Source organism: Maricaulis sp., assembly GCF_015665295.1.
Classification (GTDB): Bacteria; Pseudomonadota; Alphaproteobacteria; order Caulobacterales; family Maricaulaceae; genus Maricaulis.
Genome location: NZ_JADFAJ010000012.1, coordinates 1 through 114,956, shown reverse-complemented (window position 1 = coordinate 114,956; position 114,956 = coordinate 1). Strand labels below are relative to the sequence as shown.

Below are 114,956 nucleotides of genomic sequence, written 5' to 3'. Positions count from 1 at the left end.
CGGGTCTTGTCCAGCTTAGCAATGCGGTGCCATTTCGGGGTTCGCAAGTGCGGAAAGTTGAATTAATTTCCTGCGAAATGATGATTTGAGGAAATAATGACCGTCACCCTGGACACGATTGATGTACGCATTCTTGAAGCCCTGCAGGCAGATGCGGGCCGATCCGTCGCCGATATCGCCGAAATCGTCGGCCTGACCCCCTCGCCGTGCTGGCGCCGGATCCGGCGTCTGGAGACCGAGGGCATCATCAAACGGCGCTCGATCCAGCTCGACCGGCGCATGATCGGCTTGATGTTCACGGCCTATCTGGAAGTGAAGATCCAGCCGGCCCGCAAGGCCAATTACGAGAAGTTCGAAAAGGCGGTCCAGACCTTCCCGGAAATCACCGAGGCCTGCACCATGACCGGCCCCTATGATTACCTGCTGAAGATCGTCACGCCTGACATCGATGCCTATAACGAGTTCATGCAGGAAAAGATGATCCCGCTGGATGTGGTCGGCGACTTCCGCACCTCGGTCCAGATCCGCAATGTCAAGGAAGGGCGCGGCCTGCCGCTCGGGCATATCGACGGCTGAGACCGGCACCCGGTTTTCGCCAGTGCAGCATGCGGGGCGGCGAGCTTGAGACCCGTCCAGACGGGACCGGGATTGCCTTGCCGCTATTGCGAATAACGTGCGGCCACATAGTCGTACACCCTATAGGCAAGGCCATTGATTTCTTTGTGTTTTTTCTTCGCCTCACCGGACACACCCTCAAAGCGGACGGCTCGATTCAGATGGGGTAGCTGGCTCTCATCGAACGGCTTGGACAAGCGCGCCGCGATGCGACGCATGGATTCCGGCAAGGCCTCCAGGATCCCGACTTCGATGAAACTGGATTCAATTACATCCTTGTAATTCGCTTCTGTCATCTCAACGGGAAAGTAATTGAGCATGCCGACCGGGCCGCTGATCAGGAACTCTTCCAGTGTGCCCTGGGGGCGACGGTCCGGAGCCAGCTTGTCGCCGAGACTTTTCAGATAATGGTAAGCCGAAATGCGGGTTTCCAGCGGATCGCGGAGAATGGTGATGAACTGCGTCGCCTCCGGATAGTATTGCTCGATGCCAAAACCGCGCAAACGATTGAAATGCCCATAAACCACCGGCATCGAGCCATCCGCGCACCGCTGCGAAAGGTCCCGGCGCGGTGGCATGCCGGTCTTCGGCGAAAAATAGTGACTGAAACGGTGCGGGTACCAGGAATCAACCACCTGCCGGACCGAGACACCGCCTGTCTTCGGAACATGGATGAAGATCAACGGCTTGTCAGGATCATATTCCCGCATGTCCGCTCCTGGCTCGTTGGCCTACCCGGCCATCCGCGCTCGACTGGCCGCCAGGCCAGTCGAGCGCCGGGGTCTAGAAGCGTTCCACAGCCACGGCTGTGGCTTCGCCGCCGCCAATGCACAGCGAGGCGACGCCCTTGGTCTTGCCGTGCTTTTCCAGCGCGGCGAGCAGGGTGACCAGGATGCGGGCACCGGAGGCGCCGATCGGATGGCCCAGGGCACAGGCGCCGCCATTGACGTTGACGATGTCGTGGGAAATGCCCAGCTCCTTCATCGCGATCATCGGCACGACGGCGAAGGCCTCGTTGATTTCCCACAGGTCGACATCACCGATCTGCCAGCCGGCGCGCTCGACGACCTTGCGCATGGCGGGAACCGGGGCGGTGGTGAAATAGGCCGGCTCATGGGCGTGGGCCGCCGTGGCAATGATCCGGGCGATCGGCTTGAGGCCGCGACGCTCGGCTTCGGACAGGCGCATCAGGATCAGCGCCGCAGCCCCGTCCGAGATGGCCGAGGCGTTGGCGGCCGTGACCGTACCGTCCTTGCCGAAGGCCGGACGCAGGGAAGGGATTTTCTCCGGCATCGCCTTGCGCGGCAGCTCGTCCGTGTCGACGACCGTTTCGCCCTTGCGGCCCTTGATGGTGACCGGGGTGATCTCGCGCTTGAAATCACCGTCCCTGGTGGCGCGCTGGGCGCGGGCGAGGGTTTCCAGTGCGTAGGCGTCCTGCTGCTCGCGGGTGAACTGGTGCTCTTCCGCGATCATGTCGGCAAACACGCCCATCGGCTTGAACTCATAGGCGTCTTCGAGACCATCCTGGGCCATGTGGTCCTTGATGGTGTCGTGACCGTATTTGAATCCGGCACGATGCGTCGGCAGCATGTGCGGGGCGTTGGTCATGGATTCCATGCCACCGGCGATGATGATGTCGGCATCGCCCGCCGCGATCGCGGCACGGCCCATGATGGCAGCCTGCATGCCCGAGCCGCACATCTTGTTGAGTGTGGTCGCCTCGACGGATTTCGGCAGGCCGGCCTTGATCGCCGCCTGGCGGCCCGGCGCCTGACCCTGGCCAGCCATGAGCACATTGCCCATCAGGACCTGGTCGATATCGTCGCCGGCAATGCCGGCTTCTTCCATCGCCGCCTTGACGGCAATGGCGCCAAGCTCATTGGCAGACAGCGGTGCAAGTTCGCCAAGCAGGCCACCCATCGGGGTGCGGGCCATGCCGACGATGACGATGGGATCGTCCACAGCACTCATTTGATCTCTCCTCTGGGATTATTCTGGCTTAGTCTGGCGCGCATGATCGAATTATGCGGCACAGCGTCAAGTTTTTTCGCAGATGCAAAACGCGCGGTCCGGACTGTTCCGCGATGGGCCGATTGGGTGCAAACCCTTGCAGTCCTTACCGGATTCATCATTATCACGGTCGCAATCAACAAAGTTGAACCAACTGTCAACTTTGCAGTGACCGGCACTCCGGCAAGCCTGTTAGCGATAGCAGCAGTCGCAATTCTGGTCCCGGCCCTGGCCGAGGAGCTGGCGTTTCGGGTTATTCTCGGGGGCCGCCAGGGCCACGTCCGGGCGGCACTCGCGATCCTGGCCTTCATACTCTGGCATCCGCTGCAAGTCTGGCTCGGACTGCCGATGGCACAGCCGGTTTTTCTCGAAGCGGGCTTCCTTTCGACCGTGGCCGCGCTCGGCCTTGCCTGCACACTCGCCTACAGGCTGAGCGGCTCGATCTGGCCGCCCGTGGTGCTGCACTGGCTGGTTGTGATCGGGTGGAAAGGGCTGACCGTCACAGCCTGACACCAATGCGCCCCTGGTGGCGGCAAGCCGCCTCGGCGCCGAGTTCGCAGGCCCGGGCGAACAACTCCCCAGCCCGGCGTGCATCGCGGCGCATGGTCTGGGCGCCATCGCGGCCGCGCTCGAACATCAGGGCGAGCTGGTAGCACGCCATCGCATCATCGGCGGCACAGACTGCTTCACAGTCTTCCTGCTTGCGCATCCGGCCCGGGCGATTGCCATAACAGGCCTGGCGCTGCGCCTCGAGCGGGTCACGACCGAGCGAGGCCAGGATATCGGCCTGCCGCGCACAGCCATCATTGAAGCCGCGCTCGCAGGAGCGCCGCGCCAGGGCAAGCGCCTCGAGCCGCTCGGCCTCGCTGCCATCCTCGAGAAAGCCGGCCGCCTGCCAGCAGGCCATCGAGCTCCCGTTCGCGCAGCCATCACGGACAATGGGCAGATAGCGGTCGCGATCATAGCGGACATCATCATAGGGATTGGGCTCGTTGATGCGCTCGAACAGCCAGCACGCCCCGTCCGAGCCGAGGCTGCAGCCGCGCAGCATCAGACTGACCGCCTCATCGGTCAGCCAGAAAGCCCGGTCCTCGCGCTGCATCAGCCCGTGGGCGTAGCTGCAGGCAAAGCCATCCCCCGCCTCGCAGCGCTCCAGAAAAGGCGCCGGATCCGGCGAGACAGGCTGGGCCGACGCCGGTGCGGACACCAGGGCAAGGCTTGAGAACAGACAGAAAAGGGCGGTCAGGACGCGCATCGCACCAGACTAGGCGGCCTTGATTCTGCCGTCCAGCATCAGCGCGCTGCGAGGAAGACCGGCGCGCAGCGCGCGTCGCCGCAGGCCTCGAAGCGGACATAGGCCTCATCCATGCCGAAAGTCGCCGCCTCGATGCCGTATCGACCCAGGCGCTGCACGATCTCGGCATTCGATGGCCGCATGTCCAGCCAGTCATAAACCTGCGAGGCCAGGCCGTCCGTCAGCCCGTCAAACCGGTCCATGAAAGTCTCGAACGTATAGCCATCGCCGGCATTGGCCTGCAGATCGCGCAAGACGGCGCCGAACCGGTCCGGATCCGTGCGCGACAATTCGGCATCAATGAACAGGGCCGCCAGACCGCCGCCGCCATAAATCAGGTGCCAGTTCGCCGGCTTGTCCTGCCCGGCCGCGGCAATCGAGACCTCCGGGCTGAGCGTTCGGGCGAGATTGAAGCGGCGGATCAGGTTGGCAAGGCGCTGCTCCGTCATCGCCTCGTCCAGAATGCCCGCCTGGCTCGCCATCTTGATTGTCAGATAGTCCGTGAACCCTTCATTGACCCATTCGAGCTCCGGCACATTACGGCCCTGCGCACGGCCGAGCTGGTTCCACAAATGCATCACTTCATGGGCAAGCGTGTGGGACCAGTTGATCTCGTCTGCGCGATTGAGCGGCACGGCGATGCGCATGGCAAAACTGTCGTAGAAGGCGCCACCGTCCGACATCGTGTCCGCCATGAAGAAGACGGAAAAGGCATTGCCGGGAGCCTGGCCCCAGAAATCGCGGTAGTGCTGCGGCAGTATCGCCATGACGCGCTCGACCTGCGGCGTGATCGCGCCCAGTCGTTTATCCATGAGCCAGGTCAGGTTGAGGCCACCCACCTGAACCGTTCGGGCCGCATCCTCACCCATCGCAAACAGGTTCTGCCCCAGCGACCAACTGTCGGCGATGCGGTACACACCATTTTCCACCGGCCAGGGAGCGGTCACTTGCCAGGCGTCAGGCAGGTCGAACTGCACGTCGACCGCGCAACGCGGCATAGCCCAATCCAGCAGGAAAAAGGCATGGCCTGCGAAGACATAGCTATCGTCGAAATGATCGCCGACCTCATCCTTGCCCGGCCCGTCCGCGCCCCAGTCGACCTCACCATGGTCGGCCAGAATGGTGTAGCTCAGGCGGACCGCGCCCTGTCCGTCGATTTCCCAGCCGCCCTCGCCGACATAGGCAATCTCCACCGGCTGGCCATTGGCATCAAAAGCCGACAGGTCACGAACCGACTCGGCCTGGCCTTCCGGCCGGTCGGACAGCGGGAAAAACGCCAGGTCCCAGCGGTTTGAGGGCACCGCATGCTCGACCGCTACGCCGAACCTGTCTTCACCGAGATAGGTCACGACATAGCTCGCAACCGGGTCCGGCCCGCATTCGGCAACCGATTGCGCCCAGGCGCTCCCACCGGCGGCACTCATGACCGCGCCCGCGATCAACCACAATGTCTTCATGTCACCCTCCAGGCGCTTCGCGTGCCCGGATGCACGACGCAGCGAGTCAAATTCGCCCGATGGGAGGCACCAAACCGGACAAGTTGGCGGGCTTCAACTAAATCATCTTTCAGGTCGGGCCGGCCGCAATCCGGCCGAATCCGCATCGGCACCGGTAGCGCCACGACGTTTTCGCCTGGCGGTTCGGGCAGAGAGGGGAACGGGATGCCGGTTTGGCTATTGCCTTGTGTGGATGGGCAGCTCGGGCGCCTCGGGCACACTGCACACGGAGATTGGCCCGAGGCTGTTGCCAGCCCGGTCTCCAAACCCGCAGGAACAAACGGTCGAGCCTTGTGCCGCGCCCATTTTTCGACTTCCGGCCTGCCGATGGCCACGCCGGGTCTGGTGGTGGTCAACTCCACCGGACCGGACGAGCTCCGCCGCCCCACGCCCCTCGCCTAGGTCGGGCGCACCAGGCTGAACAACTCTGTCACGCGCGTATAGTCCTGATAGCCGAGCCGGCCGAGGGGCTGGAATTTGGCGACATCGAAGATGCCATCCACGAGGTAATCCTCGTTCAGATGAATCCCGGTCACCTCACCAAAGGCCACGATATTGGCCTCGCCGGGCAGGTCGACGAGCTTGACCAGCTTGCACTCCATGCTGGCCGGCGCCCGGGCAATGCGTGAGCAGGCGATGGTCTGGCACTCGCTGCGCGCGAGGCCTGCCAGATCGAACTCATCGACATCGCTCGGTGCCGGCTTGGCGCTGGCATTCATCGCGTCGCGCAGGTCGAACCCGACGACATTGATGCAGAACACGCCCGTGTCGATCACATTGCCCATCGAGTCCTTGCCCCGCTCCCGGTCCGGCTTCCCCCCCGTGGAGGCGAACATTACCTGGGGCGGATCATAGGAAACACCGTTGAAGAAGGAGTATGGCGCCAGATTGTCCTGCCCGCCCGCACCACGGGTTGAAACCCAGCCGATCGGACGCGGCGTGATCAGGGCATTGAACGGATTGTGCGGCAGGCCGTGGCCGTTCTTCGGTTCGTAAAACATCGGGTTTCCTGGATGGCGGGGGAGCAGACGGTGATCGCCTCAAGATTGCTCCGGAATGGGTCTTGGCAAGAGGCCGTGTGTCGCCGCGCCCTGACTTGGGGACAATGGCAGCTAGCCGATCAAACGGACGCCCGTTGATCCACCGCTCCCGCCACTCCCGCCGCTGGTGCTGGTGATCCAGCCGCCGCCGAGCACCCGGTCCTCGTCATCGCTGGAATAGAAGACGCAGGCCTGGCCCGGCGCCACGCCTTCCTCGCCCTTGGCGAGGACCACACGGACATCATCGCCATCGACCGACAGGGCGGCGGGGACCGGCGGGCGGGTGGAGCGGACCTTGACGCGGATGGGGGCGCCATCGGTCATGGCGTCCTCGCCGAGCCAGTTGATCTCCCTGAGCGCGATCGTGTCGACTTCCAGCGCCTCGCGCGGACCGACCACGACCTGCGCTGCGGCCGCATCAAGGCGCACGACATAGAGCGGGTCGCCGACAGCGATCTTGAGGCCCCGGCGCTGGCCGACCGTATAGCGGATCACGCCCTCATGCGTGCCCAGCACCCGGCCATCGACATGCACGATCTCGCCCGGACGCGAGGCGCCGGGGCGGACCTTCTCGACAATGTCGACATAGCGGCCATTGGGCACGAAGCAGATGTCCTGGCTGTCCGGCTTGTCGGCGACGATGAGACCGAAAGCCTCGGCCAGTTGCCGCGTCTGGTCCTTGTTCAGATGACCCAGCGGGAAGCGCAGGAAGTCGAGTTGGTCATGCGTGGTCGCGAACAGGAAATAGGACTGGTCCTTGCCGGCATCGGCGGCGCGGCGCAGCTCCGGCCCGTTTTCGCCCTTCACACGCTGGATATAGTGACCGGTCGCCATGCACACGGCGCCGAGCTGGCGGGCGGTGGTCAGAAGGTCGGCAAACTTGACGGTCTGGTTGCAGCGCACGCAGGGGATCGGCGTGAAGCCGGCCAGATAGGTGTCGGCAAATTCCTCGATCACCGCTTCGCGGAAGCGGCTCTCATAATCGAGCACATAATGGGGAAAACCGCAGGCTTCTGCGACGCGCTTGGCGTCATAGATGTCCTGACCGGCACAGCAGGCGCCCTTCTTGGCCAGGGCGGCGCCATGATCATAGAGCTGCAGCGTCACACCGACCACATCATAGCCGAGATGGTGCAGGAGCGCGGCGGTGACGGAGCTGTCGACACCACCGGACATGGCCACCACGACGCGGTGGTCGCCGGGATGGCCACCCAGCCCCAGCGGATCGCCGGACAGGCCCAGACGTGAAATGAGATCATCGGCCTGCGCGCGGGCGCGGCCGGTTAGGTCGGTCGTCATCTTTCGCCTCCAGCGGGGTCAAGGCCCGCAGCAAACGGTTGTTGGAGGCGGCTCTATACGCGCAAAACACCGCTGGCGTAAGGGGCTGCGCCCGCCGCCCTATCTCAGATATTGCAGCAGCGAGACCTGGCTCAGCGCGGAGAAGGTCTTGGCTGACACGTCCAGGGCGGTCTGGGCGGCCTGGAAGCGGGTAGCCGCCTCGGCCATGTCGACATCCTCGAGATCCGACAGCATCTGCTTGAGGAAGTTCTGGCGGTCGCCATGCGAGGTCTTGATCGTTTCGACATTGGCCTGGGCCGCGCCGTTTTCGCCGATCCGGGTGTACATATTGTCCAGCGCCGTGATGACGTTCTGGATCTCGCCATTGAGGAAGTTTTCCTGGGCGGCGCTGAGCGGTTTGCCGAATGGGCCGTTTGCACCGGCGTTGAAGTCGGCGATCCGCTTGAAACTGTCGAACACCTCACCGCCGACATCGCTGGCCAGCATGCCGGTCTCGATGGTCAGGTTCTGGTCGAGCTGGACCTGCGGACGGCGATCATTGTTGACGAAGGCCTCGCTGGCCGTGCCCATGGCGACCAGGTCATTGATGTCATTGGTCGCGACCGGTGCCACATCCGTGCGCGTACCACCGAAGATATAAGTGCCGGCGTGTTGGGTGTTGAGCGAGTTGGAGATCTTGTAGAAGGCCTCGCGCACCTGGTGCATCGTGTAGTCGCCATCCTTCGAGGTGACGGCCAGACGCAGATCGGTGATCGCCTCGGCCATCTGCCCCATCGCGACATCCTGGCTCTCCAGTCGCGCCTCTGTGCGCACGGCGGCTTCCTCGTAAGCCTCGGCCCGCTGCAGCGCAGCGCGGGTGGCGGACAAGGTCTCGGCCTGGTGGCCGACGCCCTTGAGATCGGTTGCGAGCTTGCCGGTGGTCAGCTGTTTTTGCGCGTCAAAGAGGGACTTCTGGGCCTTCATCAGGTCCATCAGCGCATTCTGGTTTGCAGCGAAGGTGGAAACACGGGTCATGGCGTCATTGCCTCCTAGACGATGCGCATCAGCGCGTCAGTCATTTCCTTGGCCGCCTGGAGCATGCGCGCGGCGGCATTGTAGGACTGCTGGTAGAGCGTCATCGCGGCAAGCTCCTCGTCCAGGCTGACGCCTTCGACATCGGCCCGTTTCTGCGCCGCGGTCGCGCGCAGGGTTGCCGCCGAGGCCGCCTCGCTCTCGGCCCGCGCGGCGCGCGATCCGATCGTGCCGGCGATACGCGCGGTATAGTCGCCCAGCCCGGCGGTCGAGGCCGACAGCGATCCGGCAGCATTGAAGGCGCGCGGCGCAGACAGCGCAGCCTGCAGGCCGGCACCGCCGCGATTGTCGCCGGCGGACAGCACGAAATCGCCGACAACCGTCGCCGCATCGATATCGAGCTTGCCCAGCGCCAGGCGCGAACTGTCGGCGCGGATGGTCTTGTCGACAGACAAGGCTTCCGCCCGCGCCGCCTTGGCCTCGAGTCCGACCCCGAAGAGTTTCGAGAAGGCGACCCCGGTTGTCCCGCGCGACGTGTCGTCGCCGGTCAGCGAAAGCTCATAGCCCTCATAGCCTGCATTGGCCTTGTAGGAGAGCCTGCCATCGCCATCGAGCGAGAAGGTGACATAGCGGCCCATGCCCGTACTGGTATCGTTGAGCGCGGTGACGATGTCGTCCACGGTTTCGCCGGTGACCATGGGAATGGTGTAGGTTCCGGCCGTCTTGCCATCGGTCGTGTCCATACGGAAATTGAGTTCGGTACCGGTCGTGAACTGGTGCACGTCGGTGCCGGCCAGACCGGTCTCGAAGAAGCCGGGAGCGTCACTGCGCACGAGATCGTTGAGACCGAAAAAGTGCGACAGGCCGCGGCCACCGCGGTCAGACGGCGTGGTCTCGTCCTGCAGGAATGCGACACCATTGGTCGCCGCATCGGCCGAAACCGTAAGCACGCCATTGCTGAAATTGGCCGAGCCGACGCCGGCCAGCGCGGTATTGAGCGCCGTGGCGAGTCCGCCGACCGTCGTGCCGATCACGACCGCAGCGCCGCCATCCACCGAATAGGTCGCAGCGTCGAAATCAATGTCGACACGGCGTACAAGCAGACCGGAATTGTCGGCAACGGCAAGAGTGGTCGCACCGGTGAAATTATGCGCATCGACCGCGTCGAGACCGGTATTGCGGCCGGTCAGGGTTTGCGGAGCCGGATAGGAGGCGGCGTCGTTGTGGGCGGCGTTCAGCGCATCGGCGGCGCCGGCGGCCATCTCGGCCAGTTCCTCGGCGACATCGGGGAGGGTGCGGTCACGCAGATCAATCAGCGCCCGCAGTTCGCCCGACTGGATGTGGCTGTCGAGTGCCTGCGGATTGCCGCCATTCGGCGGCTCGGCGTAGATCTTGCCGTACTCCACACCATAGGAGCCGGAACCGGACACCTTGTAGGTCAGGTTGGCGGGATAATTGTCGAGCAGGAGGACACCGTCCGTCGTGCGCAGGACAACCCGGCCATCGCCCTGGAAATCGGCGCGGACATCCATGTATTCCGACATCTCGTCGAGCAGCTCGGAGACCCGGTTTTCCGCACCCGAACTGTCGCCCCCGCCCGAGGAGACGCTCTGCACATTGGCGTTCAGCTGGTAGAGCTCGCGCAGGATCTCGTTGGAGCGTTGCAGGGTGGCATTGATCTTGGCATCCGCTTCCATGCGCTGGGCGCGGATCTCGCCGGACAGGCGCTGCGCCTCGGTAAAGAAGCTGTCGAGATCTGCCGCAGCCGACAGGCGCGAGACCGACAGGGTCGGATCGACACTGGCCTGGGACAAGCCGGCAAAGGCCGAGTTGAGGCGGGCAAAGATCGAGCCGCTATCGTCCAGATTGCCGAATTGCGACTGCAGCCGGTCGAGCGCCTTGGCCCGCGTCTCGGAGACGCTGGCTTCGGAGATCGAACGCAGCGAGGTCAGCTGCAAGTGGCGATCGACGATGCGGACAATGCCATTGACCTGGACGCCCATGGCGACGCCGCCGACATTGCGCGCTTCAAAGCTGGCAATGGTTCGGGCATAGCCGGCCGTGTTGACGTTGGCGACGTTGTTCGACGACGCCCGCAAGCCGGCCTGACTGGCCTGAAGCCCCGACAGGGCGTTTCCGAGAATACCACTCAACGACATGGCTGGCTCCCTGCGCAGTCGGCAAAAACGAGGCGGTCACGGCGGATTCTGCCGTCAAAGCGGCAAGCATTGCCCAGCGGGGCAGCCACCCCCAGGGGCGCCTCCGCAGGGCAAATCATGCTGTAACCGCCTGCCTTCATTTGCTTTTCCATGCGCTTTCCAAATTCCGGCCCGGACAGGACCTGCCCGGGCATGCCTTAACCATCGCAAGCGGCGGGCCAGTCGCCCGGCATCGCGTCTGTCGGGTCAGAAACGCGCCTGCTCCGGGCCCAAACCGAACTCGGCGGATCCGACGCGATCATGACCGGTTTCAAGCATTGAACAGCCCGCCCGCGCGCGCGGGCTCACGCGCGGTCATAAAGACTCGCGCCAGTGGCGAAGCTGCGGCCGGGGCCGGCTGGCGACGAACCCGCAGACGACCCGGCAATTTGCGCCCACCTGGCGGCAGGACGGGCCGGACTTTCCTGCCCACCGCAAGGTATTACCGTAAAATTAACTAGAAAAAACAATAGCTTAAACTCAATCAACATTGGCACACCCCTTGCGAACATCTCTTCGAGACGAGGCGTGACGTGCGCCCTGAGGCAGACCAAGAGCGACCATGACGCTGGACCTGAACACTGCGAACCTGCTGACCATGACGGGCGGAAACGGCGGCGCGCTGGCGCAACCGGTCGGCAATCCGTCGGGCGGCACGCATACCCAAGGGACAGCTCCGACCGGTGGCGCGGTTGCCGCCTCGCCCTTCACGGTTCTCGTTCATGCCAACCAGGCCCAGACCGCCGCAACCGCAAGCCCGTCCGCTCCGGCCTTGCCGACCGCAGCGTCTGCGCCGACCGCCCCGTCCATTCCGGCCCCTGCAACCGCGACCGCGACCGCGACCGCCGCAGCGCCGTCCACACGTGGCCAGGCCCTGATGTCGGCCTCACCGCTGCCGATGGATATCGCTGCGGCAGGCTCGGCGGCGCCGTCGGCCGACAGTACCGGCCCCGATGCCATCCTCGCCGGCGAGCTCATCCTGCCGGTCACCCCGGTTGCCCCGGTCAGCCCGGCGCGTGGCAAGCCGGCATTTCCGGTCCAGGACGCCATAGAGCCGGCGACGCCTGGCACCCGGGCGCCCGACTTCGCAGCGCCGCCGACCAGCGCCTCCGCCACGACAGGTCAGACACAATCCGGCATCGCGACCGCAGAGCTGCCCGCCGGCGACGCCGCGGCCATCCCTGCCGAGACGCCCGCATCCGGTGGCAAGGCCGTATCCGGTGACAAGCCGGTGTCCGAGATCATTCCGACAAAGCCGGGGCTGGCGACTTCCGCTTCGCCGCTGGCGGCGGCGGCGCCGACTCTATCTCAGCCCCTGACCCAACCCCAGGTTACGGCTCAGGCCCCGGCCCCGGCTCAGGCCCCGGCCCCAGCCACAGCGCAGGCCCCGGCCGCAGCCACAGCGCAGGCCCCGGCCCCGGCTCAGGCCCCGGCCCCAGCCCCAGCCACAGCGCAGGTCCCGGCCGCGGCACAGACCAAAGCGCAGGCCCCGGCCCCGGCCCCAGCCACAGCGCAGGTCCCGGCCGCAGCGCAGGCCACAGCGCAGGCACAGCCTCAGCCCAATCCGCAGGCTCAGACGCCGGTGCAAGCCCGAACTGCTGCGCCGGACCCGCAGGCGCCCGCGCAAGCGCCAGCGGCGGCGCCGAGCCCTGCACAGGCATCAGCGCAGACCCAGCCGGCCGCAACCGCCCCGCTGACCCCATCGGCGACCATCCCGGCACCCGCCACCCAACCAGCCGCCGCCCAGGCAGCTGTCGTCCACGCACCTGTCGTCCTGGCCCCCATGGCCCCGGCGGCATCCGGTTCCAACGAGGCGGCCGTCCTGACGGTGCCGTCAGCGCCCGCCGCGCCGGTGACGCCGACCGTCCGGTCATCAACGCTGTCTTCATCGCCTGCTGGCCCTGCAGCGCCGGATCCGGCGACCTCGCCCGCCAAGCCCGGCATGGCCAAACCCGGCTTGGCCAGGGATGGCGCGACGCCTGACACGATGACTGTCGACACCAAGCCGGCACCGTTCGCCAAACCGCCCGCCGCGGCAGGGCTGAGCGCGGCAGTCCCGACCGCAACAAACAACTCGCCAGCCACGATGGCCGCCTCCCCCGCCACGGGTGCGACCGCAACGGAGCAGGCACTGGCATCAGCGAATGCCGGTGACAGCACGCCGCTGCGGCAACGGAGCAGCAATGCCCCGGCCATCCCGACCGCCAGCGACATCGCGGCGCGCCCGGCGGGCACATCCGCACAAGCGGGAAATAATGCTTCCAATTCAGGCAATTCAGGCAGTTCCGGCAGCTCGGGCAATAGCAGCAATCCGGCCTCAGGCGCCGGCACAGCCGCCCCGACAACGCCGTCGGGCGATCCGGCCGCCGCCCTGGCTGCCAGCAAGAGCGTCCTTCCCAACGCTGCGCAGAGTGGCGCGCCGATCACGCCCTTGCCGGGCGCCCCGGGACACGCCCCGCTGCCGCAAGCCATCAGTACCGACCAGGCCGCGGCCGAGGCAGCGCTGCGCGCCGAAGCCGATTTCAGTCTGGCGCGGGTCGACGGTCGCATGGCAGCTGACCGTTCCGGCGCCAACCTGCCCCGCTTCACGCCGCATACCACGACGCAACTGGCCGGGCAGATCACCAAGCAGGTTTCCAACGGCAACCGGGTGTTTGACATCCGCCTCGACCCGGCCGAACTGGGCAAGGTTGATGTCCGCATCGAACTGCGCGCCGACAATCGCGTACACGCCGTGCTGACCGTGGAACGTCCCGAAACCCTGTCCGAATTGCAGCGCTCGGCGCGCGATCTCGAGCGTTCCCTGGCCGAGGCCGGGCTTGAGCTCGACGAGGACGGGCTCAGCTTCCAGATGAGCGACGGCCAGAACCAGCCCAGCGACGAAGGTCGCAGCCAGGGCGAGGCGCTGCCGATTTTCACGCAGACAACCGACATGGCACAGCGGGCCGAGGATGAACTCGCATCCCGACCGCGCTCGGCCTACGGCTTCCTGCTCTCCGGACGCTCCGGCGTCGATATGCAGGTTTAGGAGCAAGCCATGGTAGACGCAGTTTCCGGCATTGGCTCATCGAGCCCGGCCCTGTCCAATTCCCAGACCGGCCTGGCTGACAATTTCGAGATGTTCCTGACCCTGCTCACCGAGCAGATGAAGAATCAGGACCCGCTCAATCCGCTCGACTCGACCCAGTTCGTGAACCAGCTGGTCGACTTCTCGAGCGTTGAGCAGCAGATCGCCCAGAACCAGAATCTGGAAAATCTCCTGCTGCTCCAATCAGCTGCCGCACAGAGTGCGTCAGTCAGCTATATCGGTCGCGTCGCCACCGCCCTGACTCCGCAAGCCATGCTGACCGATGGCGAAGCCAGCTGGGAGTACACCCTGCCCAGCGATGCCACGACATCCTCCATCATCATTCGTGACGAGGATGATCGCATTGTCGCCCGCCACGATGGCGAGACGAATACGGGCTCACACGATTTCACCTGGGACGGCCTGGGAGATGGCGGCGCCGCTCAGGATGAGGGTGTCTACACGATGGAAGTCATCGCCCAGAACGCGGACGGCGACAATATCGAGGTCAGCATCCAGGCCGCAGCCCTTGTATCGGGAGTGGACCTGTCCGGCTCGGAAGTCGTCGTTGAAATGGGCGGGATCCGCGTCCCGCTGTCCTCGGTGATGTCAATCAAGGACGCCAACACATAGCCAGGCCGCCGGCCTGAACCGGACTGCCAGAATGGCGAGCCGGCTAACCTGACCAGCAGAAAGCTCCACAAACAACAACCAAAACGCCAGGAGCATGCATTATGAGCATCAATTCCGCACTTTTGGCCGGCGCATCCGGCCTGATCTCGAACTCGAACGCCCTCGCCTCGATTTCGGACAATATCGCCAACGTCAACACGGTGGGCTACAAGCGAGCCTCGGCCGTCTTCACGCCGCTCTATGACAGCGACAGCTCGACCAAGGGTTATTCCGCCGCCGGCGTGAACTCGGTGGCGCGCCTCGCGATCGGTGAAAGCGGCCTGCTGACTGCCGGCTCCTCGCCGACCGACCTCGCCATCTCCGGTCGCGGTTTCTTTGTCGTCCGCGACGACGCAGTCGTCGACTCCTCGGATCCGGTTTCCTTCACACGTGCCGGCCGCTTCACGCCGGACACCAGCGGTTACCTGCGCAACGACGCAGGGAAATACCTGGCTGGCTGGCCGGTGGCTGCCGACGGCTCTGTGCCGCAAAACCCGTCCGACCTGAACGCGCTGGAGACGATCAACCTGTCCTCGATCGGCGGCGCAGCGGAAGCCACGACGATCATGGGCATCAATGCCAACCTGCAGCAGAGCCAGGCGATCTCGGCGGACGAGGCAACCTACGACCCGACCGCTGCTGCCACGAACATGGCGTCGGGCGCTGTCACGCCAGATTTCCAGCGCTCCATTCCCTTCTATGACAGCGTTGGCGGCGTTCGCACCCTGACCATTTCCATGCTCAAGAGCGCAACACCCAATCAGTGGCACGCCGAGGTCCACATGGTCCCGGCCGGAGATCTGACGACCGGTGCCGGCCTGATCGATGGCCAGATGCTGACGGGTACAGTCGCTTTTGACGCTCAGGGCCGTATCGACAGCACCAACACAACGCTGCCGACCCAGCTCGATTTCCTGTCATCGACCAATGTCGCGGCGCTCGGCGCCTCGGAATTCCAGTGGGCGACCGCAACTGGCGTCGATGCCCAGTCCATCACCCTGGACTTCGGCTCGCCGAACGCTCCGGGCGGCTTCACCCAGTATGACAGCCCGTCCGCCCTGCTTTCGACCAATGTGAACGGCTCGGCCTTCGGCAATTTCTCGAGTGTTGACGTGGATGATGACGGCTTCGTCTTTGCCAAATTCAACAATGGCATCGTGCGCAAGATCTATCAGATCCCGGTCGCGACCTTCGTCAACCCGGACGGCCTTGAAGCCCAGTCCGGCGGCACATTCACGGTGACTCCCGAATCTGGCGCCTACACGCTGAACCCGCCGGGACTGGGTTCGTCAGGCCAGATCGCGGCATCGACACTGGAAAGCTCGAATGTCGATCTCGCCAACGAGTTCACCAGCCTCATCACCACGCAGCGGGCCTATTCCGCCTCGTCGAAAATCATCACCACGGCTGATGAGATGCTCGACGAAGCCATCCGTATGAAGCGCTAACCATCACCCAACCGCTTCTGGACTATGGGCCTCGCCTTTCGGCGGGGCCCATTTTTTATGGCCCCCGCAACGCGCACCGCCCGTTCGGGCCGCCGATAATATATGACCGTGCCATGAGCCGGTTCGGGACATTTAGAGGCGGATTTTAGCGACAGGGTTAAATGTAAATTTACCCAGTGGTTTAGGGTGATGTTAAAGGGCTGCCTGTAGGTTGATCCTACAAACAAGAAACGGGGATCGGACATGCAGCCGCGCCTTAAAAAAGAAAATTATGTCATTGGACCGGATGGTAGCCCGCTTACGCTTGGTGACCTGCCCAACCCGAGTACCCAGCGTTGGGTGGTTCGGCGAAAGGCTGAAGTCGTTGCCGCGGTAAGGGGTGGTCTGCTCTCTCTGGAAGAGGCGTGTCAGCGCTATTCGCTAACCGTGGAAGAGTTCCTCGGCTGGCAGCGTTCGATCGATCAGCACGGCCTGGCCGGGCTTCGCACGACCCGAATCCAGCAATACCGCTAACGACCGCTAGCTCCCCCTACTAGCGCAAGATGAGCGGCGACTGTGCCCCCCACGGTCGTCGCTTGCCTGCGTTTTCGGGGACATACAGCTTTTAACTGCGCACTGATTGCGTGCCCTGATTGGTTAATCGGGGGGCGAGTCATCACGTATGCGATTGCATTAAAGCCTCGTTTACCGACCAGGTAGGAAAATTCTGCCCAGTGCTTCGCTGATGAAGCGCACGCAATGAGCAGGGATTTCCACGTGAACGCGCTTTTTGAACAGTTCAGGGCTTTTGGCGCCGGACGGCTGACCGCGATTTTCGGCCTCGCTGCCGGCGTCGCCGCCGCGCTCGTGTATTTTTCCGGTGCCATGGGCGGCGCCAGCCAGTCCCTGCTCTATTCCGGTCTCGACCCGGCCGACGCAGCCGCTACCTCGCAACTGCTCGACCAGGCGAACATTCCCTATGAAATCCGCGAGGGCGGCACGGCGATCTATGTCGAGCGCGACCAGGTTGATGAAGCCCGCGTGCGTGTTGCATCCAATGGCCCGCTGAGCGGCGCCTCGGTCGGCTACGAGATTTTCGACCGCCAGGACAGCTTCGGCCAGACCAGCTTTGTCCAGAACATCAATGCCAAGCGCGCCATGGAAGGCGAGCTCGCCCGGACGATCCAGTCACTCAATTACGTCAGCTCGGCCCGGGTTCACCTGAACCTGCCGGAGCGCCGCCTGTTCTCCCGCGACCAGCAAGCCCCGACCGCCGCCATCACCATTGGCACCAATGGCCGGCTCAACAGCGAGCAGGTCCGCGTGATCCGCAATATCGTGGCCTCGAGCTCGGGCATCGCTCCGAGCGGCGTGTCAATCGCCGATGATCGCGGCCGCCAGCTGGCCAGCGGTGGCGACGGCCAGGCGGGCAGCTCCATCCTGATGGACGAGCGCCGTGGCGAGATTGAAGCCCAGCTGCGTCAGAACATTCTCGACATTGTCGAAGGCGTGGTCGGCGTCGGCGCTGCCCGCGTCCAGGTCAATGCGGAACTGAACCGCCAGAGCGTCACGCAGAGCTCGGAGACTTTTGATCCCAACGGTCAGGTTGTCCGCTCGCGTCAGCGCGGTGAAGACCTTTCCAACGACCAGGACGGCGCCAGCCAGAACCGGGTTTCGGCGTCGGAAAACCTGCCCGACGCCGGTGGCGAGGACGCGGCCGACGGTCCGTCCAGCCTGTCGAGCCGCGAAAGCACGAGCGAGCGCGTCAACTACGAGATTTCCTCGACCACCCGCACCGAAATCATCGAAGCCGGCGCGATCAACCGCCTCTCGGTCGCCGTCGCCGTCGATGGCGTTCTGGAAACGGCCGAGGACGGCGCGATCACCTGGCGCGAACGTCCGCAAGCGGAAATCGACCGCATCGAGGGCCTGGTCCGCTCGGCCATGGGCTTTGTCAGCGAGCCCGGCGTCCGCCAGGACCTGCTGACCGTCAGCCAGATGGAATTCGCCCGCGCCGATCCGCTGCTCGGCACGCCGGCAACCAGCGGCCTGTCCTTCACCAAGAATGACATGATGCGGGCTGCCGAGATCGCGGTGATGTTCATTACCGCCCTGCTGATCATCTTCCTGGTCGCCCGGCCGCTGGTCAAAGGCGCAAGCGGCATGGTCATGCCACAAGGCCTGGCCCTCGCCGGCGCCGGCGCGGATGGCGCGGTTCAGGGTGCGCCGGCACCGGCCGCCCTGCCGACCCAGGCCAATCGTCCGGCGGCCCTGCCCTCGGCCGGCCCGACCGCCCGCGAGGATGCCATCGACATCGAGAAGATCGATGGCCAGGTGAAAGCGTCCTCGCTGAAAAAAGTCGCCAATATCGTTGAAACCCACCCTGAGGAATCGATCGCGATCCTCCGGTCCTGGCTGCACGAGAGCTGAGCCCTGTCATGGCTGATAAACGCGCCATCGAAGATCCGACCCGTCTGAACGGCCCCGAAAAGGCCGCGGTCATGCTCCTCGCCCTGGGCGATGAGGGTGAGAGCATGTGGCAGCATCTCGACGAGGAGGAGATCCGCGAGGTTTCCCAGGCCATGTCCAATCTGGGCACGGTGACGTCGAGCGCGGTGGAAAAACTGATCGTCGACTTTGTCGGCCAGATGTCATCGACCGGTTCGCTGATGGGCTCGTTCGAAGCGACCCAGCGCCTTTTGACCTCCTTCCTGCCGGGCGAGAAGGTCGAGTCCATCATGGAAGAGCTGCGCGGCCCCGCCGGCCGGACCATGTGGGACAAGCTGGGCAATGTGAACGAGGTTGTCCTCGCCAATTATCTCAAGAATGAATACCCGCAAACCGTTGCCGTGGTGCTGTCCAAGGTGAAGCCGGAACATGCCAGTCGGGTGCTCGGCGCCCTGCCGGAAGATTTCGCCCTGGAGGTCGTTACCCGCATGCTGCGCATGGAGCCGGTACAGCGCGAGATCCTCGATCGCATCGAGGAGACGCTGCGCACCGAATTCATGTCGAACCTGGCGCGCACCTCCAAGCATGACAGCCACGAGATGATGGCCTCGATCTTCAACAATTTCGACCGCCAGACCGAAAACCGCTTCCTGGCCGCCCTCGAGGAACGCAATCGCGAGAGCGCCGAGAAGATCCGGTCCCTGATGTTCGTCTTCGAAGACCTGTCCAAGCTCGATCCGGGTGGCATCCAGACCCTGATGCGGTCGATCGACAAGGAGCAGATGGCGCTGGCCATGAAGGGCGCATCCGACAGCCTGCGCGACCTCTTCTTCTCCAACATGTCCGAACGCGCTGCCAAGATCATGCGCGAAGACATGGGGTCGATGGGGCCGGTCCGCCTCAAGGATGTCGACCAGGCGCAACAATCGATTGTCTCCATGGCCAAGGATCTCGCCGCCAAGGGCGAAATCATGCTGGCCGATGGCGGCGCCGACGATGAACTCATCTACTAGGGAGGTTGAACAATGAATCCTGTCAAATTCGATTTCGATACAGAGTTCGACCATGACGGCCAGATCCTTCGTGAAGGCGAAAGCTACAAGCGTTTCTTCACCCAGGATGATGTCGATGCAGCCCGCATGTGGGGCGTCGAGGAAGGCCGCGAGATGGAGGAAGGGCGTTGCGCCCAGTCGCTGCAGGCCATCGCCTCGCAGATGCAGCTGATCCTCGCCCGCCTCGCCCATGAATCAGACGCGCTGCGCCAGGAGGCCGCCGGTCTCGCCATGGCGGCCGCCAGCAAGATTGCCGGTGAGGCGCTGGCCGCCTTCCCGATCGACACGATCGAGCAAGTCGCCCTGGAAGCGGTCAAGGATCTGCGCTCCGAGCCGCGCCTGTCGGTGCGCTGCAGTCCGGAACTGGTCGAGGGGCTCGCCGAGCGCCTGGAAAAGACTGCCCGCGATGCCGGTTTCGACGGCGCCATCATGGTGCGCGGCGATGCCGGGATGAAAAACGCGGATGTCCGCCTGGAATGGGGTGCCGGTGCCGTTCAGCGCAGCGCCGAGGAAATCGAAACCCGACTGAATGATGTCGTCGCGCGCTGGCTGGCCTCGCCGCCAAGCGACGAGGAAACCCAATCTGACGCGGATGGCGGCCATGCGGCCGGCATCAACGCGGCATAAGGAGGCCTGACATGGCTGACGACAATCTCGACCTTCCCGACCTGGCTGATGACGGCACGCAAGTGCCCGTCGAGGCCCGGCAACGCGGTCAGCAGATGATGGATGAGGAAGAAAAGAGCGCCGCCGACCTGGCGCCGGTCTTTGACGTTCCCGTCAACATCTCCGCCGTGCTCGGCAAGGCGCATATCGACGTGAATTCGCTCCTGAAACTGACCTCCGGGTCGGTGGTCGAACTCGACCGCAAGATCGGCGAAGCGATCGACATCTATGTAAACAACCGGCTCGTCGCGCGCGGCGAGGTCGTGGTTGTGGATGACCGGCTTGGCGTGACCATGACGGAAATCATCAAGGACGGGGACGCGGGCTAAGGCCCAGCGGAGAGGACGGAGCATATCATGCGAATTCTGATAGTCGGCAGCCTAGGCGGGCAGCTTCATACCGCCACCAAGATCGCCATCGACCGCGGCGCGAAAGTCTCGCACGTCGACACGATCGAGCAAGCCACGGCCCACCTGCGGGCCGGGCGCGGCGCCGACCTCCTCATGGTCGACCTGCACCTGGACGTGCAGTCCCTGATCGAGGCCAACGAAGCCGAGCGGATATCGGTTCCCGTCGTCGCCTGCGGCGTCAATGTCCGTCCCGAGGCTGCCGCAGCCGCGATCCGCGCCGGCGCCAAGGAATTCATCCCGATGCCGCCGGATGCCGACCTGATCGCTGCCGTCCTGGCCGCGATCGCGGATGACGAGCGCCCGATGATTGCCCGCGACCCGTCCATGCAGGCTGTCATCCACCTCGCCGACCGCATCGCCGGCTCCGATGCCTCCGTCCTGATCACAGGTGAAAGTGGCTCCGGCAAGGAAGTCATGGCGCGCTATGTCCACACCAAGTCGAAGCGCGCCCAGGCGCCCTTCATCTCGGTCAACTGCGCCGCCATCCCGGAAAACCTGCTGGAATCCGAACTCTTCGGTCACGAGAAGGGCGCTTTCACCGGCGCAATTGCCCGCCGCGTGGGCAAGTTCGAAGAGGCCGATGGCGGCACGCTGCTGCTGGATGAAATCTCGGAAATGGATGTCCGCCTGCAAGCCAAGCTGCTGCGCGCCATCCAGGAGCGCGAGATCGACCGGGTCGGTGGCACCAGGCCGGTCAAGGTCAATATCCGCATCCTCGCGACCTCGAACCGTGACCTGCGCAAGGCCGTGGCCGATGGCAGCTTCCGCGAAGACCTGCTGTTCCGCCTCAATGTCGTGAACCTGGCCCTGCCGCCGCTGCGCGAGCGCCCGGCCGATATCGTTGCCCTGTCCGAGCATTTCGTGAAGAAGTACTCGGCCGCCAATGCCGTCGATGTCCGCCCGATCTCCGAAGCGGCCCGCACCTCACTGCTGGCCCGCGAATGGGCCGGCAATGTGCGCGAGCTGGAAAACGCCATGCACCGCGCGGTGCTGCTGGCCACCGGTCGCGAGATCACGCCGGACGCGATCCGCATGCCCGACGGCTCGGCCTTTACCGGCTCCGGCAGCAATGTCGTGCGCCAGGCGGCTGACGCAGCCCACTCGGTCCAGGCCGACATGATCGGTCGCACCGTGGCCGAGGTCGAGCAGGACCTGATCCTGAACACGCTCGACCATTGCTTCGGCAACCGGACCCATGCCGCCAATATCCTCGGCATCTCGATCCGGACACTGCGCAACAAGCTGAAGCTTTATTCGGACCAGGGCCTGGATATCCCCGCGCCCAACCAACCCGCCCAGGGTGTCTCCGTAGCCTGATTGGACTGATACGTGGTCGATACAGCCGCCTCCCCAGCCGCCGCGCCCGCAACCGGTGGATTTGATCTCCGTGCCTTCCTGAACCGCGCGCTGCGTGGTGATGTGGCACTGGCGGTCGGCATTCTTGCCATCCTCGTGATGCTGATGCTGCCGATGCCCAGCTTCCTGCTGGACATGTCGCTGGCAATCTCGATCTCGATGTCGGTGCTGGTCCTGATGACCGCGCTTTTCATCAAGAAGCCGCTGGAATTCTCGGCCTTCCCGGCCCTGCTGCTGATCACCACACTCCTGCGCCTCGGCCTCAATATCGCCTCGACCCGCCTGATCCTGTCCAAGGGCCATGAAGGCACCGACGCGGCCGGCGAGGTCATCGAGGCCTTCGGCTCCTTCGTCATGCAGGGCAATGTCGTTATCGGCATCATTGTCTTTGCCATCCTGGTGATCGTGAACTTCGTCGTCATCACCAAGGGTTCCGGCCGGATCGCGGAAGTCGCCGCGCGTTTCACCCTCGACGCCATGCCCGGCAAGCAGATGGCGATCGACGCCGACCTGTCGGCCGGCCTGATCACCGAGGACGAGGCCCGCAAGCGCCGCACCGAGCTGGAAGGCGAGAGCAATTTCTTCGGCGCCATGGATGGTGCCTCCAAATTCGTCCGCGGCGATGCCATGGCCGGCCTGATGATCACCGCCATCAACCTGGTCGGCGGCATCATCATCGGCGTCGTCCAGTCCGGCATGCCCTTCGCGGAAGCCGCCCAGGCCTATTCCTCGCTGACCATCGGTGACGGCCTGGTCTCGCAGATCCCGGCCCTGATCATCTCGGTCGGTGCCGGCCTGCTGGTCTCAAAGGCGGGCGTCAACGGCCAGGCCGACAAGGCCCTGTTCGGCCAGCTGACGGCCAACCCGCAAGGCCTCGGCCTGGTCTCTGCTGTCGCCCTGATGGTCGGCCTTCTGCCCGGCATGCCGCTGATCCCCTTTGCCATGATGTCGGCCGGGGCCGGTGCCCTGGCCTGGATGAACCGCGATCTCGCCGAGCGTACGGCCCAGGCCGAAATCGATGCCAAGGCGGAGCAGGAAGCCGAAGCCGTTGAATCCAAGTCGAGCGAGGAAGCGCCAATCGAGGACAGCCTCGCCATCGACGAGCTGAAGATCGAACTGGGCTATGGCCTGCTGCCGCTGATCAATGATGTCGATGGCCGCAAGCTGACCGACCAGATCCGCGCCCTGCGCCGCTCGCTGGCCGAGGAAATGGGCTTCATCACCCCGGCGGTGCGCATCATCGACAACATGTCGCTGGGCAATAACGAGTACACGATCCGCATCAAGGAACTGGAAGCCGGTCGCGGCGAGCTGGAACTGCACAAGCTCTTGGTCATGGATCCGTCCGGCATGCCGATCGACATGCCAGGCAAGCATGTCAAGGAGCCGACCTTCGGCCTGCCGGCGACCTGGATCGATGAAGGCCTGCGGGAGGAAGCCTCTTTCCGTGGCTACACGATTGTCGAGCCCGCCGCCGTTCTGGTTACCCATCTGACCGAACTCCTGCGCGACAACATGGCCGACCTGCTGTCCTATGCCGAAGTCGAGAAGCTGATCTCCAAGCTGTCGAAGGAGCACAAGGGCCTGGTCGACGACATCACGCCGAACCAGATCAGCCGCGCCGGCATCCAGCGCGTCCTGCAATCGCTGATCAGGGAACGCATCTCGATCCGCGACCTGCCGACCATCCTGGAAGGGGTGGCCGAAGCCTCGGCCACGACCCAGAATCTCGACGCCATTGTCGAACATGTCCGGACCCGTCTGGCGCGCCAGATTTGCCACGCCAACAAGGCGCATGACGGCGTCCTGCCGGTGCTCGCCATGGGCCCGCAATGGGAGCAGTCCTTCATGGAAGCCCTGGTCGGCGATGGCGACCGCCGCCAGCTCGCCCTGGCCCCGTCGAAACTGCACGACTTCGTCGCCGCAATTCGAAACTCTTTTGAAACCGCATCAGCTCAGGGTCATGTACCAGTGCTGCTGACAAGCCCGCTGATTCGTCCGTATGTGCGTTCTCTGGTTGAGCGTTTTCGCCCGCAGACCGTGGTGATGTCGCAAAATGAAATTCACCCGAGCGCGCGCCTTCAGACGATGGGCCATGTCGGCTAAGCGACCGATTTTGACCTGTGATATGATCCGAGCCCATGCATCTTAAAACCTTCGCCGCCCCGTCCCTGACCCAGGCCATGGCCGATGTCCGTCGTGAAATGGGACCCGACGCCGTGATCATCGCCACCAGCGATGGTCCCAATGGCGGCGTCCAGGTGCGCGCGGCCAGCGACATGGCCCGCGTCACCGAACCGGCCGAACGCGTTCGCGACCGCTCGATCCGGCTCGCCGGCGAGGCCGATATCGAACGCGGCCTGCGCGAAGACAACGAGCTCGACCGGGTCATCCGGGCGCTTGGCTTCCACCGCGCGCCCGGCTCGGCCGCCCAGGCGCTGATCCGCTCGGCCCATGACCTCTCCGACGGACAGGCCGTCGCCCGCCTCGCCCACGCCATCGAGAGCCGCTACACCTTCCAGCCACTGCCGGCCGTTCCCGAACACGCCATCCTGTTTGCCGGCACGCCGGGCGTCGGCAAGACCTCAGCCCTGGCCAAGACGGCGGCGCGCGCCATCACCGCCGGCGCCGTGCCGACCCTGATCTCCTGCGATGGCGAGCGCGCCGGCGCCAATGACCGGCTGCAGGAACTGGCCCGCCGCATGGGCGCCGGTTTCCTCGCCGTCGATGATCCACGCGAGATGATCGATGCGGTCGACGAGATTGACGGTCCCGTCCTGATCGACAGCCCGGCGGTCAATCCGTTCGAGCTCGACGATCTCGACATGACGCTCGCCTTTGCCGACAGCGCCAATGCCGAGATCATCTATGTGTTTGATGCCGGCCTGACACCGGAAGATGCCGAGGATGCCGCCTCGCTGTTCGCCTCGATCGGCGCCAGCCGCTCCATTCCGGTCAAGCTTGACTGTGCCCGTCGCCTCGGCGCCATGCTCGGCGTCGGCGAAACCGGTCTCGCCTTTGCCCAGATTTCCTCGACCCCCTTCATCGGCGGCGGACTGGCACCGGCCACGCCGCTGCGCATGGCCCGGGTCCTGATCGAGGACCGCTCCACCCCCTTCGAGGAGGAAGACTGATGAAGATCGCGTCCGCACCCCAGGACCGCTCCGCCGGTCGCATCCTCGCCATTGCCTCGGGCAAGGGCGGCGTCGGCAAGACCATGCTGTCGATCGCCATGGCCCGCGCCTTTTCGCAAATGGGCGAACGCTGCCTGCTCGTCGACGGTGATCTCGGCATGGCCAATATCGACGTACAGCTCGGCCTGCAGCCCAGTTCCGACATTTCCAGCGTCATCAATGGCCGTGTGGTGATTGCCGATGCGGTCTGCCCCGCCATGGGCGGCGCCGGCCAGTCCGGCGGTTTCGATGTCATTTCCGGCCGCTCGGGCTCTGGCGCGCTGGCCAATCTGTCCGGCCCCGGCCTGACCAAGCTGGCCACCGGTGTCGCCGCCCTGTCCCTGTCCTATGACCGCGCCATTCTCGACCTCGCCGCCGGGGCCGACCGGGCCACCATCCGCCTCGCGCTCACTGCCGACGATGTCGTGATCGTGCTCAATGACGAGCCGACCTCGCTGACCGACGCCTATGCCTTCGTGAAGACACTGCGCCTGCATGATGACGGCGCCTCGCCGCTCGTGGTGATCAATAATGCGCCCAGCATGAATGCCGCCAACGAGGCTTTCGGCGCCTTCCGCAAGACCTGCGAGGCCTTTCTCAGCTTCACGCCGACCCTGGCCGGCATTGTCCGTCGCGACCCGACCGTCCCGGCCGCGATCCGCGCCCAGACCTGCGTCTCGCTGCGCGCTCCGCAATGCGAGGCCGCCAAGGACATCCAGACCTTGGCGGGCTCGCTTGCGCGTGGCAAACAGGCTGCCTGATCGACCTGTGGGGAGGCTCGACCATGTATGACAGTTTCGCAGACCGCCTGAGCGCCGGCTTCACGCCGTTTGACTGGTGGCTGATCATCGTCCTGTCACTGGTCGCCGCCCTGATCATGCGCAAATGGCCACAATGGCCGGCCGCCGCCTCGATCGCCTTCCTGATCGATGCCTGCGCCCCCTTCTTCTATCGCTGGTCGACCGGCATCCCGCCGGATTTCGCCTTCGACTTCGCCTTCTCGCGCCTCGACGAGCGCGGCGGCGTGGTCGTGATCATGCGCCTGGTCATCTACATGATCACCATCGGCGCGATCTTCTGGGCCAAGCGCCGCTACGGGCGTTAGCGCAAAAGGGGACAGGTTGAATTAACGCGTGGCGCTGGCCTCGCCTGAGGCCGCCTTCGAGACGCGTTAATTCTACCTGTCCCCACCCTGTCCCCACCCGTTATTCATTTCCCCAATGAACGATATTCGCCGCATCGATTGGCGAAATCTCCCGTGATGCCCCAACTGATTGCGCGGCCTGCCGTCCGGCGGTCGCAAGGAGGGATCACCATGAAGATATTGGCCGACCGGCGCTGAGCGCCCGTGTGCGCTGACACGCACCCACACCTGACACTCTGACACCTGAACCGCGCGCGATATCGCCGCGACCGCCGCCGGAAGCCACCGCGTCCGGTGCCGCAATCCGTATGCCCGAAAGGACCCGTCATGGGCGCAATCAGAAACCGCACGGATCAATTTGCAACGGCCCTGGCCGAGCGCATGATCCGCTGGCGCTGGCTGGTGATCCTCGCCACCCTCGTCGCCACTTTCGGCTTTGCCACCGGCATGCCGAACCTCGCATTCGACACCAATTACCGGGCCTTCTTCTCTGACGAGAACCCCGAACTTGCCGCCTTCGAGACCTTCCAGGCGACCTACACCAAGAACGACAATGTGCTGATCGTGGTGCGTCCCGCAGACGGCAATGTGTTTTCCGCCAACACGCTGGCCGTGGTCGAGGAGATCACCGAGGCCGGCTGGCAGGTTCCCTACGCCATCCGCGTCGATTCCATCACCAATTTCCAACACACCTGGGCGCAGGGCGACGATCTGATCGTCGAGGACCTGGTCCGCGACGCCCGCTCGCTCGACCGCGGCGACCTTCTGGAGCGCCGGGCCATTGCCCTCAATGAACCGCTCCTGCGCAACCAGCTGGTGACGCCGGACGGTTCGGTGACGGCGATCAATATCGTCCTGCAATACCCGGAACTTCACTCCATGGAAGTACCGGAATCGGTCGCCGTCGTGCGCGCCCTGCGCGACCGGATCGAGGCGGAATATCCCGATATCGACATCGTGCTGTCGGGCATCTCGATGATGAACAATGCCTTCATGGAAAGCGGCATGGGCGACATGGCGAAGCTCATTCCGCTCATGTATCTCGTCCTTCTGGTCATCATGATGATCGCCATCCGCTCGTGGAGCGGGACGCTGGCGACCCTCTTCCTGATCCTGTTCTCGACCATTGTTGCGATGGGCTCGGCCGGCTTCATGGCGATCGGGCTGACCCCGGTCTCGGCCTCGGCCCCGACCATTGTCCTCACACTGGCCATCGCGGATTCGATCCACATCCTGATGTCGATGCGCCAGCGCATGCGCGACGGGCTGGCCAAGCGCGATGCCATCATCGACGCCGTGCGGATCAACTTCCTCGCCGTCACCATCACCTCGCTGACGACGATCATCGGCTTCATGGCGCTGAACCTGTCGGACTCGCCGCCCTTCGGCCATCTCGGCACGATGACGGCGATCGGGATCGCCGGAGCCTGGCTGCTGTCCATCACCTTCCTGCCGGCCATCGTGTCGCTGCTGCCGATGAAGGCTGCGCCGCGCAAGTCGGACGGTCGGGACGCCACGGCCCGCATGGGCCAGCTGGCCGACTTCGTGACCCGCAACAGCCGTCCGGTCCTGATCGCCACGGTGGCGGGATCGGCAGCCCTGGTCGCGCTCATCCCGACCATCAATCTGAATGATCAGTGGGTGAATTATTTCGGCACCTCGCTTGAAGTCCGGCGCGACAACGACCTGGCCCTGCAGGACTTCGGTCTCTATCCGATCGAGTTCTCGGTGCCGGCGGCCGGCGCTGGCGGGATCGCGGAACCGGAATACCTGCAGCATCTCGACGACTTCGCGGCCTGGGCCAGGTCACAGGGCAATGTGACCCATGTCTATTCGGTCACCGACATCATGCGGCGCCTCAATCGCAACCTGCATGGCGATGATCCGGCCTTCTACACATTGCCGGACGATCGCGGCCTGGCAGCGCAATACCTGCTGCTCTACGAGCTTTCCCTGCCCTATGGGCTCGACCTCAACGACCGCATCAATATCGACAAGTCGGCCTCGCGCCTGACCGTCACGCTGGACAATGTCACGACCGGGGAGACCAAGGCCTTCCTCGACGCGGCGGAAGCCTGGCTGGCGAGCAATACGCCCGACTACATGCACACATCGGCCACCGGCGCCCAGGTGATGTTCGCCTATGTCGCCGAGCGCAATGTGAACTCGATGATCTCGGGCAATATCATCGCCGTGCTGGCCATCGGCCTGGTCATGGTGCTGGCCCTGCGGTCCCTGCGGCTGGGTGCGTTGAGCCTGATCCCCAACACATTGCCCATCCTGACGACCTTCGGCGTCTGGGCCCTGCTGGTGGGAACGGTCGGCTTCTCGGTTGCCGCCGTGGGCGCGGTGTCGCTTGGCATTGTCGTCGATGACACGGTCCACTTCCTGACCAAGTACCGGCGGGCCCGTGTTGAGCGCGGTGCCGATACCGCCGGGGCCATCCGCTACGCTTTCGAGACGGTTGGCATGGCGATCGTGATCAACACCATCATCCTCGCCGCCGGCTTCGCCGTGCTGGCCCTGTCCACCTTCAAGCTCAATGCCGACATGGGACTTCTGACCGCCCTGGCGATCGTCTTCGCCCTGGTGCTCGATTTCCTGCTCCTGCCGGCCCTCCTCGTCGAGCTGAACAAGCTTGCCGCCCCGAAAACCCGATCCGGAGACAACCGTGATGAAGACCAAAGCTTTCAACCCGCCCAGTAAATCCCTTCTGGCCCTGGCGAGCGTGCTCGCCCTGGCCGGTCCGGTACCGACCGCCTTTGCCCAGGACGCCGAATTGCCGGCCTGGGTCGACAGCGACAGCGAGCGGCGCGGATACGAGATCGCCATGCGCTCGGACAATTCCGACAATGGCTTCGGCGACAGCCGGGTCGAGGCGACCATGACGCTGCGCAATGCGGCCGGTCAGGAGACCACGCGTCAGCTCAGCTTCCAGACGCTGGAGCGGGCGGACAATACGGTCGGTGACAAGTCCGTGGTGGTGTTCGACACCCCGGCCGACGTCCAAGGCACCGCGCTGCTCAGCCACGCCCATATCCTGGAGCCGGACGACCAGTGGCTCTACCTGCCGGCGCTGGCCCGGGTGCGGCGGATTTCCTCGGCCAACAAGTCGGGGCCCTTCGTCGGCTCGGAATTCGCCTTCGAGGATTTCACCGCGGTCGAACTCAACAAGTATGAGCACAACTATCTGACCACCGAGGCCATCACGGTGGATGGCGAGACCCTGCCGACCGATGTCGTCGAGCGCTTCCCCCGTTATGAGAATTCCGGCTATTCGCGGCAGGTCTCCTATATCGACCAGTCGATCCATCAGATCCGGCGGATCGAGTTCTTCGACCGGCGCGGCGATCTCCTCAAGACGCTCGATCTCGGCGATTACCGCGAATACGGCGACGGGATCTGGCGGGCGCATCGCCTGAGCATGACCAATCACCAGACCGGCAAATCAACCCTGCTCACCTATGGCACGTTCGAGTTCGGCATCGGGCTGACCGGAAATGACTTCGAACGCGGCGTGCTGGAACGCCAGTACTGACCGCCAGCCATCCGGTGGCCGCCCTGTCCGGTCGCCACCGAGTCAGCGGCTGCAGCGACGGCGCGCCTCCCCCAGCCCGCGCCGTCGCTGCGGCTTGTCAACCAAGAGGCCAAACATGAGGTCCCTGATGCGTACCCTGAAATCCCTGATCATGCCGCTGCTTGTCCTGGCGGCCGTGATATTCGGCGCCTCGAGCGCCCTGTCCCAGGGCTGGGACACCGGCGGCTCCGTCGGTCTGGAAGCCCGGCTCTTCACCGAAGACCCGGCGTTTGACGGCCAGGAGGACGGGCCGCAGAGCTCGATCATTTTCGAAGGCGAGTTACGCTGGCGCAGCGGCGACCGCCGGCACCAGCTTGTCCTGGTCCCGCGCCTGCGTCTCGATGCGGTTGATGATGAGCGCAGCCATGCTGATCTGCGGGAGGGGTTCTATCGCCATGTCGGCGACGCCTTCACACTGGAGGCCGGGCTGATCAAGGTGTTCTGGGGCACCACGGAATCGCGTCACCTCGTCGACATCATCAACCAGACCGACAGCGTCGAGGACAGCGATGGCGAGGACAAGCTGGGCCAGCCGGCCATCCGCCTGACCCGCCAGACCGATTGGGGCCGGCTGGAAGCCTACATCCTGCCGGGCTTTCGCGAGCGTACCTTCCCGGGTCGCGAGGGCCGTCTTCGCGCCCCGCTGGTCGTCGATACCGATGCCCCGATCTACGAAAACGACGATGAAGAACGCCATGTCGATCTGGCCGCCCGCTGGAGCCACTATATCGGCGACTGGGATATCGGCCTCGCCGCCTTTCACGGGACCAGCCGCGAACCCGGCTTTGTGCCCTCGGCCGACGGCCAGACTTTGCGCCCGCTCTATGCCATCATCTCGCAGGTCTCCGCCGACATCCAGCTGACACGCGGCGCCTGGCTGTGGAAGGGCGAGGCCATCGTCCGCGAAGGCCAGGGCGACACGTTTGCGGCCTTCACCGGCGGCCTGGAATACACCTTCTACGGCGTCACCGCGTCCGGCGCCGATTTCGGGGTGCTGGCCGAATACCATTCCGACGGCCGGGACAGTGATCCGGCCGTCGCGCCGCCCACCGCCTTCGACAATGATGTTTTCCTGGGAGGGCGCCTTGCTTTCAATGACATGCGGGACACATCCGTGCTCGGAGGCGCCGTTATCGACGTCGAAAACGGCTCAAGCGCAGTCCTGATCGAAGCAGAACGCCGTTTCGGTTCCCATATAGTTGTCGAAGTCGAGGGGCGGTTCACCGTCAACATTGATCCGGCCGATGCCCTGGCCAGTGTCCGGAGGGATGATGCGGTCACCCTTCGTGTCACGCGGCATTTTTGAGCCGGACCGATAGGAGCGTGCGAGAAGGATGAGCCTGTTGAGCCTCAAACATGTCGACCTGAACCTTTTGATTACCTTCGATGCGCTCTGGCACGAGCGCAATGTGACCCGCGCCGCGCGGCGCCTGAATGTTTCCCAGCCGACCGTCTCGAATGCCCTGTCGCGCCTGCGCCAGGCCTTCGGTGACCAGCTCTTCCTGCGCTCGCCGCGCGGCATCGAGCCAACTGAACGCTGCAGCGAGATCATCAAGGATGTCCGCGAGGCGCTGCGCCATATCGAGCAGGCGCTGGACAGCGGGCCGTCCTTCGATGCCCGCGACTGCCGACGTGAATTCCAGATCGGCTGCGCCGATTATTTCGACGTCTTCATCCTGCCCGGGCTGATGGCCGAGATGTGCGAGCAGGCGCCGCACATCAATCTTCGCCTGCGCTCGGTCGACATCAACGAAGGTCTCGACCTGCTCGATTCCGGCGAGCTGGATTTCATGATGCATATGGAAGCGCCGGCGGCGAAACGCTTCGGTGTTCGCCCGGTCCTGTCCGAACATCATGTCTTTGCGACCCGGGCCGATCACCCCGATGTGAAGGGGACACCCGATATCGAGACCTTTGCCCGTCTCAAACATGTCAATTTCTCGCAACGCGGCGACTCGGAATCACTGGTCGATGAAGTCCTGGCCAAGCTCGGCCATCGCCGCCGCGTCGCGGTCACCACCCAGCACATGACCACGGTGGTGCATCTGGTAAAGACCACCGATCTCGTCGCGTCCGTTCCGTCGCGCATGGCGGAGAAAATGGTCGAGGAAGGCGGGTTTGCCATCTACCCGCTGCCCTTCGAGATCACGAAAGTCCCGATCTCGGTCTACTGGAACCGGCGTTTCGAGCTGGACGGGGCGATGCGCTGGATGCGCGATGCCATTACCCGGCATTGCGAGACGCTCGGACCGGCCCGCCTGCCCTGGACAGAGACAGCGAAAAAGGAAATGGCGACGGCCCGATAGCCGTCGCCATGCCATGGCTCCGTCCGATTAAGGCCGGCTATTCGATGACGGTGATCTGGCTGTCCAGATAGGTCGCCGCGTCCTCGAACGCCGTCTCGGCATCGCTCAGACCGAACAGGACCCGCTGGCCGGCTTCCAGCACCGGGCCGTAGAGCAGCGTGCCTTCGGCATCATCCTCGATGTGGAAACGGCGCGTGCCATCGCTTTCCAGCGCGTCGAAACGAGTCCGGACCAGGGCCCAGTAATCCTGCGTCGCATCCCAATAGTCCAGCGCCGCCTGGCCGTTGGACAGGTCGGTGCGGGTATAGGTGTTCACCCCGACTTCGCGGACCAGCTCGTGCGGTGTGCCGTCCTCGAGGACGAGTTTGGAATTGTCCTGCTCGTGGACCCAGCCCCACGAGGTCACCGTGTGACGATTGACGGCGGCGATGACGTCATAATCGTCACGCGTGGTGTCGTCGCGGCGCGGCAGCGGACGCCAGGAGACCGGCGGTTCCCAGGTTGAAATGCCATCGCCGTCATGGGTCCAGGGCGCGACAGCGGCATAGCGCGGGCTGTCATCGACCTGGTAGACGGTCTGCGACCAGGCACCGGCGGCGTCGCCAGCCGCCACGTCCTCGATCGTCCAGTCATCAAAGCCCTGGAAGGCGAGCACGGTGGCCGGCTCGTAGCGCCAGTCCTGGCGCCAGTGCTTGACGATGAAGGGATTGTCCGTCGCACCGACAATCAGCAAGTGCTGCAGCATGATGAAATCGCCCGTGTCCTCAACCACCACGACCACTTCACGGGCCTGGGTGAATTTCGGATCGGCCGGTTCATAGCCCGCGGCGATCGGAACCATCTCCCGGAAATCGAAGGTGACCGCGTACTCGCCCTGCATGGCGAGAATGGCCTGCCGGTCCTGCTCGAAAGCGGCTTGCGAATGCTCGGGCCGCAGCGCCTGTTGCGCTGATGTGTGCGGAATTTGGGGTGTTGTGGTGGCGCAGCCGGACAGTGTCAGTGCGACCGCGGCGAAGTAAGCGAGTTTCATGAGCCCCTCGTGCTGACAGGAATAACCCTGACGATTTTGACGTGTTGTTAAGAAAGATTCTCACTTGCATTCTCATAAAGCAAGCGGCAGAACGCAGCAAGTGCAAATCATTCGCAACAAGGATCCAGCATGAAACGCGCATTTCTGGCGTCGACCGCCCTGCTCGCCCTCACCGCCCCGACCCTCGCCCAAACCCATGAGACCGACACGGCCGAAGACGTGATCATCGTCGAGACCACCTACACACGGCTCGACCGTTTCGTGTATCCGGGCGCCACGGCGACCGTCGACGCCGAGGCCCTCGACCTGGCCCGCCCCTCTGACCTGGACGACCTGTTGCGCCAGATGTCCGGTGCCGATGTCTCCGGCGGCCCGCGGCGGACCGGCCAGACCATCTCCCTGCGTGGCCAGGGCCGCGAGAACACAACACTCCTGCTCGACGGGGCCCGGCAGAATTTCGGCTCCGCCCATGACGGCGTCGTCTTCATCGATCCGGCCATGCTGGTTGCCGTCGAAGCCGTGCGCGGGCCGGCCTCGGCCCTTTACGGCTCCGGCGCCTCGGGCGGCGTCATCGCCTTCCGCACCGCCAGCGCCGATGATCTCCTGCGCGACGGTGAGACCTGGGGCTATGGCCTCGGCGCCGGCTATCGCTCGGTCGATGAGGAACAGCGCGGCTCGGTCAGCCTCTATGGTCGCAGCGGCATGTTCGATGCCCTCGCCTCGGTCTCGACCCGCAGCTCCGGCGATATAGCGCTTGGCTCCGGCGATGACCTGCCGGCCGATGACGACAGCGTCTCCGGCCTGTTCAAGCTTGGTGCGGATCTCGCCGACGGCATCCGGGCCGAGCTGAGCTGGCAAACTTTCGACGGAAGCGCCACCGAACCCAATAACGCCCAGGGTTCCGGCGCGGTCGGATCGCTCAACGCGCTCGTCGACAAGGACATCACCTCGGACGCAATCACCCTGAACGCCAACTTCGCCCCACCATCCATTGGCTGGCTCGATCTCGACGTCACCGTCTATCGCCACGAGACCGGCGTTGACGAGACCGAGACCGTGTCCGGCCGCGAACTGCGTCGCGACCTGGAAACCTCCGGTATCCGCCTCGACCAGCGTTTCGACTTCACCCTTGGCGCCTTTGATGCCGGGCTGACCGTCGGCGGCGAGTATTACGAGGACAGCCAGGACGGTTTTGACAGTGCCGAAACCGATGGTGTGCGCGGCGGGGCTCCCGATGCCAGCAGCCAGTTCTCGGCCGGCTGGGTCCAGCTGGAACTGGACGGACCGGCGCCTTTCGGCCTGCCGGGCCGGGTCATCCTGCTGCCAGGCGTGCGTCAGGACAGGTTCGAGACCTCGACGCCGACGACCGCGACCGTCTCCAGCGATGCGACCTCCAGCCGCTTTGCCGCCACTTATGCCCCGCTCGATGATTTCAACATCTTTGTCAGCTGGGGTGAGGCCTTCCGGGCACCGTCGATCAACGAGCTTTACCTTGACGGCACCCATTTCTCGCTGCCGCACATCATTCTCGGCCCGCCGACCTTCATCTCGAACGAATTCATCGCTAATCCGGACCTGCTGCCGGAAGAGACCGATACGCTGGAAATCGGCTTGCGACTGGATCTGTCCGACCGGGTCGACCTTGACCGTCTCGACATGAGCGCCTCTTGGTATCAGACCGAGGCCGACAATCTGATCGACCTCTTCGTCGATTTTGCGTTCGATCCGACCTGTTTCGCGCCGCCCTTCTTCGCCCCCTGCTCGGCCGGCACCACGCAGAGCCGCAATGTCGGCTCCGCCGAACTGGAAGGCTATGAGGTCCAGCTGGGTCTGGCCGAAGGCCCGTTCTCGCTCGACGCGTCAATCACCGGCATTGACGGCAAGGATGTCGCCACCGGCGATCCGCTCGGCTCACTCGCCCCGACCCGCGTTTTCGTGGATGGTCGCTGGCGTTTCGAGGATGCCCGCCTGACCGTGGGCGGTCGCATCGAGGCGGCCGGTGATTATGACGAACCGCTGGATCCGGCCGAACACCGGCCGGGCTATGTCGTCGCCGACGCCTATGCCCGCTGGCAACCGATCGCCGACAGCCACCTGCGCCTCAATGCCGGTATCGAAAACCTGTTCGACCACGATTATGAACGCGTCTTCGCCGGCGTCAGCGAACCCGGCCGCTCGCTCCGCTTTGATGTGAGTTGGTCGCAGGCGTTCTGAGCTGATGGGGACAGGTACAATTAACGCGTCGCGTTAATTGTACCTGTCCCCTGTGCAGCACCCGTTTCCGACCCCCAAAACACAAAAGGCCCCGAACCGACAGGTCCGGGGCCTTTTGTGGCGTCACAAAGCTCGCGCGGTCAGTGCGACGATCGACCATGGCGGATCTGGGCAATCTCGTCGAGTTCGTCCTGCTCGGCGGCACGAACCGATTGCTCGATACGAGCCAGGCGGCGTTCTTCCAGGAGCTCGTATTTCTTGAGGTCCGTGAAGGCTTCCGACAGCCGGTCGCGCAGGGCGTCAGCCTGGACGTCGACCTCGTCGAGCGAGGCGCGGATGTTTTCCTTCCGCTTGATGACCGCCTGGGCGTAGGAGCCGTAGGCGACATAGCCTTCCTTGGATTGCGTGGCAGCCGCCTGTTCCTCGGGAACCGACGCCTCGAGGCGCTCGATCTGTCCGATCAGGGCTGCACGCGAGCGGTCCAGCTCGGCCATCTGCTTTTGCAATTCTTCCACCTTGAACCGGGCAAGCCGGATCAACGGTTCATGTGAGCGTGTCATTGCTGCACTCCTTCACCACCACCCAAAATCTCCGACAGCATTGCGAAGGTCGACGGAATGTCCGCCGCATCGTCTTTTCGCTGCCCGAGAAACGCTTCCAGCGGTTCGTTGAGCTCTATGGCCCGATCCACCGCCGGATTGGATCCCTGGGTATAGGCACCCAGACGGATCAGTTCTTCCATGTCGGCATAGGCCGACAAATGCTTGCGCGCTTCCGCGACCAGGGGTCGCTCGGCGGGGTCATAAACCTCGGGCGCCGTCCGGCTGACCGACTTCAAGACGTCGATCGCAGGATAGCGTCCCCGTTCAGCAATGGCTCGGCTCATGACCACATGTCCATCCAGGATGCCGCGAACGGCATCGGCTATGGGTTCGTTATGGTCATCACCATCCACCAAAACAGTGAAAAGACCGGTAATGGAGCCTGCTTTTTTGCCGTCCTTGCGTTCAGGGCCGGGACCGGCACGCTCAAGTAGCCGTGGCAATTCAGCAAATACGGACGGCGTATAACCGCGTGTGGTCGGCGGCTCGCCGGCGGCAAGGCCGATTTCGCGCTGGGCCAGGGCAAAACGGGTAACACTGTCCATCAGGCAAAGCACGTCGAGCCCCTGGTCGCGGAAATATTCCGCCGTCGTCAGGGTGAGGTGGGCCGCCTGGCGCCGGGCCAGGGCCGGCGCGTCCGAAGTCTCGGTAATGACGACCGAGCGCTTGCGGCCTTCCGGGCCGAGCACATCATCGACAAATTCGCGCGCTTCACGTCCCCGCTCGCCGATCAGGCCGATGACGATGACATCGGCATCACAGGCCCGCGCCAGCATCGACATCAGCACCGACTTGCCAACGCCGGAGCCGGCAAAAATACCCAGTCGCTGGCCGCGACGCATCGGGACAAAGCCATTGAGGACCCGCACACCCAGATCCAGACGGTCGCCAAGGCGGGCACGACCATGGGCGCCGGGCGGGTTGCCCTTGAGCGGATAAGGCGTGCCGCCCTCGGTCAGCGGCGGGCCGCTGTCGAGCGGGCGCCCGAAACCGTCGAGCACCCGTCCCAGCCAGCCCCGGCCCGGACGGACCCGGGCTGCTTCCGGCTGCAGGATTGCCCGGGCGCCGGGACGAATGCCTTCCAGCGGGCCGAACGGCATCATCAAGGCGGTCTCGCCCCGGAAGCCAACGACCTCGCATTCGGCAAACCCGTCGCCGGTCTCGATCCGCGCATGGGCACCCAGCGACAGGCCCGCCTTGGGGCCCTCTGCCTCGACGAGCAGCCCGTTGAGCGCAGTGACCCGTCCTTCCAGGACCCGGCCATCCAGGCGCGCGACGCGATCGATCAGGGTTTGCATCATACGGGTGAGCCCGCCTTTCAAACCGTGGCTTAAATGCCACTCACCGGACAGTTTAGGTGTCGCCGGTTGCCTCGATGTAAACACCCGGCAAATTTTGCAGCCGATCCGTCCACCGATTCTGGACCGTGCCGGAGTCCGATTCCAACCGCGAGTCCCATCGCTTCAGGAATTGGATGTGGATAACCCGGCCCCGCCTCTTCCTCCTGAATCTGGGCTGATTTGCTTGCCTGTGCTGGAGAAATACGGGGCAAGCTGGGAATACTTTATACCGCGCATATTTGATCAATCCGCACAATTCCCGCCCGACGCAGGCTCTGGAGCCCGCGTTAACCCTTGAATGGTTAACGCGAAATCCGAATCAAGCTTGTCCGCAGAGAATTCCGGCATCTGCGATTCCAAAATCCGGTCAAGACGCAGTTAACTTTCGTTAAGGGTTTCCGCATAGCGTCCAAATAAGGTTAATCACCAGATGAGGCCGGGCGAGAAGTGATTCGCCCCGCGAAACAAAACCGGAGGCGAACCAAATGCGGGTTCTTCTTATTGAGGACGATCGGGCAACGTCCCAGTCCATCGAGCTGATGCTGAAGTCCGAGGGCTTCAACATTTACACGACCGACCTCGGCGAAGAGGGCGTGGATCTGGGCAAGCTGTATGATTACGACATCATCCTGCTCGACCTGAACCTGCCGGACATGCCGGGTTTCGATGTCCTCAAGACGCTGCGCGTGGCCAAGGTCGACACCCCGATCCTGATCCTCACCGGCAATGCGGACATCGACAACAAGGTGCGCGGCCTGGGCTGTGGCGCCGACGACTACATGACCAAGCCCTTCCACAAGGACGAGATGGTGGCCCGCATCCATGCGATCGTGCGCCGCTCGAAGGGTCATTCCCAGTCCATCATCCGCACCGGCTCGATCGGCGTGAATCTCGACGCCAAGACGGTCGAGGTCGAAGGACAGCGCGTCCACCTGACGGGCAAGGAATACCAGATGCTCGAGCTGCTCTCCCTGCGCAAGGGAACGACGCTCACCAAGGAAATGTTCCTCAACCACCTCTATGGCGGCATGGACGAGCCGGAGCTGAAGATCATCGACGTCTTCATCTGCAAGCTTCGCAAGAAGCTCGCAGCGGCCACCAGTGGCGAACACTATATCGAGACGGTCTGGGGCCGTGGCTATGTGCTGCGTGACCCGGTCGAGGAAAAAGCCTCAGCCTGATCGACCGGTCTCAGCGTAAAGGAAAGGCCCGGGCTGCCCGCCCGGGCCTTTTTCTTTGCGCCGCGCCCAGCCGCGATGCCTGTCCAGGAACCGGCACGGCAAACCGATGGGAAAGCGCCTGTCCGGCAGGTCCGCCATCGCACGGGCCGGGCGCGCGGATCAAGCGGCTGGCGCCCGGTCGCTGGCGACGAAACCTGGTCTGACCCGGCGAGTGGGATCGGTCGGCATCACGTTGATCAGCGGGGCTTGCAGCGTTGTGAGGGTCAAAAAAAGGCCCCGCAGGCGGGCTGCGGGGCCTCGATCGAACATGTTTTGTCTGCTGCGTCAGGCAGCTGCAGACTTGGCCACGGCGGCGCGCCCATACAGGCCGCGGCGTCCTTCAACCGGCGAGAAATCGCTCGACAGGCCGACCACGGTCTCGGCCGCACCCATGATCAGATAGCCATCCTGGGCGGTCTGGGTCGCGATGCGTGACAGCACCTTCTTCTTGGTCTCGGCATCGAAATAGATCAGCACATTGCGGCACAGGACGAGGTCAAACGTGCCCATTGCCGAGAAGTTCTCGAGCAGGTTCTGCTTCTGGAACGTCACCATGGAACGGATGTTCGACTTGATGCGCCACTGCTCGCCCTGCTGGTCGAAATGCTGGACCAGCCGCTGGACAGCGAGGCCGCGCTGGACTTCGAACTGGGAATAGATCCCCGCCTTCGCCTTTTCCAGGACGCGCGGCGCCATGTCGGTGGCGACGATCTCGACCCGCAGATTGCCGAGGCGAGCGCGCTCCTCCTCCAGCAGCATGGCCAGTGAATAGGGCTCCTGGCCGGAAGAACAGGCCGCGCACCAGATACGGATCGCCCCGTTATGGCCGCGAGCCCGCGCCAGAACCGGCAGCACATCCTGCTTGAACAGGTCGAACGGCGTGTTGTCCCGGAAGAAAAAGGTTTCGTGCGTCGCCAGCGCCTCGGTGATCGCCCAGAGAAGGCGACCGCCCACATCGCGGCGCGACGCTGTGATGAGCGCCTCGATCGACGGATAGCCCTCGGCCCGTGCCAGCGGTGCCAGGCGGCTCTCGAGCAGGTAGCCCTTGTCAGCCGAGAGAACGAGACCGGATCGCTTGAATGCCTCGGCGGCAACGAAAAGGATGTCGTCGTGTTTTATCATTTTACAGTCCACCTTTCGCGCGCCGGACAATGCCCGGCCCCATGTCCGCGAGGGACAGGATCTCATCGGCCAGGCCCGCTTCTGCGACGGCTCCCGGCATGCCCCAGACAACACTGGTTGCTTCGTCCTGGGCGAGGATCGTGCCGCCGGCATTGCGCAACATGCGCGCGCCTTCGCGGCCGTCATGGCCCATCCCCGTGAGAATGATCCCCAGCGCTGCACCACGCGTCACCTCGGCGACGGACTGGAACAGGGGATCAACAGCCGGACGACAGAAATTGATCGGCGGCGTCTGATCGAGCACCGCGTAGTAGCCGGCAGCATCCTTGCGCACCGTCATGTGGAAATCACCCGGGGCGACATAGACGCAGCCCGGCTTCAGGCGCTCATTGTCTTCGGCTTCCTTGCACACCAGCCGGCCGGCCTTTGTCAGGTGTTCGGCGAGGATTTTGGTGAACAGGGCCGGCATGTGCTGGGCGATCACGATGGGGGAACGCACATCGGCCGGGATCGAGGCGATGACATCGCGCAGGGCCTGCGGTCCGCCGGTAGACGAACCGATGGCAATGATTTCCGGGCGCCCGGTATGACGCGGGGTCCCGCCACGGTTCATGGGCGGCTGGGCAATCGGCGCGTGCATTTTCCGCGCCGGTGCAGAGGCCGGCGGCGGTGATGCCGTGGAGCGCGCAATCGGAGCCCCGGGCGCGGCCGGCGCCGGAATCTCGCGTTGTGTCGGGACCGGCGGAATCGGGCGCGGTGCCAGGGCCTTCAGCTTGGACAGCAGATCGCGGCGGAATTCCTCGGCACCCGCCAGGCGACCGGCCTGTGGCTTGGAGGCATAGTCGGCCGCACCCATGGACAGGGCCCGGATCGTCACTTCACCACCGCGGCGCGTCAGCGTCGACGCCATAACGACCTTGCAGCCCGGAACAGCCTTGAGCAGAAGCGGCAGGGCAGCGAGCCCGTCCATCTTCGGCATCTCGACATCGAGGACAATCAGGTCGGGCTTGAGTTCGGTGGCCTTGCGCAGCCCCTGCTCACCGTCAACGGCAGCACCGACCAGCGTCAGGTCGGTATCTTCTTCAACCCAGCGGGTCATGAGACCCCGGGCAACAGCCGAATCGTCGATCACGAGGACCCGGGCGATGGAATGGGCGGGAGACGCCGTAGGGGCGAGTTCCGTCATAGGAAACTCCCTCAAGAGGCGCGCAGCAAACCCGTTTGCTGGAACTTGGATTCGATGATGTCACCATCGAAGGGCTTCATGACATATTCGTCCGCGCCGGCCCGCAGGGCTTCGGTGATGTGCGCCATGTCATTCTCGGTCGTGCAGAAAACGACGATCGGACGATCCCCGGTTTCTTCGCGACGCAAGGCCTTGACGAAATCGAGCCCGTTCATGACCGGCATGTTCCAGTCGAGAAGGATCGCATCCGGCATCTGCTGGCGGCAGGCTTCCAGGGCTTCCGACCCATCACCGGCCTCGCGGCATTCAAAATCAAGCTCTTCAAGTATTTTGCGGGCGACTTTCCGGATCACCCGGGAGTCGTCAACGACCAGACACGTTTTCATCCCAACACCCTCCGCTAGGCTGCCTCTGCCTTGGAACCGGCCGATCCGATTACGGCCGAGACATCGAGTACAGCGAGCAATTCTTTTTCAAGCCTGTGCACACCCTTGACCATCGCACGCCATTTTGCGTCGACATGGGCGGGCACCGGTTCCAGCTCCGCCCTCGGGCGACGAAGCACTTCACCGACACTGTCCACGATAAGTCCAAAAATTTCGCTACCACGCTCAACACCCAGTGCCATTCCGGCATCATTGGCGTCACGCGGCGGCAAACCGAGGCGGCGGCGCGCGTCGATCGCAGTCACGATCCGGCCACGCAGGTTCAGCAAGCCGGCCACCTCGCTGGGAGCGAGCGGTACCGACGTTACCGATTGTGGCGCGAACACTTCGCGGATCGCGTCGACCGGGGCCCCGAAGAGCTGGTCACCGATCCGGACCGAGACGTATTCATTCATCGACTCGGCGCTGAGTTCAGAATTGTCACCGTGATGCGTGGTCATGCCACCTTCTCCTCTTGAGACACCGAGTCGAGTGCGGCGATCAGGGCGCCACGATCCGACCTCGGCAGCACAGCCGTCAGGCCTTCGGCCTGCGTATCTTCCGGCCAATCGGTCACGGCCAGCGTCGGCAGGTCCGGCCACAGGCCTTCCTGGCGGATCCGCGACAGCGCGCTGGGATCACCGACCATGGCATCGAATTTCTCGCCGGCCTCGGCGATGGCGTGCACTTCATGCATGCCACCAGTCGGCGTGACGTCGTAGCCGGCAGCGGCCAGCAGCGGAGCGATCATGCGGCGCGCAAAGGCGTCGGCATCGACCAGCAGGATGCGGCGGCGGCGATTGGAGGCACGGCGCTGGATGTTTCCGGCGCGCGACTGGTCGAGATACCAGGCGATATCAACCACATCGGTCGCCTTGCCCTTGATGATCGCAGACCCGATCACGCCCGGCCGGTCCGAAGACATCTGCATGTCGACCCGCTCTTCGACGACATCCACGATCTCGTCGACAGCGAGGCCGATCGAGGTGTGGTTCTCGGCGAAGACCAGGACAGGCTGGCGCTGGCCTTCGGTGGTGCGGATCTCGGATCCGATCGGCACGATCGGCATCAGGCGGCCACGATACTGGACCACGAGGCGACCATTTGTGCTCTCGATGGCTTTCGGATCGAATTCTTCCAGGCGGGTGACCAGGGCCAGCGGCACGGCCTTCGGCTCGGACCCACCCGCGCGGACCAAGAGAAGACGCTGTGTATTCGCCATTTCTGCCGCCTTTGCCGCTCCGGCTTCGAGCGTTGCCTCGTCTTCCATCGCGGTGACGATTTCGCCGGCCAGTCCATTCGGGTCGAGGATCATGATGACCGAGCCATCGCCGAGAATAGTGGCACCGGAATAGGCGTGCACGCCGCGCAGGGAGTCCGACAGCGGCTTGACGACGATTTCCTCGGTGTCGAGGACATTGTCGACGACCAGGCCGACATTGCGGCCACCGGCATCAAGGACAACCACAAAGCCGGTCTCGTCGGAGGCGCCGTTATAGGCTTCGCCGACACCCAGGACATCATGCAGGTCGACCAGCGGCATCAGCCGGTCACGCAGACGCATGACACGGGCGCCGTTGAGATTTTCCACCGTATGATCCGAACCTGCACCGACCCGCACAAGTTCGCGAACAGCGAGCTGCGGGATGGCGAAACGCTGCTCGTCACATCCGATGATGAGTGCGGAGACAATCGCCAGGGTGAGCGGGATCTTGATCGAGAAGTTCGAACCCTTGCCGGCGGCCGAGGTGACGTCGATGACACCGCCGATCTGCTCGATATTGGTGCGCACCACATCCATGCCGACACCGCGGCCGGACAGGTTGGTGACTTTCTCGGCGGTCGAGAAACCCGGCGCGAAGATAAAGCGGTGGATCTGCTGATCCGTCATGCGCGCCAGCTCGTCATGCGTGGTCAGGCCCTTTTCCAGGGCCTTTTCGCCGATGCGCTTGGTGTTGAGACCCATGCCATCATCGGAGATCGCGATGATGATGTGGCCACCTTCATGATAGGCCGAAAGCTTGATCGTGCCCTTTTCCGGCTTGCCCGCCTTGAGGCGGTCGGCCGGCATTTCCAGGCCATGGTCAGCGGAGTTGCGGACCATGTGGGTAAGCGGGTCCTTGATCAGTTCGAGAACCTGGCGGTCGAGCTCGGTCTCATTGCCGTCCATCACCAGTTCGATCTTCTTGCCGAGATCGGTGGAGACGTCGCGAATGATACGCGGCAGTTTGCGCCAGGCATCGCCAATCGGCTGCATGCGGGTCTTCATGACACCGTCCTGCAGCTCGCCGGTCACCGCAGACAGACGCTGCAGCGGGCCCTTGAGATCATCATCTTCCAGACCGCGCACGGTCTGCATGAGCTGGTTCCGGGTCAGAACGAGTTCCGACACCGTGGTCATCAGGGCTTCGAGCACATCGACGCCGACACGCACGGTCGCCATGACCTTGACGCCGCCCTCGCCGATGATGTGGTCGTCGCCGGCCTTGAGCTCCGCCATGGCGGTATGCAGGGCTTCCTCGTGACTCATGTCCTTGGAAATCAGCTCAGCGACCGCAGGCGCCAGCTCGACTTCCGGATCTGCGCTGGCAAAAGCGGCCTCGAGCTCGGCAGCAGACACCTCACCCGGGCGCAGCTCGCGGCCCAGGTCAGGATCGAAGTCACCGACGCCGAGATGCTCGACCGGTGCGGCCTCGGCAGCCGCAATTTCGGGCACGTCGACTTCCGGGTCGGCACTGTTGAAAGCCGCTTCCAGATCGGCCAGCGAGACTTCGCCGGGGCGCAATTCGCGGCCAAGATCGGCATCCCAGTTTTCCGGCTGCTGCTGGACTTGCTCGCCAGCCTGCTCCGGCAGACGGCCCATGGCCGCGTCTTCAAGGAGGCCGATCAGCTCGGCATCGTCGCCGGCGGGTTCAACACCACTGTGTTCGAGTGATTCAAGCACGACCTTGATCTGGTCGATCGCCCGCAGGACCAGGGTGACCATCGGCGGCGAAACGCTCAGCTCGCCATCGCGGAACTTGCCCAGCAGGGTCTCGCCGGCATGTGCCACCGCTTCAAGTCGCGGCAATCCGAGGAAGCCGCAAGTCCCCTTGATGGTGTGCAAAAGGCGGAAAATATTGTCGAGGATCGCCCGGTCTTCCGGATTATTCTCGAAGCGCACCAGTTCAGAATCAATGACATCCAGGCTTTCGCCCGTTTCGGTCAGGAATTCGCTGATGAGATCATCCATGGCATGCCCCGTACGGTTCTGATTCAACCGCAATCTGACAGGCCTTGGTTAACGGACTCTTGGCCGGAACGCGTCTGGGGCAGACAAATCGCTCATACGATATGAGACTCGGCTTCCGGCCTTGGTCAGGCTAGCCGATCATGCCTTCCGGCGGCTTTACCAGGGCAATGAATTCAACCCGGTTCTCGCCCGCCTGAGCGCTGACACGGCCGCCATTGGTGCGCGCAATCAGCCCGGTGTAATAGGGCTGGATGGAACGACCGTCATAGCCGTTCTCCGGGGCGACAGCCTCGAGGGCTTTGGCCGTACCGTCTTCCAGACGCGCCCGCGGTCCGTCCGAAATCACGCGCAGGCGCGCGCCACCCGCGGCCGCCGCGGCCTCGACCGTGACCGTGCCGCCGCGCGGAGCGGCATCAACACCGAGCAGGCACATGTTGAGCAACAGACGCGCGGCCTGTTTGTCCAGCCCGGTCTCCTCGACCTTCCAGACAATCTGCGGCTTGACGGCCGAGAACATGGCCTCGGTCAGGCGCTGCAGTTCGCGGCAATCGAGTATGCCCGGAGCCGACCCGCCGGCACCAAAGGCAAGGCGACAGAATTCCAGCTTGGCCTGGGCCTGGCGCGAGCTCTCGCGGACCAGGTCCATGGCGTCATCATGCATGTCCGTCGAGTCCGGATCATCGAACACGCTCAGGGCGGCGCCGAGCGCGGAAACCGGGCTGACGAGATCATGACATAGCCGTGCGCAAAGCAGGGCGGCGAGTTGGTCGGCCGGGATTTCGGCGGGAAGAGCATCTTGCATGCGATTTTCCATACACGATTCTTGCGCACCGGTGAGGGTTTTCGCACCGTGACTGTGATCCCGGTCGCGGAAAGGTCTTGGCAACCGGTTCAGTCCAAGACATGATTCGTTCCCGGCTGTGGGGACAGGTTTTGCGTTGGGTTCGGGGACAGGCTCCAGACCGGTGCGAGACTTGCTTGATGAACCAGACACGCCGCATCCCCATGGGAATTCGTGTCGTTTGAGCAGACCGGAGTTTTGGGCAAGTGTCAGAGTTTGACGTCACCCGCGCGGACACGCGTCGCACGCGCGGCCTCGTAGCTTTCGCCAGCCTGGCGCTTTCCGCCGGGCTCCTCGCGGCCTTGATGCTGGGCGGTGAACCGCGCAGCGAAGCTGCCAACGGCGAAGCGATGAGCGTGGCGATGGCCGCACCGACCGATCCGGCCGGTATCGTCCCGATTCAGGACGTGGAAATCGAAACCGCGCCGCGCCGCCTCAGCGCCGCAGACCTGGTGCGCGTCAATGACGCCGCCTTCACCCAATGCCGGACCTGCGCCACCCATATCCAGGCCGAACGCACCGTTCCGCGCGGCGGCACCATGGCGGGCCTGCTGGACGATGCCGGCGTCGACCGTGTCGAGGCCGCCCGCGCGATTGCCGCGCTCGGTACCGTGTTCGACCTGCGCTATCTGCGCGCCGGCGAGCGCATCAACCTGTATTTCGGAACCGACACCCCGGCCGATGGTGGTGAGGCGGTCACCCGTTTCGATGGCCTCTCCTTCCGGCCCGACGTCGAGCGCTCGATCACCGTCGCGCGGACCTTCAACGACACCTTCCGCGCCCGCGAGACCATCGCCGAATTCGATCGCGAAATGGTCCGCGCCTCGGGCTCCATCACCGCCTCGCTCTATGTTGACGCCCTGGCCGCCGGTGCCACCGACCGGGTGGTTGTCGAACTGGCCGGCGTGCTCGCCTACGCCATCGACTTCCAGCGCTCGATCCAGCCGGGTGATGAATTCGACATCCTGTTCGAACGCTTCGTCGACGAAGAAGGCAATACCGCGCGCACCGGCGACATCCTCTACGCGATGTATGATGGTCGCGGCGATGCGAAGGAATTCTTCCGCTACGAAACCGAGGACGGAATTGTCGGCTATTACAGCCCGGAAGGCGCCAGCGCCCAGCGCCTGCTGATGCTCACCCCGGTCAACGGGGCCCGCCTGTCCTCATCCTTCTCGACCGCACGCCGCCACCCGATTCTGGGCTATACGCGCCGCCACAACGGCACGGATTTCGCGGCCCCGCGTGGCACGCCGGTCATGGCCGCCGGCAATGGTGTCGTTGAACGGGCCGACCGTTTCGGGTCGTTTGGCAATTATGTCCGCATCCGTCACGCCAATGGCTATCAGACCGCCTATGCCCACCTCAATGGCTTCGCCCGTGGTATCCGCGCCGGCAGCCGGGTCACCCAGGGCCAGGTCATCGCCTATGTCGGCACGACCGGTCGCTCGACCGGCCCGCACCTGCATTATGAAGTCCACCACAATGGGACGCCGCGCAATCCGATGACGCTGGACCTGCCCACGGGTCGCCAGCTGTCGACCGCTGAAATCCCGCTCTTTGAAGCCGAGCGCGACCGCATCATCGCCATCCGCGATGCGGCCCGCCCGGCCTCCGAAGACGAGACGCCACTGGTCGCCGATGCGGGGAATGGCGCACAGTAGGCGCCTCGCCCTGCCCCATTGACCGGCGCCCTCGCCGGGCCTATCTAGCGCGGCAGGCATGGAGATGCCCGCCGCTCGCAGGCTTCGGCCCTGGTGAAATCTCCCTTTGATCCGACATTTCCCTCATCGTCATTGCGACATGCGGCGGGATGGCAAGGCGAGCCCCATCACTTGATCCGCATGCCAAGACGAAAGGGCATGTCATGACCCCGACCCAACCGCTTTCGCGCGACGCGCTGAAAGCCCAGGCCCGGCGCTTGCGAAAGGCGCTCGAGGCCGAAGGCAATTTCATCTCGCACAGCGAGGCGCTGGAATTGCTCGCCCACCAGCTGGGCTATCGCGACTGGAACACCTTGAGTGCGGCAGCCGGCAACCGGCCTGACACGCCGCTCACCGTCGGCGGGCGTGTCTCCGGTCGCTATCTCGGCCAGGCCTTTCAGGCCGAGATCATCGGTCTGGCCTCCATCGCCGGCGGCACCGGAGGCTGGCGGGTTTCACTCGCCCTCGACGAAGCCGTCGATGTCGTGAAGTTCGACAGCTTCTCGGCCTTCCGCCAACGCATCAGCGGCACGGTCGGACGCGATGGCCGATCCGTGGCCCATACATCCGACGGCACGCCGCACTTGCAGCTATCGCTTCGGTGATCTGCGAAACGAAACGGCGTTGATCTAAACCCGGACAGCCTCTACGACCCCGCCTGATCGATATCCTTGAGGCGGGGTCGCATGCTGACAATCCTGGTTTTGTGCACCGGCAACTCGGCGCGATCCATTCTCGCCGAAGCGCTGATCAATGCCCGCGGTGACGGCCGCATGCGCGCCGTATCGGCCGGCTCGGCACCGACCGGAACGCCCAATCCGCTCGCCCTGCAGACCCTCGCCGCGCATGGCCTGCCCACAAGCGGCTACCGCTCGAAAAGCTGGGACGAGTTTGCTGCACCCGGCGCGCCCGAACTCGACGCGGTGATCACGGTCTGCGACAGCGCGGCGGCAGAAGCCTGCCCGGTCTGGCCCGGCGCCCCGGTCAGGGCCCATTGGGGCCTGCCCGACCCGGCCGCGATTGCCGATCCGGAAGCCGCGCGCCAGGCTTTCAATGATACCTTCCTCGAGCTTGAGGCGCGGATCGTCGCCCTGCTCGATGTCTTGGGCGGCGATGACCGCGCAGCCCTGCAATCCGCCCTCGACCAGATCAAGCCCCGGTTCGGATCCTCCACATGACCTCTTCCAGTCCCGATGCATCCACCCCGCCCGCCATCGGCGGGATCGGCTTTTTCGAAAAATGGCTGTCTGTCTGGGTCGGCATGGGCATGGCTGCGGGCGTCGCGCTCGGCGTGATCATGCCCGGCGCCTTTGCCTGGCTGGCCGGCTTCGAAATCGCCTCGGTCAATCTCGCCATTGCGGTGCTGATCTGGGCCATGGTCTGGCCGATGATGATCCAGATCGACTTTGCCTCGCTGGCCCATGTCGGCGAACGGCCCAAGGGTCTGATCATCACCCTTGTCACCAACTGGCTGGTCAAGCCCTTCTCGATGGCGCTGCTGGGTGTGCTCTTTTTCGAGCATGTCTTTGCCGGCTGGCTGCAGCCCGAGGACGCGCAGCAATACCTGGCCGGCGTGATCATACTGGGCGCCGCGCCGTGCACGGCCATGGTCTTCGTCTGGTCCCAGCTGACCCGGGGTGACGCCATTTACACCCTCGTCCAGGTCGCCGCGAACGACCTCATCATGGTGGTTGCCTTTGCGCCCATCGTCGCCCTGCTGCTGGGCGTGACCGACATCACCGTGCCCTGGGACACGCTCCTGCTTTCGGTGGGCCTCTATGTCGTCATCCCGCTGATCGCCGGCTGGCTGGCCCGCAAGGCGCTGTCGCGAGGCAAGTCGGCCGAGGCGGCGGACAAGGCCGTCGGCGATTTCACGGCGGCCATCAAGCCCGCCTCGATCATCGGCCTGATCGGCACGGTCATCATCCTGTTCGGCTTCCAGGGCGAGACCATCCTGACCCGGCCGGTCACGATCGCCATCATCGCCGCGCCGCTCCTTATCCAGTCCTACGGGATTTTCGTGATCGCCTATGGCGCCGCCTGGCTGTGGAAGGCGCCCTTCAACATCGCCGCCCCCTGCGCCCTCATTGGCACCTCGAACTTCTTCGAACTGGCCGTCGCGGTCGCGATCAGCCTGTTCGGCCTCAATTCCGGCGCCGCCCTGGCGACCGTGGTCGGCGTGCTGGTGGAAGTCCCCGTGATGCTGTCCCTGGTGGCCTTTGCCAACCGAACGCAGGGCTGGTTTGCGGGGCGTTGAGCAAAACGGGGACAGGTGGAATTAACGCGCGGCGTTAATTCCACCTGTCCCCAAGCTTTAGTTCACCGCTTCCGGCTTCGGCGCCTTCACGCCGACCGCGACACCATTCACCGTCAGCACGCCGGCTTCGGTGGAGACCTGGATGGCGTCACCATCCTTGATGCCGCCTTCCAGCAGGAGACGGGCCAGCGGATCCTGGAGCTCCTTCTGGATGACGCGCTTCAGGGGACGCGCGCCATAGGCCGGATCATAGCCCTTGGCGGCCAGCCAGCTTCGGGCACCGGCATCGATCGCGATCGTCATGCGACGGTCTTCCAGCAGGCGCTGGAGATAGCCCAGCTGGATGTCGACGATGGCGCCCATATGGGCCTCGGCCAGTTTGCGGAAGAGGATGATCTCGTCGATCCGGTTGAGGAATTCCGGCCGGAAATGACCGCGCACGACCGCCATCACACTGTCCCGCGCCTCCTCGACATCGTCGACGAGTTGCAAGTGTTCAGACCCCAGATTGGACGTCATGATGATGATCGTGTTGCGGAAATCGACGGTTCGGCCCTGCCCGTCTGTCAGCCGGCCATCATCGAGGACCTGCAGCAGCACGTTGAACACGTCCGGATGCGCCTTCTCGATCTCGTCCAGCAGGACAACCTGGTAGGGGCGCCGGCGCACGGCTTCAGTCAGGGCACCGCCTTCCTCATAGCCAACATAGCCCGGCGGCGCGCCGATCATGCGGGCGACCGAGTGTTTCTCCATGTATTCCGACATGTCGAGGCGCGAGACCGCGGTCTCGTCGTCGAACAGGAATTCGGCGAGCGCCTTGGTCAGCTCGGTCTTGCCGACCCCGGTCGGGCCAAGGAAAAGGAAGGAGCCGATCGGACGGGCCGGATCCTTCAAACCTGCTCGGGCCCGGCGCACGGCGTCGGAGACGGCTTCCAGCGCCGGGTCCTGGCCGATCACGCGGCCGCGCAACGCGTCTTCCATGCGCAGGAGCTTGTCGCGCTCGCCTTCGAGCATCTTGTCGACCGGCACACCGGTCCAGCGCGAGACGATCTGGGCGATCTGTTCGTCATCGACGACTTCCTGCATCGTGGTCCCGTTATCACCCTCGGCCTCGGCCGCGGCGAGCTTGCGTTCGAGATCCGGCAGCTGGCCGTACTTGATCTCCGAGGCCCGGCCCAGATCACCGCGCCGTTCGGCGTCAGCGAGTTCCGAGCGTGCCCGGTCGATGGCTTCCTTGAAGGTTGTTGCCGAGGCGAGCTTGTCTTTCTCGGCCCGCCAGGCGGCCGTCAGTTCGGCCGACCGTGACTCAAGCTCGGCGACCTCCTTTGAGATCGTCGCCAGTCGGTCCTTGGACGCGTCATCGGCTTCCTTCTTGAGCGCCTCCGCCTCGATCTTGAGCTGGATGGCGCGGCGGTCGATCTCGTCGAGCTCCTCCGGCTTGCTGTCGATCTGCATGCGCAGACGGGCCGAGGCCTCGTCCATCAGGTCGATCGCCTTGTCGGGCAGGAAACGGTCGGTGATGTAGCGATTGGAGAGATTGGCCGCAGCAACAATCGCGCTGTCCGCGATGCGCACGCCATGGTGCACCTCGTATTTTTCCTTCAGCCCGCGCAGGATGGAAACCGTATCGGCGACCGTCGGTTCTTCCACCATGACCGGCTGGAAGCGCCGCGCCAGGGCGGCGTCCTTTTCGACATGCTTGCGGTATTCATCCAGCGTGGTGGCACCGACGCAGTGCAGCTCGCCGCGCGCCAGGGCCGGCTTCAAAAGGTTGGACGCATCCATCGCCCCATCGGTCTTGCCGGCGCCGACAAGCGTGTGCATCTCGTCGATGAAGAGGATGATCTGGCCATTGGCGCTTTCCACATCGGAAAGCACGGCCTTCAGACGTTCCTCGAATTCACCGCGATACTTCGCACCGGCGATCAGCGAGCCCATGTCCAGCGCAAGAAGGCGTTTCTCCTTCAGGCTTTCCGGCACATCGCCATTGACGATGCGCAGGGCGAGACCTTCAGCGATCGCGGTCTTGCCGACGCCGGGCTCACCGATCAGCACGGGGTTGTTCTTGGTCCGGCGCGACAGGACCTGGATGGCACGACGGATTTCCTCATCGCGGCCGATCACCGGATCGAGCTTGCCCTCGCGCGCGACTTCCGTGAGATCGCGGGCGTATTTCTTCAGCGCCTCATAGCCCTCTTCCGCCGACTGGCTGTCGGCGGTCCGGCCCTGGCGCAGATCATTGATGGCGGTGTTGAGCCCCTGCGGCGTGACACCGGCGGCCTTGAGTATGTCGTGTGCCTTCGAGCCACTGGCCAGCGAGATCGCCTGCAGGATGCGCTCGGCGGTGACATACTGGTCACCGGCCTTCTTGGACGCGTCCTCGGCGGCGCCGAACAGCTTGGCGGTTTCGGGCGCGAGATAGAGCTTGGCTTCGCCGCCCTCGACCTTGGGGATCGCGGCCAGGGCCTGGTCGACTCCGTCCTGCACCTGGCGGGCCCGGCCGCCGGCAGCCTTGATGAGATTACCGGCCAGACCGGCATTATCGTCCATCAGCGCCTTGAGCACGTGGACGGGCGTGAATTGCTGATGGCTTGATTTAAGCGCCAGGCCCTGTGCGGCCTGGATGATGGACCGCGCGCGGTCTGTATAGTTCTCGAATTCCATGTCGATCCCCCGGATAAGGCGAGATAGGTTGCGCTCCGCCGCCTTGATCAAGCGCGGCCTGATCGCGTGTCAGACCGCATGTAGGTGTTGCATATGCACCACACAAGGGGCCGGTCCGCGACATTCTGACCCCGGTTTCGAGCGGAACCCACGGAGCGACTCAATCCCATGCCGCAGCTTACAGCCATCACGCGTTTTCCCGTCAAAGGACTTGGTCCGGATTCGCTGACACATGTCGCCTTGCGCGCCTTCCACACCCTGCCGATGGACCGCGCCTTTGCCATCGAGAACGGACCCTCGCCCTTCGATGATGCGGCACCGGGCCATGTGAAGAAGAAGCATTTCCTGATGCTGGCCGGGCAGGCAGAACTGGCCCGTCTCACCTGTCGCTATTTGCCGGCCGAGCACACCTATTCAGTCAGTCTGGATGGCGCCGACCCGGTCACCATCGCGCTGGACAATCCGGCCACGCATGCACCGCTGTTCGATTGCCTGCGCGGCCTTCTGGGCGACGCCGCGCGCGAGCCGCTGCGGCTGGTCCACGCCCCCGGCCAGGCGATGACGGATATCCCGATGCCGCAGATCTCGCTGATCAATGCCGCCTCGGTGCGCGACCTCTCGGACCGGACCGGCCAGTCGCTCGACCCGGTTCGCTTTCGCGGCAATCTCCTGATCGACGGTCTGGCGCCCTGGGAAGAATTCGACCTGGTCGGCCAGGCGATCCGCATCGGCGGTGTCGCCTGCCGGGTTGAGAGCCGTATCCGGCGCTGCGTCGCAACCAGCGTCAATCCGGAAAGCGGCGCGCTCGATACCAATGTGCCCGCAGCGCTGTTCGAGCACTACGGGCACATGGATTGCGGTCTCTATCTGAGCGTCCTGGAAGATGGCGAGATCGCGCCGGGCGATCCGGTCAGCCTCGCCTAGGCGGCTTCGCTCTCCGGACCATCACCGCCGGTCTTGTCGGACCCGCCCTCATCGGCCTTGTCCGAGGCGGACTTGAGCGCGGCTTCGGCCGCGCGGGCGGCTTCCATCTCGGCCTTGGTCCGGCGCGGACGGCGGGTCCGGCGCCGCGGCTCTTCAGCCTCGTTGCCGGCCTCGTTCGGTGCGTCGGATGCTGTCTGTTCGGACGGCGCGTCACCTTGCGGGGTCACCACGCCGAGCGGATCGTCCTGGGTCTCGCGCTCACCATCACGCTCATTGGAGCGGTCATTGCGGCTGCGATTATTGCGGCTGCGGCGCGGCTCGCGGGCTTCGCCCTGCTCACGATCCCGGCGTTCGCGCGGCTGACGGTCACCGCGATCACCCCGGTCCTGGCGTTCACCGCGGTCCTGGCGCTCGCCGCGCTCCTGGCGCTCCTGGCCATTGCCATTACCGCCATAACTGCCCTGGAACTGATTGGCGTCCTCGTCATCATCCATGTTGTCGCCATTGTCGTCATCCTGGTTGGGATCACGCTTGGGCTGGTTCAGCTGGACAATGCGGAGATAGTGCTCGGCGTGCTGGAAGAGATTTTCCGCCCGCACGCGGTCACCGGCCAGCGACGCATCGCGCGCCAGCTGCATGTATTTGTCATAGATCTGGGACGCATTGCCACGGATCTTCACCTCGGGACCATTGCTCTCATAGCTACGGTTCGCGGAATTGCCGGGCTTACGTCCTCGACCACGTTGACGCTTCATATCGCCTAATCCTGTTCAACAGCGATGCATTCTTGCTTAGGGCTTTGCGGTGCATTCGCAGGTGCAAGCCTGTGCGCTGGTACTTGGGGATCCAAATGAATGACCGGATAATGGCAGGTGGCTCATCCGGCCGCGCGAGACCCCCGTACTGGCGCGATCCACCTGCCTTGGTCCGGACCCTAGACTGCGAGGCCGGTCATTCCAAGTCCTTTTAGCGGTCATCATCTCAACGCCGCCCGATGACCACGCGGTCAAGCCCGGCGAGGTCCGGCTTCACGGCGACACCAACCAGGCCGGCCTCGCGCGCCAGAGCGCTGACGGCCTCGCCCTGATCATGGCCGATCTCAAACGCAAACAGGCCGCCCGGCACCAGCAGGCGCGGCAGATCGGCGATGATGTCGCGATAGGCATCCAGCCCGTCTGCGCCGCCATCGAGCGCCAGGGCGGGTTCATGATCGCGCACTTCCGGCTCAAGCCCGGCCAGCACGTCAGATACGATATAGGGCGGGTTTGAGACCAGGATATCGACCGAGCCTCCGGCCAGCCCCGCCCCCCAGCGCCCACGCAGGAATCGGGCGCGATTCGCGAGACCGCAGCGCACGGCATTGCCGGTCGCGACCGCGAGGGCAGCGTCGGACAGGTCCACGCCAAGCCCCGTCCAGGCCGGGCGTTCCGACAGCAGCGCAAGCAGGATGGCGCCCGAGCCCGTTCCCAGGTCCACGAGCCGCGCCGCGCCGGAGCCGGTTTCCGCCAGCACCGCCTCGACGAGGGTCTCGGTGTCCGCGCGCGGGGTGAGAACGTCCGGTGTCACGGCCAGGTCGAGCGTCCAGAATGGCTGGCTGCCCAGGACTTGCGAGAGGGGCACACGTTGCAGGCGGCGCCAGGCCAGCGCGGCGACCGCCTCGGCCTGTTGCCAGGAAAACAGGGCCGGATCGGCCAAGGCCTGCGCCAGCGGCACAGGGGCGAGGACGTGGGAGATCAGGAACCGGGCCTCATCCGCCGCCTCGTCAATACCGGCCGCGAGCAGGCGTTCGATCAGGTCTGCGCGCAATTGCGCAAGCGACAAGCCCTGCCAGGCCTCGAGCAGCGGCTTGTGGTCGGCGGCGTCGAAACCGGACCGCGCAGCATCGACCAGCCTGTCGAAAGGGCCGGTCGCCATCGGGCTCACCCGTCCGCTTCGAGGGCGGCCAGGCGCGCTGCCTGGTCTTCGGAAATCAGCGCCGTGATCACTTCGTCCAGCCCGTCACCGGCGACAATGTCGTCGAGCTTGTACAGGGTCAGGTTGATACGGTGATCGGAGACCCGGCCCTGCGGATAGTTATAGGTGCGGATGCGCTCGGAGCGGTCGCCCGAGCCGATCTGGCCCTTGCGGTCGGCGGCGCGCTCGGCCGCCGCGGCCTCGCGCTGCATATCATACAGCTTGGCCTTCAGGATTTCCTGCGCCCGTGCCCGGTTCTGGTGCTGCGATTTTTCCTGGCAGACCACGACCAGCCCGGTCGGGATATGGGTCATGCGCACGGCACTGTCGGTCTTGTTGACGTGCTGGCCGCCGGCGCCCGAGGCGCGCATCGTATCGACGCGCACATCGCCCATGTCCAGCTCGATATCGATGTCTTCCGGCTGCGGCATGATCGCAACCGTCGCGGCAGACGTATGGATCCGCCCTTGGCTTTCCGTCGCCGGTACGCGCTGGACCCGGTGCACACCGCTCTCGAATTTCAGCCGCCCGAACACGCCATTGCCGGAGATCGCCGCGACGACTTCCTTGTAGCCGCCATGCTCGCCTTCCGACGCCGAGACCAGCTCCCAGGTCCAGCCACGCAGCTGGGCATAGCGCTGGTACATGCCATAGAGATTGCCGGCGAAAATGGCGGCTTCATCACCGCCGGTGCCAGCGCGTATCTCGATCATGGCATTGGCGCTGTCGTCCTTGTCCTTGGGCAGCAGCATCAGGCTCATATCGTGCTCGAGCGCGGGCAGGCGTTCTTTCAGCGCGTAGTATTCCTCACGCGCCATGTCGGCCATCTCGGCGTCCTCGCCCTCCATCATCTCGGCGAGTTCGGCGAGTTCCGCGCGCGCCGATTTCAGCGCATTGGCCTTCTCGGCCACGGGCTTCAGCTCGGCATGCTCCTTGGAGAGCTTGACGATTTCATCGGGATCGACGGCGGCGCCCAGGCGGGCTTCCACCTGGTCGAAGCGGTCGATGACTTGGGCGAGTCTGGCTTCAGGTGCGTGCATGTCGCTCCGTTAGCACCTAGCGCGGACGATGAAAATCCTGAGCCGCTGTCGGCCCCCGGGACGAGACCCGGGGCAGACAGGCTTCAGGCCAGCACCGCCATGACGTTGCGCACCGCCATGATCACCAGCACGATCGAGCCAAGGCAGAAGACGAGGAAACGCATCGGGATGAAGTTCCACAGGCACTGGATCAGCGAATGGATCACCCGGATCAGCACATAGGCCCAGGCCAGCATGATGTTGAATTCGTCCGACACGCCGACAAGATGCGAATAGAGCACCAGGGCATAGAAGATCACCGGCTGCTCGTGGAGATGATTGTAATTGTCCGCGATCCGCCGCACCTCGATGGGCAGCCTGTCCATCACCGACTTGTCTTTCGCGGTCGCCGGATCGATCCCCGCCTTGCGCATGGCCGGAATGCGGGTGGCATACATCCACACCCACATGATCAGCGTCCAGCACACCAGCGCCAGTATCGGCGTCATCATTGATTGGAACATCTTGCAGCCCTCCCCGGCCATTTTCCCGGCACGGTAATCCGCATTGACAGGGTTTGGCGAGGCGAAAACAACATGATGATGGAAATCGCCGGGCCCGCGGCCTGTTCTGCATCCGTTTGCCGCCCGCTCCGCATCGACTGGACTGACATCCAGTTTCACGGGACACAGGATCATGCCCGATACGCCGCCCGTCTCCTCAGCGCCCGTCTCCTCAGCGCCCGTCTCCTCAGCGCCCGGCCGCAGCCGCGTCCAGCGCAATCATGACCGCATCCTTGCCGCAGCCATCGAGCTGTTCGCGGAACGCGGGCCGGACGCGGTGACCATGGCGGATATCGCGGCGGCTGCGGGCATGGCCCGGTCGAGCGTGTTCAACCATTTCCCGTCCAAGAATTTGATCCTGGCATGCTTCTTCAGGCGAATGACGGATGAGATCCTCGCCGAAGCCCGGGCAAAACCGCGGCCAGGCTTTCGGGCTTCCATGCTCGATCTGGGCCGCATCGCGGGCACCCGCGCCATGCGCCACCGCCGGATCGTCGCCGCAATTGCCGGCCTGACCGCGCCGCGCCAGCCGCTTGCGGCGACCGAGCGGGAGACCGATGACGCCATGCTCACCCATATGCAGGCTCTCATCCGGGCGGGTCAGGCAACCGGCGAAGTCCGCGATGATCAATCAGCCGCCAGCCTTGCCGGCCTGCTGCTCGCAGTCCTGACCGCGAGCGCCCATGAATGGGTTGCCGGCGGACAGCGGGACGATCTTTCCGCCCTGCTGGAAGCCCGGTTTTCGCTGGTCCTGGACGGGTTGACGAGAAAAAGCTGAGGCGCGCTGCATCCATTCCCGGACCGGGCTGCATCTCTCGATCATGACATTTGGACTCAAGTCCATTTAAGTGAACCGGAGACCGCATGACCCGCATACCGATCAGCCCGGCCGTATTGGGCCTGGCCCTCGCCACCAGCACGGCCCTGGCCCAGCCCGCACCCCATGATCCCGCCGAATGGCATGCAGATCTCGACGCCCTGGTCGAGACGCTCGAGACCAACCATCCCAATCTGCATCACACCACGTCGCGGGCAATCTGGGAGGCACAGCTGGATGCCTATCGCGCCCGCCTGCCCGAAATGTCCGAGGCCGGGCGCATTGTCGGGATGGCGCGCCTGCTCGCGCTGGTCGGCGATGGTCATACCTGGATGCCGATGCATGCCCTTCCGTTCGATGGCCTGCCGCCCGGACCCGGCTTCCGCTCATTGCCGGTTCGCTTAGAACTCTTTGACGACGGGCTCTTCATTGTCGGCGCAACCGACCCTGAACTGGTCGGCTTGCGGGTCGAGGCCTTCGGCCGGGTCCCGGTTGCCGAAGCGCTCGCCCGGACCCTGGAAATCCTGCCGCGCGACGCCGTGAACTTCTCCCGCGAGCTGGCGCCGGAATGGCTGATGCAGGCCGAGTTGCTGGCCGCACTGGGCCTGGCCGAAACGGCTGAGATAATCGCACTCACGCTGACCGATGGAGACAGGAGCCGCGTCGCAACCCTGCACCCGCTGGACGCGGACATGCGGTATGACTGGGTTTTCTCGATGGATGGCGGCCCGCAAGGCGTCGCGACCTGGCACACGGCCGCAGTCGGGACCCCGCTCTGGCAGGCCCCGATGACCGCGCCGGCCCGTCTCGTCACCGCCCTGGACAATGCCGCCTATCTGCAGGTGTTCTCGATCACTGACCAACCCGAAGCCTTCGCCGGACTCGCCCGCCAGGCGGTCGCCGCGGCTGAAGCGCTCGATGAACCGGTCCTTGTTCTGGACCTGCGCCGTTGCCTGGGCGGAGACGGATCCCTGAACCCGGCCTTTGTCGATGTTCTGATAGCCAGCGAGGCATTGTCCCGGCCGGGGCGAATTCGCGTCCTGACCGGTCGCCAGACCCACTCTGCCGCAATCATGCTGTTGTCCCGGCTCGAAAACCGGACCGGCGCGATCCGCTTTGGCCAGGCCGCCGCAGACCGGCCCAATCACTACGGCGAAACCAATATCTGGGTGACACCGAACACGGGGCTGCCGCTGATCCATGCCAGCGAATACTACGCCACCGCAACGCCGGGCGACGCGCGCGCCAATCACGCGCCTGACATCACCCTTCCCTACCGCTTCGACGATTACGCCGCCGGCACGGACCCCGTGCTGGCCGCAGCCCTGTCCTACAATCCGGAGACCTGAGCCATGACCAAGAGCCTCGCCCTCGCCACGACCGCCCTCGCCCTTCTGACCTCGGCCTGCCAGGCCAACGAGTTTGCGCATGTCGCGGCGAACGACCATGTCGGCCGCATACTCTACTACGAGCGCACCAACCAGGATGGCAGCCTGGATGAACGCGTCACCGTCTACCGCGCCAGCCCGACCTCGCTGGAGGTCTACAAGGAGAACGGGTTGTGCGGAAATGCCGCCCTGGTGACTGCAGAGCTCGATCTCGACACCTTCTCCGCCCGCCAGTTTGTCGGCGGGCAGCTGCGCCCCGAGGCGGAGGTGATGGAGTTCGCCTTCCTTGAGCAGAACGAGGCCGGTGACCGGATGGACATGGTGGTGCGCCTGCCCGATATGGAAATCCGCAATGACGTCGAAATCGCGTCGCCGCACTGGCACCTGTTCGATTTCGACCTCGCCAGCCTGACGGCAGTCACACCCTATCTGCGCGACCCCGGCGCCGCCTTCGACTTCGGCATGGCCCTGCTGTGGGCCGATCCGTCGGCGCCGGACCCGCTGGTCTGGATGGGCGATGTCACCGCCAGCCCGACCGGTCTGGACAATGGCGAGTACAGCTATGACCTGAGCGGCACCGCCCTCACCGGCGAGCGCTCGACCGGGCCGGCCGGCACCCTACGCATCAATGCGCGCGAGGGCTACATCACCCATGCCGCATTTCCGGTGCCGAACCATCCCGGCTATTCGGATTTCGAGCTGAACCTTCTGCGCGTCAGCGATGGCGGCGCCGCGGAATGGGATGCGCTGCTGCGCGCGCATTGGGCCGATTGCGGCAACTGAAGCGGCGCCCCTCATGCCGTATGAAATCAGCACCCTGCCCGCCCGGGCAGGGTGCCGCGCTGACAGCCCAATTTCCGCCGCGATCCCTGCCAATTCCCGCCTTGCGCTGGGTCTAGCCTCTTGCAGTAAGAGCCGAGACCGCGTTCTATGGGAAAAAATTCGATCATGCCGGACTCAACGATGGAATTTCACCGCACCAAGCGTCTGCCGCCTTATGTTTTCGAAGAAGTCAATCGCCTGAAGGCCAAGTTGCGGGCCAATGGTGCGGACATCATCGATTTCGGCATGGGCAATCCGGACCTGCCGACGCCGCCGCACATCCTGGCCAAGCTGCGCGAGACGACCGAGAAGCCGCGCACCAATGGCTATTCCGCCTCGCGCGGCATACCCGGCCTGCGCAAGGCGCAGGCGCGCTATTACAAGCGGCGCTTCGATGTCGAGCTGGATCCGGACAGCGAGGTCATTGTCACGCTGGGCTCGAAGGAAGGCTTTGCCAATCTCGCCCAGGCGATCACGGCACCGGGCGATGTGGTGCTGGCGCCCTCGCCCTCCTATCCGATCCACACATTCGGATTCCTGATCGCCGGCGGCACGATCCGCCATGTCCACGCGCCCTCGCCCGAGGAATACCTGCGCGGACTGGAACATGCGGTGCGCCATACCGTGCCGAAACCGATAGCCGTGGTGGTGTGTTATCCCTCCAACCCCACCGCGCAGACCGCTACGCTGGAGTACTACCGGCGGGTGGTCGCCTTTGCCGAGGAGCATGACCTCCTCATCCTGTCGGACCTCGCCTATGCCGAGATCTATTTCGGCGACGAACCAACCCCGTCCATGCTGCAGGTCGAGGGCGCGAAGGACCGCACGATCGAGTTCACCTCAATGTCCAAGACCTATTCCATGGCCGGTTTCCGGGTCGGCTTTGCGGCCGGCTCGAAACGACTGGTCAGCGCCCTGGCGCGGGTGAAATCCTATCTCGACTACGGCGCCTATACGCCGGTCCAGGTCGCCGCCTGTGCGGCGCTGGACGGACCGCAGGACTGCGTCGACGAGGTGCGTGCGATCTACAAGCATCGCCGTGATGTGCTGGTGGAAAGCTTCGGCCGGGCCGGCTGGGCCATTCCCTCGCCGGAAGCGTCGATGTTTGCCTGGGCCCCGCTGCCACGCGGCTGCGAGGAAATGGGTTCGCTGGAGTTTTCCAAGCAATTGATGGAAGAGGCCGGCGTCGCGGTCGCGCCGGGCATCGGCTTTGGCGAGCATGGCGAAGGCTATGTGCGCCTGGCCCTCGTGGAGAACGAGCAGCGCATCCGCCAGGCAGCGCGCGGCGTCACCGAATTCCTCAAATCCAGACAGCCGGCAATCCGGGCGGTCTGACCGCCCGGATCACCTGGTGCAGACCGACCCGGTCGAGGGAGGATGCCGGGCCGGTTGTCTGCGGTATTCCTGAAAGCGGAATATCTAGAAATAGTGGCGGATCGCCGTCGAGTGTGACCACAGGCCACCGGCCTTGGCGCGACCGCGGCGGCGACGCATGCGGTCCTGCATGACCGTCCGCACTTCATCCAGCGGCGGCTTGGGCGTGCTGTCCGGCGCCTTGAGATCCTCGCGGTGGGCGATGAACTCGGCATAGGCCTCCAGTTCCGGCGCCAGGCCGGCCGCGACCAGCTCGATCATGATGGCGTCATCGATATAGCCGATGCCCGGGGTCGAGTCGGGGATGAGGTCGTCCGGATCGACGAAATAGGCCAGTGCATTGAGCACGCGCTCACGGTCTTCGCCCTCGAGGCGCCATTCGGCGTCGTCCAGCATCGCGACAAGCGGGCCAAGCTGGCGCAGGCGGGTCCTGACGAATTCCGGCGGATTGGACGCCAGCGCCTTGGTGATCATGTCCGCCACGCCGGCCGTAATGCGGCTTTCGTCCAGATCGGCACGATCTTCGCGCGCCTTGTCGAGGCGGTCCCGGAAGAAGGCGAGATCGGATTCAGAGAGTTCGAACTCAACCTTGAGGGTCGGGGTGGACGAATTGGTCATGACAGTGTGGCACCTTCCTGTAGCCGCTGATTGATGCGGAGCTTGTCCCATACCGCCCGCCCCGCCAATAGCGGGAACGGACTGATTTCAGTCCCGGGGGACGCGACGGGGCATCGATCCGCCGATCAGGCCTTGGATACCCGGCCTTAACCGTGATTCCAATCTCCGCTCCGGGCTTCGCCGTGGCGGGCGTATCGTGAGCCCATGAATGTCGCTTTCAATACAGCCGTTGCCGGCATGATGTCCGCCCAGTCCCATGCAGGCGTGGCAGCCCGTGAGATGGTCAACAATGCGGCCAAGGGAGAAGACATCATCCAGGCAGCCGTGGCGCTGAAAAAGGCCGAGGCCGCACACTCCGCCGCCGTGGTCACCGCCCGTATCGCCAGCGACATGACAGAGACCCTGCTGGACATAACTGTCTAGCCCGACTTCCGGTCGGTGGGTGGCCGGTGGGCGTCATCCCCTCGTTCGCAGGTCCGCGATGACCTGGTGTCCTGGCCGGGGGGATGACGAACCGGCTCATGAATGCGCCGCTCGCCGCGCTCGCAATTTGCCGCAAACACGCCTAAATCAGTCGCATGACCCATGTTGTGACTGTTGATATCGTCTCCGATCTCGTCTGCCCCTGGTGCTGGCTCGGCAAGCGCCATTGGGATGACGCGCGCAAGCTGACAAGTGACATCAAGGTCGACACGGTCTGGCGCCCCTTCCAGCTCGACCCGACGCTGCCGCGCGAAGGGCGTCCCTACAAGGATTACATGCGCGAGAAATTCTCCGGCGCCGAGGCCTCGGGCCGATGGAAGGCCATGCGCGACCATCTCGAACAGGCGGGGCCGGGTGCCGGCATCGATTTCCGCTTCGACGATATCGCCATGCGGCCGAACACGCTGAACGCCCACCGGCTGATGCGTTGGGCCGGCGGCCAGGACAAGTCCGATGCGATGGGCGAAGCGCTGTTCGCCGCCTTTTTCAGCGAAGGCCGCGATATTGGCGACCTCGCCGTGCTGGCCGAGCTGGCCGGCAAGGCCGGGCTCGACGCTGCCGTCACCGCTGACCTGCTGGCCACCGATCGCGACGAGAAGGCTGTCTGGGAGGAAGAGCTGTTCTATCGCAAGCTCGGCGTGTCCGGCGTGCCCACCTATATTTTCAACGGACGCTTTGCCGTGTCCGGTGCCCAGGAACCGGCCGTGCTGGCGGACGCCATCCGCCAGGCGGTCAGGGAACCGGCCGAAACAGAATAGGCCCGCCCGGAGCGGGCAGGTCAGACGGAGAGAGATCATGACCGCACTCGACGCCTTTGCACTCTATACCGGCCTCAACGGGCTGCTCGTAATTGTCCTCGCCTTCAACGTCGTCCGCTATCGCCGGAGCGCCAAGGTCGGCTTCGGGACGGGCGGCAATGAAGCCCTTGAACGGGCCTGCAGGGTTCACGGCAATGCCATTGAATATGTCCCGGTCGGTCTGCTCATCCTCGGAGCGCTCGCGCTGACCAGCGCACCGGTCCTGGTCGTCCACGCAGTCGGGATCACGCTGACGCTCGGCCGCCTGCTTCACGCATGGGGCCTGTCGACCTCGTCCGGCACGTCGTTCGGCCGGGCCGTCGGCACACTGCTAACCTGGGTCACCCTGATCGCCGGCTCGCTCTTCCTGATCTGGACCGCCATCAGTTGAGCCATTGCCCGGCGGGGCCTCGCGGGGCTATAGCGCTTGCATGACACAGACCTTCAAAGCCCCCGACCCCGCCGCTCTCCAGGACATTGCCGCCGACCTAGTGGCCCGCGCCCTCAAGGCCGGCGCCGACAGTGCCGAAGCCTCAGTCGCCGAGTCGCGCGAAACCGAGCTCTCGGTTCGCGACGGCAAGCTGGAGGATATCGGCCGCTCGGAATCGCTGGATGCAGGCCTGCGGGTCTTCGTTGGCAAACGCCAGGCCGGTGTCGCCTTTTCGGACCTGTCGGAAAAGGGCCGCGACTTCACCATCGGTCGCGCCGTGACCATGGCCAGGGCCGCGCCGGAAGATCCCTATGCCGCGCTCGCCGAACCGGAACGCCTGTGCAAGTCGCCACCGGTGATCGAGCAGTTCGAAGCCGGCGAATGGACGCCGGAAGAGCTGGAAGAGACCGCCATCGCCATCGAGACCGCTGCCCGCGCGGTTGAGGGCGTGACCATGACCGACGCGGCGTTCGCCTCGTCCGGCCAGGGCGCCGCCGCCTATGCCACCTCGACCGGTTTCAATGCCGGCTGGAAAAAAAGCGTGTTCGGCTATGGCGCCAGCGTGATCGCCGGCAAGGACGGCGCGATGGAGCGCGACTATGCCGCGACCTCGGCCCGTCGCCGCGCCGATCTGCGCGACCGCATCGAGATCGGCCGCGAAGCCGGCGAACGTGCCGCCCGCCGTGTCGGCCCGCAGAAGATTGCCTCCGGCGTCCTGCCCGTCGTCTTCGACCGGCGGGTATCGACGACATTCATCGGTTCGCTGGCCGGCGCCATCTCCGGACCGGCCGTGGCCCGCGGCGTCTCCTTCCTGCGTGACAAGCTGGGCGAGATGATCTTTGCGCCGGGCGTCACCGTCATCGACGATCCGCACCGCCCCTGGGGCCATGCCTCGGCCCCGTTCGATGGCGAAGGCACGGTCAATCAGCGCAGCGCCATCATCGAGGATGGCCGGCTGACAACCTGGTTCCTCAACTCCGCGTCCGCCCGCCAGCTCGACATGACCCCGACCGGTCACGCCCGCCGCTCCATGGGCGGCTCGCCCGGTGCCGGCCCGACGAATTTCCACATGGAGGCGGGCTCGACCAGCCGCGACGACATGATCGGCGGTATCAAGGACGGCGTGCTGATCATGGAAATGTTCGGCCCCTCGCTGAATTCCAACACGGGCGACTGGTCTGTCGGCGTGTCCGGCTATCGAATCGCCAACGGCGTCATCGACCATCCGGTCAGCGAAATCACCGTGGCCGGCAACCTGATCGACATCTATGCCCGTCTTGTACCGGCCAGTGATCTGGAATTTCGAGGTTCTGTTAACGCCCCCAGCGTATTCGTGGACGCGATGTCCATCGGCGGCCTCTAGGCGCCATTGCGGACAGCATCATTTTAGGAGCCCGGCATGAGTGAAACCAAGATCAACAACCAGCTTCTCCACCTCGTGATCGGTGGCGAACTGGCTTGCGTCGACCCGACCAATTGCGAGTTCAAGGATCTCGACGAGGTCGATTTCGTCGGTGCTTTCGGCAGCTATGCCGAAGCCCGCGCCGCCTGGAAGGGTGCCGCCCAGCGCACGGTCGACAACGCCCACATGCGCTACTTCATCATCCACGCCCACAAGCTTCTCGATCCCTCGACCGAGAAGAAGGACGGCTAGGTTCCGATCCGCGGCGTGACAGGCGAGACCCCACCCTCCTCGACGGCCGCGCTCGGCAAGCGCCTGTGGCGCGACTGGCTGTGGCGTCGCCCGGGTCTCGTCATCCTGGCCCTGTTCCTGTCGGCCATCACCGCCGGGGCGGCGGCCTCCTATGCCGGCGTCATCGCCTGGACCTTCGACAAGCTGAACAATGGGGCAGCGGACTTCTTCCCGCTCGCACCGCTGGCCGTGATCGGCCTTGCCACCCTGCGCGGTGTCAGCCTCTACCTGCAGACGGTTCAGACCAACCGGCTGGCCCTCAATGTCATGCAGGACCTGCAAAACGCCATGTTCGGCAAGCTGGTGCGCGCAGATTTCGCGCGCCTGCAGGCCGAGGGCACCGGCTCGCTGGTCTCGCGCTTCACCAATGACATCACCCTGCTGCGCGAGACGATTGTTCGCCTGGCCAACAATCTCATGCGTGACGTGTTGACCGTGGTGATCACGATCGGCGTCATGCTGAGCCTCGACTGGATGCTCTCCCTGCTGATCCTGGTCGTCTATCCGATCGCCGCCTGGCCGGTGATCCGGATCGGCCAGCGCCTGCGCAAGACCTCGTCCCAGGCCCAGGCCCAGATGGGTGAAGTGACGAGCCAGCTGGAGGAGAGCTTTTCCGGCGCCCGCATGGTCAAGACCTACGGGCTGGAGGACTACGAGGCCGAGCGGGCCCGCAAGTCCTTCTTCGACCGGCTGCGCTTCCTGCTGAAGATCACCGAGAACAAGGCCCGGGTCGATCCGATCCTGGAAATTGTCGGCGGTCTGGCCTTTGCCGGCCTTGTCGCCTTTGCCGGCTGGCGCATGCTCAATGGCGAGACGTCGCTGGGCAATATCATCGGGGTTCTCACCGGGATCGGCGTGATCTCGCCGGCCATCCGCGCCCTGGGTACGCTCAACGCGGTCGTGCAGGAGGGGTTTGCCGTCCTCGAACGCATTTTCACCGTGCTCGACACCGACGAGACCGTGACCACCGCCCTTGATGCGCCGGCGCTCAGGGTCACCGACGGCGCTGTCCGGCTCGACGGGATCAGCTTTGCCTATCCGGACGGATCGGTTGCCCTGTCCGACATCTCCCTGAAAGCCGAACCGGGCCAGACCATCGCCCTCGTGGGGCCGTCCGGGTCCGGCAAGTCGACCGTGCTCAACCTACTGCCGCGCCTTTATGACGCCCAGACTGGCGCCATCACGATCGACGGCACGGAAACCCGCTCGGTCTCGCTGCGCAGCGCCATGGCGCTGGTCAGCCAGGATGTAACCCTGTTCGACGATACGGTGCGGGCCAATATCGGCTTTGGCCAACTGGATGCCGGCGAGGACGCCATCATCGCGGCAGCGAAGGCGGCGGATGCGCATGACTTCATCATGGCCCTGCCGGAGGGCTATGACAGCCCGGTCGGGCCGCGTGGCAGCAATCTGTCCGGTGGCCAGCGCCAGCGCCTGTCGATCGCCCGGGCCATCCTCAAGGACGCCCCGATCCTGCTGCTCGATGAAGCGACCAGCGCGCTCGATACGGAATCCGAACAGCGCGTGCAAGCCGCCCTGGAACGCCTGTCTGAAGGACGGACCAGCCTGGTCATCGCCCACCGGCTGTCCACCGTGCGCCATGCCGACTGGATCTATGTCATGGAAGGCGGACGCATCGTCGAAGAAGGCCGGCATGACGCCCTGGTCGCCCGCGACGGCCTCTATGCCCGGCTCTGCAAGGTGCAGTTCGGAGATTAGGCTTCGCGAGCCTGCAGGGTCTCGCCACGGCGACCGACTTCGGGCAGCTGGACGGTGAATTTCGAGCCGGCACCCGGCGCACTTTCCACCAGGATGTCGCCACCCATCAGCTCGGCCAGTTTCTTGGCGATCGCCAGGCCCAGACCGGTTCCGCCATTCTTGCGCTGCATGACCGCCTCGCCCTGGCTGAACGGCATGAAGATGCGCAGCATCAGGTCGTCATCCATGCCGATCCCGGTATCGCCGACCTCGAAGGTGACGTCATGGGTCCGTTCGGCGGTCTGGGTCATCAGGCAGCGCACGCGCACCTCGCCCCGATCCGTGAACTTGACCGCGTTGGAAAGCAGGTTGGACAGTATCTGGCGGACCCGGGCGGGATCGCCCACGACCTCGCGCTCGGCGACCGGGTCGATCTCGAGATGCAGGTTCAGCCCTTTTTCCATAGCCTTCATGCGATATGGACCGGCAACGGTTCGCACAAGTTCCGCCGGGTTGAAGCTGGCCTGCTCGACCTCGAAGCGGCCGGACTCGATATTGGCCAGGTCGAGAATGTCATTGAGAATGGTCAGCAGGGACTGGCCGGACGCCTCGATCAGATTGACCATTTCGCGTTGCGACGGCTCCAGCTCGGTGTTGGCCAGCAGGGCCGACATGCCCAGGACCCCATTCATCGGCGTGCGGATTTCATGGCTCATCGTGGCCAGGAAGCGCGACTTGGCGCGACTGGCCTCGGTCGCCTGCTGGCGCGCCTCGACGAGGTCGTGAATATCGGTCAGGGCGCCAACGAGGCGGACCGGATCGCCATCCGGTGTCCGCACTGCCTCGCCCCGCATGCGGAACCAGCGATGCTGTCCGCCAACGACCTTCAGTCGCACAGTCAGGTCAAACGGGCGGCCGGCGCGGAAATGGGCGTTGCGGGCCGACTCGAAGCGCGGCCGGTCATCGCTGTGGATGAGCGTCGTGAAGCCGTCCGTGGCCGCGGTGAATTCGCGCGCCTGGTAGCCCAGAAGTTCGCGGCCGCGGGCCGAGATATAGATCTGGTCGGTTTCCAGGCACATGTCGAAGATGCCGTCCGACGTGCCCTTCATCGCCAACGCGGCGCGGTCGCCGGACTCCGCAGCGAGGATTTCGCCGGTCAGGCGGCGCCGGTAATGGTTGAAGACCGACAGCAATTCGTCAGCGACCTCGATCGGGCGCTTGAACATCGCCACCACAATGCCGACCGTCTGGGCGCCGTTATAGAGCGGCATGCCGACATAGGCCCGCATCCCCATTTCCTCGAGCATGAAATCGCGCGGATATCGCGCTGACACATCGTCTTCGAAGACATTGGCGCCCGCCTCCATGATATCCGCGCAGGGGGCACCCTTGAGGTCGTAGCAGTAATTGCCAACCAGCGCGCTGGCGCAGGCGACCTTGAGCGTGCGCAGGCGTGTATGGGTTGCGTCGATACGGGCGATATAGAGACGGTCTGCGGCGAAGATCTCGGCCGCCTGCTTAACGAAAGCCTCGAGGAAGGCCGGGCCACACTCGCGCGACAGCAGGAAATTCAGGCGGTTCAACCGCTCCTGCGTATAGTCTGAACGTATGGCCAGATCCGGCATCAGCCCCTCTCCCTCCGCTGTCCCCGCACGGGGACGTCAACGTGGTTAACGAGCGTTAATGTGACTCAATCCTGTGGAAAGAGTCGTCATATCTGATGAATTCACTGGTTATAAAAAATGGGTGGCGCCTATTCCCGGCGAAGCAGCTTTTCCGTCAGCAAGTTGCCCCACCAGCTCGACATGAAACCTGACTGCACCGCGTCGCGGTCATAGACCGTTTCAACCCATTCCCAGAAATCGATCGGGGTCGCCGCGTTGTAGGCGCGATAGGTCTCGAAGAAATAATCCAGCACGCCGGTCTTGCCGGCCTTCACGTGCAGATATTTCAGGGACAGGTGCCGGATGGCCTCGTCATAGGGCTGTTTGAGATGGGTCAGCGCAAACAGCACGGAGATGATGCCGGCCCGGTCTGCGCCCGACTTGCAATGGATCAGGGCGGGATACTGGATGGACTCGAAAATCCTCACCGCCCGCTGCATGCGGTCGACATACGGCGCCTCGCGTGAGCCGAAGGGCATGTCGATCATTTCGAGGCCGAGACGCTCGCAGGCGTCCTTCTCGAGATCGTAATAACAGACGCCCGGCTGGGTACCGCGAATGTTCAAAATGGTCTTGAAGCCATCCGCCGCCAGCTGTTCCAGCCGCTCCGGCGAGGGCTGGTTGGCCCGCCACATGCCGCCGCCGACCTCGTGCATATTGTGGAATTTCTGGCGCAGGATGCCGTGATCCTTCCACAGGTAATCCTGCCAGGCGCGCTCACGGTCCTTCGGGTCATTCAAGTCATAGGGCATGCTGGGCCTTTCGTCTGGCAGCGCATTTAGGCCGGTCTCGCCGATGACGCAACCGCGCGCCATGCTTGACCTTTTGCGCCGTGGAGGTGAGCTAGGGCCTGACATGACCAAACGCCTGCTCTCCCGGCCCTGGGCCCAGGAAGTCCTCGCCTTCCTCATCCTGCTCTATCTTGAGCTGGTGCGGCATTCCATTCGCTGGGAGCACCGCAATGCCGACTATGTCACGACGGTCTGGGATGAGCGCAAACCCATCCTCGGCTGTGTCTGGCATGGCCGTGTGCTGATGGCGTTGCATGGCTGGGCGCGACAAAAGGACCGCATGGTCGCGCTGGCCTCGCGATCGCGCGAGGGCGAGATCGGCTCGCGCCTGGCGCGGTGGTACAAGGTCGGCGTGGTGCGCGGTTCCTCACGCAATCCCGACAAGCCCGGCGCGGCCAAGGGTGGCGAGGCAGCCTATCGCGCCATGGTCCATCATCTCAATGCCGGTGGCTGCGGCGCGGTGACACCGGACGGGCCGCGCGGACCGCGCATGCGGGCCGGCTATGGCGCCGTGCGCATGGCCCGCGATACCGGCGTGCCGATCCTGCCCTTTTCCTGGTCGACCCGGCGCAAGACCGTCCTGCACAAGGCCTGGGACCATCATTGCCTGCCGCATTTCTTCACCCACGGCATCATCATCTGGGGTGAGCCGATCCATGTCGCCAAGGGCGCCGGACCGGACGAGCTGGAAGCCGCCCGCCTCAATCTGGAAACCCAGCTCAACGCAATCACCCGCGAGGCCGACGAGGCCCTCGGCGGTGAGATCGTCGAACCCGACACCAAGCGGCGCTCGGGTACGGGCGGGGCGCGTCGTGAGTCCGAGGCGCCCGCGTGAGCCTGCCGGCCTCACTCCAGCTATACCGCGTGCTCACCGGGCTCGCCGCTCCCCTCCTGCCGGCCATCCTGTCGCGCCGGGCCAGTGCGGGCAAGGAAGACCCGGCACGCCGGCATGAACGCCTGGGACGCCCCGAAATACGCCGCCCGGATGGCCGTCTGATCTGGCTGCACGGGGCCAGCGTCGGTGAGAGCCTGGTCCTCGCCACCCTGGTCGACCAGATGGCAGGGCGGTATCCGGACCTCGAGTTCCTCGTCACCACCGGCACGGTAACGTCCGCAGCGCTGATGGAGAAACGCCTGCCGCCGCAGGCCAAGCATCAATATGTCCCGGTCGACACACCCGGCGCCGTGCGCCGTTTCCTCGATCACTGGCGACCCGATGCCGGCGTGTTCGCCGAGTCGGAGTTCTGGCCGAACCTGCTCACCGAGGCGCGCCGCCGGAAGATTCCGATGGCACTGGTCAATGCCCGCATGAATGCCGCCTCGCTGGAGCGCTGGCGCAAGCGCGGCGATGCGGTCCGCCGCCTGCTCGACGCGTTCGACTGGATCGGCGCCGCCGATACCCGAACCCGTGACGGCCTGGAAAACCTGACCGGCCGCGAAGTCGTCCTGGCCGGCAATCTGAAACTGGAAGCCAGCCCGCTCGCGCCGGACGCCGAGGAATTGTCACGTCTCAGATCCAGCCTTGCCGGACGCCCGGTATGGCTGGCCGCCTCAACGCATGACGGTGAGGAAGCTACGGTCCTGTCGGCCCACAGCCTGCTGCACAAGACCCATCCCGGCGCCCTGCTGATCCTCGCCCCGCGCCATCCCGAACGCGGCAATGCCGTGCAGGAGCTGATCGAGCAGCGCGGCTTCCGGCTGGCGCGGCGTTCAAGGGGTGAGCTGCCCGACGGCCAGGACACCGTCTGGCTCGCCGACACGCTGGGCGAGATGCCGCTCTGGTTCTCCCTCGCGCCGGCCGCCTTCATCGCGGGCAGTCTCCTGCCCGAAATCGGCGGCCACAATCCGGTCGAGGCCAGCCAGGCGGGTGCCTGCGTCATTACCGGACCGCATGTTGCCAGCTTCGACGATCTCTACGCCGCCTATCGCCGCCATGACGCCCTGCTGGAGATAGACGACGCGCTGACCCTGTCGGAAGCTGTCGAGCAAGTCTGGCAAGGGCGGGCGCCATCGCTTGCTGCGGCGAGACGGGCCATCGCCCAGGCCTCCGGCGGCGCGCTCGACACTACGCTCACCGCGATCGGACTGCTGCTGGATGAAGCGGGCAAAACCGGGACGCGATCATGAAGGAACCGGTTTTCTGGCGCACCGATGGCGGTCGCGGCTCCGGCGCCCTGGCGCGGGCGCTGCTGGCTCCGCTTGGCTGGGTTTACGCCTGGGCCGTCGCCCGTCGAATCCGCAAGGCGGCGCCGGTCCGCATCGGGCCAAAGGTGGTCTGCATCGGCAATCTCACCGTGGGCGGGACCGGCAAGACACCGGTCACCCAGACCCTGATGCAACGCCTCGCTGCCATGGACATCACCACCGCCTCCCTGTCGCGCGGCTATGGCGGCTCGCAGGCCGGCCCGCTGCGCGTCGCCCCGGAAGCGCATGGCGCTGACCAGGTCGGCGACGAGCCGCTGCTGCTGGCCCGGACCGGCCAGGCCTGGATCGCGCGCGACCGGGCTGCCGGTGGCCGTGCCATCGACGCGGCGGGCGGTGTCGACCTGGTGCTGATGGATGACGGTCACCAGAATCCCGACCTTGCCAAGGACTGCTCGATCCTTGTGGTCGATGGCGTCACCGGCTGGGGACCGGGGACGATCTTCCCGGCGGGACCTCTGCGCGAGCCGGTCAAGGCGGGCCTCGCCCGCGCCGACGCCGTCATCGTGATGATGCCGGGCCCCGACAAGGAACCGGACTGGTCGGGCCTCGGCCTTGCCGATCTGGAAATCCCTGTCTTCCATGCCTGGCTGGAGCCGGCGGCGCCGCCACCGCCGGGCAAGCTGGTCGCCTTTGCCGGGATCGGACGGCCGCAGAAATTCTTCGATGCGCTGGTCGCCGCCGGCGGCGATCTGGGCGAGGTCGCGGTCTATGGCGATCATCATGCCTTCAGCGCGGGTGACCTGCGCCATCTGGATGCGCTCGCCGCCGCCCATGAGGCGCAGCTGATCACGACCGAGAAGGACTGGGTGCGTCTTCCAGCAGACGCGCGTACACGCATTGCCGCCTGGCCGGTCCGCGCGACCTTTGCCAATCCCGGCGCGCTGGACGGGCTGTTGCGTGACGTCATGGACGCTCGCGGCGAGCTTGGGTAAATCCACGGCATGATAGACGCCCAGCGCAATGCCTCGACCCTGACGCGGATCGGCTGGCGGTTCGAAGCCGCCGCCTGGGATGCCTATGCCGGCTGGTACAAGATCAAGGGGATCGACAAGGCCTCCGACGCGGCCGGCGAGCTCCTGCGCAAGCTCGGCCCGCTCCTGCCGGTGCACAAGGTGGCCCGCATCAACATGCAGCGCTGCTTCCCCGAGGCCGCGGCGCCGGAGATCGAGCGCCTTCTGGGCGGGATGTGGGAGAATTTCGGGCGGCTTGTCGGCGAAATGCCGCATCTGGGTGTCTTCGCCGGGCCGGAGTTCAACGACCGGGTCGAGTTCATCGGCCGCGAGAAGTTCGAAGCCCTGCGCGACACGGGCAAGCCAGCGGTCATCATCTCGATGCACCATTCCAACTGGGAGGTCGCCGCGGCCGCGATCAGCCAGACCGGCCTGCCCTGCCACATCACCTACCGGCCGGCCAATAATCCGCTGATCGACCGCCGCATCTCCGCGATGCGGGTGGGCTATGGCGTCAAGACGCTGACCGCCAAGGGCGGCGATGGCGCCAAGGCGCTGATGCAGGCCCTCAAGGCTGGCGAGTCGGTGGCGCTGATGAACGACCAGAAGATGAATGACGGCGTCGAGGCGCCCTTCTTCGGCCACCCCTCCATGACGGCGCCCGGCCCGACCCGCCTCGCCATGCGCCATGGCTGCCCGCTCCTGCCGCTGTCAGTGCGCCGGATGGGCGGGGCGCGCTTCCGGGTGGAAGTGCACGACCCCATCGAAATCTCGACCAATCCCGACAAGTCCGCCGCCATCATCGAAACGGTGACGCGGATCAATCAATGGGTGGAACGCGAAATCCGCCAGGCGCCCGAGCAATGGTTCTGGGTCCATCGGCGTTGGGCGAAGTCGGTTTACAAGGGCTAGGTGGGGACACCCCATCTGAGCCGCTGCGTGTAAAGCACCGCCTTCCCTCTCCCCCGGGAGAGGGTGGCCGTAGGCCGGGTGAGGGGAAAATCCCGGTGGTGCGGCGCTGATCCCCCTCATCCGTCGCTCCGCGACACCTTCTCCCAAGGGAGAAGGACGCTAGCGTCCGACCTCAGCCCATCAAGTCTGGAGCCGAGACTTGGAATTCCGCTTGGGAAGTAGGTGTCTGTCCCTGTTTATTCACGCGCCTGCGCACACTCATCCATAAACCGCTTGCCGAGAGGTCGCCGTATCCGTTTCTTCAGGTCACGGGCCGCACAGCGGCCGCTTCGCGGTTTCACCCTTGAGCTGAAGAAACGGATACGGCCTGCTGGCTGACAAGCGATGTATGGCTGATTGCGCGCGTGGCGCGAAGGTTCCAGCGAAGGAACTCGCGCCCCGCCTAGCGCAGGTCTGTCAGGTCCAGATCCAGCAGGCTCTGCGGGTCGACATAGAACTGGTTACGCAGCTTCACGCGCCAGTCGAGATGCGAGCCCGTCGCCCGGCCGCCAGCGCCCATGGCGCCGATCAGCTGGCCCTGCTCGACCACGTCGCCGGCCGAAACCTCGACACCGGACAGGTGGAGAAAGGCCGAGACCAGGCCCTGGCCGTGATCAATGAAAATCAGACCGCCTTCGTAATACATGTCCGGCTCGGCCAGGGTGACCAGACCGCCGGCGGGTGCATGGACCGGCGTGCCGACCTCATTGGCCCAGTCCAGCCCCCAGTGCGGGCTGCCTTCATGGCCGTTATTGTAGACGCGGGCCGAGCCATAGACGCCGGTCGTAATGCCCTCGGCGGGTGAGATGAACCCGTCGAGGAAACCCTGCCCCTCCCAGACCGAATTGAAGGCGTCCTGCTTTTGCGCGTATTCGCGCTGACGGCGCGGCAGGGTGGACGGGTCGGGCGTCACGGTCGCCTGCGGCACGCCATCGACATGCTGGAGATTGTACTCGCGCTGGGTGATGAACCAGGTCGGGCTCTCGTCGATCTGGTTGATGCTGTTGGCGACATCCGCCGTCGAAATCTCGAAGACCATTTCTTCGGGCGCGTTGCGCGGAATACCGAGCACGGCAAAACCCTGCGAGTCGGCGATGGCGACACTCTCGCCAAGCTCAAGCCGGGTGCCCGGCTCGAACCGGCAGATGATGAGCGCACCCTCTTCCCGGCGGCCACGGCAGCCCATCGGTCCGGGCACGGCCACTTCCCGCGCTTCCGGTGCATTCCGGGCGATCAGTTCACCGATCGGATCCGACGCATCATCGACGAGAGCCGTCATGGATTGCAGGGCAAGGACGACGGCGAGGCTGATCATTTGCCCGGCTCCGTGTTCAGCTCTATCCAGCGCTGTTTCGCGATCAGCACGTCGCGATAGGCTTCCTGCTCGTCAACATTCCAATAGCGCAACTGGTCCAGCTGGATCGGGTCACCGGTCACGGCGCAACGCACGAAACTGCCCGCCTTCAGGATGATGAAGTCGCTGTCGCCAAACTCGAGAATGGCCTCGCCCTGGAAGTCTTTGTCGAAACTGAAATCACTCATGTTCTTGTCTCTAGCAGGGTTTGCGGGCGAGCGGGAGGGCTGTGCCGCATCAGAAAAGCTTGCCCTGGCCTTCCGCTTCCGGCTTGCCGCGCGGCTTGGGTTTCGGCTTGCTCTTGCGCACGGGCTCCGGCGTTTCCGGTGCCCGTTTCGGCGCTCTGCGACCGCCCTCGATCCGCGCCGCCCGTTCGCCATCGGCAAAGACAAGATCGACGCCCGCCCCTTCGATCAGCGAGGCCCCCGAGCGCACCAGCTTGCCGGCCCGGTCGCGCACCAGCACAAAGCCGCGCTTGAGCACGGACTGGTGCGACAGGGCTTCCAGCCGGGCCGACCAATTGTCGAGATCGCGCTTGCGGTCCCGACGAACCCGGTCGGCAGCCGGGGCGAGACGGCCGGCCCGCTCGGCCAGCAGCTCGCGCTTCTGACGCAGATCGCGCGACAGGGCGGCGGGCTTGAGACCGGCGGCGAGCACCCTGAGGCGCCCGCGTTTCTCGGCGGCATGATTGAGCAAGGCCGGGTCGAGCTTGTCGGCGATCATGTCGAAGCGCTGGCGCTTCAGCTCCATCAGGGAGGCCGGGCGCGGCAGGGCCCGGGCGGCCGAGCGCAACTCGGTGCGGCGGCGTTCGATATGACGCGACAGGGCGGCGACCAGGCGTCCGCCCGTTTGGGTCAGCGAGGCTTTCAGCTCGGCCCGCACCGGCACCGCCATTTCCGCCGCCCCGGTCGGGGTCGGCGCGCGCCGGTCCGAGGCGAAATCAATCAGGGTGGTGTCGGTCTCGTGGCCGACGGCGGAGATCAGCGGGATCGCGCTCTCGGCGGCGGCGCGGACGACGATCTCCTCGTTGAAGGCCCACAAGTCCTCGATCGAGCCACCCCCGCGCGCCACGATCAGCACGTCCGGGCGCGGCACCGGCCCACCGGCCGACAGCGCGTTGAAACCCCGGATCGCTTCGGCGATCTGGCCCGCGGCCGCCTCGCCCTGGACCAGGACCGGCCACAGCAGGACATGGCGCGGGAAACGGTCCTGCAGCCGGTGCAGGATATCGCGGATGACGGCGCCGGTCGGCGACGTCACAACACCGATCGTCGTCGGCAGGAAGGGGATCGCCTTTTTGCGGTCGGCGTCGAACAGGCCCTCGGCGGCGAGCTGTTTCTTGCGTTCTTCCAGGAGCGCCATCAGCGCCCCGGCGCCGGCGGGTTCCATCGACTCGACAATGAGCTGGTATTGCGAACGACCGGGATAGGTCGACAAACGCCCCTCGATGACCACTTCCAGCCCCTCTTCCGGGCGGAAGCGGAAACGCTGGGCCGTGCCCTTCCAGGCGATCGAGGCGATGACGGCCTTGTCGTCCTTGACGTCGAAATAGACATGACCCGACTTGGCCACGATGACCCGGCCCAGCTCGCCACGCACACGGACATGGCCGAACGCGTCCTCGACGGTGCGCTTGAGCGAGCCGGCCAGCTCGGAAACCGTGAATTCGTGGATGTTTCCCGCGGGCGTATTCATGCCTCATCTGGTAAATTGGATTGCCGGGCATCGCAATGTCCAGACTACCGTCGGACAGACTCGCGATTGTCCGGCGATTGCGCTAGGCAGGGCGATCAGAGTGTAGCGACAGACGCATTGAGGGTCAGATGAAGGTTCTGGTTGTCGGATCAGGCGGGCGCGAACACGCCCTGGTGTGGAAAATCGCCCAGAGCCCGATGGTCTCGGCCATTCTGGCTGCGCCCGGCAGTGCTGCCATCAGCGAGCTGGCGAGCTGTCACGATATCCCCGTCTCCGATCTCGATGGCCTGGTCGAGCTGGCCCGAGACGAATCGGTCGACCTTGTCATCATCGGTCCGGAAAACCCGCTCTGCGACGGGCTCGCAGACCGGCTGCGCCAGGCCGGAATCGCAACGTTTGGCCCGTCCCGGCTCGCCGCGCGGCTGGAAGCGTCCAAGGCCTTCGCCAAGGACTTCTACGCCCGTCACAACGTGCCGTCGGCGCGCTATGGCACCTTCTCGAATGCCGGCGAGGCCAAGGCCTTCCTCGACCGGTTCGAGCCGCCTTATGTCCTCAAGGCCGACGGTCTGGCCGCCGGCAAGGGGGTCGTCATCCTGTCCGACCGGGCGGAGGCCGAGGCCGAGATCGATGCTTTCCTGTCGGGCAAGTTCGGCGAGGCGTCCAAGACGCTGGTGATCGAGGAATTCATGACCGGCGAGGAAGTCTCGATCTTCGCCCTGTGTGACGGCAAAACCGTGCTCTATTGCGGCGCCGCCCAGGACCACAAGCGCGTCGGCGAGGGCGATACCGGCCCCAATACCGGCGGTATGGGCGCCTATTCCCCGGCCCCGATCGCCAAGCCCGAACTGATCGACACCGCAATGAAAACGATCATCGAGCCGGTCGCCAACGGCCTCGCCGCCGAAGGCTCGCCCTTCCAGGGCGTACTGTTTGCCGGGCTGATGGTGACCCCGGAAGGCCCCAAAGTCGTCGAATTCAACATCCGCTTCGGCGACCCGGAATGCCAGGTCCTGATGATGCGGATTGAAAACGACCTCCTGCCCTATCTGAATGCCACCGCGACCGGAACACTGGCCGACATGCCACCGCTGAGCTGGACGGCCGAACCGGCGATCACGGTCGTCATGGCTGCCAATGGCTATCCGGACGCCTATGAGAAGGGCAGCATGATCGGCGGCGTCGACGAGGCCAACCGGATGGAGGGCGTGGTCGTGTTTGAAGCCGGTACCGCCCGCAATGCCAAGGGCGAACGCACTGCCACTGGCGGCCGCGTGCTCAATGTCACGGCTTCGGGCGAGACCCTTCACTATGCTGTTGACCGCGCCTATGCCGCCGTCGACCAGATCGACTGGCCCGGCGGGTTTTGCCGTCGCGACATCGCCTGGCGGGCGCTCAAGACGCATTAGCGCAAACGGCGTACTCCGTTTGACTTCGCGGGCATGCTCGTCATCTTCTTGCGCAGACACATGTTTGCGGGGAGGCAGACGAGATGCTGAAATCAGCCATGACCGCGATCGCCCTGATCGCCACCACGACACTTTCCCCGGCCGTACTGGCCCAGGACAGCGATGACGTGCTGACCGTCATCCATGCCGGCTGGCTGCTGGCTGTGCCGGGTGAAGACCCGGCGATGGAGCAATCCATCCTCATTCGCGGCGAGCGCATCGAAGCGATCGAGCCGGGCTATGTGACGCCGGAGGGCGCCACCATTATCGACCTGACCGATGATTACGTGATGCCCGGCTTCATCGACAGCCATGTCCACCTGCAATCGGAGCTGGGCCCGGGCCGGCGTTTCAACACCTTCACCATGTCGGCCTCCGACCTCGCCTTTGACGGTGCGGTCAATGCCCGCACCACGCTGATGGCCGGCTTCACGACGGTGCAGGATGTGGGCGGCAATTTCGAAGCCTCGCTCGCCCTGCGCGATGCCATCGCGGACGGCGACATTCCCGGCCCGCGCCTGCGCATTGCCGGCTCGGCCGTGACCCCGACCGGCGGCCATGCCGACGTCAACGGCTTCTCACTCGACGTGCTGCACATGTTCGCCAGCGAGACCGCCTGCAATGGCGAGGCGCAATGCCGTGAGGCCGTGCGGACGCTGATCCGGGGCGGCGCCGACGTGATCAAGATCACCGCCACCGGCGGCGTCCTCTCCGACACCGCTGCCGGTGTCGAACAGCAATTCTTCGATGACGAACTCGCCGCCATTGTCGAGGCCGCCCACATGATGGGCCGCCGCGTCACGGCGCATGCGCACGGTGTCACCGGCATCAACTCCTTCCTCGAGGCGGGCGGCGATTCAATCGAGCATGGCACCTATCTCGACCGCGAGAGCATCCGCCTGATGCGCCGCAACGGCGCTTATCTGGTCCCGACCGTCCTGGCCGGGGTTACGGTCGCCGAACTGGCCGAGACAGCGGATTTCATGACCGACAACCAGCGCGCCAAGTCGCGCGAAGTGGGTCCGGTCATGCTGGACATGGCCCGCCGCGCCCATGAGGGCGGCGTCACGATCGCCTTTGGCACCGATAGCGGCGTTTCGCGCCACGGGCTGAATGCCCGCGAATTCGAACTCCTCGTCGAGGCCGGCCTCACGCCGATGGAGGCAATCGTCACCGCGACCATCAACGCCTCGCGCCATCTGCAAATGGACAGCGAGATCGGCACGATCGAAGCCGGCCGCTTTGCCGATATCATCGCGGTTGACGGCAATCCGCTGGAAAACATCTCCGAACTCCGCGACATGGATTTCGTGATGAAGGGTGGCGAGGTTTATCGGGACTGATGAGCGAGATCGACGACAGCTTTTCCGGCACCAAGCCGGTTGTGGATGCGCTGGCCTTTGACGAGGCGGCGCTGGCCGAATGGATGACGGGCCATGTGGCGGGCTTCGCCGGCCCGCTCACGGTGGAACAGTTCAAGGGCGGCCAGTCCAACCCGACCTACAAGCTGGTGACGCCGGGCAAGGCCTATGTCCTGCGCCGCAAGCCGCCGGGCAAACTCCTGCCGTCGGCCCATGCCGTCGATCGCGAATTCCGGGTGATGAAAGCGCTGGGTGGCCAGGGTTTTCCGGCGCCCGTCATGCACGGGCTGTGCCTGGAGCGCGAGGTCATCGGCACCGAATTCTACATCATGGATTTCGTCGAGGGCCGGATCTTCTGGGATCCGCTCCTGCCCGATCTCGACAAGGCCGAGCGCGGCGCCATTTATGACGCCTCCAACGCCACACTCGCCCATTTGCACGGGATTGATGTCGAGGCCGCCGGTCTCGGCGACTACGGCAAGCCGGGCAATTATTTCCAGCGCCAGATCGGCCGCTGGACCAAGCAATACCGGGCCGCCGAGACCGCGACGGTGCCGGCCATGGACCGACTGATCGAATGGCTGCCGACGGCCGCCCCCGAGCAGGAACGCACCAGCGTCGTGCATGGCGATTATCGCCTCGACAACATGGTCTTCCATCCCACCCAACCGCGCGTCATCGCGGTGCTGGACTGGGAATTGTCCACCCTGGGCGACCCGCTGGCCGATTTCACCTATCAGCTGATGGGCTGGGTCATGCCGCCGGAGATCCGTAATGGCCTGCTGGGCGTCGATATCGCAGCGCTGGGTATCCCGACGATCGAGCAATACACCCAGGCCTATTGCGAGCGCACCAACCGCGCCGGCATTCCGGCGCTGGATTTCTACTTCGCCTACAACATTTTCCGCCTGACCTCGATCATCCAGGGCGTCTATGCCCGGTCCTTGCAGGGCAATGCCTCCAACGCCACCGCGTCGCAGATGGGCGCCGCCGTGGAACCGATGGCCGAGGCCGCGTGGGGATTTGCGAAACAGGCGGGGGCTTAGGGGGAAGGCGGGCTGGCGTATTGGGCGCTGACCATCACCGATCTTTCCGGCGGCGACTTTCTTCGGCGAAGACCGCAAAGCCGACGGCCGTCACCATCAATCCTGTGAAGACCATGAGCGGCCACAAGGTGACCTGAAGATCGCCGATCACCGGTCTGCCTCCGGCTTACCGGGAAAACGCAAATCCGAAGCCGCGTCCGGCGCGAGCGGAGCGCGATTGCCTCTCCGGTTGCGGGCGTGCCGCGCAGCGCCGCGTGTGTCCGAAATGCCGAACACCCGACCGACGGACCTGGCCCTTTCGGCGGGCCTTCCGCTTGCTCTCCTCGGCGAGGACCACGAACCCGACGACTGTCGCCATCAAGGCGAGCACTGCCCAAGCCGGCCAAAGCGCGATTTCGACATCAGCCATCATTCCACTCGCTCCCCGCGCCCGAGATAGAAGGCGCAGACCCAGCCTGTCACAATCAGTGACATGCCCGCGAGAAAGCTGCCCGGCCGCGCAGCACTCTTCCCTGCGAACAGGGACAGGCCGAGCAAGCCCAGCCCAAGCGCGCGACTTGTCTCCTCCCAGCTTTTCCAAAGCGCAGCATTCGCCGTTGCGCAACGTGGTCGCCAGCGAAGCCCTCGCGCCAGGACCACCGTCGCCAAGCGCTTGAGAGTTCGGCCCCACTTCGACATACCCGCACACCACAAGTTCTGGCTATGCTCCGCAAGCTTCACACCCGCCTGCACTCCCGACTCGCCGGACCGGAACGGGGCGATATAGTCCGCGCATGACCGCTGCCTTTCTCCTGCTCGCGACCTTTGTGACCGCCTTCATTTCAGGCGTGTTCGGCATGGCGGGCGGGCTGATCCTGATGGGGGCGCTGGCGCTGGTCCTGCCGGTCGCCTCGGCGATGGTGGTTCACGGCATCATCCAGAGCGTGTCCAATGGCTGGCGCGCCGTCCTTCATCTCAAATGGATCGACTGGCGCACCCTGGCCATCTATCTCGCCGGTTCGGCTGCCGCAGCCGGCCTGCTCGCCTTCGCCAGTTTCGAACTGTCCAAACCCTGGCTCTTCATCATCCTGGGACTGGTGCCAGCCGTGATCTGGCTGCCCAAGCGCGTCCTGCATCTCGACGCCGCGCGGCCGCACCACGCCGTGGCCTGTGGCTTCGTGGTCACCGGTCTCAATGTCGTGGCCGGCGTGTCCGGCCCGCTGCTGGACGTCTTCTTCGCCGATACGCAAACCGACCGGCGCAGCATTGTGGCGACCAAGGCGGCGACCCAGGTGGTCAGCCATGGCGTCAAGATCGCCTATTACATCCTGCCCGCCCTCACCGCCGCCTCCCTGCCGTCCGTGCAATGGCTGCTGGTCGCTGCCCCGCTGGCCATTCTCGGCACCACGGCGGGCGCGCGTTTCCTGGCACTGATGAGCGATGTCCAGTTCCGCAAATGGACGAAATGGATCGTCTCGGTCATCGGCGGCGTCTATGTGGTGCGCGGCGTGCTCTTGCTTGTCGGAGGTTCGGCATGATCATAATCCCGATGGTGCGCGAGAATGCGATTGTCCGCCTTGAGCCGCTCACGGACGGCCATCGCGAGGAACTTCGCCCGCTCGCTGACGAGGCCGAGATCTGGGCGCTGACCTCGCTGCGTGGCGACGGCCCGCATTTCGATACCTGGTTCGACCTGATGCTGTCGGGCACGAGCGCCGGGACACAGGTCAGTCATCTGGTGCGCCGACAAAGCGATGGGGCGGCGGTCGGTCATTCGGCCTGGCTGACGCTGGCGCCGGAACACAGGCGGCTGGAGATCGGCTGGACCTGGTATGGCAGGACCGCGCGCGGGACCCGGGTCAACCCGGCGGCCAAACACCTGTTGCTGGGCGGTGCTTTCGAGGCCGGCGCCGAGCGGGTCGAGCTCAAGACCCATCACCTCAATGCGCGTTCGCAAGCGGCGATGACGAAAATGGGGGCGACCCGCGAAGGCACGCTGCGCCGCCATCTCCTGTGCTGGACAGGCGACTGGCGCGACACGGTCTTCTTCTCGGTTCTGCGGGAGGAATGGCCGGCCGTGAAAGCCGGCTTGGAAGCGCGCTTCGCCTAGCCGGCGAAGCAGGTATCCGTGAGACCGGCGATACGGCCGCCGCGAATCTCGAGTTCGACCTGGCCGGCGAGACGATCATCCGTGGAATAGACCAGAAGGTCTGCCGGGGAGCCGGCCGAGAGGACCGCGACCGAACGGCGGCTGGCCGCTGTCGAGGTGCGGATAAAGATCGCGGTGCCGGAAGCGGCAGGCTGCAGACCGGGGCGGACAATGGCGCCGGGACGACCCAGCTCGATCACCGATTGCCCGGTTTCAAGTTCCATCTCCGAGCCGATGGCCGAGATATGCCCGGCCTCGATCAGGATGTCCTGGTGATCCCATTCGCCCGATGCGTCGATGATGGTGACGTCGCGCAGGAGGATCGACGCGGCCGCGCACTCGGCGGTCTCGGCCAGGACTGCGCCGGATCCGGCAAGGGCCAGGGCGGAAGCGAGAACGTATTTGATCAGTGCACGACGCATGATGGGGCTCCGAAAGGATGGCTCCTCATCGTCCGGGCACGGATTCAACTCAAGACAAGGTTTTATGACAGATTGGTATTAACGCAAATTATCGAAATTTCGCAATCACTTGGCCGGCAGCGTGTTGACGAAGTCGGCGGTCATTTTCGCCCAGGCCGCCAGGGCGTCGTCATCAAGGTCGGACGGGCCGTCCACCGTCACCCAGCCCGTCATCACCCGGCCGGTCACATCCATCTCGCGAGCGCCGGGTTTGGCCAGGGCAGCGGCATATTGATCCGGTCCCACGCGAACATGCAGCTCGTCCCTGGAGGTGCCGAAACTCATATTTCCCCTGATCATCAGAGCGACCCCGCCAAACATGCGCCGACGCTCCGGGCTATGGCCAAGGGCGACAAGGGCCGCTTCCATGCGGTCAACCAGATCGGGATCATGCACCATCGCCAGCCTCCGCCGGTTTCGCCTTGCGCCGGGCCCGAAAGAAATCCTTGAGCAGGGTCGCGCCGTCCTCGGCCAGGATGCCGGAGACCACCTCGGGACGCCAGTGACAGGTCGGCTGCTCGAAAAAGCGCGGCCCGCTGACCACCGCCCCGCCCTTGGGATCGCTGGCGCCAAAGACCAGCCGGCCGATGCGGGCATGGCTGATGGCACCGGCGCACATGGCGCAGGGCTCCAGCGTGACATAGAGTTCCAGACCCGTGAGCCGGTAATTGCCCAGCAGCAAGGCAGCGTCGCGCAGGGCAAGGATTTCCGCATGGGCGGTCGGATCATGACCGGCAATCGGGCGATTATGCGCCTGTGCGATGATACGGTCCGTGGCCGGATCGACGACCAGAGCACCGATCGGCGCCTCGCCAGCCTCAGCTGCCGCTTGCGCCAGGCGTAGCGCCGCCGTCATAAAACGTGTATCGCGCGGGTTCGTCATACTGCGCGCACTAGAGCGCCGCATCGAAAGGGTCAAGCGTGACCGGGACTGCCGACACTTCTGAACGTATTGCCAAATTCCTCGCCCGCGCCGGTGTGGCCTCGCGCCGCGAGGTCGAGCGCATGATCGAGGGCGGCCGGATCAAGGTCGATGGCAAGACGCTCGACACGCCGGCCTTCAAGGTCACGGGCACCGAAAACATTGAGGTGGACGGCAAGCGGGTCGAACCGCCGGCCGCCACCAAGCTGTGGCGCTATCACAAGCCGGACGGTCTGGTGACCACCCATGCCGACCCGGAAGGCCGCGAGACCGTGTTCGATGCCATTCCCAAGGATATCGGCCGGGTGATCTCGATCGGGCGCCTGGACCTGACCTCGGAAGGCCTGCTTCTGCTGACCAATGACGGGGCGCTCGCCCGCGCCCTGGAACTGCCCTCAACCGGCTGGACCCGCCGCTACCGCGCCCGCGCCTTCGGTTCGATCAACGAGAACGCACTGAAAATCCTGCGCGCCGGGGTGACCGTCGAGGGGATCAAGTACGGCCCGATGGAAGTCGAGGTCGAGCGCGAAACCGGTTCGAACATCTGGCTGGAGGTCGGCATCCGCGAAGGCAAGAACCGCGAGGTCCGCAAAGCGCTCGACGCCGTCGGCCTGCGCGTCAACCGGCTGATCCGCATCGCCTATGGTCCCTTCCAGCTCGGCCAGCTGGAGAAGGGCGAGATCAAGGCGGTGCCGTCGCGCGTGCTGCACGACCAGTGCGGGCACCTGATCGAGATGGGCGCGGTTCCCACCGGCCAGGCGATTGCCAAGCCGCGCGCGCCGAGCCGTCCGCCGCGCAAGCCCGGCCAATCGGGTCACAAGCCCGGTGTTCGTGCCATGGGCGGGCCGGGCCAGCCGGGCCGTCCCAGGCGCGAGATCGATGACAGCCTGATCGAACCGACGCTGAAAGGTCGCCCGCTGGATGCCAAATCCACCCGCGCCCGGCGCGACAAGGATGGCAAGCCGACGGCCAAACCGGCCCCGCGACCGAGTGGCCCCAAGGGCAGTGCACCCAAAGGCTCGCGCGATGATGGCCCGCGCGGCGGCGGCCCTCGCACTGGCGGACCCCGCACAGGCGGACCCCGCAGCGGCGGACCGGGCGGCAGCAGCGGCCGTTCCGGCGGGCCACGCAAGCCGGGCGGGCGGAGCTAGTCCGGCATGCGGATCGTCGGTGGCCAGTACCGCAATCGCGCCCTCGTCGCGCCGAAGGGCAAGTCGACCCGTCCAACCTCGGACCGGGCCCGCGAGAACATGTTCAATGTGATCGAGCATGCCGACTGGTGCCCGCCGATCAAGGGCGCCAGGGTCGCCGACATCTATGCCGGCTCCGGCGCGCTTGGCCTGGAAGCCCTGTCACGCGGCGCCGCCTTCTGCCTCTTCATCGAGTTCGCGGCCGAGGCGCGCGGCGCCATCCGCGACAATGTCGATGCGCTGCAGCTGTTCGGCATCACCCGCATTCACCGCCGCGACGCCACCGCACTGGGCGAAAAACCGTCCAATCTCGGCGCCCCCTTCACCCTCGTCTTCCTCGACCCGCCCTACGGTTTCGGCCTCGGAACCAAGACGCTTGAGAAGCTGATCGAGGGCCACTGGGTCAGTGAGGATGCCGTCGCCGTGCTGGAAGTCGGGGTGGAGGAAACGCCCGAAACACCGGGCTGGACCTGCCAGGTTGAGAAAACCTATGGCGCGGCGAAAGTGCTGTTTTTGACGCGGGGCTAAGCCCCCCTCATCCGCTCATTTGTCATCCCGGACGAATACCCCGCGAAAGCGGGAGGAGATCCGGGACCCACAAGCCCGGCGCCGCCAACATCGCGCATATGGGTCCCCGCTCTGCGGCCTGCCTTCGCAGGCCATAAGCCTGCGCCCGCGAACGCGGGTGGCGGGGATGACAAGGAGGGGGGCCGTGAGAGAGTTGCCTTCCCTCTCCCTTGGGAGAGGGTGGCCGAAGGTCGGGTGAGGGGTAAATCCCGGTGCCGGCCAGCTGATCCCCCTCATCCGTCGCTAAGCGACACCGTCTCCCAAGGGAGAGGGCCAGTGCCGCCCCGACTGACCTAACGCCGCCCGAACAGCCGCTCGATATCGCTCAGCTTGAGCTCGACATAGGTCGGGCGGCCGTGATTGCACTGGCCGGAATGGGGCGTCGCCTCCATTTCGCGCAGCAGGGCGTTCATTTCCTCGCCGGTGAGGCGGCGGCCGGAGCGGACGGAGCCGTGGCAGGCCATGGTGCCGACCACGTCTTCCAGCTTTTCCTTGAGAGAAAGCGCCTGGTCGTATTCCGCCAGATCATCGGCGAGATCGCGGATCAGGCCCTGCACGTCGAGCTTTTTAAGCAGCGACGGCGTTTCGCGCACGGCGATGGCGCCCTGGCCGAAAGCCTCGATCACCAGGCCGAGTTCTTCGAGCTCGTCGATGCGGTCGAGCAGGCGGCGCGCCTCGGCCTCGTCGAGATTGACGATTTCCGGCACCAGGAGACGCTGACGCTGGACCCCGGTCTCGGCGATCATCTTCTTCATGCGCTCATAGACGAGGCGTTCATGGGCGGCGTGCTGGTCGACGATGACGATGCCATCGGCCGTCTGGGCGACGACATAGGTCTCGTGCAACTGCGCCCGCGCGACGCCGAGCGGCCAGTCCGGCGGCGGCGCTGAGGCTTGCTGGTCCGGTGCGAAGCCCTGGGCCGAACCTTCACCAAAGCCGGAGCCGTAACCAGCCTGATCCGGTTCGACACGGGCCGACATGCCCGGATCGAAAACCCGGTCCTGGACCGGTTCGGACGGCGGACGCGCGGCGCCCCAGCCGGCGAGGCTGGCGGTGTGGGACTGATAGCCGCCCGGCGGCGGTTGTGGCGGCTGCCAGCCTTCCGGTCGCACCCGCCCCAGCGCATAGCCGGCGACCGTGGTCGAGGCGCGGTGGCCGGCGGCGGCCAGGGCATGACGCAGAGAGCCGACAATCAGCCCGCGCACCAGCCCGGCATCGCGGAAGCGGACCTCGGCCTTTGCCGGGTGGACATTGACGTCCACGAGGCCGGTCGGCAGTTCGACATTGAGTGCCACGACCGGATGGCGGTCACGGGCGAGGAAATCCTGATAGGCGCCGCGCACCGCCCCGCCCAGCAGCTTGTCGCGGACCGGACGGCCATTGACGAAGAGATACTGGTGCATGGACGAGCCGCGCGAATAGGTCGGCAGGCTGGCAAAGCCGAAAATGCGGACGCCGTCGCGCTCCTGGTCGACCTCGAGCGCGTTCTCGCCGAAGTCCGAGCCGAGGATGGCCGACATGCGGGCGATGCGGGCCTCGGCCCCCTCGCCGCGCTCGGCCGCCACGGACAGGCGCTTGCGCCCGTCCAGGGTCAGGAAAAAGCCGACATCGGGCCGCGACATGGCCATGCGCTTGACCACGTCGGTGATACCGAGATTTTCCGAGCGTTCCGATTTGAGGAATTTCAGGCGGGCCGGTGTGGCGTAGAAAAGATCGCGCACCTCGATCCGTGTGCCGCCGCGTCCCAGTGGTGCGGCCGGGGCAATGCCATTGGTCTTGCCGCCCTCGAGCAAGATGGTCCAGGCATCGCCCTCGCCCCTGGCCTGGGTCGTGATGCCGAGACGGGCGATCGAGCCGATCGAGGGCAAGGCCTCGCCGCGAAAGCCCATGGTGGCGATGTTGAGCAGATCATCCTGCCCGTCCGCGCCGACCGGCAGTTTGGAGGTGGCGTGGCGCTCGATGCAGAGCTCGAGCTCTTGAGGGCTCATCCCCTTGCCGTCATCCTCGATCAGGAGGCGGACCAGACCACCGCCCTCGGCGGTGATGTCGATCCGGCGCGCGCCGGCATCCAGCGCATTCTCGGCCAGTTCCTTGACGACAGAGGCCGGCCGCTCGACGACTTCGCCGGCAGCAATACGGTTCACCGTCTCCGGTGGCAGGCGTCGGATAATCGGTTGGGTCATGGCCAAAGACATAGGGCCAGCCTCTTGGCTGGCCCTGAGTCGGTCAAGTGCCTGGGTCGGTCAGACCTGCGAGCCCGCACGGGACCCGCGCAGGCGGATCAAAGACCGGGAAGCTTCGGCAGGAGGCGACGGTCGCGCTCGATTTCCACTTCGCCACCGCCGGTGACATTCTGGATGCGCTCCTGGGCCAGGGCTTCGGCTTCGGCGTCGAGCGGCGTGGCATCACCCTGCGGACGATACTCGCCGTCACGCCAGAACAGGACCATGTCGGCAAATCCGCGATTCTTGCGGACGACACTGGCCATCTCGCCATCAATGATGGAGCGGATGAAGGGATCGGCCGAACCGCCACCGGCGCGGGCCACCAGGAGAGCCTCGGCGTCAGAGCCTTCAAACTCGCCTTGCGAGCCGAGCAGGGCCGCGCGGGCCTGCTGGTCGGGATAGATCTCGTCCGGGCGCGGCTCGCCGGGACGCGGCGGACGCAGATTGTATTCCGGCGGAACCGTCAGCGGTGCGATGGTCACGGTGCGGAACTCGTCCGGCGTCGAACGCTCGGCGCCGAGCGCGCGCGACACATTGCTGCAGCCGGATAGGGCGATGGCCGCAGTGGTCGCGGCAATAAGAGCAGTACGCATACGCATCTCTGTGAGACTCCGAATTCTTGTCTGGCCCAGTTTTACCTGAAGCCGGGGTGTCACTCCACCCCGCATTCCACACTAGGTGTCGGAGGCGGGTTTGCGATCATTGATAAAGACGTCGAGCACGATGGCCGCGACGCCGAGATTGATGCCGACATCCGCTACATTGAAGACGTAGGGAAAATAGACATCGGAAAAATTGAGGAAATCCACGACTGCACCATAGAGGCCACGGTCGATGGCATTGCCCAGAGCGCCGCCGATAATGAAGCCGAAGGCAATCCCCTGGAGTCTGCGCGTCGCCTTGATCGGGCCGGTATTGAGCAGGCCGGCGATCAATCCGATGGCGACCAGCACGGAAAAGGCGATGAGAATGGTTCGCCCGACTGGCCCGTCAGCCCCGAGAAGCCCGAAGCTGACACCCTTGTTCCACACCATGGTGAGATCAAAGACCGGCGAGACCTCGATATGACCGCAGGTATTGGCAAGAAGCAGCCGCTCGGCGCCCTCGGCCCGCTGGTAGTCCAGACAGCCCTCCGGCGAGAAGTTGAGGCCGGCCAGCACCCACCATTTCGACAATTGGTCGAGCACCAGAACAATAGCCGCGATACCCAGGCCGAGGCGCGGGACCGGCGACGCGGCAAGGCGCCGCCGGATCTCAAACGCCCATTCAGGCATGTGTTGCGTCCCACCAGGCGACGGCATCGGCATCACGCGGGCTCAGGTCCGGATAGCGGGGATCTGCACCGATCGCGGTCGAGTATTTCCACGAGCGCGCACATTTGCTGCCTTCAGCCCGGCCCGGGACGACGGCGACGTCGGCCACATCATCAAGGCGGAAGGCCTCGCCTTCGGCGGCCCCGTCAACCAGGTAGGCCTGGCTGGTGATGCCGATCTCGGCCAGGAAGTCGTCGACATCGCCCGAAGTCTCGGCCGACAGTGCGGCGCGATAGGCGGCATCGGTGACATGCACACGCGGCGCGGCTTCCAGGCTGGACCCGATCCGCTTCTCGCGACGCTCGACTTCCAGCGCCCCGTTCACCACGCGGCGCAGGCGGCGGATGGTGCGCCAGTTCTCGGCCAGCGCCCCGTCATGCCAGTCGCGCGGCGTTTTCGGGAATGTCCGAAGATGCACGCTGTCATCCTCGGACGGGAAACGCGACAGCCAGACCTCTTCCATGGTGAAGGGCATGATCGGCGCCAGCCAGGCGGTCAGGCGCATGAAGATTTCATGCATCACCGAGCGGCAGGCCTTGCGCCGGCTATCGTCGGGCCGGTCGCAATACAGGCTGTCCTTGCGGATATCGAGATAGAAGGCCGACAGGTCGACGACGCAGAAATTGAACAGCGCCGCATAGACCTTCTTGAAGTCATAAGTCGCATAGCCGTCGCGCACGACACCGTCGAGCTCATGCAGGCGATGCAGCATGAAGCGCTCGAGCGAGGGCATGCGGTCGTGCGGGACGTGTTCGAGCGTCTGGTCGTAACCGTGCAGCGCGCCGAGCAGATAGCGCAGCGTGTTGCGCATCTTGCGATAGGCATCGACCGAGGTCTGCAGGATCTCCTCGGAGATGCGCAGATCGTCGGTGAAGTCCTGGGCGGCGGCCCACAGGCGCAGGATCTCGATCCCGTATTTCTTGCCGATCTCGATCGGGGCGAGGACATTGCCCAACGATTTCGACATCTTGCGGCCATCGCCGGCCATGACGAAACCGTGCGTCAGCACGGCGTCATAAGGTGCGCGGCCGCGCGTGCCGGCGCTTTCCAGCAAGGACGACTGGAACCAGCCGCGATGCTGATCCGAACCTTCCAGATAAAGATCGGCCGGCCATTTCTGATCGGCCCGCGGCTCGAGCGCAAAGGCGTGCGTACAGCCACTGTCGAACCAGACATCGAGGATATCGGTGATCTTCTCGTAATTCCCGGCGTCATACTCGCTGCCGAGGAAATCGGCGGCGGGGCGCTCGATCCACGCATCGGCACCATCGGCGGCGACCGCATCGATGATCCGCTCATTGACCGTCGGGTCATTGAGCACACGGGTCGTGCCCTTCTCGACAAACATGGTCAGCGGCACACCCCAGGCGCGCTGGCGCGAAACCAGCCAGTCGGGGCGCTGCTCGACCATGGAGCGGATGCGGTTCTCGGCGATCTTCGGCGTGAAGCTGGTCTCGCTGATCCCCTTGAGGGCCTTCTCGCGCAGCGTGCCGCCGGACTTCATCGGCCGGTCGATGGCGACGAACCATTGCGGCGTATTGCGGAAGATGACCGGTGCCTTGGAGCGCCAGGAGTGCGGATAGGAGTGCTCAAGACGACCGCGGGCGAGCAGCTTGCCCTGCACGATCAGCTCGTCCATGACCGCCTTGTTGGCCGGGCCGTCCTGGCCCTGCTTCTTGCCGTCGAGACGGATGATGTTCATCCCCGCAAAAACCGGCACATGCGGATAATAGGCACCGTTCTCGTCAACCATGTGCGGGACGGGGGCGTCCTTGTCATGCCATTCCGGCGCTGACATCCAGGCGACATAGTCCTCGGCACCATGGCTGGGCGCCGTGTGCACGAAACCGGTACCGGCCTCGTCGGTAACATGCTCACCCGGCAACAGCGGCACCGGATAACTCCAGAACCGGTCGAGTTCCGAGAGCGGGTGCGAGCAGACAAAGCCGCCCGGGTCGATCGTGTCGACGCGTTCCCAATTGCCGATCATCGCCGCCTTGGCAGTCTCTTCCCACAGCGCGTCGGCCACGATCAGGAGATCGCCGGGCATGGCCCAGGGCTTGAACTCGCCACCATCGACGCCGGTGACCTTGTAGAGGCCGTATCGGATCTCCGGCGAGAAACAGATCGCGCGATTGCCGGGGATCGTCCAGGGCGTGGTCGTCCAGATGACGACATGAGCGCCGATACAGGTTTTCGGGATCGCCGTGCCATCCTTGCGGACACCGCGCACCGGGAAGCGCACGAAGATCGTCGAGGACACCTTGTCCTGATACTCGACCTCGGCCTCGGCCAGGGCGGTTTTCTCGACCGGCGACCACATCACCGGGGCAGAGCCACAATAAACCAGGCCCTGTTCCACAAAGGCGAGGAATTCGCGCACGATCGCGGCTTCGGCCTCGAAAGCCATGGTGGTGTAGGGATCATCCCACTCGCCGCTGACGCCCAGGCGCTGGAATTCGGATGACTGGATGCCGACCCATTCGCTGGCATATTTGCGGCACTCGGCGCGGAACTCCTTGACCGGGATGTCGTCCTTGTTGCGCCCCTTGGCGCGGAAATTCTGTTCGACCTTCCACTCGATCGGCAGGCCATGGCAGTCCCAGCCCGGACGATAGGGCGCGTCGAAGCCGGCCATCTGCTTGGAGCGGACGACCATGTCCTTGAGGATCTTGTTCATCCCGGTGCCGATATGGATATGGCCATTGGCATAGGGCGGACCGTCATGCAGCACCCAGCGCTCACGGCCCTCGCCCTGGGCCCGAAGACGCTTGTAGAGGTCGAGTTTCGCCCAGCGTTCCAGCCATTCCGGCTCGCGCTGCGGCAGGCCGGCGCGCATCGGGAAATCGGTGGTCGGCAGGAAAAGCGTGTCTTTGTAGTCGCGACCAGCGTCTGTTGCGTCGGTCTTCGAAGGCGTGTCCGTCATCGGATCGGATCCTTGCGGTCTTTTATGGTCATGGGTTCAAGGCAGGACATGTCCCGGAACCGCCCACATCACACGCGGCGGCCCGGGCCGGTAATTCGCCCGATGGCAAGGGCAGTGGCAGGCGCTGCCGGGCATATGAACAAGGACATCGAGACCATGCCTCGCGTGTAACAGAGCCCGTCAGGCCGGTCCAGACAGACCGCTCAGCACCGCGCGGGCGGCCTCGGCATCTGCGGCGATCTGCGCCTTGAGGGCGTCGAGCCCGTCGAAGCGCCTTTCCGGGCGGATATGATCAAAGAACTCGACCTCCAGCGTGCGTCCATAGAGGTCACCCGTCCAGTCGAGCAGATGCACTTCCAGCAATTCGGTTGCGCCATCAACGGTCGGGCGCTTGCCGATATTGGCGACCGCGGCAATGGACGGGCCGCCACCATCAACGCCGACCCGCACCGCATAGACACCATAATCCGGGCGCACGAAGTCGCCCAGGGTGAGATTGGCGGTCGGGAAGCCGATCGTGCGGCCGCGCTGGTCGCCACGCTGGACGATGGCCTCGACGGCCCAGGGCGTGCCGAGCAGGGTTTCTGCAGCGCGCATGTCGCCATCATGGATCGCCTTGCGGATGCGGGTCGAGGAGACCTTGTCGGCGCCATTGCCGTGCAGTTCGGCGAAGGCCGTCGCGATCCCGTGTTCTGCACAGAGGCGCGCGAGATCATCGGTCGCGCCGGTCCGGCCGGCGCCGAAGCGGAAATCCTCGCCGGTGACAATGCCGGCGATGCCCAGCCCTTCGGCGAGAACATTGCCGACGAATTCGGCGGGCGTCATCCGGGCCATGTCCATCGAAAACGGCAAGACGTGCAGCTGCCGGACGCCGAGACTTTCCAGGATCGCATTGCGGCGGCGCTCGCTCATCAGGCGGAAGGCCGGTGCATCGGGCGCGAAGAAGCGGCGCGGATGGGGATCGAACAGGGCGGCGCCGAGCGGAGCGTCCAGCGTCTCCGCCAGGCCGCCGGCCAGGGCGATGACATGACGATGCCCCATATGGACACCGTCGAAATTGCCGAGCGCAATGACGGCGCCGCGGCTGTCTACGGGGAGACCGCTATAACCCTGCAGGATCCGCATCGGTGATCAGTCGGCCGACTTGCGGCGACGCTTGCGGACCATCACCTCGGCTTCGGCCTGCATGGTCAGCTTGTCGCCGACATAGCAGGAACAATCCATCACCGCCTTGCGCGACTTCAAGTCGACGGACTTCACCTCGACGCGGGTGCGAACCTCGTCGCCGATCCGGGTCGGATGGAAGAAGCGCATGTTCAGCCCGAGGAAGATGGCGCCCGGTCCGGGCAGCTGGTTTCCGAGCACGCCGGAGATGTAGGACGCGACCAGCGCACCGTGTGCGATCCGACCCCGAAATGGCGTCGCTCGGGCAAATTCCTCGTCCATATGCACCGGATTATAGTCGCCGGACACTTTCGCAAACATATCCAAATCTTCCTCAGTGACAGTCCTAACTGCCTCTGCGGAAAGACCAATTTCCAATTCATCCAGGCTGATGCCGTGCACTTCGGACATGGGCGACTCCATCTTTGTATCCGCTTTAACCGATTTTTATCCGCGAATGTCTAGGGTCCTCGCTGAAGACAGCGGAACAAGCTGTCCTTGTGTAAACGCGCCGAGTGGATGGAGACTAAGCATGGCTGTCGATATGACGATGCCGATCCTGGTCGTGGATGACTACAAAACCATGATCCGCATTATTCGCAACCTGCTCAAGCAGATTGGGTTCGAAAATGTGGACGAGGCCGCCGATGGCCAGGAAGCCTACGCGAAAATGCAGGAAAACAAGTACGGTCTGGTGATCTCAGACTGGAACATGGAGCCCATGACGGGCTACGAGCTCCTGCAGAAAGTTCGCGCAGATGAGAGCATGAAGGCGACGCCCTTCATTATGGTAACCGCAGAATCCAAGACCGAAAACGTGGTCGCGGCGAAACGGGCTGGTGTGAACAATTACATCGTGAAGCCCTTCAACGCCGGAACTCTCAAATCGAAGATGTCAGCAGTTCTCGGCGACTTCTAGTCGCTCGATGAGCCGCTTCACCCTCGTTTGAGTCTGCAAAGGAAGGAGGGCCCCATGCCCGCCGCCAATGTTGCCGCGCAAGTCCGCACGTCCCTTGCTTCGTTGAAAGCGAGCGATCTGCAGGATGCCCAGATCATGGAAGTCCTGAAGCTGGCGCACCAGCTGACGGATACGATGAAGCTGTTCTTCAGCTCCCTCGACCAGTCGATCTGCCAGGAATTCAATTATATCGCGGACTATATCTCCCGCACACGCGACGAGATCGCCGCCCTGCGGCCGAACGATATCAAGACCGAACGCATTCCGACAGCCGGCCAGGAACTCGAGGCCGTCGTCGGGGATACCGAACGGGCGACCGAGACCATCATGAGCGAGGCGGAAGCCGTGCTCTGTGACGATGAAGCCGACTATGACGCCTACCGGGCCAATGTCGAAGCGCGCATGATGACCATCATCGAGGCGTGCAGCTTCCAGGATCTCGCCGGCCAACGCGTCTCCAAGGTCGTGACCTCGCTGCGCCACGTGGAAAACCGCGTGTCCCGCTTTGCCGAAGTCATGGGCGTGCGGGATGCCGACCATGTCGTCGAAGAGACCGAGCAGGAGAAGCGGGCGCGCGAGCAACTGCTGAACGGCCCGGCAATTGGCGGACCGGAAACCAGCCAGGATGACATCGACGCGATGTTCTCCGACGCGGCGCCGGCCTCCGACCTCGACCAGGGCTCGATCGACTCCCTGTTCGATTGACCGAACGACGATCTACCAGGTGAGGCGGTCCGCGACATAGCTGGCCGACACGCCATAATCCTTCAGCGCGACGGCGGCTGTCTCGGGATCGAGGCGGCCGCCGTTGAGCGTTTCGCCGAGAATGCCGTCGGCGATGAAGAGACAATCAACCCCTGCCCGCATGGCGCCTTCGACATCGGTCTCCGGACCGTCGCCGATCGCCAGGACCCGCGCCAGCTCGACCTCGAAACCTTTTGCTTCCAGGGCCCGCCGGGCCAGCCGGTAGATCGGCCGGTGCGGCTTGCCGGCGACGATGCTGGTTCCGCCCATCTCGCGATAATGACGGGCGATCGCCCCGGCGCAGAAGACAAGACGGTTACCCGACTGCACGACAATGTCCGGATTGGCGCACACCAGATCGAGGTTGCGCTCAAGTGCCCGCTTCAGCACCGCGTCATAGTCTTCAGGCCGCCCGTTGAAGTAATCATCCGGACCGGTGCACGCGATGAAGTCGGCCTGCTCGATATCCGTGAATTCAAGGTCGAGCCCGGCATACAGGCTGTTGTCGCGCTCGGGTCCGATATTGAACGCCTTGCCGGGCGTGCGCTTGACCAGCTGGGCATGGATGGCATCGCCCGAGGTCACCATGGCGTCAGTTGCCGCGTCGGGCAGGCCCATGTCGGCGAGGAAATGCGCCAGGCTGGAACTGCGCCTTGGCGAGTTTGAGACCAGGCAGACCCGGCCTCCGCTGGCGCGAAACCTCAGCAGGGCATCGACCGCTTCGGGCAGCAGGTCGTGACCATCACGAATGACACCCCAGACATCGCAGTAGAGCGTGTCATAGCGGTCGCGGAGCGGGCCGAGTGTGGCGAGTTCGGGTATCATGCCGCGCTTGAAGCAGGCGCGCGCCGGGCGGTCAATGCGGCGTTTGGATCAGGCGGTCATCTGGATGACATTGCTCGGCGCATCGCGCGCGCCATCCAGCACATCATCGCGTACGGGACGTGGTTCGCCAAACAGATGGCCCTGCCCGTAAGCGACGTCCATTTCCAGCACTTCGACCACCGTCGCCTCATCCTCGATCTTGTCGACAATGAGCTCAATCCCGTGACGGCCGAACAGGCCAGCCATGTCCTCGGTGGCAATGGCACCCGCCTCATAGCCGGCGATCGACTCGTAATTGTCGATTGCGTCGAGCAGGCGTCGACCGCAGATCTTGGCGAAGCGGACACCGGCACGTTCCATCTCGGTCAGATCGAGTTCGACATGATTGATCCGGTCAATCGAGAAGCGGAAGCCGAAATCGGCCATGCGCGCCATGTTGCGCGCTGCGATGGCGTCGCGTTCCTCGAAGGCCTGCTGCGAAATCTCGAAAATGAGCGAGCCGGACAGGTCCTTGTTCTGGCGGATGAAGTCGAGAAATTCCGGGAAGAAGGTCTCGTCCGACAGCGAGTTGAGCGAGATGTTGCAGAAGATCGCGACCTTGCGGTCCTGACCGGTCAGGCGGCGGACGATCTGGACGCAGCGGAACAGGAGGAGATTGTCGACCTCGGCCATCAGACCGGCTTCCTCGGCGGCCGCCATGAAGGCGCCCGGCGCCAGAATGCGACCGGTCGCATCACGCAGTCGGGTATAGCTCTCGTAGAAGGCGGTACGGCGTTGCGGCAGGGTCACGACCGGCTGCAGGTAGAGATCGACGCGGTTGGCCGCGAGAGCCTCGCGCACAGTGTCGATATCCGTGCGCGACGTGGAGGCTTCCTGTGCCGGTGCATCCGCACGTGTCTGGACCCCTGCCGGACCGACGCGGCGGACCAGGTCCTCAAGCACTTTCACTTCATGCACCAGTGCATTGTCACGCTCGACCGATTCCGCACGCAGCTCGTCGGCGATCTCGTCGATCCGCGACTGGGCTGCTTCAAATTCTTCCGCAAGGGCAAGATTGGCGGCCTTCAGCTCGTGGATCTCGCTCTCCAGCGCCCGCCGTTCCTGACCGCGGGCCGAGGCGGAATGCGCCATCCCGGCCACGATAAAGACAATCGCCCCCATCATCCAGGCATTGAGTGTCGGCATCAGGCCGAAGAACTCGAAGCCGATTGCGGCAACGGCCGCGATGGTGATGTAGGTCAGCAGGATCAAGATGTCGGATGCGCGGGGCATGTCGGGCCTTCGAATCAGCGAGTCGTCAGGTGTGCTTGAAGGTTAAACTGTGCCGTGGCGGGTTGTCGTTTGGTTAACGAAGGTAAACCCCGATGGTCGAAACACCATCTAACATGTTGATCTATAATAATATGCATAAATTAAAGCGACCCGCCGATCCGACGGGTCGCTTCTCATTTCCTGTGAAGAATCCGCTCGCTTATGAAGTGGTGTGCGGACGGATCAGGATTTCCACGCGACGATTGCGCTGACGGCCATCGGCGGTGTCATTGGAGGCAATCGGCGAACGCTCGCCCATGCCGGCAATGTAGAAACGATCCCGCAGGACGCCCTGCGCGATCAGGTAATTGCCGACGGCCAGGGCCCGGCGCTCGGAGAGCTGCTGGTTGTACTCGGCAGCGCCAACACTGTCGGCATGACCGACAATATCGACATAGGTCGCCGGGTAGCGGTTCAGCACCGTCGAGACATCGCTCAGGATGCCGTAGAACTGGCCCTGGATATTGGCCGAATTGGTGGCGAAGGTGACATCGCCGGGCATGATGAGCCGAAGGTCATTGCCTTCACGGCGGACGCCGACGCCAGTGTCGGACAGCGCCTCGCGCATGGCCGCTTCCTGACGGTCCATGTAATTGCCGATGGCACCACCGGCGAGCGCACCCACACCGGCACCGATCAGGGCGTTGGTCCGGCCCTCTTCGCTGTCATTGGTGTTGGTGAGATAGCCGAGCGCCGCACCTGCTGCTGCGCCGATAAGAATACCACGACCCGTATTGTTGGCGCGCGTTTCGCCGGTATAGGGGTCGGTCGTCGTACAAGCGACCATGGACAATGCCGCGATGGTCAGGGCGGTCGTGCGAAGAATGGTTGGGCGGAGTTTCATCGGGGATCCCTCTCGGTAACGCAACTCGATGTCTATCATATCAATTCATATGACAGCCATGGCAATGTCCGGATTTATCTTTCCCGACATGAACGCAAGCTGACCGGCCATCCGCCGGCTTGGCGGCGCGCCCTTGCATGACCTCTCTCTTGACGAGGCGGCATCGACCGCCTATCTCCGGCGCTGTTAGCAGTCGGTCGGGGTGAGTGCTAACGACCCCCGCCGATTGCCGGAAACATTCAGTCCTCTTGTTGGAGATAGACCAAGATGACCTTTCGTCCTCTGCACGACCGCGTGCTGGTAAAGCGCGTCGAAGAAGAGTCCACGACCAAGGGCGGGATCATCATCCCGGACACGGCCAAGGAAAAGCCCCAGGAAGGCGAAGTTGTCGCCATCGGCGGCGGCGCGATCAAGGAAGACGGCTCGGTCCGTCCGCTCGACGTCAAGGCCGGCGACCGCATCCTGTTCGGCAAATGGTCCGGCACCGAAGTCACCGTTGACGGTGTCGAGCTGCTGATCATGAAAGAGTCGGACATTCTCGGCGTGATGGCGTAACCGCCCGCGTCGATCTGACCCCATCCTCTCAAGTTAGAAGAACGGATATAATCCAATGGCTGCCAAAGACGTACTTTTCGGCTCCGACGCGCGTGAACGCATGCTGCGCGGCGTCGACATCCTCGCCAATGCCGTGAAGGTCACCCTCGGTCCGAAGGGCCGCAATGTGGTGATCGAGAAATCCTTCGGCGCTCCGCGCACCACCAAGGACGGCGTCTCCGTCGCGAAGGAAATCGAACTCAGCGACAAGTTCGAGAACATGGGCGCACAAATGCTGCGCGAAGTGGCCTCGAAGACCAATGATGTCGCCGGTGACGGCACCACGACCGCGACGGTCCTGGCCCAGTCCATCGTCCGTGAGGGCATGAAGTCGGTTGCTGCCGGCATGAACCCGATGGATCTGAAGCGCGGCATCGACAAGGCCGTCGCCATCGTCATGGAAGACATCAAGGCGAGCTCCACCCCGGTGAAGGACTCCGCTGAAATTGCCCAGGTCGGTACCATCTCGGCCAATGGCGAGAAGGAAATCGGCGAGATGATCGCCAAGGCCATGGACAAGGTCGGCAAAGAGGGTGTCATCACCGTCGAGGAAGCCAAGTCCCTGGAAACCGAGCTGGATGTCGTCGAAGGCATGCAGTTCGACCGTGGCTACCTGTCGCCCTACTTCATCACCGACGCCGACAAGATGCAGGCCGAGCTGGAAGAGCCCTATATCCTGCTCTTCGAAAAGAAGCTGACCTCGCTGCAGCCGATGCTGCCGATCCTGGAAGCCGTGGTCCAGTCCTCGCGCCCGCTGCTGATCATCGCGGAAGACGTTGAAGGCGAAGCCCTGGCCACCCTCGTGGTCAACAAGCTGCGTGGCGGCCTGAAGATCGCTGCCGTGAAGGCTCCGGGCTTCGGCGATCGCCGCAAGGCCATGCTGGAAGACCTCGCCATCCTGACCGGCGGCCAGGTCATCTCCGAAGACCTCGGCATCAAGCTGGAAACCGTCACGCTCGACATGCTCGGCTCGGCCAAGCGCGTCAACATCACCAAGGACGACACCACGATCGTCGACGGTGTGGGTGACAAGGCCCAGATCGAAGCCCGCGTCTCGCAGATCCGTCGCCAGTCCGAGGAAACCACCTCTGATTACGACCGCGAGAAGCTGCAGGAACGCCTCGCCAAGCTGGCCGGCGGTGTTGCGGTGATCAAGGTCGGCGGTGCCACCGAGATCGAAGTGAAAGAGAAGAAGGACCGCGTCGACGACGCCCTCAACGCCACCCGCGCTGCGGTGGAAGAAGGCATCGTGCCGGGCGGCGGTGTCGCCCTCCTGAAGGCTTCCGCCAAGCTGGCCGGCCTGGAAGGTGACAATCCGGACCAGACCCAGGGTATCGCCATCATCGCGCGCGCCCTGCAGTCGCCAATCCGTCAGATCGCCACCAATTCCGGTGTCGAAGGTTCGATCGTGGTTGGCAAGGTCATGGAAAACGCCTCCGCGACCTTCGGCTTCAACGCCCAGACCGAAGAGTATGGCGACATGCTCGCCTTCGGTGTCATCGACCCGGCCAAGGTTGTCCGGACTGCCCTGCAGGACGCGGCCTCCGTCGCCTCCCTGCTGATCACCACGGAAGCTGCCGTGGCTGACGCGCCGAAAGACGAAAGCTCCGCCGGCATGCCCGACATGGGCGGCATGGGCGGAATGGGTGGCATGGGCGGCATGATGTAACAAACATCATAAAGCCGCCCATCATCTAAAGGTGAGCAGACCGGCAAGCCGGTCTGCGGGGGCGGCATGATGTAACAAACATCATAAAGCCGCCCATCATCTAAAGGTGAGCAGACCGGCAAGCCGGTCTGCGGGGGCGGCATGATGTAATCATGCCGGTCACCCGACCGACTAAAAGAGAGGCCCGCTCCCATGGAGCGGGCCTTTTCTTTTGCCTCTACTCCCCTCGCAGCCGCGTGATTTCCTGGCGCGCATGATCACACCACTGGCAATTGCCATCGCCCGGATCCATTGCCAGCGCCTGCCGGTAGCGCCGGATCGCCAAAGCGTGCTGCCCTGAATGGGCATAGGCTTCAGCCAGGGAATCCTGCAAATTGCCATCGTCGGGAAAGAGCTGCGTATTCCATTGCAGGAGCGCGATGGCCCAGTCTGTCCGGCCCTCTCCCAGCAGATGATAGCCAAGCCGGTTGAGGATCCACGCCTCCTCTATAGGCCCTGCCCCGCTTGTCTCCAGCAAGGCCGGCAGGCGGCCTGCCGCAGCCGGCGGATGATGCGCGGTGAATGCCTGGATCAAGCGGATCGAGTAGGGCGCGATCGGCGCGGGCTCAAAGCCATCGTCAAACAGCATGTGGCGGATCGCATAACCCACGCGCTCGATCTCCCGACTGGCCTCATTGGTGAGATGCAGGACCAGAACATCCTCTTCCGGGTAGCGGTGGATCGAGGCAAAGAAGATCGAATTGCCGCCATTATGGCTCAGCACGGGCGTTCCGTCCGGGCTGGTACCGACCGCCCAGCCATAGCCGTAATGGGTAAAACCCGGCCGCCCATCGAAACCGCTGGGAATATGGGGCGCCTCGAACAGTGCGCGGGTTCCCGGTGAGAGAAGGCGGTTCTCCTGCAGGACGCGATGCCAGCGCTCCAGGTCCGCCATCGTGGAATGCAGGCCGCCATTGCCCCGCAAATGCCAGGTCACAGGCTCGTCATTCCAGCGTTCCAGATAGAACCAGCCGGTATCGGCCCGCGCCGGATCGGGCTGGCGGTAATTATAGCCGCGCGCCGCCTGGTCCTCGCGCCAGTCCATCAGCCGGTAGCCGGTCTGCTGCATACCCGCCGGCTCGAACAGGGCTTCGCGCAAAAAGGCTTCGTAGTCTTGCCCGGACACACGTTCAATGATCGAGGCGAGCACCGAATATCCGGCATTTGTGTATTCGTGGCGCGTGCCCGGCGGCGAAGTCAGCGGGCTGGCGAACAAGGCGGACATGAAGTCCGCTTCGGACACGAAGGGATCGGCATCATGCCCCTGGAAGCCGCCGGTATCATCGGACAATCCGGACGAATGACTGAGCAATTGGTCGATCGTGATATCCGCCTTGTCAGCCGGCACATCGCCGAAATGATCGGCGAGCCGATCCTGCAGCGTGAGCTGACCCTGATCGGCCAGAACGAGAATGCCCGCCGCCGTGAATTGTTTGGTCAGGGAGCCGATATCGAACAGGGTGTCGGCGTCGAAACTGCGGCCGGTACGCCGGTCGGCTTCACCGAAAAAACCCTGATAAACCGGCTCGCCATCGACCCAGATCCCGATCCCGCCGGGCACGACGCCATTGGCCTCGCTTTGCCGCAAGAATTGATTGACTCGGTCGGTGAGAACCGGGTCGGTACCGGTGGTTTGGGCGTGCGCGATGGCCGGCACAAGGCACAACAGCGCCCCGGCCACGACACCCGCCAGGGTGCGAAGCTGTAACATGGAACTCTCCGGATTGTGTGTTTTCAGAGGCTGGTGGTACCGCCCCGGGCGTTGGCGCTTATTTCCAGCGCCAACTGATGGTGAAACAGCCCAAGGCGCCGAACAGGAACATCAGGCCGGGCACCCAGAACCAGCGCAGGGGCGACCGTTCGATAACGGTCTGGCTGTCGAGCGCACGGAAATAGCGGCGCCCGCCCTCGACGGTCTCGAAATATCCCTCGCCCTGCAAGGTGCGCTGGATGCGGACTTCTTCATCGATGCGGTCCTGCAACGCGATCTGCTGCGCTCTCAACGCTGCCGCCGCCTCGGGATTTTCGCCCGGCGAGGCATCGACCCGGTCAAACACGTCAAAGGCTTCCCCCGGCGCGATCACGCCCCGGGAAAGATAGATGTATTCTTCATGGCTTGTATCGGACGCGGTCAGGGCGGCGCCAGCCGATGCGCCGCCGATCAGAAGGCAGGCGAGCCCGGCCAGCATCCATCCCCGCGACATGGTTTGAACAGCGCGGTGCAGGATCAGCCGGGCCGTGCGCAGACTTTGAATGTCACGCAGGGCCTTCGCCTCGGCCGGATCGAGATGGCGAACCAGGGCTTTCACATCGATGTCGTAGGCTTGGACCAGCCGTTCGAACACATCGTCAGAGGGATAGGATTTCCCGGCCTCAAGCTTGGACAGGTAGGATTGCTCGATCCCGGCCCGGGCCGCCGCCTCCGGCTGGGTCCAGTGGCGGGCCTCACGGGCCTGTCTGAGATAGTCGCCGAACTTCATCATGTCTCTTGTGTCCACGTCTTCACGCTGCTCCGGGCAGCGCCAACACACGCAGTCTTGGAAAGTCGGCTCGGGAATGACAGGTGAATATTGCGGAATATGCCAGAAATATCACCGCGCTCCAGCTGCCGAGACAAGAATGGCGGCACAGGCCCCCGTCATTTCCGCTCACCGCTTGCTTTCTGCTACACTCCCGCGTTTATCAGTTGGCGACAAATGAGGGGATAGACATGAAATACCTGATTACCGGTTCCTGCCTGTTCATGGCCGGCCTGCTGGCCGCCTGCCAGCCTGCCCAACCCGGCACCGAGACCGAAACCGCCGAGGCGCCAGCTGCGGCGGCCGAAACCGTCGCCCGCCATGACGCGGCCACCTTCCACCAGACCACCAGTTTCTCGCTCGCCTCCTCGGCGGGCTTCGCCTGGTCGGCGGACGACAGCCGCATCCTGATCTCCTCGGACGAGACCGGGGTGTTCAATGCCTATGCCGTTGATCCCGACACCGGCGAGCGCGAGGCGCTGACCGAGTCAGACACCAATGCCACCTACGCCCTGTCCTGGTTCCCGACCGACGACCGCGCCGTCGTCACGGCGGACACCGGCGGCAATGAGATCTCCCACATCTTTGTGCGTGAGCTGGACGGGCGCCTGAACGACATCACGCCCGGTGAGGAGGTTCGCGCGCAATTCCTCGGCTGGTCGCCGGACGGCAATGACATGTGGCTGATGACCAATGAGCGCGACCAGAGCGCCATGGACATCTATGCCTATGACACGCTGAGCTATGAGAGCGGCTTTGTGTTCCAGAATGACGACGCGCTGGAGATCGGCGATGTCAGCCCGGACGGGCGCTGGTTGGCCCTGGTGCGCAACCGGACCTCGGCCGACAGCGATATCCTGCTGCTCGACCTGGCGTCCGGCGAGACCGAGCCCAGCGTGATCACGGCCCATGAGGGCAATATCGCGCACGGCGTCTACACCTTCACACCGGACAGCACGCAACTGGTCTATGCCACGGACGAGCATGGCGAGTTCAACCAGGCCTGGACCTATGATCTCGCGACAGGCGAAACCGCGCCGCTGATCGAGGCGGAGTGGGACGTCCAGTTCGTGATCTATTCCGACAGTGGCCAGTATCGCGTCTCCGGCATCAATGCCGATGCCCGCACCGAGGTCTCCATTCTCGACACCACGACCGGCATGAGCCTGACCCTGCCTGACCTGCCGGCCGGTGATATCGGCTCGGTCCGTTTTTCACGCGACGAAAGCCGCATCGCCTTCCTGATCAACTCCGCAACCTCGCCGTCCAACCTGCATGTCGTGGATCTGGCCAGCCAGGCCCATGCCCAGCTGACCAATGCGCTCAACCCGGCAATCTCGGAAGACGAGATGGTCGATGCGCAAGTCGTGCGTTTCGAAAGCTTCGACGGTCTGGAAATCCCGGGCATTCTCTACCGCCCGCACGAGGCCAGCGCCGACAATCCGGTGCCGGCCCTGGTCTGGGTCCATGGTGGTCCGGGCGGGCAGAGCCGGATCGGCTACTCCGCCACCATCCAGCACCTGGTCAATCACGGCTATGCCGTCTACGCCGCCAATAATCGCGGCTCGTCAGGCTACGGCAAAACCTTCTTCCACATGGATGATCGCCGTCATGGCGAGGAAGACCTGCGCGACATTGTCGCCGCCGGTGACTGGCTGCGGGAGCAGGACTGGGTCTCGGCCGACGAGGTCGGGGTGATCGGCGGCTCCTATGGCGGCTACATGACGGCCGCCGCCCTCACCTTCCATCCGGAAGCCTTTGATGTCGGGATCAATATTTTCGGCGTCACCAATTGGGAACGCACCCTGGCCTCGATCCCGCCCTGGTGGGAGAGCTTCCGCGAAGCCCTCTATGATGAAATGGGCGACCCGGCGACCGATGCCGAACGTCATCACGCCATCTCGCCGCTCTTCCACGCCGAGAATGTTGTCCGCCCGATGCTGGTCGTCCAGGGCGCCAATGATCCGCGCGTGCTGCAGGTGGAGAGTGATGAACTGGTCGAGGCCGTGCGCGCCAATGGCGTTCATGTTGAATACGTTCTCTTCCCGGACGAGGGTCATGGCTTCCGCCGCCGCGACAATCGCATTGCGGCCTCGGAGGCATATGTAAACTTCCTGGACAGCTATCTGCGCGAGAACGGGACGCCGCAAGACTAGCCCGGCGAGACCCGCTGCTTCAGCACGGCCAGTCGGGCAACCGACTGGTTGATGCGCGCCTCGGTCAGGCGGCCATCCGCGATGGCCGCCTCGACCCAGCCGACGATGCGCTGCGGCAGTTCGGCGTCGGGGGCGGCGGAGTTGGACAGCATGATCATGTCATTGCCGGCCTCGATGGCGCGCAGCACGGCTTCGCGCTGATCGTAATTGTCGCGGATGGCGCCCATGTCGAGATCATCGGTCATCACCACCCCGTCAAAGCCGAGCTGACCGCGCAGAAGGTCCTCGAGCACCGGCGCCGAGAAGGTCACCGGCTCGCCGCTGGGATCGAGCTGACGATTGGTCAGGTGGCCGCCCATCATGAGATGCGCCTTGCCGTCATGGATCAGCTCGCGGAAAGGCGCCAGCTCGGCCTCGCTCCAGCTCTCGGAAATGTCGACGAAGCCGTCATGACTGTCTCCGCGTGAACGGCCATGGCCGGGGAAATGCTTGATCGCACAGGCCACGCCGGAGGCCTCGAACGCATCAATGAAGGCCCCGGCATAGGCGGCAATGGTCTCGCCATCGGTGCCATAGGCGCGGCCATGACGACCGATCACCGCATTCTCGGGATCGTGCAGGTCGGCGACCGGCGCGAGATTCATGTTGAAACCGGCCGTCTTGAGCTCGCGCCCCCCGATCGCATAGAGCTCGCGGGCACCGCTGAGGCCGCGCTCCTCGACGACCTGCATGGCACGCGGGATCCACGTATAGCCCATATCGCGCGACAGGCGCTGGACGAGGCCGCCCTCCTGGTCGATCGCCATCCAGGCATCCGGTCTGGTCGCGCGGAAGCGGGCGGCAGAGCCCTCCGCCCCCTCGCGGGTCCGGGCATTGTGGCGCAGGAAGAGAACGCCGCCGATCCGCTTGTCGGCCAGATGGGCGTCGATGATGTCCGCGCCTTCGGTCTCGGCCGTCGAGCCGATGAAACCCACGAGCAGCATCTCGCCAACCCGTTCGGCGAGCGACCGCTCGGCAATCGTTTCGGGAAGGCTGGCACGGGCCGCGGGCCCTGCCGCCGCCATCAATGTGGCCGCGAGACCCGATTGCAGAACGTGTCGTCGATCCATGTCTTTGTCCGTCACAAGCTTGCCTGTCGACGACCATGCTGACCGGTCCGCTCGCTGGCAAGTCCACTCGCCCCTCAGGCGCAGTGAGCCCGTCTCCCGGCATTTCCTTGCGCAGGCGTTTGCACCTGCCGGCTTGGCCGCAAGCTGTCACCGGCCCGGGCAGCCATCGTGACAAATATTTTAGCAGCGCACAGGGGCGCTGTAAGGCTTGGCGGTGCAGTCTGGCGACAGATTGAAGAGGGACACATGCGATGAAACGATTCCTGCTGGCGGGCGCTGCCCTTGCCGTAACCGGGGCTGCCGCCTTTGCCTTGGACGATGACGACGCCCGACAGATGCGCGTCCATGTCACGACCGACCACCACGCCACATTTGTTGGCGATGACGGCCAGGTTGTCGAAATCCGGGGCGCCAATGGCGACCGGACCATCCATATCGACCGCGATGGCGAGCGGTCCGTCATCCGTATCGACGGCCAGGAGATCGAGATCGAAGAAAATCTCGTTCGCGTCGACGGTGAGCGCATCGAAACCGGCCCGCGCAGCGTGGTCGTCATCGAGGGCGACAATGTCCGCGTGATCGAGGGCGAACACGTCCGGATGGGTCGCGAGTTCGAAGTCCACATGGCCGAGCGTGCCGAACACCTCGCCGACATGGAAAACCACCTCGCGCGCATGGTCATTGACCTCGACGGCGTTCACGGGGAAGCCCTGGAAGCCACGGTGATGCAGTCGCTCGAGGCGGCGCTCGCCGGGCTCGACGAGGACCGCATCACCAATTCGCGGGACTGGAATGATCTCAGCGAGGCGGAACAGGCCGAGGTACGCGCCGAGCTGCGCGAAGCCCGCGAGGAAATGCGGGAAGCGATGGAAGAGGCTCGCCGCGAGCTGCGCGAGGCTGGCAGGCAGATTGAAGTCGACCAGCGCCAGATCCGCGTCGAGATCGAGCGCGCTGCCCGCGACATGGCCCGGGCCGAACGCGATATGGCCCGCGCCCGCGTCGAAATCCTGCGCGGCGATGAAGAGCGGCGTCACGCCCGCATTGAAGTCCTGCGGGCCGGTGAAGCCGCCCGGATGGCCGATGTTTCGCGGCTGCGCGAGGTCATGGGCAGCGATGACGTCAACGATATTCGCGTCGAACAGACCGATGACGGCCGGCGCGTGTGGATCGATGGCGAGGAACAGACCGGCGACGATCTGGTCGACTGGCTCAACCGCCTGGAGGTCGACCGCCTTTCGGGCGCCGCCCACGGAGATCGCCATGAAGGGCGCGACATGCGGCGGACCATGCGCATCGAGCGCGTGCAACGTGCCGACAATCGTCGCGTGATCGAGCTGGATGGCGGCGACCGTGTGGTCATCATGGAGATCGAGACAGACGGGGACGGGGACCGGGACCGGGACGAGTAGCCGGCAATCCTTTCCAGCCAGGCAAGGGGCGGACCGGCGCAGGCAGGTCCGCCCTTTTCATGTCCGGAACCGGATAAAAAGCCGGTGGCCCCGAGCCAGAAACAACTCAAAAAAAGGGGCTGGCAAAGGCCAGCCCCGAGATAACGGTTGGTCGATAAAGGGCGTCTCCTCCCCGAAACGCCAAAAGACAGAGCGGTCAGGCCCAGTCCGATTACGACGTTGACGTGAGCACCCGGTTACGTCAACCCCCCAAATCTTGACGCTTGGGGATAAGCGACCTTACACGCTCGACTTTTTGCCACTACTTGTTGCGTTGGGAGACTGCGGACACCGCCGCAATCCAGCCCTCGCGGGACACGGTTTCCTGCGCCGGCTGCTCTTCGCGCCATTGCTTGTTATCGCTGATATCCGCAGCCAGGCGCGCGCCCAGCTTGAGATCCTTGATCGTGACCAGGCCCTGTTCGCGCTCATCCGATCCGACGATGACAGCCGCCACCGCGCCGCGCCGATCGGCGTATTTCATCTGCTTGCCCATATTGCCTGAGCCGACAAAGGCTTCGGCGCGGAACCCGGCGGCGCGCAGCTCGCGTGCCATGGCCAGATAGGCAGCGGACTGGTCCTTCTCGCTGGCCACGACCAGCACCAGCGGCTTCTCCTCGACCGAACCGGTCAGGCCCAGGGCCGACAGGGCGGCGGCGAAGCGGCTGACCCCGAAGGAAAAGCCGGTGGCGGGCACAGCCTGCCCGGTGAAGCGCGAGACCAGATCGTCATAGCGACCGCCACCGCCAACCGAGCCGAACTGGATCGGCGAACCGTCCTCATATTGGGCCTGCGCCAGCAGCTCGGCCTCGAAGACCGGTCCGGTGTAATAGCCAAGACCGCGGACGACGGACGGGTCGAACAGGGCCCGGTCGACACCCACGCCGATGGCGCTGAGCACCGCATCGATCTCGGCAAGCGCTGCGAGGCCCGCCTTGCCTGTCTCGGAGGTCCCGATCAGCGGCTCCAGGCGGGCGATCACATCGCTGCGGCTGCCACCGCCGGCATCGAGAAAGCCGAGCACCGTGTCGATGCCGGCCGCGTCGAGCCTGGCGCCTTCGGTATAGTCGCCGGACTCGTCCTTGCGGCCTTCGCCGAGCAGGAGCGCGACACCGTCGCGGCCGAGCCGGTCGAGCTTGTCGGCGGCCCGAAGCACGCGCATGCGGCGCTCCGGATCGGCGGCGCCGATGGATTCCAGCACGCCGTCGAGGATGCGGCGGTCATTGACCCGCACCACATAATCGCCATCGGCCAGGCCAACCGCGCGCATGACATCGGCGGCCAGCGCGATCATCTCGGCATCGGCAGACGGGCTGCCGGCGCCGACGGTGTCGGCATCGCATTGCACGAACTGGCGGAAACGGCCTGGTCCCGGCTTCTCATTGCGCCACACATCGCCCGCCTGATAGCGGCGATAGGGCTTGTTTAGATCCTGGAAATTCTCGGCCACGAAACGGGCCAGGGGCGCCGTGTGATCGTAGCGCAGCGACAGCCATTGCCCGTCATCATCCTCGAGCGCGAACACGCCCTCATTGGGCCGTTCCTCGTCAGGCAGGAATTTGCCGAGCGCGTCGGCATATTCGAAAGCGGAGGTCTGCAGCGGCTCGAACCCCCAGTCGTCATAGATCCGGCTGGCGGTCTCGACCAGATGGCGCTCGACCCGGAGGACAGACCCGCTGCGGTCTTCAAAGCCGCGCGGACGGCGGGCCTTGGGTCGGAAGGGTTTCTTGGCGCTCATCTCGATCTCCGGTTTGCCGGATCGCCTGCCCGCGCATGACGACCCTGTTCAGGCGGTGTTTTCCACGAGCCGGCGCGCTGTGTGAACCCGCGTGCGCAGACTGAAAGGGGAGATGCCGGTCGATTCACCGGAAATCAAGGCGTTACTGCTAAGACAGGCCAAGACCGTACGGGAGAGTCCGATGAAATCCGCCCTGATTGCCGCCTTCGCCGCGAGCCTGCTGACCAGCTCTGCCGCTTTCGCGGGACCGGGCGGCGCGTTCGCGGCCTTCGCCGACGCTATCGGCGCCACCGCCCGCGAACGCGCCCGGCAGGCCGCCCTGCGCCCCGCCGCGCCGGCCAGCCCGCTTGATATCGAGGACCCGCTTTCTTTCGAGCTGGAACAGTTTTCCGTCGAGGCGCTGTTGATGAGCCGGCGGATCGATGAGGCCGGCGGCCCGATCGACCTGCGCTGCATCTTCCGCGGCATGTCGGCTGATGCAGCCTCGCGCCTTGAAGCCCTCAACGCCGCAGAGACCGCCGCCGAGCAGGCCCATATCTATACCGATCTGGCCGCACTGATGTCGGATGCGAGCGAGATCGCACCCGCCGTTGACAGCGATACCGACCTTGCGAACGTCGAACTGCCCGCCAGTTGCCCGGCCCTCTCGGGCGGGTAAGTCCGGTGGCTAGTTGCTCGCCGCCCACTCCAGCTGATCGACAAACCCGCCGGTGGTCAGCACGGTGGGCAACACACGCGGCGATCCGCCGGACGCCGGATACATCAGATAAAGCGGAACGCCCGCCTGGCCATGCTCGCTGATCAGCGCGCCGATGGTCTCATTGCGATTGGTCCAGTCGGCCCGCATGCTGACGACGCCAAACGTCTCGAAGGCATCCTTGACGGTGTCGGAATTGAGCACGGTCAGCTTGTTGATCTGGCAGGTCACGCACCAGGCCGCCGTCACATCGACAAAGACCGGCTGCCCCATGACCTGCAGCTCGGCGACCCGCTCGCGTGACCAGATCTCCTCCTCGCCGGCCATGGCGGTCGAATTGGTCGCCGCCGGCAGGCGCGCGATGGCAACCAGGCTGACCACGCCCAGCGCCAGGGCGATGATGGCGATGACCGACCAGACCCGGTGGCCCTGACCGTGGGCCCAGACGGCGAAGGAAAGCGCCAGCATGGCGCTGCCGAGAAAGATCAGGCCAGTAGGACCGGACTGGATCGCCAGCACCCAGCTCAACCACACCACCGAGGCAAACATCGGGAAGGCCAGGAATTGCTTGAAGGTGACCATCCAGCCGCCCGGCCTGGGCAGGAAGCGCAACAGGGTCGGGAAGAGCGCGAACATCACGAAGGGCGCCGCCAGTCCCAGGCCCATGGCCGCGGCGACCAGCAGGACGACGATTGCCGGCTGGGTCAGCGCCAGTCCGAGGGCGCCGGCAGCCAGAGGCCCGACACAGGGGGCCGCGACCACAACGGCAAGCACGCCGGTGAAGAAAGCGCCCTTCCAGCCGGGCTTGTCGGCGAGTCCGGAACCAAGCCCCATCAGGCGGGTTCCCACCTCGAAGGCACCGAGCAGGTTGAGGCCAATTGCAAAAAGCAGCAGCGCCAGGCCGGCGACGACGATGGGAACCTGCAGCTGGAAGCCCCAGCCGACCGGCAGCCCGATTTCGCGCAGGATGACAAGGGCGCCGGCGAGACCGACAAAGCTGACCAGTACACCGACCAGGAAGAACACGCCCTGGGCCCGCACGGCGCCGGCATCGGCGTGGGCCACCTGCACGAATTTCAGAACCTTGATCGACAAGACCGGGAAGACGCACGGCATCAGGTTGAGGATGAGACCACCGCCAAAGGCCAGCAATAACAGTCCGATCACGCCGACCGGCGCGGCGTTCTGCGTCACCGCGCCACTGCGCGGCGGCAGGCCGTATCCGCCTGGACCGGGATCGGCAGAGATCGCGATCGCATGGTCGCCGCGTGCATCGGTCCAGGTCACGACACCGCCTTGCGCGCTGAGCGCTGCGGACTGAACCGCATAGCCCGGCTCCATTACCACCAGCGTGGTGCCCTCACCGGCTGACAGGGCCTGGAGACCGGCATTGCGGACGACGCCGGTTTCATAGGGGAAAAAGCGCAGCGCCGTGATCATGGCCGGATCGCCGAAAGCGGGACCTTCCAGCTCGAGGATGACATGGCCACCTTCCACGGACAGGCGGGCGGCAACTTCCGGGTCGGCCCGGGGCTCGCTATCGAGTGCGGCACGGATATACCAATAGCCCGCCTCGTCCTGGACGCTGGTCTCCGCGACCGGCAGCGTCAGCGAGAGCATCCGCTCTTCCGGGACACAGATATCGTCACAGACCAGCCAGGTTGCATCGGCCTGCAGCTCGATCATGGTGCCGGCAAAGTCTGCAGCGACCGTAACCGGCATGGGCAGGACGAGTTCGTCCTTGTAGCCATAATCCATGATCATGTCGGTAAGCGGCAGCTCGATCGGCGTCGGCCAGACCACGTCACCGATCTCGACCCCCGCCGGCAGCGTCCAGTCGATCTCGACCGGCAGGCCGTTATCGCCGGGATTGCGCCAATAGGTATGCCAGCCTTCGGGCATGATCTGGTGCAGCCCGATATGGAAGGCATCGCCCGGGGCCACGACAGCGCGGTCCGAGACCAGTTCGGCCTCGATGATTTCCTGCCCGCTCGACCAGCCGGACTGGGCCGGGGCGGGAGCGGTGGCAAAACCCGTCGCAACCGCGATCAATATCAGGGAAAACAGCCCGTTCAGGACACGCATTCAACTACCTCTTGGAACCGCGACGATCAGCGTATGTGCGGAGGATATAGTCGCTTTTTCGTCCACGTCGAACCGGCTTCGCGCAACCGTGATCACAAATGCAAACGGCCGCACCCGGGGGCACGGCCGTTCATGGATCAGATCAGTCAGACGATCAGGCCTGGACCGGTGCCTGAGCCGCTGCAAGGTTCGACGTACGGCGCAGGATACGGTCCCAACGCTGCAGCGAGATCATGTGCGAAATGATGTGCGCAAGATCGCCATTGCTCTGCAATTCCTTGAGCTTGGCAGCCGGCAGGGCGTCAAACTTTTCAGAAGAGACACCGAAATACTCGGCGACGGTGACCGGGTTTTCCGGATCATCCGGATTGGACACCTTGACGTCTTTCTTCTCGAGCAGGTCGAGGGCGACCAGACGCTCGACAAAGGCTTCCGTGGCGCGCGCATCATTCTCGAAAGCGGACACGAAATCGATGGCCTGGCGCGTATACTCGGTCGGCTCGCCATTGGCGTCGAAGAAGGGACGCTCCGAATTCTCGGTGACGACAAACTCGGCATCCAGATCGACGCACACCGTGGACGGCTGGTCGTTCGGATTGGCGGCGCTCACGAAGGGATAGCGACGGACATAGGCCGGCATGTAGTGTTCGGAGTCGAACTGGCCGTCGGCGGACACGAAGACGTTGGAACCCTGACGCAGGCCCATGACCAGGATCGGCATCTTCTTCTCGCCGAGGAAGATGATCGGATAGCTGCCGCAAGCCAGCGGGAATTCCGCGCTGATGGCTGGCACGAAATGCCAGTCCTTGAGGAAGTTGAACGGCTGAGTAACCGTGTTCACACCGTATTTGGCGTGTTTTTGGCGATTGAGCGGCTCCACATTCTTGTAGAGCGGAACAGTCCCGGTAAGGCGCGGCTCGTTGGCGGCAGCGTCGACCATGATAGAAACCCCTTGTAAGTTCTTTGCGCACTGGATAGCGGATATGACCTGCCCCGGCAACGGAGCGGCGCAGGCCTGTGCGAGCATGCTGTAGCAAGAAAAATGCCGGACGGATGACCCGCCCGGCATTTGACTTGACCGGCAACTGCAAAAATCAGAAGCGGCGGCCGAAACCCAGTCCGAAAACCACCGGATCGATCTGAACATCGGCAGCGATTGCGCCATTGATGGTCACGTCCGTATCGATATCGATGTATTTGACATCGACATTGAAGACCCAGTCTTCGTCGAGGGCAAAATCAACCCCGGCCTGGGCGGCGAGACCAAAGCTGGCATCATAATCGATCGCGGTCAGGGTCGAGCCTGCGGGCAGGTCGGCATCAAAGAAATGGGTGTAATTGACCCCGGCACCGAGATAGGGCCGGACCTGTCCGTCAGGATTCAAGTGATATTGCAGCGTCAGCGTCGGCGGCAGCAGGGTCACGTCACCGAGATCGACGTCGCCGAGGCTGGTGCCAACGGCCATCACATCATGCGGTGTGACCCCGAGAATGAGTTCAAGCGCCCACTGGTCCCGCACGAAATAGGTGATGTCCAGTTCCGGCACGATCGAGGTGTCGATATCGACATCGCCGCCAATCGTGGCGATGTCCGCAGATTCATTGGGGGCCACGTTTATGCCGCGCAGGCGAACCAGCCAGTCACCGCTCTCGGCCGAGGCGGGCGCGGCCGCGACCAGCGCGACAAGGGCAGCGGTGAGATACAGGCGTTTCATGGGATTGATCCTTTCGTCCCTAAAAAGTGTAGGGACTTTCTGGACCCAGCCGCCTGCACAGGGCAGTGCGCGTTTCGCCGCGCGACAGCCTGCCGCGCGGCAGGCTGTCGCGGACGGCTTGCTAGAAGTCGAGAACCAGCGCTGCGCGGAAATTGCGCCCCGGCAGCGGCACCTGGTCTTTCAGGACAGATGTGTGCAGACGCGCTTCCTGGTCGGTGAGATTGCGGCCTTCCAGGATCACCCGAAGATCACGCGCCTCGAAGGGCTCGAAGGTCCAGCGCGCATTGACCAGCACATAGGACTGCGTCTTGAACTCGAAGGCCGCCGTGTCGTTCTGGACGTCCGCCCATTCGACTTCGACATGCAGGTCGTGACCGCCACGGGAGGCCGTCACGCCGCCCGTCAGTGACAGCGGCGGCAGGCGCGGCAGGTCCCCGCCGCTGTCCAGGCTGGCCTGGACATATTCACCGGTCAGCTCACCGTCGATATCCCATCCGCCCAGCGAACCGAGCGGGCCTTCCAGGCGCCCCTCAAAGCCGGACAGGACCACATCGTCCTGGCTGTAGGCAAAGGTCGGCAGGCCATCTTCCTCGGTGCCCGTCGCATAGGCGGCGATAAAGCCGTCATAGTCGGCCCGGAAGATCGAGGCTTCCAGCGACCAGTCCGCGATCAGCGTCCGCGCCGTCAGCTCTGCCGAAAGGGCGCGCTCGACCGCCAGGTTCGCATCGCCTTGCTCATAGGAGCGCGTGGCGACATGCGGACCGTCGGCGAAGAGTTCGACATCGGTCGGTGCCCGCTCGGCCGACGACAGGGTGAAGGCAAGGAAGGTGTCGCGCGCCGGGCGCACGAAAACCGAGCCGGAAACGCTGAACGTATCGAAGCTGCGGCTGTCGGTCGGGGTGTCGAGATCGCGCTGCTCGACCCGCAGACCGCCTTCCAGACCCCAATCACCCGTATCCCAGCGCTCGACGAAGAAGAGTCCCCAGTCGGCGGTTTCAGACGGCGGAACGAAGGCTTCCTCGCCATCGGCGGCGAAGTCGCGATTGAAGGCCTGCAGACCGGCCGCGCCTTCCCAGGTCCCGCCCCACAGATTGATCGGGGTGTGGCGCGCCTCGATGCGGCCCTCCCATCCTTCATTGGTGAAACGGGTGCCGACTTCGTCGCCTTCCAGCTCGACATGCTCATAGCTGCCCGTGCCGAAAGAGAACCTCACGCGGTCGATATGCTCACCCAGATCGCGCCACTCGCCGCGCACGTCGAAGCGGGTCTGCTCGAGGTCAATGCGAACATCCTCATGACCGTGTTCGTCATGATCGTGATCCTCGTCAGCATGATCTTCGTCATGATCCTCGTCATGATCCTCGTCCTCGTGCTCGCCATGGGCATGGCCGCCCGGGATGCCGTAGAGCGCATTCGATTGTTTGACCGCGACGCCGAAGAAGCCGTTCTCGCCAACCCAGGAGACGCCCGC

Annotated in this window: 102 protein-coding genes; 54 read left to right on the top strand and 48 right to left on the bottom strand. The window is 64.6% G+C overall.

Going from position 1 to position 114,956, the window contains the following annotated elements; genetic code table 11:
- Positions 1-96 precede the first annotated feature (96 nt).
- On the top strand, positions 97-576 hold the full coding sequence (locus QZZ02_RS06290) for an Lrp/AsnC family transcriptional regulator (RefSeq protein ID WP_291843113.1): 480 nt from the start codon (positions 97-99) through the stop codon (positions 574-576).
- Between the two features lie 83 nt (positions 577-659).
- Here the strand turns inward: QZZ02_RS06290 and QZZ02_RS06285 are convergent, their stop codons facing one another.
- Entirely contained in the window at positions 660-1,325 is a 666-nt protein-coding gene (locus tag QZZ02_RS06285) for a hypothetical protein (RefSeq protein WP_291843112.1), read from the bottom strand.
- Positions 1,326-1,398: 73 nt separating this feature from the next.
- On the bottom strand, positions 1,399-2,586 hold the full coding sequence (locus QZZ02_RS06280; RefSeq protein WP_291843111.1) for an acetyl-CoA C-acyltransferase: 1,188 nt from the start codon (positions 2,584-2,586) through the stop codon (positions 1,399-1,401).
- Positions 2,587-2,712: 126 nt separating this feature from the next.
- Here QZZ02_RS06280 and QZZ02_RS06275 point away from each other — a divergent pair, with 126 nt between their 5' ends.
- Positions 2,713-3,135 (top strand): CPBP family glutamic-type intramembrane protease, encoded by a 423-nt coding sequence (locus QZZ02_RS06275; RefSeq protein WP_291843110.1) that lies wholly within the window; start codon positions 2,713-2,715, stop codon positions 3,133-3,135.
- Here QZZ02_RS06275 and QZZ02_RS06270 read toward each other — a convergent pair.
- The 6 genes from QZZ02_RS06270 to flgK form a co-directional block, all read right to left on the bottom strand.
- Positions 3,125-3,880, bottom strand: a complete 756-nt coding sequence (locus QZZ02_RS06270) for a hypothetical protein (RefSeq protein WP_291843109.1) — start codon at positions 3,878-3,880, stop codon at positions 3,125-3,127. The two genes, QZZ02_RS06275 and QZZ02_RS06270, sit on opposite strands and share 11 nt — an antisense overlap.
- A 38-nt stretch (positions 3,881-3,918) precedes the next feature.
- Entirely contained in the window at positions 3,919-5,376 is a 1,458-nt protein-coding gene (locus QZZ02_RS06265; RefSeq protein ID WP_291843108.1) for a hypothetical protein, read from the bottom strand.
- A gap of 437 nt (positions 5,377-5,813) precedes the next feature.
- The gene (locus QZZ02_RS06260; RefSeq protein WP_291843107.1) at positions 5,814-6,416 is read right to left on the bottom strand and encodes a flavin reductase family protein; all 603 of its coding nucleotides are present in this window, start codon (positions 6,414-6,416) and stop codon (positions 5,814-5,816) included.
- A gap of 111 nt (positions 6,417-6,527) precedes the next feature.
- Complete coding sequence (gene mnmA, locus QZZ02_RS06255) at positions 6,528-7,754, bottom strand: tRNA 2-thiouridine(34) synthase MnmA (RefSeq protein ID WP_291843105.1); 1,227 nt, start codon at positions 7,752-7,754, stop codon at positions 6,528-6,530.
- A 99-nt stretch (positions 7,755-7,853) separates the two neighbouring features.
- Positions 7,854-8,768 carry a flagellin gene (locus tag QZZ02_RS06250; RefSeq protein WP_291843102.1) on the bottom strand — a complete coding sequence of 305 codons (915 nt, stop codon included), beginning with the start codon at positions 8,766-8,768 and terminating at the stop codon, positions 7,854-7,856.
- A gap of 14 nt (positions 8,769-8,782) precedes the next feature.
- Positions 8,783-10,924 carry a flagellar hook-associated protein FlgK gene (flgK, locus tag QZZ02_RS06245; protein ID WP_291843100.1) on the bottom strand — a complete coding sequence of 714 codons (2,142 nt, stop codon included), beginning with the start codon at positions 10,922-10,924 and terminating at the stop codon, positions 8,783-8,785.
- Between the two features lie 601 nt (positions 10,925-11,525).
- Here flgK and QZZ02_RS06240 point away from each other — a divergent pair.
- The 17 genes from QZZ02_RS06240 to QZZ02_RS06160 all read left to right on the top strand — a co-directional run bounded on the left by QZZ02_RS06240 (position 11,526) and on the right by QZZ02_RS06160 (position 32,261).
- On the top strand, positions 11,526-13,991 hold the full coding sequence (locus tag QZZ02_RS06240; protein WP_291843098.1) for a flagellar hook-length control protein FliK: 2,466 nt from the start codon (positions 11,526-11,528) through the stop codon (positions 13,989-13,991).
- Between the two features lie 9 nt (positions 13,992-14,000).
- Positions 14,001-14,663 carry a flagellar hook capping FlgD N-terminal domain-containing protein gene (locus QZZ02_RS06235; RefSeq protein ID WP_291843096.1) on the top strand — a complete coding sequence of 221 codons (663 nt, stop codon included), beginning with the start codon at positions 14,001-14,003 and terminating at the stop codon, positions 14,661-14,663.
- A gap of 101 nt (positions 14,664-14,764) precedes the next feature.
- Positions 14,765-16,150 carry a flagellar hook protein FlgE gene (locus tag QZZ02_RS06230; protein WP_291843094.1) on the top strand — a complete coding sequence of 462 codons (1,386 nt, stop codon included), beginning with the start codon at positions 14,765-14,767 and terminating at the stop codon, positions 16,148-16,150.
- Positions 16,151-16,393: 243 nt separating this feature from the next.
- Positions 16,394-16,663 carry a DUF1153 domain-containing protein gene (locus tag QZZ02_RS06225; protein ID WP_291843092.1) on the top strand — a complete coding sequence of 90 codons (270 nt, stop codon included), beginning with the start codon at positions 16,394-16,396 and terminating at the stop codon, positions 16,661-16,663.
- Positions 16,664-16,906: 243 nt separating this feature from the next.
- Positions 16,907-18,559 carry a flagellar basal-body MS-ring/collar protein FliF gene (gene fliF, locus QZZ02_RS06220; RefSeq protein ID WP_291843089.1) on the top strand — a complete coding sequence of 551 codons (1,653 nt, stop codon included), beginning with the start codon at positions 16,907-16,909 and terminating at the stop codon, positions 18,557-18,559.
- A gap of 8 nt (positions 18,560-18,567) precedes the next feature.
- Entirely contained in the window at positions 18,568-19,590 is a 1,023-nt protein-coding gene (gene fliG, locus QZZ02_RS06215; RefSeq protein ID WP_291843087.1) for a flagellar motor switch protein FliG, read from the top strand.
- Positions 19,591-19,602: 12 nt separating this feature from the next.
- Entirely contained in the window at positions 19,603-20,256 is a 654-nt protein-coding gene (locus QZZ02_RS06210) for a FliH/SctL family protein (protein WP_291843085.1), read from the top strand.
- 95 nt (positions 20,257-20,351) lie between these two features.
- Complete coding sequence (fliN, locus tag QZZ02_RS06205) at positions 20,352-20,624, top strand: flagellar motor switch protein FliN (protein ID WP_366511510.1); 273 nt, start codon at positions 20,352-20,354, stop codon at positions 20,622-20,624.
- A 27-nt stretch (positions 20,625-20,651) separates the two neighbouring features.
- Positions 20,652-22,022 (top strand): sigma-54 dependent transcriptional regulator, encoded by a 1,371-nt coding sequence (locus QZZ02_RS06200; RefSeq protein ID WP_291843082.1) that lies wholly within the window; start codon positions 20,652-20,654, stop codon positions 22,020-22,022.
- Between the two features lie 12 nt (positions 22,023-22,034).
- On the top strand, positions 22,035-24,167 hold the full coding sequence (flhA, locus tag QZZ02_RS06195) for a flagellar biosynthesis protein FlhA (RefSeq protein WP_291843080.1): 2,133 nt from the start codon (positions 22,035-22,037) through the stop codon (positions 24,165-24,167).
- A 35-nt stretch (positions 24,168-24,202) separates the two neighbouring features.
- Positions 24,203-25,195: a flagellar biosynthesis-like protein (FlhF) gene (locus QZZ02_RS06190; protein WP_291843078.1), complete on the top strand. Its 993-nt coding sequence runs from the start codon at positions 24,203-24,205 to the stop codon at positions 25,193-25,195.
- Positions 25,195-25,995, top strand: coding sequence for an AAA family ATPase (locus QZZ02_RS06185; RefSeq protein ID WP_291843075.1), 801 nt, complete (start codon positions 25,195-25,197; stop codon positions 25,993-25,995). Before QZZ02_RS06190 ends, QZZ02_RS06185 begins: the two co-directional genes overlap by 1 nt.
- Positions 25,996-26,018: 23 nt before the next feature.
- A complete protein-coding gene (locus tag QZZ02_RS06180) occupies positions 26,019-26,339 on the top strand; it encodes a hypothetical protein (RefSeq protein ID WP_291843073.1) in 321 nt (106 codons plus the stop codon).
- A 366-nt stretch (positions 26,340-26,705) separates the two neighbouring features.
- Positions 26,706-29,084, top strand: coding sequence for an MMPL family transporter (locus QZZ02_RS06175; RefSeq protein WP_291843071.1), 2,379 nt, complete (start codon positions 26,706-26,708; stop codon positions 29,082-29,084).
- A complete protein-coding gene (locus tag QZZ02_RS06170) occupies positions 29,053-29,916 on the top strand; it encodes an outer membrane lipoprotein-sorting protein (protein ID WP_291843070.1) in 864 nt (287 codons plus the stop codon). The genes QZZ02_RS06175 and QZZ02_RS06170 overlap by 32 nt, the downstream gene beginning before the upstream one ends.
- Positions 29,917-30,043: 127 nt before the next feature.
- A complete protein-coding gene (locus tag QZZ02_RS06165; RefSeq protein WP_291843067.1) occupies positions 30,044-31,261 on the top strand; it encodes a hypothetical protein in 1,218 nt (405 codons plus the stop codon).
- 28 nt (positions 31,262-31,289) lie between these two features.
- Positions 31,290-32,261 (top strand): LysR family transcriptional regulator, encoded by a 972-nt coding sequence (locus QZZ02_RS06160; protein ID WP_291843065.1) that lies wholly within the window; start codon positions 31,290-31,292, stop codon positions 32,259-32,261.
- Positions 32,262-32,298: 37 nt separating this feature from the next.
- On the opposite strand, the gene QZZ02_RS06155 is transcribed toward QZZ02_RS06160, so the two are convergent.
- Positions 32,299-33,291, bottom strand: a complete 993-nt coding sequence (locus QZZ02_RS06155; protein WP_291843061.1) for a DUF6607 family protein — start codon at positions 33,289-33,291, stop codon at positions 32,299-32,301.
- 129 nt (positions 33,292-33,420) lie between these two features.
- Between QZZ02_RS06155 and QZZ02_RS06150 the strand changes: the two genes are divergently transcribed.
- Positions 33,421-35,505: a TonB-dependent receptor gene (locus QZZ02_RS06150; protein ID WP_291843059.1), complete on the top strand. Its 2,085-nt coding sequence runs from the start codon at positions 33,421-33,423 to the stop codon at positions 35,503-35,505.
- 140 nt (positions 35,506-35,645) lie between these two features.
- On the opposite strand, the gene QZZ02_RS06145 is transcribed toward QZZ02_RS06150, so the two are convergent.
- Together QZZ02_RS06145 and fliI are read right to left on the bottom strand one after the other, a co-directional pair.
- Complete coding sequence (locus tag QZZ02_RS06145; RefSeq protein ID WP_291843056.1) at positions 35,646-36,065, bottom strand: flagellar FliJ family protein; 420 nt, start codon at positions 36,063-36,065, stop codon at positions 35,646-35,648.
- The gene (gene fliI, locus QZZ02_RS06140; RefSeq protein WP_366511509.1) at positions 36,062-37,405 is read right to left on the bottom strand and encodes a flagellar protein export ATPase FliI; all 1,344 of its coding nucleotides are present in this window, start codon (positions 37,403-37,405) and stop codon (positions 36,062-36,064) included. Before fliI ends, QZZ02_RS06145 begins: the two co-directional genes overlap by 4 nt.
- Positions 37,406-37,932: 527 nt before the next feature.
- Between fliI and ctrA the strand changes: the two genes are divergently transcribed.
- The gene (gene ctrA, locus QZZ02_RS06135; protein WP_291843053.1) at positions 37,933-38,628 is read left to right on the top strand and encodes a response regulator transcription factor CtrA; all 696 of its coding nucleotides are present in this window, start codon (positions 37,933-37,935) and stop codon (positions 38,626-38,628) included.
- A 324-nt stretch (positions 38,629-38,952) separates the two neighbouring features.
- Here ctrA and QZZ02_RS06130 read toward each other — a convergent pair whose 3' ends face one another.
- From QZZ02_RS06130 to chpT, 6 genes are all read right to left on the bottom strand, one after another.
- Complete coding sequence (locus QZZ02_RS06130; protein ID WP_291843052.1) at positions 38,953-39,789, bottom strand: protein-glutamate O-methyltransferase CheR; 837 nt, start codon at positions 39,787-39,789, stop codon at positions 38,953-38,955.
- 1 nt (position 39,790) lies between these two features.
- Positions 39,791-40,975 (bottom strand): chemotaxis response regulator protein-glutamate methylesterase, encoded by a 1,185-nt coding sequence (locus QZZ02_RS06125; protein WP_291843049.1) that lies wholly within the window; start codon positions 40,973-40,975, stop codon positions 39,791-39,793.
- Between the two features lie 11 nt (positions 40,976-40,986).
- Positions 40,987-41,361 carry a response regulator gene (locus QZZ02_RS06120; RefSeq protein ID WP_291843048.1) on the bottom strand — a complete coding sequence of 125 codons (375 nt, stop codon included), beginning with the start codon at positions 41,359-41,361 and terminating at the stop codon, positions 40,987-40,989.
- 14 nt (positions 41,362-41,375) lie between these two features.
- Positions 41,376-41,861 carry a chemotaxis protein CheW gene (locus tag QZZ02_RS06115; protein WP_291843046.1) on the bottom strand — a complete coding sequence of 162 codons (486 nt, stop codon included), beginning with the start codon at positions 41,859-41,861 and terminating at the stop codon, positions 41,376-41,378.
- Positions 41,858-44,632: a chemotaxis protein CheA gene (locus QZZ02_RS06110; RefSeq protein ID WP_291843045.1), complete on the bottom strand. Its 2,775-nt coding sequence runs from the start codon at positions 44,630-44,632 to the stop codon at positions 41,858-41,860. Before QZZ02_RS06110 ends, QZZ02_RS06115 begins: the two co-directional genes overlap by 4 nt.
- Before the next feature lie 130 nt (positions 44,633-44,762).
- Positions 44,763-45,434, bottom strand: a complete 672-nt coding sequence (chpT, locus tag QZZ02_RS06105) for a histidine phosphotransferase ChpT (RefSeq protein WP_291843044.1) — start codon at positions 45,432-45,434, stop codon at positions 44,763-44,765.
- A gap of 245 nt (positions 45,435-45,679) precedes the next feature.
- Between chpT and QZZ02_RS06100 the strand changes: the two genes are divergently transcribed.
- The 4 genes from QZZ02_RS06100 to arsB all read left to right on the top strand — a co-directional run bounded on the left by QZZ02_RS06100 (position 45,680) and on the right by arsB (position 49,433).
- A complete protein-coding gene (locus QZZ02_RS06100; RefSeq protein WP_291843043.1) occupies positions 45,680-47,137 on the top strand; it encodes a M23 family metallopeptidase in 1,458 nt (485 codons plus the stop codon).
- Between the two features lie 203 nt (positions 47,138-47,340).
- Positions 47,341-47,781: a glyoxalase superfamily protein gene (locus QZZ02_RS06095; RefSeq protein WP_291843042.1), complete on the top strand. Its 441-nt coding sequence runs from the start codon at positions 47,341-47,343 to the stop codon at positions 47,779-47,781.
- A gap of 81 nt (positions 47,782-47,862) precedes the next feature.
- A complete protein-coding gene (locus tag QZZ02_RS06090) occupies positions 47,863-48,354 on the top strand; it encodes an arsenate reductase ArsC (protein WP_291843041.1) in 492 nt (163 codons plus the stop codon).
- On the top strand, positions 48,351-49,433 hold the full coding sequence (gene arsB, locus QZZ02_RS06085; RefSeq protein WP_291843039.1) for an ACR3 family arsenite efflux transporter: 1,083 nt from the start codon (positions 48,351-48,353) through the stop codon (positions 49,431-49,433). Before QZZ02_RS06090 ends, arsB begins: the two co-directional genes overlap by 4 nt.
- 57 nt (positions 49,434-49,490) lie before the next feature.
- Here the strand turns inward: arsB and clpB are convergent, their stop codons facing one another.
- On the bottom strand, positions 49,491-52,097 hold the full coding sequence (gene clpB / locus QZZ02_RS06080; protein WP_291843038.1) for an ATP-dependent chaperone ClpB: 2,607 nt from the start codon (positions 52,095-52,097) through the stop codon (positions 49,491-49,493).
- 168 nt (positions 52,098-52,265) lie between these two features.
- Here clpB and QZZ02_RS06075 point away from each other — a divergent pair, with 168 nt between their 5' ends.
- Positions 52,266-53,021 (top strand): MOSC domain-containing protein, encoded by a 756-nt coding sequence (locus QZZ02_RS06075; protein WP_291843037.1) that lies wholly within the window; start codon positions 52,266-52,268, stop codon positions 53,019-53,021.
- Here QZZ02_RS06075 and QZZ02_RS06070 read toward each other — a convergent pair.
- The 4 genes from QZZ02_RS06070 to QZZ02_RS06055 form a co-directional block, all read right to left on the bottom strand.
- Complete coding sequence (locus tag QZZ02_RS06070) at positions 53,018-53,776, bottom strand: DUF4167 domain-containing protein (RefSeq protein ID WP_291843036.1); 759 nt, start codon at positions 53,774-53,776, stop codon at positions 53,018-53,020. The genes QZZ02_RS06075 and QZZ02_RS06070 overlap by 4 nt on opposite strands.
- Before the next feature lie 226 nt (positions 53,777-54,002).
- Positions 54,003-54,935, bottom strand: coding sequence for a peptide chain release factor N(5)-glutamine methyltransferase (prmC, locus tag QZZ02_RS06065; protein ID WP_291843035.1), 933 nt, complete (start codon positions 54,933-54,935; stop codon positions 54,003-54,005).
- A 5-nt stretch (positions 54,936-54,940) separates the two neighbouring features.
- The gene (prfA, locus tag QZZ02_RS06060) at positions 54,941-56,014 is read right to left on the bottom strand and encodes a peptide chain release factor 1 (protein WP_291843034.1); all 1,074 of its coding nucleotides are present in this window, start codon (positions 56,012-56,014) and stop codon (positions 54,941-54,943) included.
- Positions 56,015-56,097: 83 nt separating this feature from the next.
- A complete protein-coding gene (locus QZZ02_RS06055; RefSeq protein WP_291843033.1) occupies positions 56,098-56,517 on the bottom strand; it encodes an MAPEG family protein in 420 nt (139 codons plus the stop codon).
- Positions 56,518-56,689: 172 nt separating this feature from the next.
- Here QZZ02_RS06055 and QZZ02_RS06050 point away from each other — a divergent pair, with 172 nt between their 5' ends.
- From QZZ02_RS06050 to QZZ02_RS06035, 4 genes are all read left to right on the top strand, one after another.
- Positions 56,690-57,334: a TetR/AcrR family transcriptional regulator gene (locus tag QZZ02_RS06050; protein WP_291843030.1), complete on the top strand. Its 645-nt coding sequence runs from the start codon at positions 56,690-56,692 to the stop codon at positions 57,332-57,334.
- An 86-nt stretch (positions 57,335-57,420) separates the two neighbouring features.
- Positions 57,421-58,722 carry a hypothetical protein gene (locus QZZ02_RS06045; RefSeq protein WP_291843029.1) on the top strand — a complete coding sequence of 434 codons (1,302 nt, stop codon included), beginning with the start codon at positions 57,421-57,423 and terminating at the stop codon, positions 58,720-58,722.
- Positions 58,723-58,725: 3 nt separating this feature from the next.
- Positions 58,726-59,544, top strand: coding sequence for a hypothetical protein (locus QZZ02_RS06040; RefSeq protein ID WP_291843027.1), 819 nt, complete (start codon positions 58,726-58,728; stop codon positions 59,542-59,544).
- Between the two features lie 165 nt (positions 59,545-59,709).
- Positions 59,710-60,918 carry an LL-diaminopimelate aminotransferase gene (locus QZZ02_RS06035; protein WP_291843025.1) on the top strand — a complete coding sequence of 403 codons (1,209 nt, stop codon included), beginning with the start codon at positions 59,710-59,712 and terminating at the stop codon, positions 60,916-60,918.
- A gap of 84 nt (positions 60,919-61,002) precedes the next feature.
- Here QZZ02_RS06035 and QZZ02_RS06030 read toward each other — a convergent pair whose 3' ends face one another.
- Positions 61,003-61,575, bottom strand: coding sequence for a YkvA family protein (locus tag QZZ02_RS06030; RefSeq protein ID WP_291843024.1), 573 nt, complete (start codon positions 61,573-61,575; stop codon positions 61,003-61,005).
- Between the two features lie 204 nt (positions 61,576-61,779).
- Between QZZ02_RS06030 and QZZ02_RS06025 the strand changes: the two genes are divergently transcribed.
- The 6 genes from QZZ02_RS06025 to QZZ02_RS06000 all read left to right on the top strand — a co-directional run bounded on the left by QZZ02_RS06025 (position 61,780) and on the right by QZZ02_RS06000 (position 66,697).
- On the top strand, positions 61,780-61,998 hold the full coding sequence (locus QZZ02_RS06025) for a hypothetical protein (protein WP_291843022.1): 219 nt from the start codon (positions 61,780-61,782) through the stop codon (positions 61,996-61,998).
- 155 nt (positions 61,999-62,153) lie between these two features.
- Complete coding sequence (locus QZZ02_RS06020) at positions 62,154-62,816, top strand: DsbA family oxidoreductase (protein ID WP_291843021.1); 663 nt, start codon at positions 62,154-62,156, stop codon at positions 62,814-62,816.
- A gap of 37 nt (positions 62,817-62,853) precedes the next feature.
- The gene (locus QZZ02_RS06015; protein WP_291843020.1) at positions 62,854-63,246 is read left to right on the top strand and encodes an MAPEG family protein; all 393 of its coding nucleotides are present in this window, start codon (positions 62,854-62,856) and stop codon (positions 63,244-63,246) included.
- Between the two features lie 40 nt (positions 63,247-63,286).
- Entirely contained in the window at positions 63,287-64,648 is a 1,362-nt protein-coding gene (locus QZZ02_RS06010; RefSeq protein ID WP_291843018.1) for a TldD/PmbA family protein, read from the top strand.
- Between the two features lie 36 nt (positions 64,649-64,684).
- Complete coding sequence (locus QZZ02_RS06005) at positions 64,685-64,939, top strand: DUF4170 domain-containing protein (protein WP_291843016.1); 255 nt, start codon at positions 64,685-64,687, stop codon at positions 64,937-64,939.
- Between the two features lie 15 nt (positions 64,940-64,954).
- Positions 64,955-66,697, top strand: coding sequence for an ABC transporter ATP-binding protein (locus QZZ02_RS06000; RefSeq protein ID WP_291843015.1), 1,743 nt, complete (start codon positions 64,955-64,957; stop codon positions 66,695-66,697).
- Here the strand turns inward: QZZ02_RS06000 and QZZ02_RS05995 are convergent.
- Positions 66,694-68,301 carry a hybrid sensor histidine kinase/response regulator gene (locus QZZ02_RS05995; RefSeq protein WP_291843014.1) on the bottom strand — a complete coding sequence of 536 codons (1,608 nt, stop codon included), beginning with the start codon at positions 68,299-68,301 and terminating at the stop codon, positions 66,694-66,696. The two genes, QZZ02_RS06000 and QZZ02_RS05995, sit on opposite strands and share 4 nt — an antisense overlap.
- A gap of 128 nt (positions 68,302-68,429) precedes the next feature.
- Positions 68,430-69,092: a sulfur transferase domain-containing protein gene (locus QZZ02_RS05990; RefSeq protein ID WP_291843013.1), complete on the bottom strand. Its 663-nt coding sequence runs from the start codon at positions 69,090-69,092 to the stop codon at positions 68,430-68,432.
- 103 nt (positions 69,093-69,195) lie between these two features.
- Between QZZ02_RS05990 and QZZ02_RS05985 the strand changes: the two genes are divergently transcribed.
- From QZZ02_RS05985 to QZZ02_RS05970, 4 genes are read left to right on the top strand one after another with little or no spacing between them, the layout of a single operon-like run.
- Positions 69,196-69,966 carry a lysophospholipid acyltransferase family protein gene (locus QZZ02_RS05985; protein ID WP_291843012.1) on the top strand — a complete coding sequence of 257 codons (771 nt, stop codon included), beginning with the start codon at positions 69,196-69,198 and terminating at the stop codon, positions 69,964-69,966.
- Positions 69,963-71,258, top strand: coding sequence for a 3-deoxy-D-manno-octulosonic acid transferase (locus QZZ02_RS05980; RefSeq protein WP_291843011.1), 1,296 nt, complete (start codon positions 69,963-69,965; stop codon positions 71,256-71,258). The genes QZZ02_RS05985 and QZZ02_RS05980 overlap by 4 nt, the downstream gene beginning before the upstream one ends.
- Positions 71,255-72,268 (top strand): tetraacyldisaccharide 4'-kinase, encoded by a 1,014-nt coding sequence (gene lpxK / locus QZZ02_RS05975; RefSeq protein ID WP_291843009.1) that lies wholly within the window; start codon positions 71,255-71,257, stop codon positions 72,266-72,268. Before QZZ02_RS05980 ends, lpxK begins: the two co-directional genes overlap by 4 nt.
- A gap of 9 nt (positions 72,269-72,277) precedes the next feature.
- A complete protein-coding gene (locus QZZ02_RS05970) occupies positions 72,278-73,198 on the top strand; it encodes a lysophospholipid acyltransferase family protein (protein ID WP_291843007.1) in 921 nt (306 codons plus the stop codon).
- A gap of 442 nt (positions 73,199-73,640) precedes the next feature.
- On the opposite strand, the gene QZZ02_RS05965 is transcribed toward QZZ02_RS05970, so the two are convergent.
- From QZZ02_RS05965 to xseA, 3 genes are read right to left on the bottom strand one after another with little or no spacing between them, the layout of a single operon-like run.
- Positions 73,641-74,552, bottom strand: a complete 912-nt coding sequence (locus QZZ02_RS05965; protein ID WP_291843006.1) for a M23 family metallopeptidase — start codon at positions 74,550-74,552, stop codon at positions 73,641-73,643.
- A complete protein-coding gene (locus QZZ02_RS05960; protein ID WP_075188887.1) occupies positions 74,549-74,779 on the bottom strand; it encodes a DUF2093 domain-containing protein in 231 nt (76 codons plus the stop codon). Before QZZ02_RS05960 ends, QZZ02_RS05965 begins: the two co-directional genes overlap by 4 nt.
- Before the next feature lie 49 nt (positions 74,780-74,828).
- Entirely contained in the window at positions 74,829-76,286 is a 1,458-nt protein-coding gene (xseA, locus tag QZZ02_RS05955; protein ID WP_291843005.1) for an exodeoxyribonuclease VII large subunit, read from the bottom strand.
- A gap of 128 nt (positions 76,287-76,414) precedes the next feature.
- On the opposite strand from xseA, the gene purD reads away from it, so the two are divergent.
- The 5 genes from purD (at position 76,415) to QZZ02_RS05930 (ending at position 82,227) form a co-directional block, all read left to right on the top strand.
- The gene (gene purD, locus QZZ02_RS05950; RefSeq protein ID WP_291843004.1) at positions 76,415-77,692 is read left to right on the top strand and encodes a phosphoribosylamine--glycine ligase; all 1,278 of its coding nucleotides are present in this window, start codon (positions 76,415-76,417) and stop codon (positions 77,690-77,692) included.
- An 83-nt stretch (positions 77,693-77,775) separates the two neighbouring features.
- Positions 77,776-79,074 (top strand): amidohydrolase family protein, encoded by a 1,299-nt coding sequence (locus QZZ02_RS05945; protein WP_291843003.1) that lies wholly within the window; start codon positions 77,776-77,778, stop codon positions 79,072-79,074.
- Entirely contained in the window at positions 79,074-80,138 is a 1,065-nt protein-coding gene (locus QZZ02_RS05940) for a phosphotransferase (protein ID WP_291843002.1), read from the top strand. Before QZZ02_RS05945 ends, QZZ02_RS05940 begins: the two co-directional genes overlap by 1 nt.
- A 773-nt stretch (positions 80,139-80,911) precedes the next feature.
- Positions 80,912-81,655: a sulfite exporter TauE/SafE family protein gene (locus tag QZZ02_RS05935; protein WP_291843001.1), complete on the top strand. Its 744-nt coding sequence runs from the start codon at positions 80,912-80,914 to the stop codon at positions 81,653-81,655.
- Positions 81,652-82,227, top strand: a complete 576-nt coding sequence (locus QZZ02_RS05930) for a GNAT family protein (RefSeq protein ID WP_291842999.1) — start codon at positions 81,652-81,654, stop codon at positions 82,225-82,227. Before QZZ02_RS05935 ends, QZZ02_RS05930 begins: the two co-directional genes overlap by 4 nt.
- Here the strand turns inward: QZZ02_RS05930 and QZZ02_RS05925 are convergent.
- From QZZ02_RS05925 to tadA, 3 genes are all read right to left on the bottom strand, one after another.
- Positions 82,224-82,688, bottom strand: coding sequence for a hypothetical protein (locus QZZ02_RS05925; protein WP_291842998.1), 465 nt, complete (start codon positions 82,686-82,688; stop codon positions 82,224-82,226). The genes QZZ02_RS05930 and QZZ02_RS05925 overlap by 4 nt on opposite strands.
- 105 nt (positions 82,689-82,793) lie before the next feature.
- Entirely contained in the window at positions 82,794-83,126 is a 333-nt protein-coding gene (locus tag QZZ02_RS05920) for a TfoX/Sxy family protein (RefSeq protein WP_291842997.1), read from the bottom strand.
- Positions 83,116-83,634: a tRNA adenosine(34) deaminase TadA gene (tadA, locus tag QZZ02_RS05915; protein WP_366511507.1), complete on the bottom strand. Its 519-nt coding sequence runs from the start codon at positions 83,632-83,634 to the stop codon at positions 83,116-83,118. The genes QZZ02_RS05920 and tadA overlap by 11 nt, the downstream gene beginning before the upstream one ends.
- A gap of 14 nt (positions 83,635-83,648) precedes the next feature.
- Here tadA and QZZ02_RS05910 point away from each other — a divergent pair, with 14 nt between their 5' ends.
- Positions 83,649-84,800 carry a pseudouridine synthase gene (locus QZZ02_RS05910; protein WP_291842995.1) on the top strand — a complete coding sequence of 384 codons (1,152 nt, stop codon included), beginning with the start codon at positions 83,649-83,651 and terminating at the stop codon, positions 84,798-84,800.
- Positions 84,801-84,806: 6 nt separating this feature from the next.
- Positions 84,807-85,367, top strand: a complete 561-nt coding sequence (gene rsmD, locus QZZ02_RS05905) for a 16S rRNA (guanine(966)-N(2))-methyltransferase RsmD (protein WP_291842994.1) — start codon at positions 84,807-84,809, stop codon at positions 85,365-85,367.
- 332 nt (positions 85,368-85,699) lie between these two features.
- Here rsmD and mutL read toward each other — a convergent pair whose 3' ends face one another.
- The 6 genes from mutL to QZZ02_RS05875 form a co-directional block, all read right to left on the bottom strand.
- A complete protein-coding gene (mutL, locus tag QZZ02_RS05900) occupies positions 85,700-87,589 on the bottom strand; it encodes a DNA mismatch repair endonuclease MutL (protein WP_291842993.1) in 1,890 nt (629 codons plus the stop codon).
- A gap of 98 nt (positions 87,590-87,687) precedes the next feature.
- Entirely contained in the window at positions 87,688-88,224 is a 537-nt protein-coding gene (locus QZZ02_RS05895) for a DUF3035 domain-containing protein (protein ID WP_291842991.1), read from the bottom strand.
- A gap of 81 nt (positions 88,225-88,305) precedes the next feature.
- The gene (gene lspA, locus QZZ02_RS05890; protein WP_291842989.1) at positions 88,306-88,905 is read right to left on the bottom strand and encodes a signal peptidase II; all 600 of its coding nucleotides are present in this window, start codon (positions 88,903-88,905) and stop codon (positions 88,306-88,308) included.
- Positions 88,898-91,870 carry an isoleucine--tRNA ligase gene (gene ileS / locus QZZ02_RS05885; RefSeq protein ID WP_291842987.1) on the bottom strand — a complete coding sequence of 991 codons (2,973 nt, stop codon included), beginning with the start codon at positions 91,868-91,870 and terminating at the stop codon, positions 88,898-88,900. Before ileS ends, lspA begins: the two co-directional genes overlap by 8 nt.
- Before the next feature lie 180 nt (positions 91,871-92,050).
- Entirely contained in the window at positions 92,051-92,995 is a 945-nt protein-coding gene (locus QZZ02_RS05880; protein ID WP_291842986.1) for a bifunctional riboflavin kinase/FAD synthetase, read from the bottom strand.
- Positions 92,996-93,001: 6 nt separating this feature from the next.
- Positions 93,002-93,445, bottom strand: a complete 444-nt coding sequence (locus tag QZZ02_RS05875; protein WP_291842985.1) for a MaoC family dehydratase — start codon at positions 93,443-93,445, stop codon at positions 93,002-93,004.
- A gap of 121 nt (positions 93,446-93,566) precedes the next feature.
- Between QZZ02_RS05875 and QZZ02_RS05870 the strand changes: the two genes are divergently transcribed.
- On the top strand, positions 93,567-93,953 hold the full coding sequence (locus QZZ02_RS05870) for a response regulator (RefSeq protein ID WP_075188872.1): 387 nt from the start codon (positions 93,567-93,569) through the stop codon (positions 93,951-93,953).
- Between the two features lie 54 nt (positions 93,954-94,007).
- Positions 94,008-94,697 carry a protein phosphatase CheZ gene (locus QZZ02_RS05865; RefSeq protein WP_291842983.1) on the top strand — a complete coding sequence of 230 codons (690 nt, stop codon included), beginning with the start codon at positions 94,008-94,010 and terminating at the stop codon, positions 94,695-94,697.
- 12 nt (positions 94,698-94,709) lie between these two features.
- Here QZZ02_RS05865 and QZZ02_RS05860 read toward each other — a convergent pair whose 3' ends face one another.
- From QZZ02_RS05860 to QZZ02_RS05850, 3 genes are all read right to left on the bottom strand, one after another.
- Positions 94,710-95,561 (bottom strand): TIGR01459 family HAD-type hydrolase, encoded by an 852-nt coding sequence (locus tag QZZ02_RS05860; RefSeq protein ID WP_291842981.1) that lies wholly within the window; start codon positions 95,559-95,561, stop codon positions 94,710-94,712.
- A 48-nt stretch (positions 95,562-95,609) separates the two neighbouring features.
- The gene (locus QZZ02_RS05855; protein ID WP_291842980.1) at positions 95,610-96,833 is read right to left on the bottom strand and encodes an EAL domain-containing protein; all 1,224 of its coding nucleotides are present in this window, start codon (positions 96,831-96,833) and stop codon (positions 95,610-95,612) included.
- 199 nt (positions 96,834-97,032) lie between these two features.
- Complete coding sequence (locus QZZ02_RS05850; protein ID WP_291842979.1) at positions 97,033-97,716, bottom strand: OmpA family protein; 684 nt, start codon at positions 97,714-97,716, stop codon at positions 97,033-97,035.
- A 267-nt stretch (positions 97,717-97,983) separates the two neighbouring features.
- On the opposite strand from QZZ02_RS05850, the gene QZZ02_RS05845 reads away from it, so the two are divergent.
- Both QZZ02_RS05845 and groL read left to right on the top strand, forming a co-directional pair.
- Complete coding sequence (locus tag QZZ02_RS05845; RefSeq protein WP_011642545.1) at positions 97,984-98,271, top strand: co-chaperone GroES; 288 nt, start codon at positions 97,984-97,986, stop codon at positions 98,269-98,271.
- 55 nt (positions 98,272-98,326) lie between these two features.
- Positions 98,327-99,979 carry a chaperonin GroEL gene (gene groL, locus QZZ02_RS05840; protein WP_291842978.1) on the top strand — a complete coding sequence of 551 codons (1,653 nt, stop codon included), beginning with the start codon at positions 98,327-98,329 and terminating at the stop codon, positions 99,977-99,979.
- A gap of 217 nt (positions 99,980-100,196) precedes the next feature.
- Here groL and QZZ02_RS05835 read toward each other — a convergent pair whose 3' ends face one another.
- A complete protein-coding gene (locus tag QZZ02_RS05835) occupies positions 100,197-101,729 on the bottom strand; it encodes a serine hydrolase (RefSeq protein WP_291842977.1) in 1,533 nt (510 codons plus the stop codon).
- Positions 101,730-101,787: 58 nt separating this feature from the next.
- Entirely contained in the window at positions 101,788-102,501 is a 714-nt protein-coding gene (locus QZZ02_RS05830; protein WP_291842976.1) for a helix-turn-helix transcriptional regulator, read from the bottom strand.
- Positions 102,502-102,728: 227 nt separating this feature from the next.
- Here QZZ02_RS05830 and QZZ02_RS05825 point away from each other — a divergent pair, with 227 nt between their 5' ends.
- The gene (locus QZZ02_RS05825; RefSeq protein ID WP_291842974.1) at positions 102,729-104,693 is read left to right on the top strand and encodes a S9 family peptidase; all 1,965 of its coding nucleotides are present in this window, start codon (positions 102,729-102,731) and stop codon (positions 104,691-104,693) included.
- Here the strand turns inward: QZZ02_RS05825 and QZZ02_RS05820 are convergent.
- Positions 104,690-105,802 (bottom strand): glycoside hydrolase family 3 N-terminal domain-containing protein, encoded by a 1,113-nt coding sequence (locus tag QZZ02_RS05820; protein WP_291842973.1) that lies wholly within the window; start codon positions 105,800-105,802, stop codon positions 104,690-104,692. The two genes, QZZ02_RS05825 and QZZ02_RS05820, sit on opposite strands and share 4 nt — an antisense overlap.
- A gap of 251 nt (positions 105,803-106,053) precedes the next feature.
- Here QZZ02_RS05820 and QZZ02_RS05815 point away from each other — a divergent pair, with 251 nt between their 5' ends.
- On the top strand, positions 106,054-107,211 hold the full coding sequence (locus QZZ02_RS05815) for a hypothetical protein (RefSeq protein ID WP_291842972.1): 1,158 nt from the start codon (positions 106,054-106,056) through the stop codon (positions 107,209-107,211).
- A gap of 301 nt (positions 107,212-107,512) precedes the next feature.
- Here the strand turns inward: QZZ02_RS05815 and hisS are convergent, their stop codons facing one another.
- Positions 107,513-108,988, bottom strand: a complete 1,476-nt coding sequence (hisS, locus tag QZZ02_RS05810) for a histidine--tRNA ligase (RefSeq protein WP_291842971.1) — start codon at positions 108,986-108,988, stop codon at positions 107,513-107,515.
- Positions 108,989-109,169: 181 nt separating this feature from the next.
- Between hisS and QZZ02_RS05805 the strand changes: the two genes are divergently transcribed.
- On the top strand, positions 109,170-109,646 hold the full coding sequence (locus QZZ02_RS05805) for a hypothetical protein (RefSeq protein ID WP_291842970.1): 477 nt from the start codon (positions 109,170-109,172) through the stop codon (positions 109,644-109,646).
- A 9-nt stretch (positions 109,647-109,655) separates the two neighbouring features.
- On the opposite strand, the gene QZZ02_RS05800 is transcribed toward QZZ02_RS05805, so the two are convergent.
- The 4 genes from QZZ02_RS05800 to QZZ02_RS05785 all read right to left on the bottom strand — a co-directional run.
- Positions 109,656-111,770 carry a protein-disulfide reductase DsbD domain-containing protein gene (locus QZZ02_RS05800; RefSeq protein WP_291842969.1) on the bottom strand — a complete coding sequence of 705 codons (2,115 nt, stop codon included), beginning with the start codon at positions 111,768-111,770 and terminating at the stop codon, positions 109,656-109,658.
- Positions 111,771-111,924: 154 nt separating this feature from the next.
- Positions 111,925-112,710, bottom strand: coding sequence for a SapC family protein (locus QZZ02_RS05795; RefSeq protein ID WP_291842968.1), 786 nt, complete (start codon positions 112,708-112,710; stop codon positions 111,925-111,927).
- Between the two features lie 154 nt (positions 112,711-112,864).
- Positions 112,865-113,485 (bottom strand): OmpW family outer membrane protein, encoded by a 621-nt coding sequence (locus tag QZZ02_RS05790; RefSeq protein WP_291842967.1) that lies wholly within the window; start codon positions 113,483-113,485, stop codon positions 112,865-112,867.
- A gap of 121 nt (positions 113,486-113,606) precedes the next feature.
- Positions 113,607-114,956: TonB-dependent receptor (locus tag QZZ02_RS05785; protein WP_291842966.1), on the bottom strand; the 1,350-nt coding region annotated here is incomplete at its 5' end.

Bases quoted from the DNA above. Each gene is read 5' to 3' on its own strand.
- QZZ02_RS06290 (WP_291843113.1), top strand. From the start codon at position 97: ATGACCGTCACCCTGGACACGATTGATGTACGCATTCTTGAAGCCCTG.
- QZZ02_RS06285 (WP_291843112.1), bottom strand. From the start codon at position 1,325: ATGCGGGAATATGATCCTGACAAGCCGTTGATCTTCATCCATGTTCCG.
- QZZ02_RS06280 (WP_291843111.1), bottom strand. From the start codon at position 2,586: ATGAGTGCTGTGGACGATCCCATCGTCATCGTCGGCATGGCCCGCACC.
- QZZ02_RS06270 (WP_291843109.1), bottom strand. From the start codon at position 3,880: ATGCGCGTCCTGACCGCCCTTTTCTGTCTGTTCTCAAGCCTTGCCCTG.
- QZZ02_RS06265 (WP_291843108.1), bottom strand. From the start codon at position 5,376: ATGAAGACATTGTGGTTGATCGCGGGCGCGGTCATGAGTGCCGCCGGT.
- QZZ02_RS06260 (WP_291843107.1), bottom strand. From the start codon at position 6,416: ATGTTTTACGAACCGAAGAACGGCCACGGCCTGCCGCACAATCCGTTC.
- mnmA (WP_291843105.1), bottom strand. From the start codon at position 7,754: ATGACGACCGACCTAACCGGCCGCGCCCGCGCGCAGGCCGATGATCTC.
- QZZ02_RS06250 (WP_291843102.1), bottom strand. From the start codon at position 8,768: ATGACCCGTGTTTCCACCTTCGCTGCAAACCAGAATGCGCTGATGGAC.
- flgK (WP_291843100.1), bottom strand. From the start codon at position 10,924: ATGTCGTTGAGTGGTATTCTCGGAAACGCCCTGTCGGGGCTTCAGGCC.
- QZZ02_RS06240 (WP_291843098.1), top strand. From the start codon at position 11,526: ATGACGCTGGACCTGAACACTGCGAACCTGCTGACCATGACGGGCGGA.
- QZZ02_RS06235 (WP_291843096.1), top strand. From the start codon at position 14,001: ATGGTAGACGCAGTTTCCGGCATTGGCTCATCGAGCCCGGCCCTGTCC.
- QZZ02_RS06230 (WP_291843094.1), top strand. From the start codon at position 14,765: ATGAGCATCAATTCCGCACTTTTGGCCGGCGCATCCGGCCTGATCTCG.
- QZZ02_RS06225 (WP_291843092.1), top strand. From the start codon at position 16,394: ATGCAGCCGCGCCTTAAAAAAGAAAATTATGTCATTGGACCGGATGGT.
- fliG (WP_291843087.1), top strand. From the start codon at position 18,568: ATGGCTGATAAACGCGCCATCGAAGATCCGACCCGTCTGAACGGCCCC.
- QZZ02_RS06210 (WP_291843085.1), top strand. From the start codon at position 19,603: ATGAATCCTGTCAAATTCGATTTCGATACAGAGTTCGACCATGACGGC.
- fliN (WP_366511510.1), top strand. From the start codon at position 20,352: ATGATGGATGAGGAAGAAAAGAGCGCCGCCGACCTGGCGCCGGTCTTT.
- QZZ02_RS06200 (WP_291843082.1), top strand. From the start codon at position 20,652: ATGCGAATTCTGATAGTCGGCAGCCTAGGCGGGCAGCTTCATACCGCC.
- QZZ02_RS06190 (WP_291843078.1), top strand. From the start codon at position 24,203: ATGCATCTTAAAACCTTCGCCGCCCCGTCCCTGACCCAGGCCATGGCC.
- QZZ02_RS06185 (WP_291843075.1), top strand. From the start codon at position 25,195: ATGAAGATCGCGTCCGCACCCCAGGACCGCTCCGCCGGTCGCATCCTC.
- QZZ02_RS06180 (WP_291843073.1), top strand. From the start codon at position 26,019: ATGTATGACAGTTTCGCAGACCGCCTGAGCGCCGGCTTCACGCCGTTT.
- QZZ02_RS06175 (WP_291843071.1), top strand. From the start codon at position 26,706: ATGGGCGCAATCAGAAACCGCACGGATCAATTTGCAACGGCCCTGGCC.
- QZZ02_RS06170 (WP_291843070.1), top strand. From the start codon at position 29,053: ATGAAGACCAAAGCTTTCAACCCGCCCAGTAAATCCCTTCTGGCCCTG.
- QZZ02_RS06165 (WP_291843067.1), top strand. From the start codon at position 30,044: ATGCGTACCCTGAAATCCCTGATCATGCCGCTGCTTGTCCTGGCGGCC.
- QZZ02_RS06160 (WP_291843065.1), top strand. From the start codon at position 31,290: ATGAGCCTGTTGAGCCTCAAACATGTCGACCTGAACCTTTTGATTACC.
- QZZ02_RS06155 (WP_291843061.1), bottom strand. From the start codon at position 33,291: ATGAAACTCGCTTACTTCGCCGCGGTCGCACTGACACTGTCCGGCTGC.
- QZZ02_RS06150 (WP_291843059.1), top strand. From the start codon at position 33,421: ATGAAACGCGCATTTCTGGCGTCGACCGCCCTGCTCGCCCTCACCGCC.
- QZZ02_RS06145 (WP_291843056.1), bottom strand. From the start codon at position 36,065: ATGACACGCTCACATGAACCGTTGATCCGGCTTGCCCGGTTCAAGGTG.
- fliI (WP_366511509.1), bottom strand. From the start codon at position 37,405: ATGCAAACCCTGATCGATCGCGTCGCGCGCCTGGATGGCCGGGTCCTG.
- ctrA (WP_291843053.1), top strand. From the start codon at position 37,933: ATGCGGGTTCTTCTTATTGAGGACGATCGGGCAACGTCCCAGTCCATC.
- QZZ02_RS06130 (WP_291843052.1), bottom strand. From the start codon at position 39,789: ATGATAAAACACGACGACATCCTTTTCGTTGCCGCCGAGGCATTCAAG.
- QZZ02_RS06125 (WP_291843049.1), bottom strand. From the start codon at position 40,975: ATGACGGAACTCGCCCCTACGGCGTCTCCCGCCCATTCCATCGCCCGG.
- QZZ02_RS06120 (WP_291843048.1), bottom strand. From the start codon at position 41,361: ATGAAAACGTGTCTGGTCGTTGACGACTCCCGGGTGATCCGGAAAGTC.
- QZZ02_RS06115 (WP_291843046.1), bottom strand. From the start codon at position 41,861: ATGACCACGCATCACGGTGACAATTCTGAACTCAGCGCCGAGTCGATG.
- QZZ02_RS06110 (WP_291843045.1), bottom strand. From the start codon at position 44,632: ATGGATGATCTCATCAGCGAATTCCTGACCGAAACGGGCGAAAGCCTG.
- chpT (WP_291843044.1), bottom strand. From the start codon at position 45,434: ATGCAAGATGCTCTTCCCGCCGAAATCCCGGCCGACCAACTCGCCGCC.
- QZZ02_RS06095 (WP_291843042.1), top strand. From the start codon at position 47,341: ATGACCCCGACCCAACCGCTTTCGCGCGACGCGCTGAAAGCCCAGGCC.
- QZZ02_RS06090 (WP_291843041.1), top strand. From the start codon at position 47,863: ATGCTGACAATCCTGGTTTTGTGCACCGGCAACTCGGCGCGATCCATT.
- arsB (WP_291843039.1), top strand. From the start codon at position 48,351: ATGACCTCTTCCAGTCCCGATGCATCCACCCCGCCCGCCATCGGCGGG.
- clpB (WP_291843038.1), bottom strand. From the start codon at position 52,097: ATGGAATTCGAGAACTATACAGACCGCGCGCGGTCCATCATCCAGGCC.
- QZZ02_RS06075 (WP_291843037.1), top strand. From the start codon at position 52,266: ATGCCGCAGCTTACAGCCATCACGCGTTTTCCCGTCAAAGGACTTGGT.
- QZZ02_RS06070 (WP_291843036.1), bottom strand. From the start codon at position 53,776: ATGAAGCGTCAACGTGGTCGAGGACGTAAGCCCGGCAATTCCGCGAAC.
- prmC (WP_291843035.1), bottom strand. From the start codon at position 54,935: ATGGCGACCGGCCCTTTCGACAGGCTGGTCGATGCTGCGCGGTCCGGT.
- prfA (WP_291843034.1), bottom strand. From the start codon at position 56,014: ATGCACGCACCTGAAGCCAGACTCGCCCAAGTCATCGACCGCTTCGAC.
- QZZ02_RS06055 (WP_291843033.1), bottom strand. From the start codon at position 56,517: ATGTTCCAATCAATGATGACGCCGATACTGGCGCTGGTGTGCTGGACG.
- QZZ02_RS06050 (WP_291843030.1), top strand. From the start codon at position 56,690: ATGCCCGATACGCCGCCCGTCTCCTCAGCGCCCGTCTCCTCAGCGCCC.
- QZZ02_RS06045 (WP_291843029.1), top strand. From the start codon at position 57,421: ATGACCCGCATACCGATCAGCCCGGCCGTATTGGGCCTGGCCCTCGCC.
- QZZ02_RS06040 (WP_291843027.1), top strand. From the start codon at position 58,726: ATGACCAAGAGCCTCGCCCTCGCCACGACCGCCCTCGCCCTTCTGACC.
- QZZ02_RS06035 (WP_291843025.1), top strand. From the start codon at position 59,710: ATGCCGGACTCAACGATGGAATTTCACCGCACCAAGCGTCTGCCGCCT.
- QZZ02_RS06030 (WP_291843024.1), bottom strand. From the start codon at position 61,575: ATGACCAATTCGTCCACCCCGACCCTCAAGGTTGAGTTCGAACTCTCT.
- QZZ02_RS06025 (WP_291843022.1), top strand. From the start codon at position 61,780: ATGAATGTCGCTTTCAATACAGCCGTTGCCGGCATGATGTCCGCCCAG.
- QZZ02_RS06020 (WP_291843021.1), top strand. From the start codon at position 62,154: ATGACCCATGTTGTGACTGTTGATATCGTCTCCGATCTCGTCTGCCCC.
- QZZ02_RS06015 (WP_291843020.1), top strand. From the start codon at position 62,854: ATGACCGCACTCGACGCCTTTGCACTCTATACCGGCCTCAACGGGCTG.
- QZZ02_RS06010 (WP_291843018.1), top strand. From the start codon at position 63,287: ATGACACAGACCTTCAAAGCCCCCGACCCCGCCGCTCTCCAGGACATT.
- QZZ02_RS06005 (WP_291843016.1), top strand. From the start codon at position 64,685: ATGAGTGAAACCAAGATCAACAACCAGCTTCTCCACCTCGTGATCGGT.
- QZZ02_RS05995 (WP_291843014.1), bottom strand. From the start codon at position 68,301: ATGCCGGATCTGGCCATACGTTCAGACTATACGCAGGAGCGGTTGAAC.
- QZZ02_RS05990 (WP_291843013.1), bottom strand. From the start codon at position 69,092: ATGCCCTATGACTTGAATGACCCGAAGGACCGTGAGCGCGCCTGGCAG.
- QZZ02_RS05985 (WP_291843012.1), top strand. From the start codon at position 69,196: ATGACCAAACGCCTGCTCTCCCGGCCCTGGGCCCAGGAAGTCCTCGCC.
- lpxK (WP_291843009.1), top strand. From the start codon at position 71,255: ATGAAGGAACCGGTTTTCTGGCGCACCGATGGCGGTCGCGGCTCCGGC.
- QZZ02_RS05970 (WP_291843007.1), top strand. From the start codon at position 72,278: ATGATAGACGCCCAGCGCAATGCCTCGACCCTGACGCGGATCGGCTGG.
- QZZ02_RS05965 (WP_291843006.1), bottom strand. From the start codon at position 74,552: ATGATCAGCCTCGCCGTCGTCCTTGCCCTGCAATCCATGACGGCTCTC.
- QZZ02_RS05960 (WP_075188887.1), bottom strand. From the start codon at position 74,779: ATGAGTGATTTCAGTTTCGACAAAGACTTCCAGGGCGAGGCCATTCTC.
- xseA (WP_291843005.1), bottom strand. From the start codon at position 76,286: ATGAATACGCCCGCGGGAAACATCCACGAATTCACGGTTTCCGAGCTG.
- purD (WP_291843004.1), top strand. From the start codon at position 76,415: ATGAAGGTTCTGGTTGTCGGATCAGGCGGGCGCGAACACGCCCTGGTG.
- QZZ02_RS05945 (WP_291843003.1), top strand. From the start codon at position 77,776: ATGCTGAAATCAGCCATGACCGCGATCGCCCTGATCGCCACCACGACA.
- QZZ02_RS05940 (WP_291843002.1), top strand. From the start codon at position 79,074: ATGAGCGAGATCGACGACAGCTTTTCCGGCACCAAGCCGGTTGTGGAT.
- QZZ02_RS05935 (WP_291843001.1), top strand. From the start codon at position 80,912: ATGACCGCTGCCTTTCTCCTGCTCGCGACCTTTGTGACCGCCTTCATT.
- QZZ02_RS05930 (WP_291842999.1), top strand. From the start codon at position 81,652: ATGATCATAATCCCGATGGTGCGCGAGAATGCGATTGTCCGCCTTGAG.
- QZZ02_RS05925 (WP_291842998.1), bottom strand. From the start codon at position 82,688: ATGCGTCGTGCACTGATCAAATACGTTCTCGCTTCCGCCCTGGCCCTT.
- QZZ02_RS05920 (WP_291842997.1), bottom strand. From the start codon at position 83,126: ATGGTGCATGATCCCGATCTGGTTGACCGCATGGAAGCGGCCCTTGTC.
- tadA (WP_366511507.1), bottom strand. From the start codon at position 83,634: ATGCGGCGCTCTAGTGCGCGCAGTATGACGAACCCGCGCGATACACGT.
- rsmD (WP_291842994.1), top strand. From the start codon at position 84,807: ATGCGGATCGTCGGTGGCCAGTACCGCAATCGCGCCCTCGTCGCGCCG.
- mutL (WP_291842993.1), bottom strand. From the start codon at position 87,589: ATGACCCAACCGATTATCCGACGCCTGCCACCGGAGACGGTGAACCGT.
- QZZ02_RS05895 (WP_291842991.1), bottom strand. From the start codon at position 88,224: ATGCGTACTGCTCTTATTGCCGCGACCACTGCGGCCATCGCCCTATCC.
- lspA (WP_291842989.1), bottom strand. From the start codon at position 88,905: ATGCCTGAATGGGCGTTTGAGATCCGGCGGCGCCTTGCCGCGTCGCCG.
- ileS (WP_291842987.1), bottom strand. From the start codon at position 91,870: ATGACGGACACGCCTTCGAAGACCGACGCAACAGACGCTGGTCGCGAC.
- QZZ02_RS05880 (WP_291842986.1), bottom strand. From the start codon at position 92,995: ATGCGGATCCTGCAGGGTTATAGCGGTCTCCCCGTAGACAGCCGCGGC.
- QZZ02_RS05875 (WP_291842985.1), bottom strand. From the start codon at position 93,445: ATGTCCGAAGTGCACGGCATCAGCCTGGATGAATTGGAAATTGGTCTT.
- QZZ02_RS05870 (WP_075188872.1), top strand. From the start codon at position 93,567: ATGGCTGTCGATATGACGATGCCGATCCTGGTCGTGGATGACTACAAA.
- QZZ02_RS05865 (WP_291842983.1), top strand. From the start codon at position 94,008: ATGCCCGCCGCCAATGTTGCCGCGCAAGTCCGCACGTCCCTTGCTTCG.
- QZZ02_RS05860 (WP_291842981.1), bottom strand. From the start codon at position 95,561: ATGATACCCGAACTCGCCACACTCGGCCCGCTCCGCGACCGCTATGAC.
- QZZ02_RS05855 (WP_291842980.1), bottom strand. From the start codon at position 96,833: ATGCCCCGCGCATCCGACATCTTGATCCTGCTGACCTACATCACCATC.
- QZZ02_RS05850 (WP_291842979.1), bottom strand. From the start codon at position 97,716: ATGAAACTCCGCCCAACCATTCTTCGCACGACCGCCCTGACCATCGCG.
- QZZ02_RS05845 (WP_011642545.1), top strand. From the start codon at position 97,984: ATGACCTTTCGTCCTCTGCACGACCGCGTGCTGGTAAAGCGCGTCGAA.
- groL (WP_291842978.1), top strand. From the start codon at position 98,327: ATGGCTGCCAAAGACGTACTTTTCGGCTCCGACGCGCGTGAACGCATG.
- QZZ02_RS05835 (WP_291842977.1), bottom strand. From the start codon at position 101,729: ATGTTACAGCTTCGCACCCTGGCGGGTGTCGTGGCCGGGGCGCTGTTG.
- QZZ02_RS05830 (WP_291842976.1), bottom strand. From the start codon at position 102,501: ATGATGAAGTTCGGCGACTATCTCAGACAGGCCCGTGAGGCCCGCCAC.
- QZZ02_RS05825 (WP_291842974.1), top strand. From the start codon at position 102,729: ATGAAATACCTGATTACCGGTTCCTGCCTGTTCATGGCCGGCCTGCTG.
- QZZ02_RS05820 (WP_291842973.1), bottom strand. From the start codon at position 105,802: ATGGATCGACGACACGTTCTGCAATCGGGTCTCGCGGCCACATTGATG.
- QZZ02_RS05815 (WP_291842972.1), top strand. From the start codon at position 106,054: ATGAAACGATTCCTGCTGGCGGGCGCTGCCCTTGCCGTAACCGGGGCT.
- hisS (WP_291842971.1), bottom strand. From the start codon at position 108,988: ATGAGCGCCAAGAAACCCTTCCGACCCAAGGCCCGCCGTCCGCGCGGC.
- QZZ02_RS05805 (WP_291842970.1), top strand. From the start codon at position 109,170: ATGAAATCCGCCCTGATTGCCGCCTTCGCCGCGAGCCTGCTGACCAGC.
- QZZ02_RS05800 (WP_291842969.1), bottom strand. From the start codon at position 111,770: ATGCGTGTCCTGAACGGGCTGTTTTCCCTGATATTGATCGCGGTTGCG.
- QZZ02_RS05795 (WP_291842968.1), bottom strand. From the start codon at position 112,710: ATGGTCGACGCTGCCGCCAACGAGCCGCGCCTTACCGGGACTGTTCCG.
- QZZ02_RS05790 (WP_291842967.1), bottom strand. From the start codon at position 113,485: ATGAAACGCCTGTATCTCACCGCTGCCCTTGTCGCGCTGGTCGCGGCC.